Origin of the sequence: Glaciecola sp. 1036, assembly GCF_050306235.1 — a bacterium.
Lineage (GTDB): Bacteria > Pseudomonadota > Gammaproteobacteria > Enterobacterales > Alteromonadaceae > Glaciecola.
On the sequence record NZ_JBLWFH010000012.1, the window covers coordinates 1 to 101,517 of the forward strand.

The following is a 101,517-nucleotide window of genomic DNA, read 5'->3' on the forward strand; positions in this document are numbered from 1 at the left end:
GCCATTCGCTAGTAGTTAGCGTCTAATAACTAGATGTTAAAAGACGGTGATTTTCCTACAGAGGACTTTCACCTCATTAGTTCATGCCCATGCTGGGCGTACACAAGTCAAAGCACGCGGACTTAGTAAAGCTGTCACCTTTTTTGCGTGTGCAAAAAAGCCGCCAACTTCACCAAGCCGGTGTTTGAGGCGTTCTGTGCCATGTTAGTTCCTATTGAAGAGTTAGAAAGTCGCTGGTTAGAAATGGAGAATCCAATGGCCTTACTGCCACTGCTAGAATATTCATATCCAGAAGTATTAGATAACATAAAAACGTCGAAAGTACTGTCTTCTGAGTTGTTAGAACAAGTTGTAGAGTATTCATTAAGATTTCCAAGCAGGCACTGGGCATTATCAGCAGTTTTATGGATAGAAAATGGATTCGTTATCAATAGTGATATTTATGACGGTCTAATCCGAATATCCAAAGACAAAACGGATAGCCAAAGACTTAGGCATAAAGCATTTGCGCAAGCTAATAGATGGAAACGCGGTGTTGGCATAAAATAAGTTAAATCATCGGAAAATCATTCGCGACGCTCGCGTTTTCCGCTGTTTAAAGCGTTAGAAGCACTGGAAGGTTCGAAATGTCGTTTTATAACATTAGTATTTTAAAACAAGCAGCGAAAACGTCGTTTATTCATGTTTCTTTATTAGTAGCGTTGATTGGCATACCAATAGTATTTTTCAGGGATGGCCTTTCATTTGTTGAACAACTAATTTTATTTATAGGTTTACTAGTTTTCTTCTGGCTTGCTTATTTTTTGCTTTGTATTGCATTCCATCGATATAATTTACGTGATGAAGACAATCGAATAGCATATCTTGAGAAAAACGATATAGAAAAAGGAAAAGAAGTTGGCTCATTATTGGAAGGTTGGTAGGTTAGGTGCTTCTAACAAGCCGATTAATTCATTTCCTTCGGTCATTGAGACACAGCTTCGGTTAGCGCCAAACCTGTGCTCAACAACGGAGCGTTAAGTGTACGAGAGCCTCATGCCAGGGAACATAATTTTTATCGCTTTCGCTGTAGTACTTGTGGTTGTGATCTCTCTCAAATTATTGGGCTCTAAAATGGCGAGAACTCCTGTGGAAGTTGAAGATTTCCTCAAGCGCATGGAGGCAAGAGAAGTGGATGGTGCTGGCTGGGATCGATTCCTTAATATCCCCATCAAGGATAAGTTCCTAGACTCCATAAGAAAGAGGTGTGAGGTGCTCTGGGAATACGATGAGTTTCTTATGGAGAATGAAGATGGAGATTTCGTATTAAATGATAGGGGAGTTTCCGAAGTAAGAGGATTAATCGGTGAGTTGCGCCAGAGAAACACTTAACAAATCAATCAATGTCGCCTCACGGCTGGACCTGCACTCCGCGGCTTCGCCGCTGCGCTCCGACCCATTATTGAGGCGTTTTTTGTCAGGGAAGTCATGAAGAATTTTCAAAAATATGTCGTTTTCTCTTTAGCTACATTCGTAATTTTTCTTTCAGGTGCGTTAGCCGGAATTTTCTACAAAGACTTTGACATGCTTTGTGAATCACCAAGTCCGCATGTTTTGTTGTCCGATATGATTTCTGAAGAGGGTATAGTTTTTCCGAAAGGAACAATTGTACCGCTTAAATCATGTGCTTACAGACAACGGTTTGACTGGGAGTTTGCTATAGATGTATCTGTTAATTTGGAAGTTGCGGAGGATACCAGCAAATCAGAGTATGGCTTTTCTGTGCTTGAAGAGGTTGAATGAAATATTTTGAAGCGTTCTTTGCCTGACGAAATGCTGAGGGTTGGTTTAATATTATTAGCCTTGATTTCCACGATAATTGCATATGAATTACATGCAAACTTTTTGTTTTCTGATGTAATTGGCGCAATTTACAATAGTATTGCTAAGCTATTTACTGAAGAACAAGGTGTGGTTGCAAAACCAGCGGGCGTTGCTTTATACGATGAAGATTTTGCTGTATTGCATGTAGCGTTTAATTTTCTGGTTATTGTGGTAACCCTAGTCAAAGAAAGACCCTCATTTTCTAACATAAACATCAGAAGGAAATCAGCATGGTATATTGCACTATTGGTGTGTCTATTTGTGTTGAATATTCAGCTTCTGCTATGGCAGTATTAAAGAGTATTAGTGTGCAAACACCTTACAATAGATTTATGTCGCTTTACTGTGACATATCGCCTGCAGACCCTATATGACAAAGAGTAGACTTTGATTCAAATTGTTTTACAAAGTATTTTTTACATTGGATTCAGCTTTATTTGTTTTGCACTTATTCCTGTCATAGCCTGGAGGAAGACTAAAAATAAACTGTTTGTACTAATTCAAACAGGTATTGCTGCAATGTGGTTGACCATGCTCATTTCATACTTCACTGATATACCAGAAGGTGAAAGTGGTTTTGTTATCGTTGGGATGCTGTTTGTTTGGCCGATTTTTTGTATCGTAACTCAGTTAATATTCTCTGGTGTATATTGGATAGTTAATAGAGTATTTATAGTTAGATGATTGCGCATAAACCGGACTCTTTAGACATTATAGATTTAGTTAAAAAGGTAATTTTGTATCTTCATATGACAAGTCTGTTAACCAGTTTTTGTCAAGAGCTGCCAAAATCAGTAATGAAAAGTGTTATATTTCTTGAAAAACTTTGTGCTAAATCAGTTGAACTACAAAATAAGTGAATCTATGCAGCGTTGATGCTGACGCTTGTTGGTTTGGCTCAGCCTTTGGATATAACAATATTATTATGGTGTATGAAAAAGTTTAAACATATTGTTTGCTTTTTTTTCCTTATATTAACTTTGCTCTTTCCTGTGAACTCTCTATCGAGGTTCATTTATACAAAACATTATGTTGTACGCGTCGAATTTGGAGAACTTTTGTGTTGTTAAAGAAAATCACTATCTTATTGATTTTGGGATTCTCCGCAGCTGACATATCCTATGCCTCTAATTCTGGTCCTGATATTAGATACAGGTCGATAGTCTATTTTTTCCCAAGCAAACAAGAAATAGATATTTCAGCCCTAAAAAACGAGTTTAAGAGCTTTGAGCTAGTCGAACAACTTCCAAATGTAACAGATAGCCCAGTCGTTTCAGTCTCTGTCATTAATGACGTTGAAAACTCATTTCCGGTCCCTGATTTAAGCTATTTAGCTTATTTTGGAAGAGGATTAGATAAGCAACAAGCTAATCAGATTCAAAAATCAAACTTAGCCTTAGTAATCGATGTCGCCTATCCGGTGAGCTTGACCTTTGATGGGTTAAAAGATGCAACTATCTCAGTGTTTAATTTTGCCAACGTTTCAGATGGATTAATTTGGGATTCTGAAACTCGAGAGTTATATACGCCTGAAGCATGGAAAGTGAAAAGAATAGATTCTTGGATAGATAATATTCCTGAAATTGAAGATCATACTGTCATTCATGCTTATCAAAATAACGAAGGCGTTAGAGCAATTACATTGGGGATGGCTAAATTTGGTTTGCCTGATATTGTAGTGAATGATTTTTCTTGGTCATTGAATCAATCTATGGGCAATTTAATTAATCTCGTGGCTCAATCTTTAGCCGAAGGGTTAGTCCCAGACGAACAAGGCTATCTTTTACTGAATATAAAAGAGTTAAAAAATATTCAGTACAAAAGTGAGTTACTTGCGACATTAAAAGATAACGCCGAAACTAAGGTCAAAATTCAAATAGGGGATGGTAAATGGGAAGATGGAGACCCATATAACTATATCATTGAGTTATTATTTGATGATTTTGATGGTGCCTCATTGTCTGAAAAACATGAATCCATGCTCTCTAGTTTGTTCGGATGGGAAGACAAAATATCCTATGTACAGCATAATCAAGAGATTGAAGCTGCAAGCGAAAGAGCTAAAAGAAAACTTAATAGTTTGAGAGATGATTTTAATTCGGGTTTAAGCCCCGGTGAATTTATCCAGGTTAAAGCTCCATTTACCGATCTTGATGGAGGGAATGAGTGGATGTGGGTTGAAGTTCAATCTTGGAAAGGCAATGTTTTACAAGGACTTCTTAAAAATGAACCTCGAAATATTCCAGATTTAAAAGGTGGAGCTAAAGTAACAGTGAATCAAGCAGATGTATTTGACTATATTAGGTACTACCCTGATGGCACCATGGATGGAAATGAAACAGGTGCTCTAATTAGGAAGTATCAAAGATAGGTATAACATAATTATGGAAATAGAGGTTGGCTTGTCTTACATTAGTTAAAAACAACTTTAAGTTTGAAGGGCATTCAATGAAAAAAACGATTATCGCGTTTTCACCTCATAAAACAGCATTGACTGTAGCTAGCGTTTTAGCTGTATTGTCTCTTATCTTTCTAATCCCCTCGTTCTTATTTCTCGCTTCTGTTGGTCAAGGTGCGAGTATAGGAGCCATGCTTTTTTTAGGGCCAATTTTATATTTTGTATTTGGCTATATTTCGACTGCGCTGGGAGCCATTATTTATAATAAAGTTGCTAAAAATACCGGTGGGATTCAAGTTACGATTAAAACGGAAGATGATGATTTGTAAAAAAATCGATAAAATCTACATCAGGTTACTTCAGTCTTTTCACCTGGATAGGGGGCATTAATGAATGAATGGAAACCCTTTTTGCAACGGCACAAAGATGGCAGTATCTGGGCCAAAGGACAAGTATCCGGAAACACACCTGTTGGTTATTGGGAGTGGTTTCGCAAGTCCGGCACTATAAGCCGATCTGGCCATTTTGAAGATGGCATTCAAGTTGGAGACTGGACTACCTATGATAAAGACGGGAAGGTATACAAAGTTACGACTTTCAAACCAAAACAAGATGCCGAAAAAGCTGAGGTTGATCTTAGTAAAAACCAAGTAGATGAAGGGAAAATATAATATGTTGCCAAAAACGCAATGATCGCGCCATTGCGTGTTCGCCAACACAAGCGGCAGTAGCCGATTAATTAGAAAAAGGATTTATTTAATGTCTAAGTTGTTAGAAGGTTTATTTTGGGGCGTTGGTTTTGCGATTGGTACTTTGAGCATTGTTATTATTTACACTTTCACAATTCATACAGAGCTAGAAAATTCTTTACAGAAATCACTCCAAGATACCTTGTATTATGAGCTGTCCACCTTTATTGAAACTATGGATATTCAAGTACTGGAAATTAAATTAGTTGATGAGTCACTGATTATCTCTTCGAAAATGAAGAATCTTGGTGATACACCTCCAAATTCAGGGTTTTCTTTAAGATACAGTCTGTTTGACAGCAACAACGAATTTATAGGCAATTGTGAAGGTGATTTTCCTAAAGTACATTCAAGTGAAGATTTCTTATACCTGACCACTATCTGCGACACAAAATATTTATCTACATTAGAAGTAAATAAAGCAACAATATCGGTATTGCGAGAATACTAGCCTATAATCAATTGGAAGACTGTTGATCTATAAAGAAATGCAGCTTCCAGTAAAGTATTACTTTAACAATATTAATGTAGGATTCCGATATGAAAACTATGACTTGTAAGCAACTAGGCGGAGCTTGTGATATGGCATTTCATGCTCAAACATTCGATGAAATGGCCGAGCTTAGTAAGCAACATGGTATAGAGATGTTTAATAAAAATGATTCGGCTCATCTAGCGGCAATGCAAAAAATGCAAGTGCTGATGAAAGATCCACAACAGATGCAAGATTGGTTTGAAGCGAGAAAACGAGAATTCGAATCACTTCCCGAAAACACCTAATTTTTAAAATTTACAAAACAGAACAATTGTAATTGGCATTGATTCAAATTTAGGGCATTCTGATCACAAGCATTTACCCGTATATTTAACGAATTTTTTATTTTTGCGGTGAAGGACTTCTAAAGTTATTACAAGAAAACGACAGATTTAGATGTAATTTTTAATGGACAAAGTGACGCTATGAATTTCCCCAACGGCTACACTATTCAACGATTTATGGCAGTTTGAATCACGAAAGGTTTATCTTCCAAAAAGAGTTGTTATTTGAAGGAGAAATATCCCCAATGCCTTTTTTTATTCTCTCAATATTGATTCAAGTGGCCTTGGTCATCCATGTGGTAAAAACTGGTAGAAACACCACTTGGATATGGATAGTTGTTATGTTGCCGGTAGCAGGGTCAATCGCTTATTTCATATTAGAAGTGCTCCCCGAACTCACTAATAGCCGCGCTGGAAGAAACGCAGGACGCAAAGTGGGGGCTGTTATCAATCCCAATAAAGGATTTAATCAAGCCGCACATAATTTTTCGGTGTCTGGTACAGTCGATAATACTAAGCGTCTAGCAGATGAGTGCATGGCAAAAGGACTTTATTCAGATGCTAAAACTCTGTATGAAAAATGTCTGGTTGGCATACATGCCAAAGATCCATCGGCAATGGTTGGGTTAGCAAATGCTGAGTTTATGCTTGGTCATTATGCAAAGACAAAGACGCTATTGGATGATCTAATTGCAAGCAATCCCAATTACAAAAATCAAGATGCACATTTACTTTACGCTAGAACTCTTGAAGCCCTTGATGAAGTAACTGGTGCATTACATGAATACGAAGTCTTACATGACTATTTCTCAGGCCCAGAAGCCTCTTTTTATTACGCGTTGTTTCTAAAAAAGCAGAATCAAAAAGAAACTGCCAATGAGATATTTAGTCAAATAATTAATAAAGCCAAGATGTCAGGAAAGCACTATTCCTCTTTACACAAAGACATTTTAAAACGGGCTAAGAATGAGCTTGCAGCAAATTAAATAATGGCACCTTATGTTAGCTAATAGCTATTTGTTCAATCTGCAAATTTAAAATTTGAAAGTAAAATTTCTAACAAGAAAACTCCAAAGGAAACCGGCTTATGATGGAACCAGTTAAAAGGGTAATTAGTGATTCTTCAAACCCCATTGCTGGTAGTATCAAATACGATAAATCTAATTGTCAGCAATCCTTAAACGATTAGTCTAAGCACATAAAAATGGGGTAGACTTCATCGCGTTTAAAAATTAAAAGGCAAAATGAATGTCCGAAATAGTTAAAATGTTATCTGGCGAGCTTTACAACCCGGCTGATAATGAGTTGGTCGAAATGCGAATAGCAGCAAGGTTGCTGACGGAGCAAATCAATGCCAGTTCAGTTTCGCAAGTCGATAACCGAATTGAGCTTATAAAGAAGCTATTCGGAACTACTGGTAAAAATATATATATTGAACCTAAATTTAGTTGTGACTACGGATGCAATATCCATGTTGGAGATAATTTTTTCGCAAATTTTGACTGCGTTATTTTAGATGTGGCCGAAGTACGATTTGGTGACAATTGTTTTTTAGCACCACAGGTGGGTATTTACACAGCGACTCATCCGTTAGATCCAAGCGAAAGAAATTCGGGATTAGAATATGCTAAAGCCGTGATTATTGGTGATAATTGTTGGATCGGTGGCCATGCAGTTATCAATCCTGGCGTTACATTAGGGAATAATGTAGTGGTTGCATCCGGTGCCGTTGTTACAAAGAGTTTCTCTGATAATGTGGTTATTGGCGGAAGCCCTGCAAAAGTGATTAAACATCTTGATTATTATTCGACCAACCACTAATTTATCTGAATCAGCCTTATTCACTATTACCAACATGCGTGAATACTACGACCACTATGGTGTTGAGTGGGATGTAAATACCATTGAAGAGATGATCTCCGGATTGGAGAATTGGGACATTGTGTTGAATGACAAGGTTATAGGGGCCATGCGCTTGGCATTTGATGGTCAAGAATGCTATTTGCGTGATTTGCAAATTGACACCTCATTCCAGAATAGAGGCATTGGAGCTGCTGCCTTGAACCAATGCGAGCGCTTAGCAAAAGAAGCAGGGGCGACCATGTTGAAACTTCGCGTTTTCGTTATTAGTCCGGCAATTCATCTCTACGAACGCTTTGGTTTTTCAATAGATAAACAAGAAGACAATTTTTACTACATGATAAAACCCGTACTCTAACTTTCTCAATATTTTTTACCCTTGAATAACCGTCTTTAACTACTATCGAACAACGTATAGTGGGGTAAAATAAACGCAATTCAGAATAGTTAATTATGAAGTAAATCAGGGATCAATCCTGCATGTTTGGTATTTGCCCTCTCATCAATGTGCCATTGAGGCTAAATAATCGAATTTTTTAAGTATGAAATAAGCTGCATTTGCACCTTGCAAAATATCTAATCATTTGATTTAATCAAATGATTGAATTTGGTGGTATGATCAGTAGAGGTTACAAATGTCTAAGGTAAAAACACTTTTATTAGCCTTGAGTGTTATGGGCTTGCTCGCATGTTCAGAGCCACCCCCGCCAAAAGCTATAATAAAAACCGTATTTGCGACTAGTCCCGAAACTGCCAATCAAAGTGCCACTAGGACCCTATCTGGGGTTTTGCAGCCTGTTGATCAAAGTGTATTGAGCTTTGAAATCCCCGGAGTCATCGATAAAGTTAATGTGAACTTAGGGGATAAATTTAATCAAGGTGATGTGTTAGCTAGCATTGAAGACAAAGTAATGCGCTTGAGCGTGCAGCAAAGTGAAGGTCAGTTATCTGAGGCCAAAGCACGACTTACCGAAGCTGAGCTTGATTTTAATCGTAAAAAGCAGTTAGTTGCATCAGGTGCAGTGTCTAAGGCGGAGGTTGATGTTGCCGAAGCTCGTTTTCAATCCTTGGTTGATCAAGTGAATATTGCACGGACACAGGTGTCAATTGCAAAAGAAGACTTAGCAGATACACAACTTATCGCGCCGTTTTCAGGCAGTGTTGCTCAGCGTCATGTTGAACCCTCCCAGCAGGTTTCTCCTAGTACAGCAATTTTAACTATTCAAGGTTCTGATGCTTTAGAAGTCGCTATCTATGTCCCAGAATCGCTAATCACTAAAATTCATCCAGGTGATCAAGTTTCAGTGCACATTGTGAACGATATTCAGTCTAAATCGCTAACAGGTGAAGTTTTTGAACAGGGAAGCCAAGCACAACGCGCCAACGCATTTCCAGTGACCATTAAACTAGATGAAACTGAAGATTTACAAGGGATACAGCCAGGGATGTCTGCTGAGGTAACATTCAGTATCAGCGATAACAACATTCCCGCAGATGCCTATAGTTTGCCTTTATCGGCAATTGGCTCTGGAGAAAATAATAGTCATTACGTATTTGCGATACAAAGTGTTGCTGAAAATAGTAAGTTAGTGCAAGTACCGATTAAAGTACAATCTTTCAAAAAAGACAAAGTGATTTTTACTACCAATCATTCATTGGATGTTGTTGTGTTAAATGGCGTAGATTTTTTGCGTGACGGGCAGCAGATTAAAGTGGCCGATCATTTTCCTCAAATGATTAACCAATAAGGCACTTGTAACATGAATATCTCGCAACTAAGTCTGACCTACAATAGGTTGATGTTAGCGGTAGTTTTGTCGTTAATGGTATTCGGCTTTTTCAGTTATTTTAACTTGCCGGCCCAAGAAGATCCTAAAGTGACTATTCGTGAAGCCGTTGTCACCACTGAATTAGAGGGTTTCCCAGCTGAGCGGGTAGAGCTCTTGATCACCAAAACCCTTGAAGAAGCGATTCAAACCTTGCCCGAAGTTAAGGAAATTCGTTCGGTTTCGCTTGTTGGTCAATCGATTATTCATATTCGCATAGAAGATAGATACACAGAACTTGACCAGATTTGGGACGATATGCGCCAAGCTATTGATTTGGTGATTAATGAACTTCCTGATGGTACTAGTACGCCTAGAGTGAATGATAATTTTGGTGATGTGGCTGTTCTCACCGTTGCCATGTTGGTAGATGAAGGGATTACTTGGGGACAGCGGCTAGACATGGCACAACATATTCGTGATTTTATGTTTACTGTGCCAGGTACTAAAGTCGTGGATATTTTAGGTGTACAGCCAGAGCAAGTAGTCATTGAAATGACCAATGCAAAACTTGCGCAATTGGGTGTTTCTCCCAACCTGATTATTCAAGCATTGCAACAACAGAATATTATTAGGCCGGGCGGCACGTTGGATGTAAACGGTACAAACCTTACACTGCAACCTACTGGTAACTATCAATCTATTCAAGATGTTGCCGATACGTTAATTTCTGTTCCGGGATTGGAACAATCGATCCAATTGAAGGATATTGCAAATGTCAGCCGTCAGGTTGTAGATCCGCCTGTACGTACCGCCTACTACATGGGTAAACCAGCGGTTGTTTTCGCTATTGCTAAAGATGACGAAACCGACGTGCTTACCTTTTCTCCCATGATGGAAGAACTCATTGGAGAATTACAACAATCCATTCCAGCCGGATTCTATTTAGAAACTATCACCCGTCAAGCGGACGTGGTTGAAAATGCGGTAAATGGTGTAAGCCTAAGTGTAATTCAGACGTTGAGCATAGTATCGGCAGTGGTTATCTTGTTTCTAGGGTTGAGAACAGGTGTCATTGTGGGGTCAATCGTACCATCGGTGATTCTGATTACCATTGCCATCATGGCATTTAGCGGCTTGGCGTTAGAGCGGATGTCACTTGCTACCTTGATCATTGCCTTAGGGGTGCTGGTGGACAATGGTATAGTGGTCGCAGAAGATTTTAAACGTCGTTTAGAAGAGGGAGAATCACGAGAACAAGCAGTTGTTGACGCAGGAAAAACACTGGCAATTCCACTGTTAACGTCATCTTTAACCACTATTTTGGTGTTCTTGCCGCTGATGTTGGCAGAAAGTGCTTCTGGCGAATATACTCGGTCTGTGTCGTTGGTGATTTTAATTTCTTTAATGGTGTCTTGGTTTTTATCTTTGTCTCTCACGCCATTTTTGTGCTTCCATTTTGTGAAGTTAAAGCCGGTGGAAAAGCAGGGAAAAATAAGGCAAAAAATAAATCAGTTTTTCGAGCATTTGAATCCCACCTATGAAAAAGCATTGCGCCATGTTTTGACTCATCGAAAATTGTTTATGCTTAGCATGTTGTTATTGTTCCTGCTTGGTGGGTTCGGTATGAGTAAAGTGCCGGTCAAATTTTTCCCAGATTCAGACCGAGCACAGGTTCTCATTTATTTAGACTTGCCTGCTGGCAGCTCAATGCGAGAAACCAATGCATTATTAGATGAAATTCTGCTTAAGCTGAATGATAAATCTGAGTTTCCTTACATAGATAAACACGTAGCCTATGGGGGCTTTGGAGGCCCTCGTTTTGTTCTATCATTAACGCCTATCGATAATGAACCCCATAAAGCCTTTTTTATGTTGGATGTGGGCAAGCGTCAAAATGCAGAGCCGACCATAGATAGTCTGCGCCAGATGTTTGCAGATTCTTTTCCACAAGCCAACGCTAAAGTTACTAAGATGTTTTTAGGACCCTCTGATTCCAGCAAAATTGACATTCAAATTAAAGGCCCTGATGCAGAGTTTATTTATCAAAAAGCCCATGAAATTGAATCTGTTTTGCGAGATTTGGACGGTACTTATGATATTCGTAATGATTGGGAAAACCGAGTTACCCAAATTCGCATTAATGTAAATCAACAGCAGGCAAGGCGCGCTGGCGTGAGTTCTCACGATATCGCTCAATCTCTGCAAAGTTATTTCAGTGGACTCGTGGTGACCGAGTTTAGGGAAGGAGATGATATTTTACCCATAGTCATTCGAGCTCCTGAGGATGAACGCTTTAGTATGGATCGCTTGGAAACTGTAACCGTTTATTCTACGGGATTAGAGCGAAATATTCCGCTAATGCAAGTGGCAACCTTGGAATTTGAAACCGGTTTTGCACGCATTGCACGAGAAAACTTATTTAGAACCATAACCGTTGAAGCTAAGAATAGCTTGATGAATGCAGAAGATATGGTTCCTTTACTTGCCGCGCCTTTAGACAACATAAGACAATCTTTACCTTATGGATACAGCATTGAATATGACGGCGTAATCGAAGATTCCAAAGACTCTCAAGCGTCGTTAAATAAAAATTTACCTTTGTGCATGGCAATAATTTTGGTGTTGTTAATTGGACAATTTAAGTCTTTCCGACGCACCTTTATTATTATTACCACGATTCCGTTGATTATTATCGGTGCGGCATTTGGATTACTCGTGCTGCAAGGTGACTTTGGTTTTATGGTAATTCTTGGATTGTATGCCTTGGCTGGCATTATTGTGAATAACGCCATAGTACTGATCGATAGGATCGATATTGAAATGAATGAACTTACCGACCAAAGTGACCCAGACGCTCAATTTAAAGCATTGGTGAGTGCCTGTGTCTTGCGACTTAGACCCATAATAATGTCAACCAGTACCACCATTTTAGGCTTGTTACCTCTGATAATTGGTCAAGATGCATTGTTCTATGCCATGTCAGGCGCAATCGCTTTTGGATTGGCAGTCGGTACCTTATTAACCTTAGGCGTGGTGCCAGTGCTTTACGCCATGATGTTTAAAATTAACAAGGCACAGTGAAATGACGGAAACAGTAACCAGTCAGGATATTTTAGAGAGTCAAACAGCGCTATCATTAATCGAAGCGGGCATTGATCAATTTGGGTTATTTGGACTTAAAGCTACCACCAGAAGTATTGCCGAGCAAGCGAAGGCGAATATTGCTGCGATTCCTTATTATTTTCGCAATAAAAACGGGCTTTATAATGCTTGTATGCACTTCATTGTTGATGCTATTTGGCGAAAATTAGGTAAAAATATCAGTCAATTGATGACCGATGTGAAATCCTTAAGTGCACATGATGCTAAGCAGGCTTACCTGAGTATTATGGATGCGTTTTGTCAGTTTTTTCTGCAAGATCCCAATACTGCGAGATGGGCGCAATTGATTATGCGAGAGCATGCAGCGCCAACCCAAGCCTATGAGATCTTTTATTCTCGTTATTACGTTAAAATTCAAGCATTAAATAGTCAATTAATTGCAAAATGTTTGAATCAACACCCTGAAGATAAATCTGTGGTGGTTATGTGTCATGCGCTTTTCGGACAAGCCTTGGGTTTTTTAATCGCTAAAGAAACTTTATTAAGAGCCATACGAGAAGACGTAATGTCAACGGAGGTTTCAGAATTGATCCGTAACACAATTAAGTCGAACCTAAATGCCATATTGACTCAAAAGATATCCCAAGATAATTAACGCACTAAAGTGCTTTTATGTGGTCTCACAGGAGTGGCTTTTGATATTATTGGCGAAACAGGGAGTAGGGTACATTGGAGACAAACTTATCAACTAAGCAAAAGCTAAAGATTACTGGCTTCAGCTTGCTGTTTTTTTCAATCTTTGAAGTTTTAGGCTTTTTCAGTACTCAGCTCATTTATGCATTGGCGCTTTATCCAAGGGAAGTGCATGGCATGACAGGCATTTTAACCTCGGTTTTTGTGCATAAAGATCTGCACCATTTTGCGACTAATATGCTGACCTTTGCTATCTTAAACTTTTTATTGCTAGGCGAAGGGTTTAAGCGATACTCCATCATCATGCTCGGTGTTGTATTTGGCACTGGACTACTCGTGTGGTTTTTCGCGCGCTCAGGTGCGCATGTGGGAGCAAGTGGCGTAATCTATGGCTTATTTGGTTATTTGGTGGTGCATGGGTTCGTCAGTCGCCGATGGGATGCCTTTTTTATATCCTGTCTCCTTATTTTCATCTATGGTGGTTTGTTTTGGGGCGTGTTGCCTGTTGCAGGTTTTATTTCTTGGGAATCCCACTTATTTGGTTTAATAATAGGCGTATTGCTTGCGTGGCAATTTCGCGCGAAGTCTAGCCATACACCGCTTCCAAGATAGCATGGGCAATTTTAAAATTAGCCAGTACTTGATCTGCACCACCTTTGGCAACTAGTTCTCTCGGCATACCATAAACTACAGCTGTTTCTTTTGATTCTGCAATAGTTTTAGCGCCTTTTTTATTGGCTTTTGCCATTGCTTCCGCACCATCATTTCCCATCCCTGTTAATTGAACACACATCAACCTTGAGCAATTAACTTGCTCTGCAGCAGAGTCTACAAGATGTTCAATGCTGGGATGCCAAATATGACCGCTAACTTTACCTATGCTAGCAGCGTAAAGTGTAGCGCCTCTTTTTCTGATCTCAATATCAGCATCACCTTTGGCAATATATACGTTACCGGGTTGCAGATGGCTTTCACTGGTGACTTCTGATACTGACATCGCGCAAGCACCATTAAGACGATTAGCAAACACCGAAGTGAAGCGTTCAGGCATATGTTGTGCAATGACTATGGGAACGGCAAAGTCCGCAGGTAGGGAACTGATAATCTCTTGAATGGTTCCAGGACCGCCTGTTGATACTCCCATAACAATAAGATCGAGTTTCGTGTTACGACCTCGAGATATGTGTTGAATGGAATTAGCTTTGGCTTGATAAATTGATTTTTGTTGACTGCGCTCGAATTTTTCTCTGAAACTAACTCGTTTGGCAACCCGCATCTTAGCGGCATTTCGAACCTTTTGAACAATCATGTTGATCGCTTCAGGTTTAAAAATTGAAATTGCGCCGCTCGGCTTAGGAATGTAATCAACCGCGCCGTATTCTAAGGCTTCAAAACTGGCTTTTGCGCCTTTTTCTGTTAATGATGAAATCATCACAACAGGAACTGGCATATCTTTCATTATTTGTTTTAAACAGGTCAGCCCATCCATCACTGGCATATTGATGTCCAGTGTGACTACATTGGGTTTAAACTCTGCAATTTTATCTAGGCAGTGTTTGCCGTCATTGGCAAAATCAACTATGAATCCCGCGTCAGTTAAAACAGTCGATAACTGTTTTCGCATAAGCGCAGAATCATCACAGATGAGTACCTTTGTCATTGGTTATATTCCTTTTTACCGATGCATACATCGACGATTAAAAAAGCTGTATACAAGAACTAAAATAGGAGAGGTTTTTAATAGGTGTTTTTTCTCGGTATTCATACACAGGTTATTGCACATTCCTTAAGTAGGTTATCTACAAAAATGGGAATTTGTTTAATAAAAGTCGTAAGAAAATGAATAATGAACTACGGCTCCATTATTAACAATGGAGCCGTAGTTCATTTTTGGGGGAGAGGTTTATTTTGCCTCAATAGGCGATGGGGTAGTTGGCTTTCTGCCAAACACTCGCATTATTCCGCGTGTAACCGCTTTAAACGGGCGTCCTAAATCTAATAAAATCAGATATAAACAAGGTACCAAAATCAGTGTTACAAAGGTCGCGTAAAGTACAGCAAACCCAAGTGCTACCGCCATTGGAACCACAAAGGCCGCTTGCAGACTGGTTTCAAACATAATAGGTAATACACCAGCAAAGGTCGTGATTGATGTTAGTGTTATGGCTCTAAAGCGAGCACAGCCAGCATCAATAACAGCATCTTTTAAGCTGTAACCTTGCTTTCTACGTTGGTTGACAAAATCTGTCATTACCAAGCTGTCATTTACTACAACACCGAAAGCAGCAATCAATCCAAAGTTAGAAAAGTCACTTAAATCTAATCCTAAGATAAAGTGGCCAAACACTGCACCAGTAAAGCTAAAGGGGATTACTGACATAATAATGATTGGTTGTGCATAACTCTTTAACGGTATTGCCAATAACACATATATTGATAACAAACCAATTACTAGGAATTTAAGTTGTTCTAGTTGTTGAGTTTGCTGCTCTTCAATTTTACCACCCAATTCAGTTTTAACCGTTGGAAAGTTAGCCTTCATATCAGGTAAAATTTCATCTTTTATTTTGTTCACAACTTCAAAGGGTTCTACTACTTCTTCATCAATTGAGCCCCAAATATAAACACTTCTAAATCCACCTTCTCGACGAATGTAGCTGATACCAGGTGCTTCTTTTAGCTCTGCAACATCACCTAACATCACTTCATCACCGGTAGGGGTGCGAATCACAGTGTATTTGAGGTCAGCGAAACGTTCACGCGTTAATTGTGGATATCGCACCATGACGCGAACCTCTTCACCGTTACGCAATACACGCTGTGCTTCGCCACCGTAGAAGCTGGCACCTACTTGAGAAGCGATAGTATTTAGGTCTAAACCGAGATCATAAGCCACAGGCTTAAGCACCATTTGTACTTCTTTACTTGCTGGATCTATGGTTGAACTAATGTCATACAGACCATTTTCACCTTGCAATTGTTCTATTAAGTAACGTCCAGCTTGGTTCAGGGTTTCGATGTCAGGACCAAAGATCAAGTAGCCAAACTCACCATCGCCGTCACCGTTACCATTGACACTATCTTGTACATTAAGTGATTTAACACCTGGAATTTCAGGTAAGGCTTCTCGCCATCTTCTGGCTAATTCAAAGGTATCAAAAGGTCTTAACTCATCATCTACGAGCGGCGCCATTACTCGGCCTTGAGTACGGTTGTTATTCCAAACCATAAGGTCGCGAATCATGCCAGTGCCATATTCATCAATGATTTTTTGTTCTTCTGCCAAAACCACTTGCTCAATAGTTTTTAAGGCTTCTATCGTGGTTTGATCAGAAACTGTCTCGCTCATTTCAATTGAAATACGAGGGAAGTCATGAGGTACTCTTGGTTCATTAACTTGGCGAACAAAGTTACTGGTAATTAGTGTGATACTAATAACTAATAAACCGATAAATACAGAAAGCACTGCCCAGCGCCACTCGACGCATCGCTCAATGAAACGCTTGTATGGACCATAAACAAAACCAAAGAATCCTTTGTTAAAACGATTGCGCCAGCTCTTTTCTGGTAAAGGCTTGAAAGTACTGTGTGCGATGTGAGCAGGTAGAATCCACTTTGATTCTATTAATGAAAATACCAAACAAAAGATAACAACGCCGGCAATATTGATAAAGAAATCACCGGATGGACCGCTAGCAAAGCCGAAAGGTGCAAAGGCAGCAATTGTGGTGAGAACACCAAAAGTTGCAGGTGTCGCGACTTTTTTAGCGCCAATGACAACGTTTTTCATTGATGGACCTTTGGATTCAATTTCCGTGTAGGCGCTTTCTCCTATGACAATGGCGTCATCCACCACTATCCCCAAGACCATGATAAAGGCGAATAGGGAGATAATATTGATAGAAATATCGAACAACGGCATCATAGCAATGGCACCTAAGAAACAAATTGGCAGACCGACCATGACCCAGAAAGCTAATTTGAATCTTAGGAATAAGGCAAGCATCAAAAATACTAAAACAGCACCTTGTACCAAGTTTTTCAACATCATGTCTAAACGACCATTTAAGTAATAGGTCATATCAACCATGATATTTAACGAAATACCAGCAGGTAAGTTTTCATTTTTTTGCTTTACATAAGCTTTGACTGAATCAGCAACAGGTATAACGTTCTGGCTTTTTGTTGCAGATACATTCATGTAAATGGCGTTATCGCCATTGTACTTAAAATAACGTTCACCTTCGGTAAAACCATCTTTAATCATGGCGACGTCTTGTAACACTACTTGGCCACCATTTTGACCTAATTTAACTGGAATATTTCGAAACTCTTCCCCAGAGTAGTATTGATTTTCAACACGAACAGAAATTGTCCCTGTTTCAGTTCTGATTTGTCCGGCTGAATAGTTTGCAGAATAGCGACGAACGGCATTGGAAATGTCATTGATAGAGATATCATATTTTTTTAGCATCTCTGGCATAACTTCAATGGCAATTTCATCGTTTGGGGCATCTAGTTGAACAAGTTGAACGTTACTTAGTTGTAATAACTCTTCTTCAATTTGTTTTGCGACGGGTTTAAGTTCAGTTAGGGGCAAATCACCGGTTAGGGTTAACTCAACAACCTGCTGTTGCCATTCCTGTTGGGAAACCGTTATTGGCTCCATAGACGCAGGAAAGGTCGCTATGCTATCAATTCTAGCTTTAATCTTATCAAGCACATCGGGTAAATGCGCATCGGTGTCGATTTCCATCGTAACTCGACCGCCACCACGCCATGAACGACCAATGCTTTTTTCAATTTCTGTGATGTCTTTAAGAGACTCTTCTATTTTCTCGACGATGTTTTCTTCAATTTCTTTTGGCGCAGCACCAGGATATGAAACATAAGCATTAATGTAGTTTCGCTCTATATTGGGAAACATCTGCTTTTGAATCGTTAAGTAGCTCATTACCCCAGCAATTATGATGAAAATCATCAATAGGTTCGCAGCTACCGGGTTTTGGGTAAACCAGGATATTACGCCACTGGGCATTTCATTTTTGTTTCCAGCTTCCATATCAATGCCTCCTATTGACGGTTAAAAGTTAATAAGTCTTGCTCTTTTTCTTGGGTTTTAATGCGAACATCCATACCGTTTTGTGGGTATTCTGGTAGGTTTTGCGCTAAACGAGCATTCTGCGTAAAGTCACCGGTGACGAAAAAGAATGTTCCTTCTTCACGAATAATTTTAACTTTGTGTGACTGTAATTTGTTTTCGCTATCGACTAACCAAAGTTTGTTGGCATGAACTAATGATTGAGGTACTTGATATACATTTTCTATGGTTTTACCCGCGAAGGAGACTTCTACATATGAACCAAACTTCAACGCCTCTTGATTATTCTGTAAACCGTAAGGGTCGTTGATCTGCACGACTAAATGCATCATTCTTGTGTTTTGGTCTAAAACACCTAAATCTCTGTCAACAAAACCAGTGCGGTACGAAGCTTCTAAATTGCCCTGTGCTTTCGCTAACGCGGTAACACCCGTCATGTCATCCTTTAAAAATGGACGGTCAAACCCTGGTACAGGCACTATGATTTCAGCAGTTTCGATATTATTTAATTCGGCTACTCGAAGACCAGCACTAACATATTGACCAGCACCAACTTCACGAGAAATTACCAAAGCATCATAAGGGGCTACAACCTTGGTTTTGTTTAAGTTACGTTTTGCAATGCGAAGTGCTGCTTGTGCAGACTTAAGTTGCGCTTGTGCAGACAACACTTGAGGTTTACGTAAATATAGGTCACTGACTTGAGAACGAGCAAGATGTTTTGCTTCTTGTTCAGCTACTTTTTGACGCGCTAGTTCTTCAGTTAATGTTGCTTCTGCAAGGCTCACTTGCGCTTCTGCTTGCAGCACATCAGCTTCATATTTGTCAGGTTCAATGGTAAATAACACTTCGCCGCGTTTAACTATGCCGCCAGCAACAAAGTTTGGATTCCAATTTAGGATCTCACCACTGACTTGTGCAGATAAAATCGTTTTTTCCAGCGGGGTCACTTCTCCGTGTGCCGACAGCTTAACACTATAGTCAGTGGTTTCTAATGGCACTGTACTGATTAACGGACGTGTATCAACGGGAGGTTTTTCTTTTGCTTCATCTGCAGCGGCACTTATGCCTGATGCAATGCCAACAAAAGCGCCTATTATTACAAAAAAGCTTACAGTTTTTACAATAGTTGAGTTCATAGTTACTTAGCCCTATCCAATTTATGCTGATAGTCTAGCAACCAGTTGTGAATCAAGTATGTGCCAAATGTAACAATATGTATTGGACTGCTACATTTTGTTTCAGATTAAAAAAAAAGCGCCCGTAGGCGCTGTTTCTAATAGTTTGCATTTCCTGGCGTGCGGGGGAAGGGAATAACGTCTCTCACGTTTGCTACACCAGTAACATAAGCTACTAAACGCTCAAAGCCCAAACCAAATCCTGCATGAGGTACAGTGCCATAGCGACGTAGATCTCTGTACCAAGCGTAATCCTCCGCATCTAGTCCCATTTCGGCTAAACGGCTGTCAAACACATCAAGTCTTTCTTCGCGCTGTGAACCGCCAATGATTTCACCAATGCCAGGAGCAAGCACATCCATAGCCGCAACGGTTTTACCGTCATCGTTGATGCGCATATAAAATGCTTTTATGTCTTTAGGGTAATTTTGCATTATCACAGGAGCACCCACATATTCTTCTGCAATATATCTTTCGTGCTCGGATGATAAGTCAACACCCCATTCAACAGGGAATTCAAAGTCTTTCCCGCTTTTCAGCAAGATTTCAATAGCGTCGGTGTAATCCATGCGTACGAATTTAGTGTCTATTACAGAGCGCATACGAGTAATAACATCTTTATTAACGCGCTGCTCAAAAAACGCCATATCATCAGCACGTTCTGTTAACACGGCTTCAAATACATACTTCAACATATCTTCAGCAAGTTGTGCTACCGTTGATAAGTCAGCAAAAGCAACCTCTGGTTCCACCATCCAAAATTCAGCTAGATGGCGTGATGTATTTGAGTTTTCAGCTCTAAATGTGGGCCCAAAGGTGTACACTTTTGACATAGCTGCACAATATGTTTCCACGTTTAACTGGCCTGAAACGGTTAAATAAGTTTCTTTCCCAAAAAAGTCTTGAGAATAATCAACTTTACCATCATCAGTTTTAGGTACGTTCATCATGTCTAAGGTAGATACTCTGAACATTTCACCTGCGCCTTCAGTATCTGAAGCGGTAAGAATAGGCGTGCTTATCCACATATAGCCGCGTTCATGGAAGAAACGGTGGATTGCATGAGATAAACAGTTTCGTACGCGAGTCACTGCCCCTATGATATTTGTGCGGGCACGCAAATGCGCATGTTCTCTAAGATATTCAATGCTATGACGTTTGGCTGCCATTGGATAACTGTCTGGATTTTCTACCCAGCCAACTATGTTAACTTCATTTGCTTCAATTTCTAGCGCTTGCCCTTTTCCTTCGGATTGCTTAATCGTACCTGTGGCAGTAAGTGAGCAGCCTGTGGTTAATCGGGTAATGTCAGCGTAATTATTCAAATTATTTAATGCGACTACTTGAATAGGATCAAAGCAGCTCCCATCGTGCAACGCGATAAAGGACAAACCAGCTTTGCTGTCTCGCTTTGTACGCACCCAACCTTGAACAGTTATCTGCTCTCCTTCAGAAAATTTGCCCGCCAAAACATCGGCGACTGAGGCAATCGTCATAAATATCTCCGTAAATGTCTTTCAAGACTTCGGCAAATTTGCCGAATTTATTATAATTAGATAAACACACACTAGTGTAAATCGAGTTTATCTGGTAAGTATACTTGAGACGAAAGATTATGACACTATCGAATTAACATATATGAACAACAAAGATAGCGCGAACCAATCAATGGATCTTGAAATCCCACAAAATAATTCTGAACGTCGAAAAATTCATCGAAGCCAGGATACTTTTTATCGCCTAGTCGTCTTATTAAATATCACGGCTTGGGCTTGCCTAGTCGCGGCGCTTTTAGTATTACATTACGCTCGCCCAGATTTTATTACCGGTGTACAAAATTATTGGGGAATTGAAGGGCGTGACTTCTGGTCTAGAGAACATCTGGATGATTTATTAACCTTATTACAAATTTGTTTGGTAATTACTCTTGTCGCTTTTACCATGCATACGCGACGGAATCGCCGAAAAAGCGATAGTTTCGGCTACAATCTAATCATACTTCTCGTCATTTCAGTGCTTAGCTTAGCTACGATTTACAGCACTGTTTAGTCATGTTTCTATTTGGCAACAAAATCTAAATGTTTGAAAATTATAGGAAATTCAAACAGGTCGTGCAGTTAATGAGCAGATAAATATTTCGGTGTCGCCATCTGGCAACACTTGTTCTGTTTAAATTATCTGCAATCAAACCTAAGTATATGAATTATATAAGAATTATGGTTTTGGCACAAAGCTTGTTAAGCGTGTAAGTAGCAGTATGTGTCGATAGGAATATATTTGACAAACATATAAACGAAAAAGTTTTTATATAGGTGATAGACGTTTTATTCCGATTAAAGAACCATTCACTCGCGATAGGAGACAGTTATGTCCAATTTCAAGAAGGTGATTATTTTCGGTATTGTCGCTGCGATAGTTCAAGCGTTAATGGGTCTAGCCTATGCCAAAGATCTAGAACACAACTTTGCAACTCTAGATAAGGATAAAGACGGATTAATTTCGTTAAGAGAATCAACGGCAAATATAGAGTTACTTAAAAACTTTAATAAAGTTGATTTAAACGGCGATGGTTTCATCAGCCAAAAAGAGTTTTCGATTAGTGCATCGATAAACCAAGAATTTTAAGTTTCCGGGGTGCCTTGCTTTGCGAGTGGCGGGTGCCCTTTTTTATTCTATTTAAAATAAACAGTTTATGTTGAAGCAAACTTGATGCTATGCAATGCTAGTCAGAGGAAGAAAATCATTGGTGACATCATTGCAATTACGCTCCATACGCCAACTCGTATTTATCAGTTTTTTTATTTCGTTAGTTCCCCTTATTACTTTGCTTCTTCAAAGCCAACGCGACTTTTCAAAAGTAAGTCAAATCACAGAACAAAACACATTATTCTTTGTCGGAATTGCTTCTGATTTACAGGGCTTATTGAATTCAGGATTAGATTTACAACGTTTGATAAAACAGTATCAGGTATTAAAGGAACCCCAATTAAAAGCAATCACAGAGTCACTTATTCTGAGTTTTTCTAAAAAGCTAGACTCTCTTTGTATAAATGTAGACGAAGTAGGGGAGTGCAGTTCCTTGCGTGCAGCTGTAACAACCTTAAACGAGTTCCATTCATTTAATGATTCACTAGTGGTTGACGCTTATCTTGCTCGATTTGATCAATCTCTTGAAAATTTGCAACTCGATATTGGTAATTTCGTTGATAAAAAGGTGATTGAACAACAGGCGTTTCTAGCTGATATGCAAAAACGACAAACCTGGTCAACGGGAGGGCTCGTTGTTCTTTCCTTATCATTTATACTATTTTCAGCTCAATTAATTGCTAAACCCGTAAGAAAACTGCAAACAGTAATTCGTGCTATTGCTTCATCGAGCAGTTCTTTACCGCCAAAATCTGTTTCTGGACCTGAAGAATTGATGGCAGTTGAAAGAGATCTATTCTGGTTGAATGATCGTTTGAATCAACTAGAAAAAGTGCGGGTAGCTTTACTTCGCCATGCTTCCCATGAATTAAAAACGCCTTTGGCTAGCATAAAAGAAGGTTGCGCAATTTTATCGGAAAACTTAGTCGGCAATCTCAATGAGGCTCAAATTGAGGTGTTAAGTTTGCTTGATAGTTCGGCAGAGCGATTAAATTTACTAATTGAGCGTCTATTAGATTACAATGCTTTGTTGCAGCAAGCAGAACCAGAATTGGACAATTTGTTAATTAAACCTATTTTGGACGATTGTGCTAAACACCATCGGCTTATATTGCAGCAGAATAATCAGAAATTGCAGATCAGTGCTAAATCCTCGCTTACTGTATTATCGGACGCAGACCTCTTAAGGCGCATTGTTGATAATTTAGTGTCCAATGCCATTGCTTACGGAGAACAAAATTCGACAATACGAATAGATGCAAAGTCCCATGGCGATGACATTTGGTTAACGGTAAAAAACCAGGGAAAACCTATAGCCCTAGCATTACGTGGAGAAATTTTTGAACCTTTCAAACGTGGAGGAGATAAACGTAATGATAAAGTTATGGGAGCTGGTTTAGGTTTGTCTATAGTGGCTGATTGTGCTCGATTAGTGGGTGGAACGATAAATATTGAAGATGTTAAAGATGCAGATGTCTGCTTTAAAGTTGTGTTACCTAGAGGGAAATAAATGAAAAAGCTATTCGCCATATTTCTGTGTGTTGGCTTGTTAAGTGGTTGTGAATTGACTCAGCAACCAGCTCAAATTACAACAACTGAAGAAGTACCCGCGCCATGGTTATGTCAAAGTGAGAGTGCTCAAGGATTAATGCAGGAATTTTGTCATATGGAATCTTGGGCTAAATTTTATGTGGCAAGTGAAGAGATCGAATGGCCAAGGCGTAAAGAGCAAATTGAAACTTTATCCGACGAACCTTACGACCTCATGCGAAAGATATTATTAAGTCAGGGCACTGACACTCCTTATCGATATAGGTTACGTGCTCAAGGCATGATCACTGTGTTACAAGAAGTAGTCGAAGATAATTTTGACGATGCGTTAGAGACCATAATTTACAAACCTTCTCAGCAAATGTTAGAAATGGAATCTGCTATCACCATACTTTCAAAAGTAAATGCGCGACAAGAAAAAGAACTTGACTCTCTCAATTCCACCCTTGAAAAACGTAAAGTGGAGTTAGAAAAACAGCGCGAACAAGTTGAACAATTACTCAAGATTGAAGCCAACATGGTTGATCAAAATAGCGAGCAATAATAGAGAACGATTTATGACAGAAGAATACACGCCAAAACTATTAATAGTTGATGACGACGAAAATTTACTTCGTTTGATGAGCATTCGACTGAGCTCAGAAGGTTTTGACGTCACCAGTGCTGAGAATGGATCTCAAGCTCTTAAATTATTGTTTAATAATGAATTCGATGTCGTCTTGAGCGATTTACGAATGCCGGGTATGGATGGTATTGCATTATTTGATGAGATATTACATCAACATCCTGATTTACCTGTCATTATAATGACTGCTCATGGCAGTATTAAAGATGCGGTTGCTGCCACCCAAAGAGGGGTTTTCAGTTTTCTTACCAAACCTGTTCAGCACGAAGAGTTGAGAAAAATACTCTTTCAAGCAATCAGCCATAACTCGAAACAAGGCTACGCAGATTGGTCTAGTGACATAATTACCCGCTCTCCAGAAATGCTCAAAGTTCTAAAACAGGCTGAACAGATCGCGAATAAAAACGTGAGTGTGCTTATTACTGGGGCAAGTGGTACAGGAAAAGAATTACTGGCTAAAGCAATTCATAAAGCGTCGGATAGAAATGATAAGCCTTTTGTCGCTATTAATTGCGGCGCTATGCCAGAGAACTTACTTGAGTCAGAACTTTTTGGGCATACTAAAGGCGCTTTCACAGGTGCAGTTCAAGCAAATCAAGGTTTGTTTAGAGAGGCTAACGGCGGAACCTTGTTTTTAGATGAAATAGGGGATATGCCAGTAACGTTGCAAGTAAAATTGCTTAGAGCCTTGCAAGAAAGATCGATTCGACCTGTAGGTAGTTCCACGTCTTTTGATATAGACGTTAGAGTTATATCCGCCACCCATAAAGACTTACAAAAAGCCATGCGAGAGCAGGAATTTAGAGAAGATCTTTTTTATCGATTAAATGTGGTGAATTTAGATTTGCCCAGTTTAAAAGAACGCTTTGAAGATATTCCAATGCTTGCAGATTTTTTACTCAAGCAAAGTGCCAAAAAGCACGGTGTAGCGGTGAGCAAGTTTGCAAGTGAAGCGGTAGACCTGTTAACCAAAGCTGAATGGCCTGGAAACGTTCGTCAATTGGTGAATGTGGTGGAACGTTGTGTCGCTCTAACCACCACTAAAATCATCCCGGCGGCTTTGGTAGAGCAAGCTTTACATGTGGAAACTAATTACTGGCCAACACTTACAGAAGCTAGGGATTCCTTTGAATATAAATATTTAAGCAGATTACTTCAATTGACAGATGGAAATGTCACTAAAGCTTCTGATTTGGCCGGTCGTAATCGCACTGACATGCATAAATTGATGAAAAAGCATGGGTTGAACGCCGCAAGTTTCCGTAAAACGACGACCTAGTTATTTTAATTGAATACCAGCTTCAATTGCATCACAAAGTTGTTGCAATTGAGTCGGTGAAATAACAAAGGGTGGCATTATGTAAATCAACTTGCCAAAAGGTCGAATCCAAGCCCCGTGGTCAATAAATATTTTTTGAATTTGAGCTACATTCACAGGTTGTTTCATTTCTACAACACCAATTGCACCTAATACTCTGGTGTCAGCTACATTTTCTGAACCGCTCAATGGCAACAATCGCTGTTTTAACACGGATTCGATGGCAGCTATTTTGGATTTCCAATCCTGATTCAATAACAAATTAATGCTTGCCAAAGCTACTGAACAGGCTAAAGGATTGCCCATAAATGTGGGTCCATGCATGAATACGCCTGGTTCCCCTTCACAAACACCTAAGGCTACCTGCTCAGTGCATAGGGTTGCGGCTAATGTCATATAGCCGCCAGTTAGGGCCTTGCCTAAACACATGATATCAGGCGTTATTTCAACGTGATTACAAGCAAATAATTCCCCTGTACGACCAAATCCTGTAGCGATTTCATCGCAAATCAATAACACATCAAATTCATCGCAAAGTTGACGACAGGCACGTACATACTCAGGGTGATAAAGGCGCATTCCGCCAGCACCCTGTACAACGGGCTCCAATATCAAAGCTGCTATTTGATCAGCATGCTGCTCAAAAATATCGCGCATTGGTGCAATGTCATCAGGATTCCAAGGATTACCAAATCGCGTTTGAGGTGCAGGTGCGAAATAATGTTCAATCAAGGATTTACGAAATAGACTGTGCATGCCATTTACGGGATCACAAACTGACATGGCTGCAAACGTATCACCGTGATAGCCGTTACGTGGCGTTACTAACTTAGCTTTTTCTGGGCGTCCTTGGCATGCCCAATATTGAATCGCCATTTTAATAGCAACTTCAACTGCCACTGAACCAGAATCGGCCAGAAATACTCGATTAAGACCTTCAGGCGTTATCTCCAATAGACGACGACACAATTCAATAGCTGGTTTATGGGTTAGACCTCCAAACATTACATGGGAAAAATCGTCTATTTGCTTTTTGGCTGCTTCATTTAAAACTGGATGATTGTAGCCATGAATGCATGCCCACCAACTCGACATACCGTCAATCACCTTACTGCCATTTTCCAATGTGAGATCAACTCCTTGCGCACCCACAACCTTGTAACAGGGAAGGGGATCAATAGATGAAGTATAGGGATGCCAAATATGTTGTTTGTCGAATTCTAAATCGTTCAAAAAATAACCTTTAGTCAAAATGTGAGTAGCTAATAGATTGACAACTTGCGTTTCGCGCATAGACTATGCGGATTGAATTAATAAGTAAACTTTTTTATGAATAATACACAAGCGTTACATAGCTCTCCAGAAATTCGCCATAATTGGACATTAAATGAAGTTGAGCAGTTATTTTCTTTGCCCTTTAATGACTTAATTTTTCAAGCGCAAAGTGTACATCGACAACACCATGATCCTAACCATGTTCAAGTAAGCACCTTGTTATCTATAAAAACCGGTGCTTGCCCAGAAGATTGCAAATATTGCCCACAAAGTGCACGCTATGACACAGGTTTAGAAGCAGAACGCTTGTTAGAAATTGAAAAAGTTATAGAAAGAGCCAAAGATGCTAAAGCAACGGGATCAACGCGTTTTTGCATGGGTGCTGCTTGGCGAAATCCGAAACAGCGGGATATGCCTTATGTGACTAAAATGGTCAGTGAGGTTAAAAAGCTTGGTTTAGAAACCTGTATGACCTTAGGTATGTTAACTCGCGAGCAAGCATTAGAACTTAAACAGGCTGGATTAGATTATTACAATCACAACTTGGATACATCTCCAGAATACTATGGCGAAATTATTACTACTCGTACTTATCAAGAGCGTTTAGATACCCTAGAAAATGTACGACAAGCAGGTATGAATGTTTGTTCTGGTGGTATAGTAGGTATGGGCGAAACAGCAGAAGATAGGTCTGGTTTATTGATTCAATTAGCAAATTTACCCAAGCATCCGGAAAGTGTACCAATTAACATGCTGGTTAAAGTAAAAGGTACACCTCTTGATCAAGTAAAAGATTTAGATCCTTTTGAATTCGTGCGCACTATTGCAGTGGCGAGAATTATGATGCCCAAAAGCTATGTAAGATTGAGTGCAGGTCGAGAGAACATGAATGAGCAAATGCAATCTTTGTGCTTTTTAGCCGGCGCTAATTCAATTTTTTATGGCTGTAAATTACTTACTACGTCTAATCCTGAAACCCATGAAGATGTTCAATTATTCAGAAAACTTGGTATAAATGCTGAGAAAACTCGAAGCTACTCAGACGAGGCATATGTGCAAGTGTTAGATGATGAAATTAAGGCGAACAATACGCCAGATCTTTTTGTCGACGCGACCAAGACCTCTTTAAAACAGAAACAAGGTGTTACTCAGTAATTATTTATGGCCTTTGAATTTATTCGTAAACAGCTAGATGCAAAATCTGAACAAGGGCTGCATAGAGCGTTAAAGACTATAAACAGTGACCATGATGCAGTTGTGGAAATTCAGGGGAAGCATTATTTAAATTTTGCCAGCAATGATTACTTAGGTTTACGCCAACATGGGGATGTGTTGCAAAGCTATGCAGAGGGATTAAGCCTCTATGGCGCTGGCAGTGGCGCATCGCCTCTAGTGAGTGGACATTATGACGCCTGTGATTCCTTACAAGCGGCATTGTGTGAATTAGTGAATAAACCCTCGGCCGTATTGTTTAGTTCAGGGTTTGCGGCTAATCAGGCCATTTGTCAGGTTATGTTAGCGCCTTCTACTACTTCTAGCAATGATGTTGCAATAGTTGCTGATAAACTTATGCATGCTTCCTTTATTGATGGGTGTTTAGCTCACCAAAAACAGTTTTCCCGATTTCGACATAATGATGTGTCTCATGCAGAATCATTATTGGCGGCCGCTAAAAATGAGAACAAGCTCCTTGTATCTGAAGGTGTGTTTAGTATGGATGGAGACCAAGCGCCTATTGATGCCTTGGTTGCGTTGAGAAATACAAGGCAAGATACTTGGTTGATGCTAGATCAGGCCCATAGTTTCGGCGTTGTAGGCGAAGATGGTTGTGGTGTAAATAACAGTTATGATGGTGTTGATCTAGTGATGGGCACTTTTGGAAAAGCACTAGGCACTCAAGGCGCTTTTATCGCGGGAAGCGAAGAATTTATCGACTACATTAAAAACTTTGCCCGCCATTATATTTACAGTACAGGCTTAAGCCCTGCCTCAGCTGTAGCCACACTTACAGCATTGCAATTGATGCAAAAAGGGTCGTTTAGGCAAAAGCTAGATGAAAATATAAATACCTTTAGACGCTTGGCATTGGGTAAGGGTATTGGGTTATCAGACTCTATAACGCCGATTCAAACCCTGATATTAAAACGTCCAGAGGCTGTCTTACTTGCACAGGAGAAGTTGATGGAACTTGGCATCTTAGTTTCTGCTATTCGCTATCCAACTGTTCCTAAAAATACCGATAGATTGCGAATTGCCATTAGCGCTCAGCATCAATACGAAGATTTAGTCGCTATCGTTGACGCTTTAGCCTTGGTTTCAGAAGCTATGGAAACTTTATGAATACCTACGTACGGGCAAATGTAACACCTAGGCTAGTAAGCAAAAACAAAATAGAAAATGAATGGCTATTGGCAAATAAAATTGCATCTGGTTTTGATAGAGCGGCGAATCAGTATGATGAATTTGGCCTTATTCAAAAGCAGGTTTCCCAACATCTAACGAGACTCATCGCTTGCCAATCGGTTTTATCAGGCATTGTACTTGATATTGGTTGCGGTACAGGTGCGCTTGCTAGTCTAAATTGTAATCCCAATACATCATGGATCAATCTAGACTTGAGCCAGCAGATGCTAAAAGTCGCGAAAACAAAACTTGAAAATAACGGCGAGCAAAATTTTGTGCAAGCAAATGCCGATAATTTGCCTTTGCTCGATAGTTCAGTTGACAATATAGTATCGTCCATGGCGCTACAGTGGTGCAAGGAGCCTGCTAAAACCCTATCTGAATTAGCCCGAGTGTTAAAACCCAATGGCGATATTTGGCTAGCTATTATGGTCGAATCTTCCTTTAGTAATTTGCACATGGCATGGGAAAATGCCGGGTACCCCAGTAAAATAAATACCTTTCCTGATGAAATTCAGTGGACAAGTCTACTGCCACAATCATTATATTTAACTGAAAAACAAAGCAAAGTTTTTCGCTTCATCGGCCAAGATTTTAAAGCCTTACTTTCTTCAATCACTGCAGTGGGTGCCAGTACTAGTTTACAAGATAAAAAGCCATTGCAAAAAACTGAATACTTGAAACTTAAACAAGCATATAGCGCTTTATATGCAGATCATTATTATCTGGACTATCATGTAGTATTCGCCCGAATTAAAAAGCAGGGGTGTTAAAATGAAAAAAATCTTTGTTACAGGCACAGATACTGAGGTGGGTAAAACACTGGTGTCTGAATTAATGTTACAAGCACTGCAAGCGAAATATAAAAAAGTGTTGGGCTTCAAGCCAATAGCCGCAGGTTGTCAGCAGACTACTTATGGGTTACGCAACGATGATGCAGTTAAACTGCAACAAGCGAGCTCGGTGGAAGTGGAATACAAAACTGTGAATCCATTTGCGTTTGAACCTCCCGTAGCACCTCATATCGCGGCAAAGTTAGCTGATACGCGGCTAGATTTAAATATGTTGCAGGATGCCTATGAAGATATTGCTTGTTTGAATCCTGATTTATTATTAATTGAAGGCGCTGGTGGATGGCGTCTCCCCATTAATGATGACAATGAGTTTCTATCGGATTTAGTGATTCAGAATCAAATACCCGTGGTGTTGGTGGTGGGGATGCGTTTGGGGTGTTTAAACCATGCATTACTCACCTATCAAGCGATTATGCGGGATAATTTACAATGTGTAGGTTGGATAGCAAATCAGTGCGTTGAGCCTATGCCTTACTATAAAGAAAACTTGCATAGCTTACAGAAAATGATAAAAGCGCCTTTGCTTGCTGAAGTGCATTTTAGTAAGGCGCCTATTTTAAATCCAGAGCACATATTACTTAGCGTTATTTAAGAAACCTGCTAAATCATGATCTTGCTCAATGACCTTTTTCTGGGCACCATGAAACAGCACCGCTTTTTGAGTGCCCAGCAGTCGCAATTGGTTATTTTCCAGTAATAACGCACTACCTTCTCGTATCCCTATGACTGGGATTTCTGGCCACAGAGTACTAAACTCTAATAACCTCTGATCTCTTGTTTCCCCATGAAAGCCTTCCATATGCTGGTCGGTGTAGTGAGGATTTAGTTGCGCATTTAATACAGCTAAAGCATCAAAACTTTTCGGCTCTATAATAGGCATATCATTGGTCGTACGTATGCTCAATCCGCAAATATTCGAACCCGCACTCCAACCAATATAGGGCGTGCCAGAGGCAATTTTCTGCTTAATAATTGGCAGTAGCTCCTGTAGGTACAATTGATGTAATAAATTAAAGGTATTGCCACCTCCGACTAAAATTGCCTGAGCATTTTGTAATCTTGTGCTAGGAGAATCACAGCTGTGTAAACCTATGACCTTTATAAATGGTAAAGCGTCTTGTACCTTTTGAGTGTATTCATCCCAGTCAATAGTAACGCCTGCAAAGGGCACGAATACCACTTCAGAGATGTTTTCTAAGTGTTGTTGAATCCAATCTTGCGCATAGGCTAGATAATCATAGTCGGCATAGCTAGAACTGCTAAGCATTAGAACTTTCATACAAAATCACCCGGAACTGATGTACATCAATATACTAATTTGCCTATGATTATATAGTAATTTGGTCGACATTTTGGAGATTTTCCCATGTCTAATGCAGGATTAATTCGTTTACTAAAAATTGTAATGACCATTGGATTTTGCCTAATTTTATTGGGTGTGTATTTTCACATGTTCAGTGAAACCGTTGAGGAAATGGGAGTTAAAGGCATTATTCTTTCCGCATGTTGTGTCGCTATCGGCATGATTTTGTCTTTGCCTACAAAGATGTTTTTAACTTTTGTGTTAGTCAAAAGGGAGCAAGATCTAAAAGAAAAGGAGCAAAAGGGTAAAATTTCAAGGTGAAATCGCTTACACGATGCCTTATAATTTTTTTAAAGGAAGCAAAAAAATTAAACAACAGGTAGTCAGTGTCAGATTCCAGTATAAATTCAGTCTTATTTGTTTGCCTCGGCAACATATGTCGCTCACCTACTGCGGAAGGAGTATTTAGGCAAAAAGCGCAAAAAAGCTGGCGTCAAAGTCAAAGTTGATAGTGCTGGTACTGGCGGGTATCACATTGGCAGTCCACCCGATAAACGTTCTCAAGATGTTGCTTCTGCTCGCGGATATAACCTTTCTACTTTAAAGTGCCGTCGTGTTGATGAGAGTGACTTCAGTAGCTTTGATCTCATAGTTGCAATGGATAAATCTAATCAAGAAAATTTATTGCGCAAGTGTCCAGAAGAGTACAAGTCGAAAATTGCTCTTATGATGTCTTTCTCTGACAGTGAATTTGATGAAGTGCCAGATCCCTACTATGCAGGACTCAAAGGGTTTGAGTTGGTATTAGATTTAATTGAAGAAGCCAGTGACGGTTTATTAATTAAAATTTCATCGTAATTGGTTTATGCACAAATCTCTTATTGTATTGTGCCTTAGTCTGATCATTTTATCTGTTGGCTATCTGTTACTGCCTTATGAGTTAGACACCGGAGTAGGGCGGCACATCTTTTGGCAAATAAAATTGCCGATTTTACTTACTGCAATTTTAACCGGGTCTGCACTCTCGTCATCTTCAGCAGTTCTGCAAGTGGTATTAAGAAATCCTCTGGCGGACCCTGGCATTATAGGTATTGCAAGTGGCGCAAGCTTGATGGCCGCTATCTATTTTGCTTTTGTTGCAGTTACTGGATTTGCTGATACCTTGTTTACTTCTGCGGAATTGCTGGCAGTTGCGTTGCCTATTTTGTGTTTCATTGGCGCTATGCTCAGTAGCAGTTTGATATTTCTATTTGCTCGTCGAATTGGCAATAATCCTGCTGCGGTTATCTTAGTGGGTATCGCTGTCTCAACCTTGTTTGGTGCTCTGATTGCTTGGCTATATTTGGTTTTACCCCCGATGCAAATTCAAAATCTTACCTTTTGGTTGATGGGAAGCCTGCGCAATACGACTTGGCTTACACTTTTTGTTGCTTTACCTCTCATAGGTTGTAGCTTTGTTTTATTATTAGTTCGCAACAAACAATTAAATTGGTTGTTTTTGGGGGAACAGGCGGCGCAGCTTAGAGGTTTAGACGTTCGAAAGTTTCAATCCGGGACTCTTTTATTGGTGGCTATTTTAATTGGAACTAGCGTAGCAATAGCGGGTTCAATCGCCTTTATCGGATTAATTGTTCCTCATTTGCTGAGGTTGATCTTGGGTAATGATAATAGAGTAATAGTACCAGCATCTGGTATGGCTGGCGCTATAGTACTAGTATCCTGTGCAATTGCTAATGAACATATTTTTGCGACACCTGTTCCCTTATCTATGATAACCGCAAGTATAGGGGCTCCCGTGTTTATTTACTTATTGCTAAAGCATTCGGGTGTCACTCTTTGGCAAAATCTAAAGTAGCTTGCACAGCCTTATGCCAGTTACCAATAAGTTTGTCCCTTAGTTCAGACGTAATACTCGGTGTGAATTCACTTTCTAGGGCCTTATGCGCAAGAACATCATCTAAATTTTTATACAATCCAAATTGCAGACCAGCCAAATAGGCTGCGCCCAAAGCGGTAGATTCCATCATTGCCGGGCGGTATATAGTCTTATTTAATATATCGGATAAAAATTGACACATCCAATCGTTTGCAACCATGCCACCATCGACCCAAACATTTTGTAACTTAGCGCCATCTAATTGCATGGCATCTAATAAATCATTAGTTTGATAGCAAACGGCTTCCAAAGCCGCTCTGGCGAAATGTGCAGGTGTGGTGTCTCGAGTCATACCAAACATAGACGCACGCGCCTGAGGATTCCAATGAGGGGCACCTAAACCTACGAAACCTGGCACCATATAAACACCATGGTCATAATCTAAAGATTCAGCGAGATGTTTGGTTTGTTGCGCGTTTTCCAGCATGCCTAGACTATCTCTGAGCCATTGTACATTTGCGCCAGCGGTAAAAATTGCGCCTTCTAATGCATAAACCGGTTTGTTATTAATCTGGTAACCTATAGTGGTCAACAAATTATGTTGTGAGAGCAATGGAGTTTCGCCGGTGTTTAATAAGGCAAAACAACCTGTTCCATAGGTACTTTTAAAGTCACCTGGATGAAAGCAGCATTGTCCAAACAAAGCTGCTTGTTGGTCACCTGCAACACCAGTGATAGGTAATTCGGTACCTAGTACGTTTGCATCTGTGATACCAAAATCGTCGGCACTGTTACAGACTTGAGGTAATATAGATTTGGGGATATCAAACAAGGTCAATAAATCATCATCCCATTTATTTTCAAAAATGTTGTATAAACTTGTGCGAGATGCGTTTGTGGCGTCTGTTTTATGAGATTTTCCAGACGTGAGTCGCCAAATCAGAAAAGTATCAATGGTGCCAAATGCAAGTTCATCATTATCTGCTTGCGGTTTAGCGCCATCTACATTTTTAAGTATCCAATCTATTTTGGTGGCTGAAAAGTAGGGGTCTAATAACAGACCCGTTTTATTTCTGATGGTTTCTAAGTGACTACTTAAACCTTTGCAATCGACAGATGTTCTGCGATCCTGCCAAACTATGGCATTATAGATAGGTTTACCTGTCTTTTTATGCCATACCAAAGTGGTTTCTCTTTGATTGGTAATACCAATACATTGAATTTTGATATTTTGATGCTTGGCATATTCTACTGCCTGTTTAGAAGTCGTTAAGGTTGTCTGCCAAATCTCTTCTGGGTCATGCTCTACCCAAGCGTTCTTAGGATAATATTGGGTAAACTCTTGTTGAAATGTAGCTAGTCTTTCGCCATTTAAACCAAACAAAATTGCCCGACTGGATGTAGTGCCTTGATCAATGGCTAAGATTGCTTTTTCAATCATTGAACTTCCTAAACGCCAATTGAGACCTTAATGTCTCTATAAACCTAATTAACATTTTGTTTACTTTATACAGATTAACCTCTAGGGCAAGTGTTAATTGTTGTAAGGAATGTATTCGTGGAGGTCGTCTTACCGTAGATAACTTGCTAATTGTCCGGTGACAAGGGTGCTTTATTGCGCTTAGTTATTTTGATGAAGGTTTTCTGTAGAAGTTGGAAAATATATTCCGCGCTCTTATCTTTAGACGAGAATAAATAGAGATAAGCTAGAATGCAGGTCACATAAATGATCATCGACATTGTTGAATGAATCAGAAAATATAGGATTTTGCCGTCTGGCTGAATCAAATTTGAGAGCCATCCAGCTAACAACATGAAACCAGATATTAAAAATAGCCGATAGAAAAAGCTCAGTAAAACCGCAAAAGAAAGATATTTTATTGTGATAAAAATAAAGAATAAACAAATACTAAGAATATCTAATCCAACCTTATATAGCGCCAGTTCAAAAATGTCTTCAAAGTCTACGCTAATTAGTACATAGAGCTGAACAATGGTTGAAACCAAGGTGTAGATAAAAATAATCGATGTTTTGCTATGTAAAATGACAATATCGCAGGACAAATTAAACAAACCCAGCAAGCAAGACGACAAAGTAAAGAATGCAAGAAGTTGCGCGTATTGCGTCCACTTTTCGCCAAGAATTAAATGTACTAAAAATTCGTAGTGCGAAAATACTAGGAATACAATAGGTATACTCACTAACAATAATATGAATATTACGGTAGTTAATTGGCGTTTAAAATAATCTGGAATGTCCTTAAACTGTGACGCTTGAGCCAGCAAGGTACCAAAAGCAGGTCGAATGAAGGTATCGAACGGAATAAACCCGTAATATCGCATGCTGTTATAAGCACCCATCACAGACTTATCAAAGGAGGTACTAACATAAATGCTATCAAACTGATCTCTAACAAAATTTATCAATGACCGAGGAATCACCCATTTTGAAAAATTCCATTGTTCGGATAAGTTTTTTAATGAGAACTTAGGTATACAGGGCGCTATCTTATAACTGATAAAGAAGAAGGTGACGGCGGAGGTAAGCTGACCCATCACAAGTGCCCAATAAGTTTCGTAAATCACTGCTACCGCGACTGTAATACCAACGGTGAGTAAGCGAGAGAAAAAAGTCAAAAATGTGATTTCTTTTAAATCTTGGTTTTTGTATTTGTACTCAATATCAGGGCTGGTAAGCGTGCTAATAAAGATGATAGAGGCAAATACTAAAATTATTTCACCTATCCGTGGGTCATTGTAATAGTCAGAAATAAAGCTACTTGAGATTATTAAAACGGTAGCGACCAAGTTTTTTAGAATAAAACTAAGTGTCCAAGCGGTACTGACATGATCTGAGTCCATATCTTTTAAACTCATCAAATAGTGACGGCTGCCTGAATCCGTAATTGCGTTTGAAAAGTTCAAAAAAATCAGCGCTACAGCAACAACACCAAAATCTTCTGGTGTTAACACTCGAGCAAGCACCATCAAGCTAAAAATTCCAACGAATTTTTTGGTTATTTGCGTGAATAATTCGAATAGGCTAGCGATTATGCCTTGTTTAATGGAAAGCAAAAGTCATCTCACTGTAGACAATGTGTATCGTTATGGTCGTAATTTCTGTTACCCGAATAAACATTATTTGGACATTCTCCAAATGAGTAACGCCAACAATCTACGAATACCGCCTCTGGCGTACCAGTTAATTATTCCCGCAGAAAACCCCCAAATTTTGTACTTTTCCAATCCCTTAACCTTGAGAAAATGTTCCGCAATAGGATATGTTGATTTAGGATTGTTTGATAAGGCTTGCTCTTGTTGGTGATCAAAAATTTCAATAGGATAAAACCCACAGCCAGCAATTTTTTCTATAATTCGAGTTTTCCACTTGGTATTTTTTCTAAGGTAAGATTTAGGGAAAGGCAACCACATCATAAAAGGTTTTCTATACTGCACTAGCTTGGTCTTATTTGCTTGCGCTATTTCATTGTTGAGGTTTTCGCCAATAGCAAAAGTGTTGTGGTGTTTTTCAAATGCAGCAATGTTGAATACACCAACATCGGAGAAATACCATTTGCCTTCAGGTGCTCCTTTCCAACTATAACATTCTAATGATTCATGTAGCACCATGCCTTGTTCATAGGCATGGAAACTTTCAGCTTTCATAAAGCAACTTTGTATTTGAATAATATGCTCGTCAGAATGAAAAATATTTTGCATATTTAACAAATCATCTTGTTGGATGCTCCTGACAAATTGCATGTCGTCTTGGATAAATATACAAAATGACTTATCGTTATTTTTAGCAATTTTTAGCGCAAAATTCATGTTAGAGTACAGTCCACCTAAGCGCTTTTCTTTGCCACCTTGGCGCTGGGGGTGCACCAATTCAAAGCCAAATTTTTCTGGGATGGACGCTAAGATGGTTTTTGTTGATTCATCATCTGAATTATCATCAATGATGGTAACATCGATACCGTCAGCACAATGCTTTAAAGATTCCAGACAGTTTTGTAAGAAAATGCCTCGATTGTAAGAAAATACAAAAATATGCCATTGTTCATTCATTGCCATCTAATAACCTTTACAGATTCACTTATTGATAATCATTCATTAATGTTTACTTTTCTTGTTAAACATTTCAGACAGCTTAAGTTTTACGTAATCAAGAACAGGTATGTGCCGGATTTTTAATGAAGGAAATAGAAGTACAATTAACCTGTCTTTGGAACTCTTTTTTAACCAACTAAAAAATGAAAAGTGACTAAGACCTGTTCCAGCGAGCACTCGTCCTAACTCAGAGTTTGAGATATTTAAGTCATTCACAATAGTTTTTACCATTTCGGCCCTTTCTAACACCAGCTCACGCGCGACTTCTAGGTCTTCTTGAATTTCTAGTCGTTTACAAAAATCGTCGAAACTTTCCTTGTGTAACTCAAAACAGGCCTGATACTCCTGAGGCAAAGCATCATTGGCTTTGGACGTCCAGCCTCTGCGATTAAACTTAAATCCATTAGATAGATTTTTTTCATCTGGGTTGGATCTTAGCAAAAGGGCTAAATACTCTTTTTGTGATCGCAATACTCGGTGTGCAACAAGTGCATGTGGATTCAATTTGGGGGGAGCGTCATCTACCCAGGCTTCGTGATTGGTCTCGATAACAATGTTCTCGCATCCCGTTTTCACTAGATACTTGTTAAAGTAATCATATTCTCCGCAAAGATTTTCAGTGAAGGTACTAAACTCTTTTTCATCTCCCGTCAGTGAAAACCATTGAAATGAGGACACATTTGCGTTTGATAAACTTTGATAAAAGTCTTCAATTGGGGATTTAACGCAAAGGAACTCATCAATATCGAGATATAAAATATAATCAAACTTTTCGGGGTCAGTGGTTTGATAAATTCTTGCATAACTCTTTGACTGCAAAGCCGCTAGTTTTATGTGCCTAGCGCCTATATGCTGATTAAAGTAATCATTTTCAACTTTATCAATACCATCAACAACTTCATATTTAACAGGAAGGGTTTTACCGAGCTTGTCGAGGACGGTTTGACTATTGTCAGTAGTGTTGTTGATATAAACTAAAATTTCATCAATGCCTAAACTTAGGTGATGAAAAATCCATTCAGGCAAATATGCTGCTTCATTTTTGGCAATACCTGCGAGTAAAATTCTGGGTTTCATATTGGTATTGTTACTAAGGTAAAGGAATTAGTTTGACTTCCAGATTCAGAACTAGGGAATTGATTGAAGCAATTGAGCGTTATGACATTAGCATTTACACCCATATTTGTTTCCTTAAATTCCATGTACGTTTAACATTCCAAAATTAAAAAGTCGAGAAAAGCTGACCTTACTGGCAACCGTGAATACTTTACTTTTGCCTGCGAACTAGAAAGACTTATCGCATTCTTCAAGACGCTGGTAACCATTGGTTGTGATCTACCAACTTTGAAAAAGTCATCAGTAGAGTATATTCAATCATTTTATCGGTCAACTATAACGAATTCTTTACCATAAGAGTTGACCTTTGATTAAATTAGTGTCGACTATCTACTGATGAATCTAGGTTTTTATTCTGTTTTAGGTGCGTACTTTTCAAACCAAGCAAGTATGTTTTCAACTTTCGCAATCATGCGCGAAGGTTTACCCGCTATCCCATGAGATGATCCCGGTACTTTCACCAATACCGTGTCTACCTTTTGTAATTTAAGGGCTTGATAGAATTGCTCTGTTTCTGACATCGGAGTACGTTTGTCCTCTACGCCGGTGATTAGCATGGTAGGTGTAGTAACATTACCAACCAATGACAAAGGCGACCTTTTCCAATAGTGCTCAACCTGTTCCCAAGGTTTACCGGGGAATTGATTCGGAATTTGATATAAACCAGAATCCGCAGTTAATACTTTTGAAAGCCAGTTAATGACAGGTTTAGCCACAACGGCAGCCCTGAATCTGTTGGTCAGGCCAATGGCATATGCTGAAGCTATACCTCCTGCAGAACCACCGGTTATGTACAATTGCTCTGGATCCACTAACCCTTGTTCAATTAACGCGTCGACGCCAGACATGTGGTCAGCAAAATCATATTCAGAGCTGTATTTACCTTGCAACAAAAGGGCGAATCTTTCACCGTAACCTGTGCTACCACGGTGGTTATCGTAAAAAACGATATATCCCTCAGCCGCCATTCTTTGGAGTTCGGCTGTAAATAATGGCCCATAAGCTAGACTAGGACCACCGTGGATTTCTAGAATAAGAGGGTATTTTTTACTGCTATCGTAATTTGGCGGCAAAATGTACCAGCCCTGAATTTCTTCTCCATCGATTGATGATTGATAGATGATTTCTTTTACTTCTCCAAGAGTTTTATGACCGAATACATCTTCATTTAAGGCTGTTAATTGTTTTTCTTTTCTAGTGGTAACAAAAAGATCTGCTGGACGGTCGGTGCTGCCTTTGGTGTAAGCGACAACATCATCTACCGCGTGGTAACTACCAAATACATATGGACGCCCTATGGTGGTGCCGCCAATACCTTTTGCAATATTACGGACTTTGCCTGAAAGGTTAACCATATCTACTTGTATCAAACCTCGAACGCTTTGTTGGAAATACAGACTAGCGTTGTCCTTCCAATAAAAATCAGAGACAGTATTATCGATAGATTCGGTGAGGTTTTTGGCCTCTGTACCATCTGTATTCATTACATACAGATAGTGGTTTCTATACATCAGATTTTTTTCATCGCGTTTAGCAAAGGCGATATATTTGCCATTCGGCGAAACAACAGGGGAGTGCTCACTGCCTGGCATATTTGTTATTTGCTCAATATTGCCACTCATATCTACGCTATAAATATCAGATTCAACACTTTGATATTCCCAGTCATCAGCACGGTAAGCAGAGAAGTAGATACGTTGAGAATCTGCGGAAAAACTTAAACTTCCACCATGATTAAAATTACCTGAGGTTAATTGTCGAGCGGTTCCGCCCTCAGTTGGCACTATAAAGATGTGGGTATAGGCAGGATCTAACACTCCACGACCGTCTCTTTGATATCTAGCCTTGGTGATGTATTCAAATTTTGGCGACCAGTTTGCTCCTTCAGGCTTTGCCGGCATTTTTATTTTTAATGGTTCTTCTTTGGCGTCAACACTCATGGTGAAAGCTATATATTTTCCATCTGGTGACCAAGTGATATTGCCGAGTGAAGATGTAACATTGGTAATTAGTGCCGTTTGGCCAGTATCCATCCAACGAATATAAAGCTGCGGTTTACCCTCTTCATTGGATAAATATGCTAGTCGTTTTCCATTAGGAGACCAACGAGGGGAGTAGTAGTTTTTCTTTGAGGATAACAAAGGTCTATGACTTGAACCGTCTGTCGCGGCTAACCAAATATTGGATTTTGTGCTATCAGACATAATGTCGTTGCTATTACGAACGTAGGCAACAAATTCACCGTCTGGGCAAACTTGAGGGTCTGTTACATATTCAAGTTGGAAAATATCTTCTGCAGTGAATAAATTTGTTTTTGAATCTTCGAGTTCAGCCGTTGTGTCTTGGGCAGACAAGCTAAAGCTAGTTAAGGCCAACAGCAAAGCTGAAGAAATTAATTGCTTGGTTTTCGATTTGTACTTTCTATCGTTACTATGGACAAGCGGAAGTGTAAACATAAGTCCTCATTTTTATTATTTTTAAGATGCCTTCATTATCATAAATCGATATGACGGCTAGGTGAAGGTTATTCATAAGATTAAATGAATAACCTCAAGTAAAGGGTGTTATTGAATATTTTGCCACCATGAACTAAAACTGTTGGAAGAGGTTTTTAGTTCAATAACTTGACCTATTTGCGGTGTATATAGTGCAAATGTATTTTGCGCTGAGCTCAGTTCAGAAATTTCATAGAATGGTTCTTTTGCCTAATCCTCTGTTTAGTCGTGGTGATTTTGTTAATAGCTAACGGCGTTGATGTATTCTTTAAAAGTATCCAGCGTAATCTGTAATTGCTCTTCTACCATTTGGAAGTTTTCACTCAACCTGTCAAATTCTTCCGTTTCCGCGGATTGCTCTATTTGCTGAAGAATTGCTTGTAATCTTGCTGCCCCTACATCACCGCAAACACCTTTAAATGTGTGCGCGCTCAAGCGAATTTTTGCACGATCGTGATCAATTAATCCCTGCTGTAGATTATGCAATTTGTCTTTAGTTTCTTGGATAAATAATTTAATCAAGTCTTGTAATAATTGCTCTCTATTTCCCAAGCGTGTTAATGCTAATTTTTTATCCCAAATTAGCTGTTCATTTGTTATCTCAACAGCTTTACTTTTCGATTTTTGATTATTTAATTGCGCCAAAATAATGTCAAAAAGCAACTGAGCATCAATTGGTTTCGAGATAAATTCGGTCATGCCAGCCTGCTCACATTTTTCCCTAGAACCTTGCATTGCATTTGCGGTCATTGCAATTATAGGGACTGACAAATACTTTTCCCCTGCCATTCCTTTTCGGATTGCTGAGGATGTTTCATAGCCATCCATAACCGGCATATTACAATCCATTAGTATGATATCTATTTTACTGTCCTCTGATGCTAAATAATCAATTGCCTGCGAACCATTCTCTACCGTGACTACTTTTTTACTTAGAGGGTCTAACAGAAATTTAGTTACTTCGCAGTTTACTAAGTTATCGTCGACAACAAGTATGCTGCATTCCTTATTTTTTAACTCGTCTTCCACTTTACTATTTTTATGGTTTTGGACTGAGCGACGCTCTACAGTTGCATTATTTGTGCTATTTTCTTTGCGACTATTTAGAGCGGCACTTAAAAAAGTGGACCTAAAAATAGGTGAAATGAGTAAGGTGGCATTTCGTGGTAAATCTTTATTAGAGACTGAAGAATTTGCTATCACAATCAGTTTTATTTGTTCTGTACTCGTTTGAAAATTGTGATTCCAATGATCACAAAATTCTTGGAATTGTTCATGAGAAGCTTCAACAATCAGGAGTTTTACTTTATCCACTGCTGAAAAGTCATGATTAGATTTTATATGAACTATGTCACCTGCATTGCTTTTTATTAATTTAGTCAATAATTTTAATAACTCAGGTTGTTTTACCATCACGCCTGTAATTGTGTGTTGAAGCCTAAGTTGTTCATTTCTAGGTTTAGCACTCCAATCCTCAATAGGCACATAAAAGGTGAATTTAGAGCCTTCGGATTCAATTGAAGCTACCGATATGTCGCCACCTAAAAGCTTGATGATATTTCTACAAATCGATAAACCTAATCCAGTCCCCCCATAGTTGGTAGCGATAGTTTGGTTTGCTTGACTAAACTCTGTGAACATCTTGTTCATGGATTGCGGTGATATACCAATGCCTGTATCTTGGACCTCGACACAAAAATTTGCCATATCATTCTGAATGTCGCTCCAAACCCTCACTTTAATAAAGCCTTCCTGGGTAAATTTGACCGCGTTGTTGAGTAAATTGTTAAGAATTTGCGTCAGTCTAAAGGGGTCGCTTGAAATGGTAAGCAAATCTAAATCGACTGTATCAAGGTAAACATTGAGTCCTTTTTGTTTTGCTAACACAGACATGGTACCCACCACACTCTCAATTAATTGTTCAGGGTTAAAATCCTGAAAATTCAACTCCAACTTTCCTGCTTCAATTTTGGATAAATCTAAAACATCATTGACTAAATTCTTTAAAACTAAGGCGCTGTTTTCCGCCATGGTAACAAAGCGAGCTTGTTTATCATTCAATTGTTCTTTTTTTAATAATTCGGTAGCGCCTACTATCCCATTCAGAGGGGTTCGCATCTCGTGACTGATGGTCGAGATAAACTTGGATTTTAAATTACTGACTTCTAACGCTTTATCTCGGGCTATTTTCAATTCTTTTGTTCTGTCCTCTACGGTTTTTTCTAGAATTTTATTTGTGTTTTCAATTTGTTTGGCGGATTCTTTTTCTAGTGTGATATCTCGAATCACAATTGCAAAAGCTGCGCTAGAATTAGAATTTGTGATATGAGTAATCTTGGTATTGAGCCAAAAACTTTTATGCTCATATTTGTATTTCCATTCATAACTGGTTGCTGGATGACTGGATTTTACGGCGTCAATTGCTTGTTCAAATTGGCTGTCACCTAATTCAGTAAAAAATGATAGGGCATTTTTTTTTGAATATTCAGACTCATGAACTAGAAAAAGTCTTTCGAATGCTCGATTTACAATGTTGATTTTTAAATCATTACTAAGTGTAATGACAGCGTCTTCCGCTACATCGATCGCCGATTGAGATTCTTCTGCAACTTCTAATAAATCGGTAAGTTTTTTATTGTTGCGATGCAAAAATGATATTGCAAATGCCCCAATAAGCGTTGTTATGACGACCGCTAACATAGACTCAAATTTTCGAGAGTTAAGCTCTTCTTTATAAGTTTGGTCAGGTAGCATAATGTAGTTAATAATTTCGCCGCCTTTTTGGTTTTGCGCTACTTTGACAGAACTTTCAATTCCCCAAAATTTCTTATTACCATCTTCAAAAATGGAAATATTATACGCTTGGGACCTTTGATAGACGGAAGATAACCTGTGGTTGGAAGATAAATCGCGGCTGTATTGAAGAGATTTATCCGGATGATTAATAAAATAACCATCAGCATCCGTCATAAACACTTTGTATTTATCTGCCACCAATTGGCGAATACCTTTCAAAAGAGGTGAGATATCTACGTTTAATATGATTATCCCAAAAAATTCATTTTCGGATGAGTAGATCGGTTTAGCTATTCTGAGTGTCGGCGTGTAGGGAAGGGTGATTTGATCATATTCGGTATTTAGCGTTATCAAAGAAAGATACATTTGCCCTTTATGTAATTTAGATGCGGCTAAAAAGTTTGGATTATCTCGTTCATTTTGTAGATCGTTTTCTGGGACTACGGACACCTGATTATTCTGTTTTTCAACTCGTAAAATCTCTTGTCCCTGAGCATCAAGAACGCGAAGTTGACTATATTCAATTTTATATTGCATAAAGCCAGCAAAAATCTGACTTAAGCGTTTTAACCATAATTCAGTCGTAGTTCCATCTAAAGGATCAACGCCGTCAGCTTTTGCTCGGGTTAAACCGCTTATTGGAGGCGTTGAGTGTAAAAAGGATACATCTCTTTTATAACTATCTATTTTATCTAGTAAAAAATTATCAACTTCGGTAATATTGTTCGATAAATTAGATTCTAGCTCCCCAGTGTAATTAACTGTTATTTGTTGATTAGCGCCAAAAGCGATTAATACAATGATGAATACTGAGCAGAAAGAGAGTATCAGAAATGTATTTTTTGAATGCATATAAGTTCCTGAAGCAACAATATCTTCTCTGCGACCCTAATACTCTTCATTTTAAGCCTTTGCTTTTACCGGTCGATATAACTAAAAAGGTTTCGAGCTGTTAGATAACAACTGAGGAATAACCTAGTTAAATATAGCGCCTAATCGTGTTATGTCTAAAATAATTTCAGCGAAACTGGTTAGTCTAGATTTTTGGTCTAGGCAAAAGACACAAATGGATTTCTAATTTATACCGGAGCTAGATTGCCAATAGAATTGATTGAGAAAACAGGAAATATATGACTCAGCAAAAAGGTTATACAACCTTCGAAGCTTCAAATTTCGAGAGTAAGACGTTAAGCGACTGCTCGGTGTTAATTGTTGATGACGAACAGTCTACTCAATTAGTTTTAGGTTCAATTCTCGGTGAAATCATTCAAGTTCACTGTTTAAGTGATAGCATGCAGGCAGTTTAAGCCAGTATCGATTTAATGCCCGACCTTATTATTCTTGATTTAAATATGCCTAACCTAGATGGCATAACATTGTGCAATCAGATTAAATCAAATTTAACCACAGCCCATATTCCTATCATCTTTATTACAGCCAGTGTCTTACCCAGTGATCAAGACAGATGCTGGGAAGCCGGAGCCGCGGATTTCATCGCTAAACCTATAGTTGCATCCACTTTGTTGCATCGGGTAAAAAACATTTTACAAAGTAAACTTCGCTTTGAGTTGCTAACTGAACAAACGTTTAAAGATCAATTAACCGGCGTTTTTAATCGACACTATTTAATGAGTGAAGTGCCGACTTTATTAAAAGTCAGCAGCCGAGAAAAACAATTTTTTGGTGTAGTCATGATCGATATTGATTTCTTTAAGGGATTTAATGACACCTATGGTCACGTTGAGGGCGATAAATGTTTAAAAATGGTGGCTAAAACTATTCAAAATGTTTTAAAAAGACCTCAAGACATAGTCGTCCGATACGGAGGAGAAGAATTTGTAGTATTTTTGCCAAATACTCCACCATCAGGTTGCAAACATCTGGCTAATAAGATTAAAGATGCTGTGTTTGATTTGAATATCAAAAATTCAACCAGTGGTCATCAAGTTGTTACCATAAGTGGGGGGTATATTGTTACTAGCCCTACAGCAGACACTCACACTGAGGAATTGATTAATCAGGCTGATGAGTTCTTATTCAAATCTAAAACTAATGGTCGGAATCAGATTCAAGGCGTCGTTATTTAAAATTCTTCGTTATCCTCTTAAGTCGGTGCAAGTATCCATGTTCAAAATAGGAGTCTTAAGTTAATATTCCCAACTGTGTTAACATTCAATTTTAGTTTCGAAATTTCTGTATATGCCAGCATTTTTAAGCGCGACAAACCTCACTCTTAACAATCGGTTAGATAATATCTCTGTGCATTTTAAACCCGGGGAATACTGGCATTTGTTAGGTGCTAATGGTAGTGGAAAATCTTCTTTGTTGCAGGTCCTATCTGGATTAGAAAATGATTTTTTAGGAGAGGTGCTGATACAAAATAAGCGGTTATCCGCTTATAGCGCATTTGAACTTTCTGATTTTTATACTTTGGTTACTCAACACTATGAAAGTGATTTTGGTATCAGCGTAAAAGAAGCCTTTGAATTTTTTAATGCTACCGCTGAGCTTCCTGAGGAAGTTGAAAAGGTGCTTCAAGTTAAAATCCTGTTGAATAAGCCCTTAAAACAATTATCTGGTGGGGAAAGACAAAGAGTACATTTGGCAAGAAATATAAATCAGGTTTGGCCTTCCTTAAAAAACGGCCAAGGTATTTTGTTGCTTGATGAACCCACTCAACAACTCGACCCTTACTTTCAAGTTAATGTGCTTAATTTATTGAAATATATAGTAAAGTTAGGGAACCTTGTTGTTCAGAGTCATCATGATGTTAATCAGACACTTAATTACGCTGATAAAGTTATATTACTGGATAAGGGAAAGGTATTTCGTTTAGGCGAAACGGATAAAGTGGTGACACCGGTAAACATGACATCGTTATATAACCAAGAGTTTCGAGAAATAGCTGATCCGTCTTTAGCAAAAGGCTATTTGTTAGTTAATTAATTGCGCAAAAATGTGTTATATTCTGACCCCAAAAAAATTTACTACAATATGTTGAACATACAAACATCAAGGACACATAGTGACGAACTGGACAGTAGATAGTTGGCGCGGGAAGCCAATTTTGCAACAACCACACTACAAGGATCAGGTAAAACTTAAAGACGTTGAACAAAAACTAGCAAAGTATCCGCCTTTAGTTTTTGCCGAAGAAACTCGTCATCTGTTTAAAGAATTGGGCAATATTGCCTTAGGTCATGGTTTCTTATTGCAAGGTGGTGATTGCGCAGAATCCTTTGATGAGTTTAATGCGCCCAAAATTCGTGACACTTTCAAAGTAATATTACAGATGGCTGTGGTATTAACTTTTGCAGGTCGTTGTCCTGTAACCAAAGTTACTCGTATGGCGGGTCAATACGCTAAGCCTCGCTCAGGCGATTTTGAAGAAATCAACGGAGTGTCATTGCCATCTTATCGTGGTGACATTATTAATAGTTTTGAATTTACTGCAGCTGCGCGAGAGCCGGATCCAATGCGAATGTTGGATGCTTATCACAGAAGCGCAGCCACATTGAACTTGCTCCGTGCCTTTTCTCAAGGTGGTTTGGCAGATTTACACCAAGTAAACCGCTGGAATATGACCTTTCTTGAAAACAATCCATTGAAAGAAAAATATCAGGATTTAGCTCAGCGAATTCAAGATACTCTAGGGTTTATGGAAGTAATTGGTCTTAACAGTGAGAATACTTCAGCTCTACACGAAACTTCACTTTATACCAGTCATGAAGCTTTATTATTAAACTATGAGCAATCTTTAACGCGTATAGATACCTTAACTGACAAGCCTTACAACTGCTCTGCACACATGCTATGGATTGGTGAAAGAACCCGACAACTTGATCATGCACACGTTGAGTTTTTCCGTGGAATAAACAATCCAATTGGAGTCAAAATTGGGCCGAGCATGCAAGGGGATGAGTTGATTAAGCTTATCGATGCGTTAAATCCAAATAATATTCCGGGGCGATTAACCCTTATTACTCGCATGGGCGCTGACAATCTGGCTAAAAACTTACCGCCGTTGTTACGCCGAGTAAAAGAAGAGGGACGTCATGTAGTGTGGAGTTCAGATCCTATGCATGGCAATACGTTCAAAGCATCTAGCGGTTACAAGACACGTAATTTTGATGCCATACTGCAAGAAATTAAACATTTCTTCGATGCGCACAGTGCAGAAGGCACTCACGCTGGCGGTATTCACCTTGAAATGACAGGACAGCATGTTACTGAATGTACCGGTGGTGCTTACAAAATCAGTGATGATGATCTTGCCCAAGCGTATAAAACCCAATGTGATCCACGCTTAAATGCGGACCAAGTATTGGAAATGGCGTTTTTAGTGGCGGATTATCTAAAGAAAATCTAGTCAGCTCGATTGTCTTAGTTGTCATTTTGTGCTCGCCACAACTGATAATAATGGCCTTGTTTTTCTAACAAGGCCTTATGTTTTCCTTGTTCTACAATAGTCCCTTGATGCATTACTACTATGTTATCTGCGTCGACAATGGTGGATAATCTGTGTGCTATCACCAAACTCGTGTGTCCATGCTCTACATTTTTTAGCGCTTGTAATATTGCTTGTTCGGATTGAGAGTCCAATGAACTTGTTGCTTCATCAAACACCATGATAGGTGATCCCTTCAATATGGCTCTAGCGATTGCCACTCTTTGTTTTTCACCGCCAGATAACTTGAGCCCTCGTTCGCCAACTTTGGTGTCTAATCCTTCAGGTAACTTGGCCACAAAAGCTGATAAATGTGCCATTTCAATTGCTGTGGTTATATCTTCTTTTGAGGCATCGGGCCGTCCATAGCGAATATTTTCGAAAAGTGTGTCGTTAAACAACACGGTATCTTGCGGCACTATGCCCACAACTTGGCGCAAACTTGACTGGGTGACATCGGCTATATCCTGTCCATCAATCAGGATTTTACCTGTTTGAGGGCTATAAAATCGAAACAGCAGTTTTACTAAGGTAGATTTTCCTGAACCACTCTCACCAACCACAGCGACTTTGCTACCTGCTTCGATGGTCAACGAAAAATCCTTTAAAATAGGTCTTTCAGGATGATAAGCAAAAGCGATATTGTGAAATTCAACTTTACCAGAGCTGACTTCTAGCTCAGTAGCATTATCGTTATCTTTTATTTGCGGTTCGCGGTCAAGTAGAGAAAATAGATTTTCAATATTGGCTAAAGAACCTCTAATTTCTCGATAAACAAAGCCTAAGAAATTCAAAGGCATAAATATTTGCATGGTAAAAGCATTTACCAGTACAAAATCACCTATAGTCATATTGCCGTTGGCCACTTCAAAAGCTGCTAAGGCCAACATAGAGGTCATGGCAAACGCAATAATAAACGCCTGCCCACCATTTAAGGCAAACAGAGAAAGTCGATTTTTACGCCTAGCTTTTTCCCAATCGGCTAACCCTTGATCATATCGATCCGCTTCAAATTTTTCATTACTGAAGTATTTAACCGTTTCAAAATTCAACAAGCTATCGATAGCCCGCGTGCTAGAAGCATTGTCGGCCATATTTTGCGCTTTCACATATTTGGTTCGCCAATCTGTCGCTTTGACGGAAAACCACACATAGCTGATGACAGAAGCTAGAATGACTGAAGCGAATGTAAAGCCATAATTGTAGAATAATATGCCAACTACCATGGCTAACTCTAATAGAGTTGGCCCTATATTAAAGACCATAAAACGCATCAAAAAACTGATACCACTCACACCACGTTCAATATCTCGAGATAGACCACCGGTTTGCCTGGATAAATGAAAGTCTAACTCTAGTTGGTGTAAATGGTTAAACACAGTTAACCCCAATCGGCGCATAGCACGCTCTGTAACTCTCCCAAATAGCGTATCTCTTATTTCACCAAACAGGACATTCGCTAATCTTAAGCCACCGTAAGCAATAATTAGCGCAATGATGACTGACATTGCGGTTGCAATAGCTGAGTCTAAATTTAGATTATCGACTATATGTTTGAGAATAAAAGGCAAGGTTACCGAGGCTAATTTGGCGGCCACAAGACAACTCATGGCTAACCAAACACGCCCTTTAAATTCTGTCAGGTAGGGCCATAGTTTGGTAATTATTTGCCAATTGAATTTGGCTTCATCATTAACGGTAAAACGGGAAGCGCGCAAGTTATATTCTGCTTAATTGAGTTGTCACTTGATTATGACCTATAAAAGTCGGCGAATAAAGACAGAAAATTCGCCGACCAAGCTACTAGTATTTATTTAGCTTGTCCCCATAGGGCTAGCCTTTGTCTTTCTATATCAGTCATTTGGGTTTTGTTTAAAAAAGGCATGTCTTTAGTCACCGTTGTGCGGTGTAAAAGCTGATTTTTCTGCCTTTGTATGTCATCCCAATCGTTAAAAACAACCCCTAAAGGGGCGATTTTAAAGATTTCATCAGAGGGATTCGACGAATGACAACTTTGGCAGTGAGTTTCAACCAGTGACATTACTTGTTGGTCAGTATAGGCCAGAATAGCGCCTTCATTTTCATCAGAGACCGTACTTTGTATTTGGGATTGTGGCCAAGAAATCCAAGCCGCGATGGCTAACATCGCAATTGCGCCTGAGACCAAGATGGAAGGCTTATTAATACCCAGATGTTTTAAATTGAAATAATGACGAATCCAAGCCGAAACAGCCATAATCAACATGAGAACTAACCAATTTAATTCGTGTTGGTAAGTCATCGGGTAATGATTACTGATCATAATGAACAACAGGGGCAGGGTAAGGTAGTTGTTGTGCACTGACCTGAGTTTTGCTCCAGCTCCCCATGCAGGATCTATCTCTTGTTTTGCGGCTACTGCGGCGACCATTTTGCGTTGCGAAGGCATAATTTGGAAAAATACATTGCCTGCCATTATGGTGCCCACTAATGCTCCCATATGAATATAGGCGCCGCGGCCACTAAATAAATGCGCCGAAACATAAGCAATAATACAAAGCAAGAGTACTAAAAATATAGCGAAAGCTAATTGGGATTTTGCTAAAGCACTTCTACAAGCCAATTCATATAAAGCAAGGCCGCCAAAAATGATGCCTAAACCCGCGCCTATAGCTTGACCTTCGGTCAATTGCATAACAGACGGATCAATTAAAAAAGCGCTGGCGGATAAGTAGTAAACTAATATTAAAAGGGCAAAACCGCTGATCCAAGTGGTGTATGCTTCCCATTTGAACCAGTGTAAATTTTGCGGCATTTTTTCAGGACCATAGGCGTATTTGGCGACTTCATAAAAGCCGCCACCATGTATGGCCCAAAGATCACCTTTGATGCCTTTTTGTTTTTTCTCTGCTGGTGGTTCTTCTAGATTGTTGTCGAGCCAAATAAAATAAAATGAGGCGCCAATCCATGCAACGCCAGCGATGACATGAAACCAGCGTACAAAAAGTGAAATCCAATCAAGCCATGGCATCTGGCGACTCCTTTGTGTTTGAATATTGTAATTTCCCAGCAATCCATGTTTCTTCTATTGCTCGATCGTCGCTGAGCATACTCATAGCAAAAAGCATATCTTGAGGCGTGCTATCCTGTTGAATGCGTATTTCGCTTAATTCATCGAATTTGGGGTTCAAAATAATAAAATCAGCATAGGTATCAGGATTTAGATTTCCTATTTGATGCTCAAATCCGTAAGCAATCGCAGGTCCTTGGGTCATGGTGTATAGCCCATGCAAAGGTGTGAAAATTTGATGGTTTAGTTGACATACTTTGTAGGCTTCGCCGTAGGTGCGCAATAGATTAAAACTGGTTCCACCTCCCACGTCAGTTGCCATTGCAACGGGAACTTTGTATTCAACCGCCTTATTTAAGTCAAACAGCCCACTGCCTAAGAAAAGGTTCGATGTAGGGCAAAAAGCGGCTGTTGCATTAGCGTCTGAAAGTCGCTGCCATTCATCATCTGATAAATGTATACAATGCCCAAACACGCTACGCTTTCTCACTAAATTGTATTTCTCATAGGTCGCTAAATAGTCATCACAGTCCGGGTATAAGGACTTAACCCATGCTATTTCTTCTTTATTTTCTGATAAATGGGTTTGAATAAAGACATCCGGATATTGCACTGCCAATTCTCCTAATGCGGCTAATTGAGCACTTGTGCTGGTGGGAGAAAACCGAGGCGTTAGTGCATAAAAGTTTCGGTTTTTCCCGTGCCATTTTTGAATTAATTGAGCGCTGTCTTGTTGCGCACTTTGCGGTGTATCTTGCAAATATTCTGGGCAGTTGGTATCCATACAGACTTTACCAATGACCATTTGCATATTCAGTGCGTCAGTGTGAGCAAAAAGTGTGTCCGCTGCTGATTTATGCACACTACTAAATACCAAACCAGTGGTTGTTCCATTTTTCAATAATTGGCGAGTGAAGACATGAGCGATTTTTTCGGCTTTTTCTTGTTGATCAAATTGGCGCTCGGTGGGGAAAGTAAAATTTTCTAACCAAGTTAACAGCTGTTCACCAAATTTACCGATAATTTCTGTTTGCGGATAATGTAAATGGTTGTCGATAAAGCCAGGTAAAATCCACCTTCCACTATGGTCGTGCACTTTCGCAAGGGGATATTGAGTCACTAAGTCATCATACTCACCCAGTGCAACAATCTTATTGTCTTGCACGATTAAAGCGCCGTCTTTTAACCACTGAAAATCGTAATCAGGGGTTATGGTAGCTTCAGGAAAGTGCAGTATATTGCCTCTAAATAGTAACGCTTGATGTGACATTAACTTCCTCGGTAACTACTAAAACCAAAGGGAGAAATAAGCAAAGGCACGTGGTAATGCCCACCGTTTTCAACCAAGGTAAAGGCGATATCTATAAAGGGATAAAAACATTGACCGTAATTCTCAACAAGATAAGACTGACACTCAAATCTAAGACTATAATCACCCGATTCAAATGAGGTAGGTCCCCAAGATTTGCATCGGCCATCTTCGTCTGTTTGGGCAGTAAAAACTTCTCCGCTTGGTGTGGTTAAAATCAATGTGAGTCCTGGTACAGGTTTACCAGAGGTTGTATCAAGTATATGACTTGAAAGTGTGTTCATTGGTTAATCCTAATGTGATAGTCCCTTATTGATGCGCAACAAGGTGATCTTGATTTGTTGTTCTGCAGCAATATTCATTTCTTGTTCTGTACTGTTGGGAAGGCGTTTCTGTAATGCTTCCAACATGGTATTGGCCGATAATCCAGTGGCACAAATAATAAAAATAAACCCGTGTTTGGCTAAATAGTCGTGATTAAGTTTATGAAGCGCATTCAGGGTGGCTTCATCGGCGATTGAAGTGCCAGATTGCTCGTTACTCGCCATTTCTTTTGTGTTGGCGTACTTTTCGCGCAGACTGGATAAATCTCCTATCATTGGATGAGCGGCAAAGGCTTCCAATTTATCCTCACTATTCATCTCAGCCCAGATTTTCTTGGCTATCGCTATTACGTCTTCAATGGAAGCAAAGGGTCTAGCTTGCGCCATAGCGTAAGCCCATTGAGTTGCACCACAGGTTTGTAAAAACCAGTGAATAGCATCTTTGGTATGTAGCTTGTTCAGTTCTTTTAGGGTCATATGTTGGCCTCAACCGTACTGATTTTTGCATTATCAACAGCTTGCTGCTTATCAGCTTGTTGTAACAGTTTTATTATTTGTGCACTTATAGATACGGCAACTTCAACTGGCCTTTTCCCCGGGATTGAAAGGTCACCTATGGGCGAAATAAAATTAGTTAATTGAGAAGCGCTAATGCCCTTATTAGTCAGCCTTGTCACAAAGCGTTTTGCTTTAGTTTGTGAACCTATCATGCCGACATAGGAAAAACAGTCTCGTTTAAGGGCATTGTGCACAATATCGAAATCAAGTTGATGATTGTGGGTTAACACTATAAGCCAGGTATTCCTCGGTAATAATAAGGTCTCTTCAGCAGGACTTTCTTCGACAATAATATTGACGTTTGCTGGTGTAGTTTTAGCATTAAATAAGTCTTCTCTGCTATCTATCCAATGAATCTGCAAAGGTAATTGCGCCAATATGGGTACCAAGGCTTGAGCCACATGCCCAGCACCAAAAATAGCAAGATGCTGGCCATGATTTACTCTTACTTCATAGAGTAGTTTCACTGCACCGCCGCAACATTGCCCAAGCTTGCTACTGAGAGGAAATGTTTCGGTTTTAGTGGTCTGTTTACTTTGCGCTAATAAGTCTCTGGCCGTTCTAATTGCTTCAAATTCCAAATGCCCGCCGCCAATGGTATCTATGCTGTCATCATCACTGACAATCATTTTAGTGCCTGTATTACGCGGAGTACTGCCAGCAACTTGCAACAAAGTCACTATCACATAGTTTCGTCCTTGTTGCTCGAATTTATGCAAGGCTTCATACCATCTATTAGGTCTCATAGTGTTACATCCTTTTTAACCGCCGTTACCGCGTTGAGTACTCTTTCTGGTGTGGCAGGGGTGTGTAATTCAGGATCTATTGTATAGTCACTTAAACTCGATATGGCGTCTTTTAATGCGCACCAAACCGATATAGCTAACATGAAAGGTGGCTCGCCAACGGCTTTTGAATGATAGATACTGTCTTCTGAATTTGGTCTATCGTAAAGCCCAACATTGAAAATAGGCGGAGTATCACCTATGGCTGGAATTTTATAGGTCGCCATATTTTCGCTGATTAACTTACCCTGATCATTCCATTTCAATTCTTCTGTGGTTAACCAACCCATACCTTGAATAAAACCACCTTCAATTTGGCCAATATCAATGGCCGGGTTTATGCTTTTACCAACATCATGCAGAATATCTACTCGATCAACAGAGTATTCCCCAGTGAGGGTATCTATGCTTACTTCACTGCAAGCAACACCAAACGCGAAATAAAAGAATGGTCGACCTTTGCCTGTTTCTCTATCATAAAATATCTTTGGTGTTCTGTAATAGCCAGTTGAAGACAAGGAAATGCGGGCCATATAGGCTTGTTGGACTAATTCTACAAAGCCTATTTCCTGTTTACCCAATACCAGTTTATTGTCGATAAAAACGGCGTTTTCAGGACTTTGTTGAGTGGTTTCAGCGAAATATTCAATTAATCGTTGCTTGATGGTGATACAAGCATTTTGCACTGCTTTCCCGTTTAAATCTGTGCCACTAGAAGCAGCAGTAGGTGAGGTGTTAGGGACCTTGTCTGTACGCGTAGAAGTCACTTCTATAGCTTCAAGATCGACACCAAATTCCTGAGCCGCAATTTGCCCAATCTTGGTGTGTAAACCCTGTCCCATCTCTGTTCCGCCATGATTTACCTGAATGCTGCCATCGGTGTATACATGCACTAATGCGCCTGCTTGGTTTAGATGTTTGGCAGTAAATGAAATCCCAAATTTTACCGGCGTTAAGGCCAGTCCTTTTTTGATTATCGGACTGGTTTGATTGAAGGTTTTGATTTGATCACGTCTCTGCCAGTATGCACAATCTTGCTCTAATTTTTCTAACATATCGGGCAAGAAAAAATCTTCAATTGGCATGCCGTATGGTGTTAGTTGATTTTTATTGTCTTGGTATAAATTGCGTTTACGAATAGTAAGGGGATCTTCACCCAGTCTACGTGCAATTGCGTCCATCATGGCTTCGCCCATGATCATACCTTGAGGACCACCAAAGCCGCGATAGGCGGTGTGTGAAACAAAGTCTGTTTTTAACCTATGGCCGATTATATCGGTTTCGCCAAGGTGATAACTGTTGTCCGCATGAAACATGGCGCGATCGACTATGGCTTCAGATAGGTCAGGGGAGTGACCACAATCGCCATTAATCTCAATCTTCGCAGCTGTCACTTTTCCGTCGGCGCCAAATCCCACGCTATATTTATTCTCAAATGGGTGGCGTTTACCGGTAACTGCCATGTCTTGTTGACGTGGTAAACGTAATTTTACAGCACGCTTGTTTCGATGGGCTAATACCGCGGCTAAACACGCCCATTGTGCGGCCTGTGTTTCCTTGCCGCCAAATCCGCCGCCCATGCGTCGCATATCCACACAAACGTGATGTAGTTTTATATCCAAAACTTCAGCGACCAGCTTTTGCACTTCGCTAGGATGTTGGCTAGACGTATAAATGGTCATGCGATCTTCTTCTTCGGGAATCGCCATTGACACCTGGCCTTCTAAATACATATGTTCTTGACCACCGATGTTCAGATGGCCATTTACCACCTGTTCCGCATTTTGCAATGCGCTGTCAACCTCTCCCTGCAACATTCGATGACTAGGGCGCACAAAGCGCTCTAAAGCCAATGCATCACTTACTTTAAACACGGGCTCTAACGGGGATATTGTTACTTCCGCAAGTTTAGCGGCACGACGGGCATTGCTGACTGTATCAGCCAAAACAGCAAATATGGCTTGTCCATAAAATTTGATTTCACCATCAGCTAATACAGGATCCCCTTCAAAAACAGGGCCTATATCTATGTGACCAGGTATATCTTTTGATGTAATAACGTCAATTACGCCAGGACTTGCAAGCACAGCGTCTAAAATCACTTGGGATATAGTCCCTCGTGCAACTTCACTTGTACCCACAGCCGCATGTGCAATTGAACTAGGTTCTGGCATATCGTCTACATAACGCGCGTTTCCACTCACTTGCCGATCGGCACTTTCATGTTTATTCACGCGGTTCAACGCTGTTTTTGCTTGTGTGGTATCAGCTAATTTAGCGGGTGTATTCAGTTTACGCATGGTCAATCACCCGAGTCTTAAAAATAACCTCTTGTTGTTGCTCCAGCCAAAACCTTTCCCACAAGTTACTTAACACTGTTTTACGATATTGGGCACTCGCGCGAACATCATCAATGGGGGTAAACGCATTAAGCAGAATCTCTTTGCCAATTTCTACAATGGCTTTATCCTGCCAGTTTTTTCCAACGAGAGCGGTTTCTAACGCTGGACAATTAATGGGAGTTGCTGCCACACCACCGAAACCCGTCGCTAGCTTGGTTATTAGACCCTCATCGCTAACTTCTACTTTAAAAACGGCGCAAACTGCGGAGATATCATCTTCCATTCTTTTGGATATCTTATAGGCCGCTAACTTTGCGTGTTTTGTCAGTAATGGTATTTCTATTTTTGATATCCATTCATCGTCTGCTAGTTGAGTTGAACGGTAGCCGGTAAAAAAGTCTCTCAAGGGTAAGGTGCGCTCATTTATGCCATTGTCTGCGATAACGGAAGCGCCTAATGCCATTAAAACTGGTGGCATGTCTCCAATAGGCGAGGCATTAGCCACATTACCCCCAAGTGTCGCTTGATTGCGGATAGGTAAAGAAGCGAACCGGTAAAATACATCTTTCAATTGAGGGAAATACTGCAATAAGGTTCCCGACATTTCAGATAGAGAAACTGCAGCGCCGATCTGTATGTAGTCAGCATAAATTTCAATCTGTTTTAATTCGCTAACCTCAAACAAACTAATAATGTGCTCGAATGATTTTAGTTTTTGCGTTATCTCCAAGCTTAAGTCTGTGCCGCCAGCAAGCAAAGGCGCTTCTGGGTGCATTTCTATGCACAATCTTAATGACTCTCGATCTTTGGGAAGCATCAAACCTGATGTGGCTAAATCAGCCTTTTGTTTTTCTGCTAAGGAATTTAGGGTTTCAATGGTTTGTTGCGCAAGTTGATCGAAGCGATCTTTTTTCGGCTTTTCACAAGCAAATAGAGCCGCATCAATGATAGGACGATAGCCAGTACAGCGACATAGATTGCCCGAAAGTGCGTGTAAAATATCTTCTCTACTCGGGTTTACTTGGTTGTGATAAAGGGAAAATAGAGACATAACAAAGCCAGGTGTACAGAACCCACATTGACTGCCATGAAAATCAGCCATCGCCTGTTGAACAGGATGTAAGCCTTGCTCAGTTGCCAAATATTCAACAGTGATAAGTTGTTTGCCGTTAATTGACGAAAGCAGAGCAATACAAGCATTAATGGTTTTGTAGTGCAAATTGTTTCCATCTGGTGCAACAGTTGCGACGACAACCGTGCATGCACCGCAATCACCCGCAGCGCAGCCTTCTTTAGTACCTGTTGTCTTACGATACTCTCGCAGATACTGCAATACCGTTAAATCTGTTGGATAATCAGGTAGTTCAACAATATCCTTGTTGAGTAAAAATCGAATCATGGAGTCTTTCTGCCTCAAATTATTGTCTTTTTATCACATCATATACATTGTATGTCAAAATCCCATTCAAAAACTAGACCAAATGGTCAGAAAAAGAGGTCTAATCTTTTAAAATAAACATTTTTGCTAGCCTAGCGTTTTATGGCACTATGCATCATAAGTAATTAAGATTACAAAAATTATTAATCACAAAATATATGACTAAAAATAAGCGTGACGACGACCAAAAAGTCGGTGGAAGAAATAAATTAATTATTCTGAACGCCGCTGAAAAAGCTTTTGCTCAAAACGGTTTTAAAGGAACTAGTGTGCAACAAATTGCAGATGCTGCAAAACTGCCAAAAACCAATGTGCTTTATTATTTTAAAACCAAACAAGACCTTTACACCTCAGTGTTGAAGCGCACCATGAAATTGTGGAATTCTCGCTTTGATTTAGCTTCTCCTGATGATGACCCTGCAGAGACCCTCGCTGCCTATATTTCAGAAAAAATGGAGATTTCCAGAACCCATCCTCTTTCATCGAAAATTTTTGCCATGGAAATTATTAACGGTGGACCCAATCTGGATGGGTATTTTGACGAAGAACATTTGCAGTGGATGACGCAAAGAGTCAGAGTTATAGAGCAATGGATTGCGGCTGGCAAAATGAAAAATGTGGATGCGCATTATTTGTTATTTCAAATATGGGCATCTACTCAGCACTATGCTGATTTTTCAACCCAAATAACTCGGCTACGAGATAAGAAAATGCAAAAAGCCGATTTTGAAAAAGCAACCCAACACTTGATTGATGTAATTTTGACAGGTTGCGGTTTACAAGTACCTGCCCAATACAAATAAGAGAAAACTATGAGTTACCCAAGAGATTTAGTTGGTTACGGTGCAACTCCACCTCATCCGAAGTGGCCTGATAATGCTAAAATTGCGGTGCAATTTGTACTGAATTATGAAGAAGGGGGCGAAAACTGTGTTTTGCATGGGGATCCCGCTTCTGAAAAATTTCTGTCTGAAATTGTAGGAGCAGAAGCTTACGAAGATCGCCATTTGAGCATGGAATCCATTTATGAATATGGTAGTCGAGCAGGGTTTTGGCGGTTATTCCGCTTGCTGACTAAACATCAGATTCCGACCACAGTGTTTGGTGTAACTATGGCCATGCAGCGGCATCCCGAAGCAGTACAGGCCATGCTTGATGCAGAATGGGAAATTGCCAGTCATGCAATGCGGTGGATTCATTTCCAGCATATGGATATCGACACTGAACGAAAGATGATTGATGAATCTATACTGTTACACAAACAATTGACCGGTAAAAAGCCGGCCGGTTGGTATACTGGGCGCACAAGTCCAAATACGTTAAAACTGATTGCAGAGCGTGATGATATTATGTATTGCGCTGATTCTTATGCAGATGATTTGCCTTATTATGAGCACAACTACAGCAAGCCATTATTGATAGTGCCTTACACCTTAGATACAAATGATATGCGTTTTGCAACGCCCCAAGGCTTTAACACAGGTGAGCACTTTTTTCAGTATTTAAAGGATGCGTTTGATACCTTGTATGAAGAGGGCAAAGAGCAACCTAAGATGTTATCTATTGGACTACATTGTCGGTTAGTTGGTCGTCCTGGGCGAATTGCAGGACTAAAGCGCTTTATTGAATACGTGAAAAGTCATGATCGTGTTTGGTTTGCCACAAGAGAACAAATTGCTGAGCATTGGATCAATCATTTTCCATTTGAAGAACTGTAGAATTGGATGTCCAAATTTCTTTGGACATCCAAGCTGGCTTATTTTAGATCAAAAATATACCTGAGAATGAAAACGGCGGCTAATAAATAGGTGATTAAACTAACTTGTTTAAATCGTCCACAACCTAACATTATCCCCACATAGGTAATAAATCCTAAGGCAATACCTTCGCTGATACTAAACGTCAGTGGCATTGCTATCAAAGCAACAGTAGCCGTGGCAAGCGCGCCTAAATCGTCAAAGTCTAGCAGGCGAATAGAATCCATCATTAAAATACCCACCATTACCAAGGCTGGTGTAGTGGCCATAAGCGGGATGACCTTCATCAGTGGCGTCAAAAATAGTGAGAGTATAAAACAGAGAGCTACTACAACAGCGGTTAATCCTGTTCTGCCTCCGGCTGAAACCCCTGCGGCTGACTCTACATAACTTGTAACTGGAGAAGTACCAATAGCAGCACCAGCAATACTAGCGGCAGCATCAGCATTCATAGCTGGGCCAATTTTAGGTAGTTTGCCGTCTTTATCTAACAGATTTGCACGGCGGCTAACGCCGATAAGCGTGCCTATAGTGTCGAACATGTTCACAAACATCAGGGCGAATATCAGATCCCAAGTTTCTGCAAAATGCTCAATGGGATACCAAATATCCATCATCATAAAGGTATCAGAAATTGGCTCTGGAGCACCTACTACAGCGTCAGGAACTGGTGTAAGGAAACCTTCCTCTACAGGGACAAAGGCTCCAACCAAGGTCAAAACGATGATGGAAATTAAAATACCGCCAGTGACGTTTTTGATAGTTAACACTATGGTGAGTAATATTCCCGCTAGCGCCAATAGAACTGGGGCCGAAGATAAGTCACCTATAGTGACAAAAGTCGCTTGATTGTCGACCACTAAGCCAGCATTTTTAAGTCCAATAAAGGCAATAAAAAGCCCAATTCCACACTGAACACCAATTTTAAGAGCGGGTGGAATAGCTTCAGCTATTTTAGTGCGTACTCCTGTAAGTGTTAGCAACAGAAAAATTACACCGTTCCAAAAAACAATACCAAGTGCCGCTTCCCAAGAGATTTCTCGGGTCATACAGATAGTAAAGGTAAAAAACGCATTTAGTCCCATGCCTGGCGCCAGTGCGATGGGATAATTAGTAAATGCAGCCATTAGCAATGTACCAATACATGCAGCTAAGGCGGTGACTGTAATCAATCCAGCAACCGGCATTCCACTTAATCCTAATATGCTTGGATTGACTACCAATATATAAGACATGGCAGCAAAAGTTGTAAGGCCAGCAATGACTTCATTTTTAACGTTTGAGCCATGGGCGCTGAGATGAAAAATTCGCTCTAAAACATTGACTGCCATAATTTTATTCTCTTATTTTTGGGCATATTGATTTGACTAACTTGGACATTAAGCAATATTCTGACCAAATGGTCTAATTTGTGCTAATTTGTACCAATAAACGCCAAAGCGCCAAGAAATAAGTGTTTTTAATGAAGTTTCGAACGCTGGCAATAACTAACTTGCCATAAGATAATTAAAATTAACAATATGGTTGAACGATTTTGGTGCAAAATTATTACTTTAAGGACAATTGAATGTCGTTGAAAAAGCTGATTGCAGCCTTACCAAAAGCTGAATTACATTTACATATTGAAGGTACACTTGAGCCTGAGCTTATGTGGAAATTGGCTAACAAACATAAAATAACCCTACCTTATGCTTCAGTAGAAGAGATAAAAGCCGCCTATAAGTTTGAAGATTTACAAAGCTTTTTGGATTTGTATTACCAGGGCGCAGATGTGCTAAAGAATCAAGACGACTTTTACCAACTGATGTGGGAATATTTAACTCGCTGTCGCGAACAGAATATAGTGCACAGTGAAATTATGTTTGACCCTCAAACTCATACCCAAAGGGGAGTTGGCTTCGATATTTTTATGCCTGGATTTATCAAGGCTATTCAGCAGGCTGAGAAAGAGTGGGGCATGTCAGTTGGACTAATCATGAGCTTTTTGCGTCATTTGAGCCAAGAAGATGCGTTTGATACGTTAACCGCTGCGCAACCCTATTATCAATATATTCAATCGATTGGGTTAGATTCATCAGAATTAGGTAACCCACCAAGCAAGTTTGAAAAGGTGTTTGAAAAAGCTAAATCTTTAGGTTTTTACCTTGTTGCACATGCAGGTGAAGAGGGACCTCCCGAATATATTTGGCAAGCGCTAAACCTCTTAAAGGTAGACCGCATCGATCATGGCGTTCGTTGCCAAGAAGATGAAGCATTGATGCAAAAATTAAAGCAAGACAAAATGGCCTTGACCGTTTGCCCATTAAGTAATTTAAAACTCTGCGTTATCGATAAGATGGAAGAGCACAATATTTTATCACTCTTAGAACAAGGCTTAAAAGTGACAGTAAACTCTGATGATCCCAGTTATTTTGGTGGCTACATGAATGAAAACTTTATAGCACTTTATGAGCATTTAGGCATGACTGAGTCGCAATTGAAACAGCTTATCATTAATGGTTTCGAAGCCAGCTTTTTACCAGATGATATTAAGCAAAAATGGATTGCTAAGCTTTAGAACACGAAATTAGGGGCTTGGGGTAGTTTGCGAACAATTGGATGAATTAAACGCTATGATTTGGAAAGTGCGACTAGGGTGTTATTAAGAACCTCTAAAGCAACTTTCACATCAACTTCCAAAACAGACTCATCTGGATGGTGGCTGATGCCTTTGTGACATCGCATAAATAACATCGCCATAGGACATAATTTGGCCATTTCCATGGCGTCGTGACCTGCGCCTGAAGCAAGATGCAACGGCCGATAGCCAGTTTTGCTAATGGCAGTTGATAGTACTTGTTGTAAATCTAAGTCGCAGCTTACTGCATCTGCATTGTGGGTTTCTCGCTGGCTTATATTTACATCTCGTTTATTTGCAATTTCGCTGACGTGTTGTTGAATATCTGCTAAAACATTGTCACGTTGTTCGTCATTTTCACTGCGTATATCAAGGGTAAATACGGTTTGTCCTGAAATTACATTGACGCCGTTAGGCTTGTTTAGAACTTTTCCTACAGTAGCAACAACACCGCCTTCTTTGGCGAGTTTTTCTACCATTAAAATCATTTCCGAAGTGGCGCAAAGGGCATCTTGTCGCATGTGCATTGGCACTGTGCCTGCATGACCCGCCATTCCGGTAACAGTAAATTCAATGCGGCGAGCTCCGGCAATAGCTGTGACTACGCCTACGGGTAGATTTTGTTGTTCTAATACAGGTCCTTGCTCAATATGTAATTCAAGAAAGGCGAGTAGATTTTCCTTGGGCAGTGCCGCTTTCTTTACTTGATGAAAATCCAGTCCAACAGTTGCTAAAGCATCCGAAACGGTAATGCCATTGCTGTCAGCAAGATGCTCCCATTGGTCTGGCCAATTACCTGTCAGCGCTCGACTTCCTAATAGCGTTGAACCAAACCTTGTTCCTTCTTCATCACCGAACCCGACGATATCAACGTGGAAAGGCAAAGCTATACCACTTTCATGGTAGCCATGAATTAACGCTAGAGGCGCCAACACGCCCATCATGCCATCGTAGCGGCCACCATTCGGTACTGTGTCCAAATGACTGCCAATGATAAGGCGTTTAGCATCTGGGTTAGACGAAACATATCGACCCCAGCAATTGGCTGCCTGATCTTGCCAACAAGTCATGCCGGCTTGTTGCATCCACTCAGTCACTAAGGCATTTGCTTGCATATGCTCGGCTGTCAAATATCGTCGATCAATAAAACTAGCGTTTTGACTGATAGCGCCAAGGCTATCACATCTTTCCATGGTTAACTGAGCTAGAGATGCGAAATCAAGCATGGGCAGTTCCAGCGTATACAGCTAAAGCGGCATCAACTGCTTCGCCTAAAGGCATTTTATGACCTGCTCGTCGAAGCACAGACTCTAGTGATTGTAATGTATTGAGAACAGCATCAATGCGAGCGTTATACCCCATGGTGCCAATACGCCAAATTTTACCTTTCAAAGGTCCGAAACTGGTGCCAATTTCAATATTGAAAGTCAGTAGCATTTCACTGCGAATAGCCTCGCCGTCCACGTTGTCAGGAATATAAACGCCTACTACATTGGTCATTTTATGAGAAAGGTCACCAAAAGGTTTTAAGTTAAGTGCTTTTACACCAGCTAACATAGCATCACCAGCTAATTGATGACGTTTAATGACCGCATCTTGACCTTCATCTAGTAGGTTGATTGCGCATTCGCGAGCACAAAACAGCATTGATGCTGCTTCGGTATGGTGATTGAGTCTTTCTTCGCCCCAGTAATCCATAATCATGGGTAAATCAAAATAGTTTGACCGAATACGACTGCCTTTGGCGTCTGTGTGGTGTGCATCACGGATCCCAGCTTCTACATGATGACGTTTTCGTACCATATCCACGTAACGATCACTTAACGTAATTGGGGCGCTTCCTGAGGGACCACCTAAACATTTTTGTAACCCCACTGAGACCGCATCTAAACCCCATGCATCTGTTTCGAACGGGTTGCCGCCAATTGAAGCTGTTGCATCACTGTAGAAAATGACATCGTGTTTTTGACAGATTTCACCCAGCGCTTCTAAAGGTTGTAACATGGTTGTAGAGGTGTCACCTTGTACCACTGCCAAAACTTTAGGTTTGACTTGCTTGATAGCTTGCTCTATTTGTTCTGGTTCAAACACCTCACCCCAAGGCACTTCGATAGTGTGAACATCGGCATCTGCACGCTCAGCAATTTCTGCCAGTAAGTGCCCGAAACGGCCAAAAATTGGCACTAACACTTTATCTCCAGGCTCAATACAAGACACTAAAACTGCTTCAATGCCAGCTCTGGATGTACCATCAATCAAGAGTGTTTGTTTGTTGGTGGTGTTAAATACTTTTCGATACAAATCCATGACTTCGTTCATATAGCCTGTCATGACAGGATCATATTGCCCAACCAACTGTGTTGACATTGCTGTTAACACTCGTGGATAGCAATTGATAGGGCCTGGACCCATCAATAAACGAGGAGGAGGGGATAGTATTTTCATGTGTGAATCCTAGAGTAAAGCTTGAGCTAACATACGAAGCCCAGTAATAATGAGGACAATTGCAAAGATACGCTTTAACATTTTAGCATCTAACTTACTGGCAATATTTGCGCCTATAGGCGCGAATATTACTGTTAAAGGTACAATACATATAAAGCCTACTAAGTTGACCAACCCATAGGTGCCAAAAGGTGCGTCTTCAGGTGCTGTGCCTGCCACTAGAAGCGTTAGGGCGGCTGGTAACGAGATAATTAATCCAACCGCAGCTGCAGTGCCTACTGCTTTATGCGCAGGGTAATTGCAAAAAGTTAGGGTGGGCACTGTAAGGGTTCCACCGCCTATGCCGACCATAGAGCTAAATAATCCTATGCAAGCGGCCATTATACTTTGACCAACACGTCCAGGAAGTCCATTAAAAATGGCATCTTTTCGACCTACGATCATATTGATCGCCGAAAGTGTCGCTATAACGCCAAATAAAATGGTGAGCCATTGCCCGTTTACTTGAGTCACCAAATAACTACCAATAAGCACGCCGATGAGAATAAATAGTGCCCACTTTTTTAGCAGGTCAAAATCCACATTGCCTTTTGCGTTGTGGGCTCTAATAGAGCTAATCGAGGTGGGTACTATGGTAGCCAAAGAAGTAGCAGTCGCCACTACCATAGCGGTTTCAGGTGACACACCTAAAGCTTGGAATAGAAAATAAAGCACAGGCACAATCACTATTCCACCGCCAACGCCCAATAGACCTGCTAATAAACCAGCGAACACGCCAGTTCCAGCTAAGCCGATAATGGTGGTGAAATTTTCTAAAATAAAATCCATGGTTAAATCGTTCCAAATAAGTGTTAAGACGTGAATGCCTGACCGTCGCTCCTAGGATCAGTAGCGGCGTCAACATTGCCTTGAGTATCTAAAATTACAGCACCAGCGTGTCCCATGAGTTCGTTACAAGCATCTACAATCACCATATCGTGACCCTTTTCTATAAGCGCTTGTCCAACTTCTGTGGCGAGATCTGATTCAATTTTAAGATTATGGCTTTGGTCTCCCCAAGTTCTACCTAATAACCATCGTCCCAATGCAATAGATTGTTGCAAGGATTTACCTTGATAAATAAATCGAGAGAACAGGGCAGCTTGCGTTTGTGGTTGGCCTTCCCCCCCCATGGTGCCATAGCTTAGTCGACGACCATCAGTCAACTCAGCAAACGCTGGATTCAGGGTATGGAAAGGTTTTAAACCTGGTGCTAAAGCCTGTAAATGATCTTTTTCAAGGGAAAAAGATGTTCCCCTGTTATTCCAAACAATACCTGTAGAGGGGCTCACTACACCGCTGCCATATTCCCAATACAAACTTTGAATATAACTCACCATGCGCCCTTGATTATCACAAGCACCCATCCAAATAGTATCGCCGTGTTTGGCTTCATATGGCCAAGGTAGCGCGGTTTTAACGCTTATATTGGTCAGCATGTCATCCAGACTTTGGTCACTCAGCAACTGTTGTAAATCTGTACTCAAACGACTAGGGTCAGTCACATATTGATTGCGTGCAATAAAGGCTTGTTTGGTGCATTCAATCAACAGATGTACAAACTCAGTCTCATTTGTTGCTTGGTCTTTAACTTTATCGAACAGCGCTAAAATTAATAATGAAGCAACCCCTTGCGTAGGCGCCGGAAGATTATAAATCTTGCCAAAACTAGTGCTCACATTTAGCGGCGTGACCAGCTTTGCCTGATATTGATGAAAGTCATCTAAACGAATAGGAGAGCCTGCTTTTGTAAGATCATTGGCTAATTGCTGGGCAATTTCTCCTTGATAGAAATCATCTAGTCCCACCTCAGCTAATCGAGATAATGTGCTAGCTAAGGTAGCTAAAACGACTGTATCCCCTTTTTTAAGCACCTTACCTTTATTTAGGAATTGACTAAAGTGAACATTTCCGGATAAATCTTCAAAGGTTTTTACACTGGCATCCTCCATGCTCTGTGTTACTTCTATACCTTCTGATGCCTGCGTTATTGCGCCTTGCAATAATGTCTTTAGTGGCAAAGAAGATTGCCAATTCGCACTAATATCCAAGGCTTTTTGCCAGCCTGCTACCGCACCGGCCATGGTTAAAGCTGCTTTAGGACCTCGACTCGGAATCTGCTGCTCTTGGGCATAATAGTCGAGGGATGCAAGTTGAGCTGCAACGCCACAGGCATCAATTGCAATTGGATCTTTTCCGGGTTCACTAATCAACCAGAACCCATCACCACCTAAACCGTTCATATGCGGATAAACTACCGCAATGGAAGCCGCAGCTGCTACCATAGCTTCAATTGCGGTGCCGCCTTGTTCAAGTATGTCGTTTCCGACTTTCGCTGCTGCATGATGCGGAGCGGTAAAGCCAAATTTAGTCATTTTTTGCATAGGGGATAAATTCCAATATAGATTTTGCTATATCAATTAGTGTTAAATCTTCAGATACTTTGCCTAAAAGAGAAAAACCGCAAGGAAATTCAGTATTCGATAGCGGAATATGTAGTTGTGGTCTTCCAGTTAAACCAGCAATTGCTGTTAAATTCATTAAATGATTGCGGTACTTTGCTAAATTTTCTGCTGAACTTGAAAGCAATGGTGAATAACCAGGGGTAGTTGGAAGCAATATACAATCTACATTTTGCATCAATTCGTTTAATTTTTGCTGAAATCTAATTTGCGCAGACTTAGCGCTTTCTATTTGCTCAGGTTCAATGCTTTTACACCAATCTAGTCGTTGTTGAATGTCAGGAGCAAATTGAGGTTTACATTGGGTAATCCATTCACCATGCTGCTGCCAGATCTCAGCACCTTGTAATATTCTAAATGTTTCGCTGATATTATAGCCTTCAACATCAATCGTAATATTGCTAAAGGTTACATCCGACGCATTTGCTATTCCCTCAATACTTTCTTGTATTGCTGATTGATGTTCCGCCAAGGCCAACAAATTTTTAGCTACTGCAATTTTTCCATCTACCTTTTGAGCAATTTGGTGCTCAAACATTACATTTGCTACCTGACTAAGTTGGGAAAGACTTTTGGTCATCCAACCAACAGTATCGAAACCAGGGGCTAGAGGCACCATATTGTCCATGCTTATACTGTTTATTGTCGGTCTAAGTCCAAACAAGCCGTTATAGCTTGCTGGAACTCTAATGGAACCGCCAGTGTCTGTACCCAATCCTATATCAGCCTGATTAGAAGATACAGCTGTAGCAGAACCCGATGATGAGCCTCCTGGTAGACGATCAGGTGTCACTGGGTTGGTCGGGGTACCATAATGGATATTTTGCCCATTCAGGCTGTAAGCAATTTCATCCGTAATAGTTTTTCCCACATAGTCGGCGCCATTCAGGATTAACTTTTCTACTGCGGAAGAGGTGGTAGTAGGTATTGTATGCGTTTTCTGCCAATCAGGATTTCCAGCAGTCGTTGGGAGCCCTGCGATATGAAAAAGGTCTTTAACCGCTAAACGCAAACCGCTCAATGTCGAAGATTGCGCTCGAATAGCCTGCAATTGAGGACTGAACTCACGAGTCACAAAGGGATCTGATATTTTGACTGACATTATTTTTCTGAACTTCCTGACTAAAGGGCGCTTTATTTGATGTAATTGGTTGAAGAAATAAAGCAAAAATCTGACCAATTGGTCAGCTTATAAAGAGTAAATTTAAACAGATGAAGTTTCAAGTGTTTAAACACTTGAATGCTAAGTTTATTAACCATTAAAGGCTTAGATTTGTTTGAACCCAAACAAATAGCGAATTGGTATCAAGTGCTAAGCTAAATGCACCTTTTTTGAATGTTTGCACCTAATTAAAGCAATCAATGGCATTGTTCGGAATGTCGACTTGATTCTGTCCAATAAATAAAAAATTGGACCAGTTGGTCAATATTCCGCAATTACAGGGAATTAACTTGAAATAAGCGGAATAAAATTAATCAAAAATGCGTTTTGGCGTGCAGATTGCTAACTTACCAGAGGATTTATGGCAAGGAAGCGCGTTTATTTAAAACTATTCAATTTTGATATTTAAAAGGTCACCATTCTTTATGTTGTTAAAAGTATGCAAAGTCATTGCAATATTCATATTCCTACACATACCTGCAGTGTCTGCAAAACAACCCATAGTGTTTCAATTAGATTGGTTGCCTGGCGGTGATAAAAGTCCCGTCTATGTTGCGATTCAGCAAGGATTTTTTGAGCAAGCAGGGTTCCAAGTAAAGGTGTTAACTGGACGAGGCTCTACAGATTCCATTACCCGTGTAGCATCTGGACAAGCGCAATTTGGCTTTGCTGACATTGGTTCGTTAATGGCAGCAAAAGCGCAAGGCGAGGTATTAGCGCAAGCCGTGTTACCCTATTTTACTCAAGCTCCCCATGCTTTTTACATCCTCGAAGAAAGTAAATTAACCAATATTTCTCAACTAGCAGGCAAACGGATTGCAACCTCACCCTTTACTTCATCCAATGGTTTTCTTCCATTGGTGCTAGAAGAAAATGGCTTACATGCTTCTCAAATACAGTTAATAAAAGCCAATAATGGCGCTTTAGGCCCAATGTTGCTAATGAAAAAAGTAGATGCCATTATCGCTTGGACCACTAATACTGCATTGTATCAAGATCAAGCCAGATCAGCGGGCAAAAAAATTAGAGTCATGCCTTGGTCGGAAAAAGGTTTATCCTTGTACAGTTCTTCTTTGATAGCTTCAGAAAAACTGATTAACACCGACCCTGAAATGGTTCAGCGGTTTAGCGAAGCGTTCGCCAAAGCCATAAAGTTTGCTTATGAAAACCCTGCACAAGCGGCCAGAAACGTGCATGATTTGGTACCTGAAGTCGATCCTGAAGTTGCTCAAGGGCAAGTAGAATCCAGCTACAATTTGGTGTTCAATCTTGTGACAGAACGGGATGGATTTGGCAAATATACTAAAGATAGACTTAACACAACCTGGCAATATGTTTCAAAAGCCAATGAATTATCTGTGGATGCATTAGATCCTGCTACTGTAGTGCCTGACTTTTCATTAAGTGAGAAACGAACTCAAGGACAGTAGTTTATGCAAAATTGCGTACAACTTAATGGTGTTTGTCATACTTTTAATCCACAGCAAGGTCCAGTCATTCAAAACGTAAATTTGTCTATCAAACGACACGAATTTGTCGCCATAGTAGGACCTTCTGGATGCGGTAAATCAACATTATTACGTATGGTTAGCGGTTTATTAATGCCCACTAGTGGGAAAGTCAAAGTTTTCGATTTAGAGGTCACTAAACCAAGAGAAGATGTGGGAATTGTATTTCAAAAGCCAACCTTATTACCTTGGTTAAGTGTGATTAAAAATGTGTTGTTTCCGTTAAAACATAAATATGGGCGTTATAGCAAAGAGCAGCAAAAACGCGCCTTTGACCTACTTGAAATGGCAGGCCTATCAGCCTTTGCAGATAAAATGCCAAATGAACTGTCAGGAGGGATGCAACAGCGAGTGGGCATTGTTAGGGCCTTATTGTTAAATCCAGATATTTTACTCATGGATGAGCCCTTTAGTGCTTTAGACGCCCTGACAAGAGAACAAATCGGGTTTGATTTACTAGACATCTGGAAAGCTCAGCCTAAAACTGTTTTGTTTATTACCCATTCTATTTCAGAAGCTGCTTTACTTGCAGATCGTATTGTCATTATGAGTAAGCGTCCGAGTACAGTAGCGAAAATTATTGAGGTCGATTTACCAAGACCTCGCACAACCAAAACCATAGAGCTGCCACAATTTTCAAAAATAACGGCAGAGGTTAGGGAGCTTATTTATGCAGAAACCGCATAAATTAAACAGCTTCATTGGATTAATAGTGCCTTGGACTTTTTGGTTCAGCATGGTCTTGGTGTGGGAATTGGCATGCCAGTGGGGTGAGATTCCCGAATATATTTTGCCTGCCCCCAGTGTAATATGGCAAGCCTTTCTAGACGTTGAATTTAGCCGTTGGCTTGGGCATTTATGGGCAACCTTAAGGGTGGCGTTCTTAGGCTTTATTATTTCGGTAGCAGTGAGTATTCCTTTGGCAATAATCATGATGCGATCAGTGTTGATAAAACGAATTTTATACCCGTTTTTAGTGGTGATTCAATCAACCCCTGTAGTGGCTGTAGCGCCTTTAATCATAGTGCTTCTAGGTACAGAAGATAGCTCTCGGATATTAATCACCTGTTTGATTACATTTTTCCCAGTCGTGGTTTCTACCACGACAGGTATGTTAGATACACCAGAAGAATTGATTGAACTTAGCAGATCGCTGCAAGCTCCTCGTTATCGAGAGACTTGGCAAATACGTATGCCCTATGCATTACCGCATATTTTCAGTGGATTTCGTGTAGCCATTACTTTAGCAATTATTGGTGCTGTGGTTGCAGAGTTTGTAGCAGCAGAAGAAGGGCTTGGATACTTTATTCAATTCTCAACCTCTTTTTTTAAAATCCCCCAAGCATTTGCGGGATTGATATTTTTAGCTTGCGTGAGTTTACTCTTATTTAAAAGTATTCAATGGATCCAAGCTTGGTGGTTTCCTTGGAGTATGCCAAGTGAAAACTAATAGTTATTTGCAACAGAGTATAAGCAGGCAGGTCAATTGGCTGGGTCATTGCTCTTATTTTTCGGTTTGTAAGCCGAGTTAACAGGAGAAAATGATGTCAACAAAATACAGCTTAGAAGAATTAAATCGCGAGTCCACCTATGGCACCGTGGGCGAAGATGCTACTGACAGAGAAGTACGAATTATTGATCTAAGTAATTTTGCAGAGCGAAAAGCAGAAATTACTGAACAGCTATGGTTAGCGGCGACTGAAATTGGTTTCTTCCAATTAAAAAATCATGGTATTGCCCAAGCCGACATTGACTTAGCGTTTAAAACTGCGGAGCAATTTTTTGCGCTACCGGAAGAGATAAAAGCAAAATATCCTCGCCCAAAAGGTTCGAATGTAGGGTGGGAATCGCTTAGCCAAATTCGCCCAAGTACTGGTACAGCTGATCAAAAGGAATCCTATCAAATCACTCGACCTTTTATGCAAGACTTGTGGCCTGACGAAAGTGAAATTGCTGAATTTCAGGCGATAATGTTAGATTTTGAAGCGAAAACATGGCAGTTAGGTATGCAGGTACTTTCGTGTTTTGCAGATAAACTTGGCTTTGCTACTGACTTCTTTACCAAAGCGCATGACCCGAAAGCACCTGACTATCAAAGTACCTTGCGTTTATTACATTATTACCCGACCCAACCAGTCAAAGAGCAGGGAAATATTTGGCGTGCTGGCGCGCATACTGACTTTGATTGTTTAACCCTGTTATTTCAACATCAAGGGCACGGTGGCTTGCAAGTTTGCCCAGGCAAAGAAGCAAATACCCAGCGTTGGACCAGTATTGAACCCTTGAAAGACGTAATTACATGTAATATTGGCGACATGTTAACGCGTTGGAGCGATGATGTTCTACAATCTAATTTGCACCGTGTGAGAATGCCGAAAATAGGAGAATATTGTGGTAGCCGTCAATCTATTGCTTTTTTCTGCCAGGCAAATAAATCACAAATTATTCAAGGCCCGAAAAGTAAATATGCACCAATAAGTGCTGAAGAATTTCTAAATCAACGTATTCAAGCTAATTTCACTGCAGCAGACAAAGGATATTAATGAAAGTAAAAGGAAATGGTTTAACCTATGACAATGAGTACTGAAACGCGCCCGCTATTCAAACATATTCGTGATCACGATACTCTATTCTGTGAGCTAGACCGCTACCGCTACGAGGCGGTACTAAATTTAGGGCTAAAGGACTATGTATTTAATAAAACGCCTAAATTTATTACTGAAACAGGCGAGCGATTAACCATAGAACCTGAACGAAGTATTATTATTCCAAACTATACTCTTATGCAGAGTATTAAAGCCATTTTATGTGCCGAAGTGTCCGGTTTGAGTTTGGTTGAGCATAGTGATATTGGTTATCGTTATCCAACCGCTGCTATGGCAGGCCTAGATGCACCTTTCATTAAACGTATGCGCAGTGAATATTTTCATCGGGTCGATGAAGATCGCGATATATGCCGACCAATAAATTTATCCTATGGGATTAAAAGCCGAGGCAAGGCGGATAACCGACAAGAGTATGAAGTTTGGTTACCCAACGAGTTATTAGAAGAATCGCCCCTGCCATTAATGGTCAATAAGTACGGCGAAGACCTACCTGATGATGTTAGAGCCTTTATAGAGCAACCGAGTCGAATTTATGGTTGGATGGGGGTAAAACGAGCTGCGTTTGAAATGCTGTATCGTAATCCTACAAAAATGGGCGATTTAGTGATTTGCTTAGCATTCTCAGTGGATGCGTATAATATAGGTGCAAATCCTGATTTATCATTTTCTAGAGAAGTTAAAAGCTCGATTGCTGTTAGCAATGCTGAGCTTGAATGGGAAGTCATGGGATACTTTGCTCCGAATGGAGAGCATTATAGCCATGATTTTGTATGGCAAGCCATTGATCATAGTCTACAAGCAGTGAGTTCTCCTATCGAGAGCATTTATGCGCCAGTGATCCAACCAATCTTTGCTAGTAAAACAGAACGCATTCTCAATACCATGAAAGCCCAAGGTATTACAGACGAGTGGATTAAACATTTAAACTTACAACCTTGGGAATTTTTGGAAACCAGCAGTGAACATCGCACTAAGGCACATGATCCATCACGCTCAGTGAATTTATTAGGAAGATTGAATAGACTGTTTTATCAGCAGGAAAGAGCATTGCCTTCTATTGCTAAATTGCATAATCTGATAGCTATGCCTCTCGATTAAATTCGTCAAGGCATAGCGAAAGGTTTTAAGGCTCTAGTCTTTATATCCAAGTTTTTCTAGGATATTTTCAACATTGGTAGAGTGCTTATCGCGCCATTCGGATAAAGGAACACTATCCTTAATAGCTCGATCTTTTGCTACTGCATAGGCTTCTTCAACTTTATCTTTTGGTATACAAGCAATACCTTCTTCGTCCGCTACAATTATATCGCCTGGGTTAACAGTAACCCCTCCACAAGTAACGGGCTGATTTAGAGGACTAACGACTTTTTTGCCAGCAGATTTAGGCATTCCGCCTAAAGCAAACACTGGAAATTGCATTTCACGGATCTCACCGATATCACGCACAACGCCGTCTATTACAAAACCTTTGATACCTCGTTCTTTGGCTATGGCACACACATTTCCGCCTGCAACTGCAAACTGATCATCAGCTTCTACAACTATAATGTCACCAGGTGAGGCACGATAGATTGCGGCGTGTAGCATCAAATGATCGCCTGGTGCGCATTTTACCGTAAACGCAGGCCCAGATATTTTGCCCGCGGGTTGATACAAACAATGGATCTTATAATCCATGAATTGGTCACGAGACAAAGCATCAGCATACTCACAGGTAGACACCGAGTTAAAATCAAGATCCATATATTTCCCCTTTTAATTATTTGTCATATTGAAGAGTATTGCTTTATTGGCAAATGTTTATATGCCATTTCTAAGATAAATTACCATACACCATAATGATGGAATTTCTATTTTGTTCAACTATCAAGTTAAATTCTTTGATTTGTTATCGAAAAAGCGACAAAAGTAGTGAAACCCGGTAAAAAGTCAAAACCCAATAATAGGGCAACTTGGTCGTTATTTTATCGCATCTTGTTCGATTCTGGTGCATTTGTTTAGTGAATGGAAATAATCAAGAAGCTTTATTTTTCATTTTTTTGAGAAAAAAGTGATCTTTTTTACACTTTTTATTTTCTCTTTTTTCGTTGTCCAAAATTTAGACGTGCAGATTAACCGCATGAAAAATATAGTAAAAATTTAGACCAGTCATTTAATCGTATTTTTCTATTAACATAATTGTAACATATCAAATTTTAAAATTAGACCATGTGGTCAAGTTTTGGCACGCAAGATGCTCTTCTCAACGGGATATAAAGGCTTAGCTATAAAAATAATATGCAAGCTTTTCGTTTTATTGTCTTCAACTGGGAAACACACTATGCACTCTACACATAAATTAAGTCGCTTAAGTATTGCTGTAGCGATGGCTACCTCTTTATGCTCAGTAACAGCACTCGCACAAGAGGAAGAAACAACGCCAGCAGATGTCGAACGAATCGGTGTCACTGGCGAACGGGTTGATACCTATGGGATTATGCCATCAGAAGATAGCGGAAGCGCTTTTGGTCTGGATAAAAGTTTACATGAAACGCCACGTTCACTAACTGAAGTCAGTGAAGATCTTGTGGACAAATTTGCCCTAAGAAGCGTAGATGACTTGGTACGCTTGACCCCAGGAGCTTTCACCAGTTCTTTCTTTGGTATTAAAGGGGCGATGGATATTCGGGGCGAACCTGCTGATAACTACTTCCGTGGTTTTCGTCGTATTGCTAACCCAGGTGCATTTAACACTATTATCCGTGGCGCAGAAAAGCTTGAAATTATGCGTGGTCCCGTTTCGCCCTTGTATGGTAGTGGAAGTGTAGGTGGACAACTTAATTACATCCCTAAATCCGCTAAAGTGGATGGTAGTAAATATATTGAAGAAATTACTGGCGATGTGAATGCGACCTTTGGTTCTTATGATCAAAAGATTATTTCAGGCAGTATTGGTTTACCATTCCAAATTGGTGACAACTATGGCGGCGTAAACGTTTTTGCTGAAGTAGAAGATTCAGGTTCTTTCTTTGATGGCTATGAGCCTAGCAGTGAGTTATTGCAAATCGCTGTAGACATAGACCTAAGTGATTACACCACGGTTGAATTTGGTGGTCAGTTTCAAACTACCGACAGCATTCAGGTGCCCGGTTGGAACCGCGTTACTCAGGACTTAATTGACAACGGCGTTTACATTACAGGTTCGCCACGCGTGCTGAATAGCGATAATCCGTTAGGTGCTGATGTGCTGCTTCCTCAAGAATCAGCTTTTGTTGCACCTTTTGCCCCCGGCTTTTTAAATAACGCTTTTTCTAACACTGGGAGTTTCTGTGGACCGGCAGCCGCTGGAACAGGTAATGCCGTGTACAATGGATTTGAGTTATCTTGTCCAGGCGGATTCGGCGATTTCCTAAGTGGAGCATCTGATTTTAATCCTTTTGCGTTATCTAATGTTGGCACCGCAATGATTGATCATCAAACTACCTTTATTGATGATATCGATTATGCAGATACCACTGCTATTACACTTTATTTAGATATTACCCATGAATTACAAAACGGTATGGTCTGGAAGAATGAAGCTTTTTATGACTATATGGACCACACTAAATATCAAAGTTGGGGCTTTACTGCGTTTTACCCGGATGCATATTTATACGAATTGCGCACAAGCTTGAAGTTCGAAACAGAATTTTCAGAAGCGGTTGCGAAAACAATTGTAGGTGCAAACTACCGATACGAAAGCTTATATAATAACGCAGCATGGTTCGACGAAACCTTTGATTTCCGTGATATTACGGTGGGACCAACGCCAAACGATAGAATTTCGCCTGCGACATTCGACCCATATCAATACGCCACTATATTGTATGATGATGCGGGCAATCCAACTGGAATCGACGGTACGTTGCTTCGAAACTTTAACGAACGCCATGATTCAATTACCAAAAATACGGGTGTATTTTTCCTAACAGATATTAATTTCGACCAATTAAACATTCTCCTAGGTGCTCGCTATGACTACTTTGATGTTGAATCGGAAGATACTTGGGTAACTTATTTTGGCCAAGCTCAAGGTGACGGGATCCATTCTGGTAGTGACGATGCATTTAGTTACAACATCAGTGTATCTTACAACGTTGACGGCGTAGTACCTTACGTAACTCACTCAGTATCAAATTCACTCAGTACCAACCAACTTGGTGGCATTGTACCTAGCACTATTGACAACAGTGAATACTTACAAGAATCCACATTGAACGAAATTGGTATTAAAGCGAATGTGTTAGATGGCAGATTGTATGCCGCACTATCTTATTATGACCAAGAAAAGACGTATCGTGATAGTCAAACTAACGCTTTGGTTGCTGTATTTGGTGACGGGTTAGAGTTTGAATTACGTGCCTTAGTGACCGATAACTTATCTATCTTAGCAACTGCAACCAATACTGATACAACAGAAGTCAGTGATGGTGCATTAGCAGTTATCAACGGCGCTGATTTCGCACGTCAAAACGGTCTTGATCCTTCGCAAGTATTTGGTGGCCGAATTGCAGGGGATCGCGCAACCTTTGTTGGTTCTAATGTTGAATTAGAGCGCGGTGGCTTGCCAGATAACATCGCCAGTGTGTATGCAAATTGGGCGCAAGAATTAGGTGAGGGTAACTTTAACGCCAGTTTAGGTGTCACTTATGTTGACTCTACATACACCGATATTATGCAAACCATTTTGTTACCGAGTTACACTATCTGGAATGGTTCTGTGGGTTATTCAACTGGCCCCGTATCAGTGCTAGCTAAAGTTAATAATCTATTGGATGAAGAATATTATACATCTGCAGACTTATTTGATTCAGCGGTTGTAAAACCGTCTGAAGGGCGAACATTCTCTGTGACCTTGTCTTATAAGTTCTAATCGATTTACCCCAGTGCAAAAAGCTTCGGTGGGTTTGACCATCGAAGCTTTTTTATTTTCTGGTGCAGGGCCTATTGGCAAATATCTGCTAAAACTCCTTTGGTTAAATCAACAAGATCTTTAACACTTAACTCAATCTCTAGTCCTCGTCGGCCTGCGCTGACGAATATGGTGGGGAAGTTTTCTGCAGTTGCATCGATCAAGGTACGAAGTCGTTTTTTCTGGCCAAGTGGACTAACGCCACCTAATACATAGCCTGTAGAGCGCTCTACAGCAAGCTTTTCTGCCATTTCGGCTTTTTTAACGCCTGCGGCTTTAGCTATTTTTTTCATACTTAGTTTAGACGAAACAGGTATCACGCCAACAGCAAGTTCTTTAGCGTCCAAGCTGACTACCAAGGTTTTAAACACTTGTTTTGTCGGGATATTCAGTTTTTCTGCTGCTTCTAAGCCAAAAGATTCGGAAGTTGCATCATGGGAGTATTCATGAATTTCAAAGGGTATCTTAGCTTTTTTTGCAGCATTTATGCCTGGCGTCATTGGGTTTTCAATTTATAGGTCCCAAATAATATAAAGGGAATAAAAATAGTCTGGACTAGAGTTTACAAGAAAGGCATTAAAGGTAAAACCTGATTAATTGATAGAAGCTTGTAGCATTTTAGCCGCTTGTCGATGTAGCGCTAGCGTCTCATCTTGTAAGGCTAAATAGTGAAGGGGATCTTCAATTAACCAATTGCCTGCCACCATAAGTTTTCCCACTTGATGCGCCCCTGAGGTCACTAAACCTGCAATTGGATCGCCAATCCCACTAAAACGCATTTCGTCTAAGCTGAAAAAGGCTAAATCGGCTTGTTTTCCAACTGCAATCTGACCAATGTCGTTTCGTTGATATAAGTTTGCTCCTCCTAGGGTTGCCCAACCGAGAACTCGTTCTGCGGTAATATCAGTTGCAGAATAGCGCAACCGTTGTTGTAACAAAGACTGCCTTACTTCTTGAATCATATTCGAGCAATCATTTGATGCTGAACCATCAACCGCCAGTGCGATTGTGCAGCCAGCTTGTGCTAATTCCATAGTGCGACAAATACCTGAAGAAAGTAACATGTTTGAGCTAGGGCAGTGTGCAATACCAATTTTATTAGTCCCTAGGCGCGAAACTTCTTCATCATTAAAATGTATACCATGGGCGAGCCAAGTACCTGGTCTTAACCAGCCGCAATCCTCCAAATAATCCAGTGGTCGCATACCGTACTCTCTAAGACAAAAACTGTTTTCGTCTTCGGTTTCCGCTAGGTGTGTATGAATTAGCACTTGTTCTTGCGTGGCCAAAACTGCGGTTTCTTTCATTAAATCGGTAGACACTGAAAAAGGAGAACAGGGGGCTAGCGCAATTTGAATTTGAGCGCCTTCGCTGCGCTCATGATAAGTATCAATTAGCCTTTTGCTGTCATCAAGAATTGTTTGTGGAGACTGGACGATATGATCGGGCGGCAGTCCACCTTGGCTTTTTCCTAGACTCATTGAGCCTCTTGTTAAAACAGCTCTACAACCGAGAGACTTAATTTCCTCCACTTGAATATCAATGGCATTGGCTAATTTTTCAGGGAATACGTAATGGTGATCGCCCACCGTTGTAGTACCCGATAACATTAGCTCCATCGCGGCAATTCTGGTTGCTACCTTGAGCATTTTGTCGTCTAGATTCGCCCAAATTTTGTAGAGAAACTGTAACCATGGGAAAAGAGGCTTATTCAATGCACCTGGCACAGCTCTGGTAAGGGTTTGGTAAAAATGATGGTGAGTATTGATTAGCCCAGGAATTATTACCCACTGACTGCAATCCACATATGAATCATAGGCTTGTTTTGGCAGTGATCCAGCTGGCACTAATTCAATTATTTCACTGCCCTGGACTAAAACGCCGCCATTAGCATCTTGTGAATTGGCAGTAAAAATTGCTCTAGGATTCTTTAACCAGATTATCGGTGCTTGTTTCTTCATTTAAAACGGGTTCTTCTTGGGTTTTTGATTCAGGAATCAATAAGGCCATGATAATGGCACACAAGCCTGCAGTAGACACTGGTGATGAAAAAATGTTCTTTAACCAAATGGGTAAGTGTTCAATGGCATTGGGTACCATCATAACGCCCAATCCTGTGCCCATCGAAGTGGCAATGATCAGACTTGCTCTTCTGTCGATTTTCTCCGCAGTAATAATACGCAGACCACCAACCGCTATAGTGCCAAACATAACTAAGGTGGCTCCTCCTAAAACAGGCTTAGGAATCGCCTGAAATACACCGCCTATAATAGGGAAGAGCCCTAAAATCACTAAAATACCGGCCACGTAGAATCCTACGTGTCTGCTTGCTACACCGGTAAGTTGTACAACCGCATTGTTTTGACTGAAAGTACTGTTTGGAAATGTGTTCATAATTGCCGCTAATAACGAGTTACAGCCATCAGCTAATATTCCACCTTTTATGCGTTTGTAATACTCAGCACCCTTGATGGGTAATTTACAAAACAAACAGTTTGCAGTTAAGTCGCCTGAAGTTTCAATGGCAGTAAGCAAATACACAATAGCAATGGGTAAGAACAATTCTATATCAAAGGTAAGACCGTATTTGAAAGGCTCGGGGACCGCAAATATTGGTAGCGTATTTAAGTGACTTAAATCTATCCAGCCCAACACAGCTGCAATTATGCTCCCTATTGCCATGGCGATTAAGATTGAAGATAAACGTAACCATGGGTTTTTGGATAAATTAAACAGTAGAATGATTAGTAACACTATCGCACCCAAACCTAAATTGGTAGTTGAGCCAAAATTAGCGTTGCCAAAGCCGCCAGCTATGTCTGTCATACCTACTTTTATTAGGGAGATACCTATGGTCATTATGACGATACCAGTAGTTAAAGGCGTAATGAAACGTTTAAGTTTTTCTACGAACTGGCTCAATATTATTTCGATAAAGGCACCGAAAAAGGAGATGCCTAGCATGGTCGATAGTATTTCTTCATTGCTGCCGCCGCGCTCTTTGATGGTAACGCCGGCTACTAATAAAGCGCCGATAAAAGCAAAACTAGTGCCTTGCACTGAAATCATGCCGCTTCCAACAGGTCCAATGCGTTTTGCTTGCACAAAAGTGGCTACACCGCTGACAAATAAAGACATGCTGATCAGATAGGGTATTTCGCTGCCCAATCCAAGCGCCGCACCTACAATTAAGGTTGGCGTTATAATACCGACAAAACAGGCTAATACGTGTTGAAACGCGGCAGCTGTGCTTTGTGCTGGGTTAGGCACGTCGTCAACGCCAAAGAGAATTTCTGAGTTATGTTTCATCTAACTGCATTTTATAGTTGTGTGTAGCAGGTGTGCTTGCAATTTCTTGACCAAGTAGTCAACAACTAATTAATTGCTTAACACTTTGTAAAATAAATAAAAAATCAATAAAAAATAAGGGGGTAAATTTCGCAGAGGATAGTTATTGCACCGTTGAGGTGCGAGCGTATCAAGATGAATCAATTAACAAGTTTTTCTATACTTAATTTTCATCCGTCTAGGTTATTGTTTAATACTTAAGATTTTTTGATACAAAATCAATTAACCACTCGGTTGTTATGCTAATTTATAGCCAATCAAAGATTCTAAAGCTTGTTAGGCTTGAAGAGGTGAAATTAATGAATGCTGTTGCTGTTTTTCTTGGCGCTAAAAACGCAGAAAATGCACGATATAGGCAGGCTGTAATGGCTCTTGTAGATGCATTTTCAGCATATAAATTAGCGCTGATTTACGGTGGGTCCAATACGGGATTAATGAAAGTATTAGCAGATAATGCAATTGCACAAGGTGTTAATGTAACGGGGGTTTATGTTGATGTTCTGGCAAAACATGAATCTCCTCATGAAAAACTGCATCAACTTTACGTGGTCGATTCTATGCATCAAAGAAAGTCTAAAATGGCGCAATTAGCTGATGGCTTCATTGCCTTTCCCGGCGGAATTGGCACCTTAGAAGAGTTTTTTGAAGTTTATACATGGGCTAGATTGGGGCTGCACCATAAGCCTGTGGGTATTCTTAATGTTGATGGATATTTCGATGCTCTGTTAGCATTTTTAGATCATAGTGTTGAAGAGGGTTTTTTAGACACACCAAGCCGAGAAATCTTGATAGTAGAAAGTGATCCCAAACTTCTGTTGCAACGAATGATTAACACTTAGGATTATTCCTTAAACACCTGACCTAAAATACCTGTTAAGTTGTACATTAGTGATACGAACGAACAACATATAAAATTTGGTTAAGATTTACTAAAAATAAGGAAACATTATGCGTAAATCAGTTCTTTTATTACTAGCAAGCTTGCTAGTTGCTCCAACTTACTCAGCATTTGCTGATCCAATTTCAGATGCGGTAGCTGATGAAAGCCGGTCAAGTGATGCGCGTTTGCGAGATGAATATCGACATCCACAACAAACCCTTAGATTTTTCGACGTTCAACCAGAAATGACGGTAGTTGAAATTAGTCCTGGCGGCGGCTGGTATAGCAATATTCTAGCGCCTTTACTTGAAGATAAAGGGAAATTAGTGGCGGCACATTTCTATTTGTATGATGGTGCACCTGGCTACTACAAACGTCTATTGGATGCTTTCAAAACTAAGATGACAGACGATGGTATTTACAGCAAAGTGGAATTAACCGCGTTTCATCCTACAAAGGCATTAGACATTGCTGAGCCTAGTTCTGCTGATCGCGTGTTAACCTTCCGTAACGTTCACAACTGGTATATGGGGGATGGTGATAAAGGCGTTTTAAATGCCATGCAGGCATTCTATAAAGCTCTTAAGCCAGGCGGAATTCTAGGTGTTGTTGAACACCGTTTACCTGAATCTGCGACTGAAGAGCAGATGAATGCAGGCGGAGCAGGGTACATGAAGCAGTCGTATGTGATAGAAATGGCTGAAAAGGCCGGTTTTGAACTCGTTGCAACCAGTGAAATCAATGCCAATCCGATGGACACAGCAGATCACCCTAAAGGCGTGTGGACTTTACCACCAAGCATGGCAATGGGCGATGAAAAACGTAATCATTATTTAAGCATTGGCGAAAGTGATCGAATGACACTTAAGTTCGTTAAGCCTGAATAAAGCAAATCTATAACAGCAATCCCATGGTGTTGTCTAAAACATCATGGGATTACTTCTTTCACTTTTCATTCAAAAGGATTATTTTTAGAAGGTTCCCAGTCTTTATATACCTGACTAATATCAAAATCTGAAACTGTTTCAGGCATTAATACCTTGGTCCATGTCACACGCGAATCAGATTTTGCACCTTGGCCTGAGTTGTTGGCTTCTTTGTATTCAACTGTTTCTTCATTGTTTTCATTATCCCAATTGTGCCAACCGACAGGGTGTATATGCTTATCTAATTGACTATTGATAATCATGGTCTTGGCAAATTGACGCCATGGCCGGCCTAAATAAACATCTGAAACCTTGTCTGTTGCAGTGAAATGGCAATTGTTGAAAACAAGCCCAAAAGTTTGATTTTCGGGCGTTGATGCCGCTGTTACATAGGTATTCGATCTTAAGGAATGTATGTTACAATCTTCAAAAACCGCTGTGCCACCACCAAAAATAAAATCGACTGTACCTTCAATATGGCAATCTTTGAAGTAGCTACGATGACCTTCACCGGCTACATATACCGTATCTTGAAAGCCCTTTATGGATACATTATAAAAAGCAGCCCTGTCTGCCTCTACATGCAGGGCAACAGCTTGTCCTACGGGGCCTGCTGTATTTTCAATGGTTAAATTCGCTGCGGTAAAGTCATTTCCAGCCACCCGCAGAGTATAGGTATGAAAAGTAGAATTGCGTCCTAAATTGATTTTTTTAAAATGGTCATTGTAGCGAATGATCGTATTTTCTCTGCTTTCACCGACAAGCTTTACCCTTGTATTCCACGCATAAAGGTTAACTTTTTCGTTATAAACACCGTTCTTAACTTTTATCGTAATATCATGCCAGGGAAAGGTTTTGGTTGCGTTTATAGCATCTTGAATTGTTTGATAATCCCCAGTGCCATCTTTTGCTACTGTTAAAAGGGTTTCGTAGGCAACTGCTTTAAAACACAGTACTAAAGTGACAAAAAGTGCAACCATTTGTCGAGTCATGTTTTATCCTTTTTAAAATTGAAAGAGCAGTATTAACGCTCATATTCATGCAATCAGAAGCTGCGCAACCTTCTAGACCGAATGCGATTTTCAGGTGAATTTCCCCTTAATACTCATAGATTGCCATGGCTATAAGCATTAACAGCATACTAACAATAAGGCGTTAAAATTGCTACCGGTAGCAATTTGTTTATCAAAGGTAGAAATAGGAAACGTCTATAGGGTATGTTGTTACTATTCATCATCAAACTTAGCTTGAAATTATTGATTATATTCGTGTAAACAAAGAGTTAAAGTTTGTATTAGTATTTATATTGTTTAATTGCCATTCCATTTAAAACACAATTAGTGAAATTGTTGCACGCAATTGCTACCGGTGGCATAATTTGATTTGTTAATTAATTGCTAAAAATGAGTGCGCATGAAAGTTACGAAAAACTGCCTCAGCAAGTTTCTACTGACGTTGCTGTTATGCATAAGCAAATTTAACTTTGCAAATGCCACATCAAACTATCCTATTGACGCACTAGTCGACAAACAAAATCAGAGTGCATTCCAAAGTATACAAGCGGCTATAGATTCTGCTCCACTAAACCTGTCTAAACCTTACAGAATTCAGATCGCTGCAGGTGATTATTATGAGAAATTAACAATAGATAAACCATTTATACGTTTGATTGGTGCAGGAGACGAGCTTACGCGAATTCATTATGACGATTATGCAGGCAAAAAAGGTGCTAATGGAAAATCTATAGGCACTACAGGATCTGCGACCATCACTGTTAGCGCCAATAATTTTAGTGCGCGTCACTTACATATTGAAAATAGTTTTAATTTTCCTCATTACGAAGGGCTAGATATAAACGACCCTGAGCGCGTCTCTGGCATGCAAGCGGTAGCACTTAAGCTTGCACAAGGCAGCGATAACGCATTATTTTTTGATGTGAAATTCAGTGGCTATCAAGACACTCTGTATACGCACGCAGGGCGAGCTTTATTTGTGAATTGTACGGTGCAAGGTCATATTGATTTTATTTTTGGTGGTGGAACGGCAATTTTCTTCAAGTCAAATATTGTCACTAGAGCGCGTCAAACAGATAATCTACCTATAGGCTACATAACTGCGCCTAGCACCAATGTTAACAATCCTTTTGGATTGGTTTTTATTAAGTCTGCGCTAAGTCGTGAACCTGATGTTGAAGACAACAGTATGGGGTTAGGACGACCTTGGCATCCAACAACAACCTTTCCTGATGGGCGCTATGCGGATCCTAATGCAATTGGTCAAACGGTGTTTATTGATACTTGGATGGGACAACATATACAGTCTTCACCTTGGCATCCCATGGGCGGTACCGCGAAAAATGGCGACAAGATATTATTTCAACCAGAAGATTCACGGTTTTACGAGCTAGGTTCTTGGGGACCTGGTGCTGAAGAAAACGCTCATAGAAGACAATTGAGTGAACAAGCACGGAAGACTTTCACTTGGGGAAATATGCTAGGTGATTGGTATGAGTCAAATGACGAAGTTAAAGAGTTAATTAATACTGCTCAAACTTTAGCGTTTTTTCCTGACCAAGTAGGTCCGTTTTCTTCTTACAAAATTGCCAATGAATACAATAAGCATAAAGATGCTTTTCCGTTTATTGAACCAGTAAGTTCAACTATCACCAATAGTCAATTAAGCGCTGAACTGAATCTTGAGTATAAGAAAACAAAAGTACAACCCTTGTTGCTAGATTTAGTGCGAACTAAGGATAATGTGCAAAAACCAGTGGTGATAATGTTACATGGCGGCGCTTGGCGTTTTGGTGATAAGTCCCATCATCTTGAAACAGCGCAGTGGTTAGCTGAGCATGGTTATGTAGGAGTAACTATGCAATACACGTTGTCAAACAAAGGGCTTTACCCTCAAGCGCTAGAAGATTTAAGTGATGCAATTAATTGGCTCAAACAGCACCATAAAGAATATGCAATAGACCCAAATAAAATAGCCGTTTTAGGTACATCTTCTAGTGGGCATATGGTTAACTTTTATGGTGCATTAACCGCCCATCCTAAAATTAATAGCGCGTATGCGCCTGTCGATGCCATTATCAATATTGATGGCGTGGTTGACATGGCATCGCCAGAATCAAGAGTATTTGAAGACAAAGTGGGTAAAACCTCGTATGCAGGTCTTTGGTTAGGGGGGAGGTACAGACAAGAACCTGCGAGATGGCACGCGGCCTCAGCAACTGAATATTTGGGTGAGCATGTTCCTCCTACCTTGTATGTAAACTCTTCTATACCTCGCTTTCATGTGGGAAGAGACAGATTTGTCGCATCCTTAACTGAATACGGGATATATAATGAAGTTCACACTATTGAAAATACACCCCATACATTTTGGCTTTTCCAACCCTGGGCGAATGAGATGCGACAGATTCTGAAAAATTTTTTAGATAAGGTTTTTTATGATCAAGCGACACAAAACACTACAAAAAATAGCAAGGAAACTGATTAAATGAACAAAGGTCGAATTTTAGCTCTGTTAAGTATTTGCTCATTCTTAACCATGTCATTTGTTTTACAAGCAAAAACAACGCAAATTTTTATGGCGGGTGATTCTACAATGTCAATAAAAGACCCCAAGGATTATCCTGAAACAGGTTGGGGTGTGCCCTTCGCTACTTTCTTTGACGAGTCTGTAGAAGTGATAAACTTAGCCAAAAATGGACGTAGTACCAGAACCTTTATTTCAGAAGGGCTTTGGCAACAAATAGAAGATAATGTAAAGGCTGAAGACACAGTGTTCATACAATTTGGTCACAATGACCAATCAGAACATAAAAAAGACAGATATACCACGCCTGAAGAATATGAAGCTAATTTGTTGAAAATGATTAATATTTCTCAGAAAAAAGAAGCAAATGTTGTTTTGATGACACCTATTTCACGCCGTCACTTTGATGAAGATGGAAGTTTACGCTGGACTCATCCCTATGCTGACATCGTTAGAAAAATTGCCAAAAATAATGAAAGTGTGACCTTTATTGACATGGAAAAATTAACGCATGATTATATCGTCGCATTAGGAGAAAAAGATTCGGCCTTAAGGTTTATGCACATCCAACCCGATTTACATCCAAATTATCCCTATGGTGTGCGGGATAACACGCATTTGAATCGACTGGGCGCGAGAGAACTTGCACAAATAGTGTTAACTGAATTAAAGAAAAAACAGCATCCGGTTACAACACAATTAAGAAAGCCAGACCCTAAGCATCTAAAGCTTTCTTATTAATGCATCTATAAAACGCTTGTGTTGAAAGTAAAGTGCAAACTATTGCACTGCTGCTGTTTGCAGTTGCTCGAAATGGAGTTGACGTGCAATTAATATGGCGCCGACTTCTGGCTTATGTAAAGCTGGACTTATTCTGTTTACCATGTCTTCACTTAACCAAGGGATGAGCTTGTCAGATAGCCCTCCAATGAATGAAAGTCGTTGTGGATTATAAGTTGCTATCTGTTGACACAAATGGTCTATGTATGCGGTAGCTTGTTTAATAGAATCTATCGCCTTGTCAAAATCTTCCAGCCTGGCCTTGCACTTGGTACCGCCGCCATCTATCCCTAAATAATATGTAGTGCTCAAAGGCCTTTCCTTATACTTTTTAAAGTAACAACTTTGTTTAGTCCGGTTTTCATAGAATTACTGCGTTATTGACTGATATCTGCTGTATACATTTGTGTTAGGGATATTCGCACGGATGATAACATTGCCTTTCACTACGGTTGGCTTGGTATACAGCGTCCAATCACCCTCGGCTGTTTTAAATTCCAAATTAAGTCCAACAAAAGGTGAACTTAAATACAATTTTCCATTTTCAATTTTACCGCCAGGTAACGGAACTCTAGGCTCTATGCCACTTTCCACGAGATTTGGGAGTGCTTTAGTTGTCAACACATTAGTAAATTCCGCCCAGTCTTTATTCATAGCTTCAACTTGCTTAACATCAAAATGATTTGTTTGTGCGCTGTAACTGGTGTTTTGTGCATAAGGTTCAGCCCACTTCGGTGTATGCCAAGCACGCTCTGCCATAGCAATAAGGCGCGGGTATAACATGTATTCAGAGCGTTCATCAGAGCGCACAGTTTCACTCCAAAGTTGCCCTTGAATTCCGGTAATGGTTTTATTTGGTTGTAAGTTAATGTCCTGTTTCGCTTGATAATCATTACCGAATTTGTCTTGCCAGATTTCAGCATGTACCGGTAAATTAAACGGCATGAATTGAAATACTTGATAACTGTCGGTATATCTAGAACCCCAGTAATAGCCGGGTTCAACAGGATCTGCTTCATATGGAAAATCGAAATAGAGCACGTCAGGAAGAGATAAAATAACCTCCCAGTTGTTATTTACCATATCGTGAATTTGATTATGAGTGCCCGAATAAAGTGTGCCCCAAGCATTGGCATGCAGAGGTTCTGGCAAATTGTCGGGATTGGCATGGGTTAAACCATCACTCCAAGCTGCAGGCACTATGTTTAAGTTTGCTACCTGATTAGCCACACGCTCGATAAAGTAGGGACCTATTTGATCCACAGAATTAATATTTTCAGATTCCGCAATCAAGGCTTTACATGCAGGAGAATCTTTCCATGCACCTGCCGTTTCATCCGCGCCTATGTGATACCGTTCGAGCTCAACACCGGCTTCTTTATGCATTAAAACTAATCGATTAATAACCTCAGTAATGAATCTGTAAGTTGAAGGCAAACAAGGATTCAACGTATTATCGTTATAGTGCTGAATAGATCTATATTCGCTAGTGTCTTCAAATTCAGTTAATAAAAATTCGCGCGCTTTATCCCCTTGCTCTTGGATTAAGTATTTATTGTATCTTGCATTCATAGACACTATTGCAGCGCGTGAATGGCCAGGCATATCCAATGAAGGGATAATTTCGATATTGCGCGCTTTAGCTACTTGCAGAAGGTGAATGTAGTCTTGTTTGCTGTAATAGCCGTTATTCTGATTATCTCGATCATTACCGGCGGCAAGTTGAGGCAATAAACAGGTAGTTTCTGATTCATCTAAACAGCGAAAAGCGCCTACTTCAGTCAGTTCAGGTAGAGAATCTATTTCAAGTCTCCATCCCTCATCATCAGCCAAATGAAAGTGTAATTTATTCATTTTGTAATAAGCCATTTGATCGAGAAGCTTTAACATGAAATCCATCGACCTAAAGTTTCGAGAGACATCAAGGTGCAAGCCTCTAAATGGCATTGCTGGTTGATCTTGCAAATTTCCAATCGGAAGTGAACTGGTTTTCTCATCATACAAATGGGCGAGGCTGATCAAACCGTATAATGCTCCTTTAGAATTTGCTGCTTGAAGCTTAATATTTTGCTCGGTGATAACTAAGGTATAAGCCTCTTCGGGTAAGTTTTCATCTAGCTGAAAAGATACGGGAATCCCTGTTTCTGAAACATGCATGCCCATAGTCTGCAAAGCTTTTATCCCGAAAGACAAAGATTTAAGTTCAGCGGGCAATTTAAGTCCTTGTGTAATCTCGACTCTATGTTGGCTCCACTGAGGATTGAAAGCTTTTGGAATTATACGATTGGAGACCGACACGGTGGATGTTAATAATTCTGTTACTGGTAATTGAGCATCTCGTTCATAGCGCAAAGCGGGAGTTGGGACAGGGATATTATCATTATCAGTTCGCATTTGTTGCTGTGGGTTTTCAAATCCCATCGCATGCATAGGTCTAGTGGTTTGAGATCCTTCGATGGTTTGCTCTGTCGTAGATTGAATAACTTTGGCATCGCCTTTGGCATCCACAAGTAAATAGTTTGGGAAGAGCACAGATTCAGATATCAATGGGCTAGAAAAAACAAGCGTGATGTTATAGGTTTTACCAGGTTGTAAAGCGTCAGTTTTTGGCGTGATTTGGTGTAAATCACCGTTTAAATGCTTTACTTCAAACTCTTCACTAATAACACTTTGTACTGGCACTAGATTACTAAAAAGAATTTTCCAATCCTCAGGCATTTGTTGTTCTAAGGTTAATTGCAACAACATATGGGTGCAGGTGCTATTATCATCGGGGCAATCTTGGTCAGCAAAATTATTCACTATACCAACTTTGATTTGCATATTATTTGCGACTTTCGCTAATAATTGCTCACTGGATAGGATCGTTGTCGTTTTGTCTTCAGAAGGGGCTTGCTCACATGCCAATAATGCTAACGCAAGACCGCCGGACAAGAGTATTGTCATTACCTTGCGCAACGGCTGGAAAGTATAGTTATGGGCGTTATGCATGTGTTTCTCCATTATTATTCTTGACTATTAGTGCTCAAAGTTTTTCACCATTTGAGGTATCTGAGCAAAATTGAAACTGAATTTATAGTTGAATTCTATTGCTTTTAATATTACTCGGTAACGGTTTTAAACTAAAATGACAACGTTGTCATGATGGGTTAAAAAAATACTGCCTTTACTTTTCCTTTTTTGAGAAGTAATGACAGCGTTGTCAATATAACTCAACAGTACTATAGGAAAAGGGTAAAGGCAAACCTAAAAACGCATATTTTCTTTATCTAAAATTGCATATTCCTTTTACTGACCTTTTACTGATTAACGGCCCAGCGTTGCGTTGAAGTACAAACGTTCAATAGGAATAACTAAAGCGCCTATCATTTCATTTGTAGGTCGTCTAAATGATTGAATTTCTTTGTTTATTTTTGCACATCAAGGTGTGAAGCTTTTGTCGTCGAAATATGTGGGAGCGATCATGGCAGTGAAGTAAACCTAAATGACAAAGTTTTAGACGCAGTGTGCTGTGGTCCTGGGAAAATAGCCGTAATTTCACTGCAAGGGAAACTTGTACTAAGCATTTAAATCAAAGGGCTACTTCCAACTAAAAATGTTTAGGAGACAAAAAGGAAAACCACTTTTTTCAACATGCATAATGCAAAAAGGTTGAGTTCATACCGCTTGTAGAATTACAGTGTTGAGCGTATAAAACGCATTTTGATAAAATAATCAGGGACGAAGGTGTATGAATCGTGAATTGAGTTTGGATATTTTTAGAGGGATTACACTCGCAGCCATGATATTGGTGAACAACCCAGGTTCTTGGTCATATGTTTATGCGCCTCTTTTACATGCAAAATGGCATGGAATTACACCGACCGATTTGGTTTTCCCTTTCTTTTTATTCATTGTTGGTGCTGCAATGTTTCATTCATTCCAGCGCATATCGAGTGATTCCATTCCATGGTTTAAAATTGTAAAACGCACCTTTTTATTATTTTTCATCGGCCTGTTATTAAGGTATTTCCCATTTACTGGAGATCTCAGTGAACTACGTATTATGGGAGTACTGCAGCGTATCGCACTATGCTATTGCCTCGGGGCATTTATTGTCTTGTTGTTGCCTAAAGTGCATGTTTGGACAGCGATAGTCATACTTCTGCTAGGATATTTTTTTGCAATGTCTGCATGGGACCCGACATGGTCATTGGAGAATAATCTAGTCAGAGAAATTGACCTTTTCATTTTTGGACCAGAACATATGTATACCGGCTTTGGTATTGCGTTTGATCCTGAAGGTTTATTTAGCACATTGCCAGCGACTGCGACTTTGCTTTTAGGTTATAAAACCAGTGCGATCTTATCTAAAGTGCCACCTAAACTGAACAAGATATTTTTCTTACTTGTGTGGGCGGTTATAGCCGCAAGCATTGCCTTGGTATGGAGAGAATGGCAACCGATTAACAAACCGCTGTGGACCGGAAGTTACGTGTTGATTACCGCCGCATGTGCCTGGGGGTTGCTAATATTTATATTAATTACCGAGAAGCTTCCGATATTTCGCCAAGTTTTTCATGTTGCCCAGATATTCGGCAGTAATCCATTGTTTATTTACGTACTGTCGGGCGTAGTAGCAATTAGTTTATCCCGTTTAATTCATGTGCCTTTTGATGGTGAGACAATCAGTGCCTACCATGCATTATTTCGCATATTTGCCAGTGTAATGTCACCATACAATGCTTCGCTTTTATTTGCGCTAGTGATTGTATTTTTTCACCTTTTAGTGGCTCTGTGGCTTTATAAACGAAATATATATATAAAAATTTAATCGCTGTAAGGGTAATTAACATTATTCGTTCCACATGTTGCAACTGATAATTAATTACTTTATATTGGAATGACAACGTTGTCATTCCATGTGTCAATAAATACTTTTGTCGTTACTAAACGCTAAAGTCATAATTACAAAATGGATAAATACTTGGATAATTTATGCAACCATCACAAATAGTAGAAGAACAAAAGGTGAATTTATTACTGCCTATGGTATTGGCTGGTAGTATGTTTTTTATATTGGGCTGTGTAACTTGGTTAAATGGCTCGATTACGCCCCATTTGCAGCAAATGTTAGATCTAACTCCGTTGACTGCTGGGTTAATAATCTCATCTTTTTATATTTCAGTAACGGTTGCAGGTATTCCATCAGCTTATTTGATTCGAAAAATTGGCTATAAAAACGGTATGGCGGGTGGCTGCACTGTCATGGCGCTTGCTGCACTCTTGTATATTCCTGCAGCAAAAATGCAAAGGATTGAAATATTTTTAATTGCACAGTTTGTCATGGGAATAGGTCAGACCATTTTGCAAACGGCAGTCAACCCTTATGTCGTCAAAATGGGATCTGAAGATTCTGCCGCTGTGCGTGTTTGCATCATGGGGCTATTAAACAAGTTTGCCGGCGTTGTAATTCCTTTGGTTTTCGCTAGCGTAGTGGTCAGTGGATTAGTGGGAGAGGCTGAAGTCTTATCTCAAGCGCAGAAAGATGCTATGGCTGACAGTTTAATCATTCCTTACATGATGATGGCTGGACTCATTTTTCTGTTTGCATTATTTGCGCGTTTTTCTTCCTTGCCAGACTTGGTGTTTGAAGACGATGCAGGTGAGCAAGGTGAATTGAAAGAAGTATTAAAATACCCACAGTTGGTGTTGGGGGTTTTAGCAATCGGTCTTTATGTAGCAGTTGAGGTTATTGCTGCTGATACTATAGGTTCATATGCCTTGTACTTGGGCATTGCTAACTATTCTATGATGACCTCTTATACCATGGGATGTATGTTAATTGGCTACGCTATCGGCATAGGGCTCATTCCTCGTTACATGAGTCAACAGTCAGCCCTGGTAATGTCTGCTGTGTCTGGTGTCGTTGTTGTATTGGCTGTAGTGTTTGGGAATAACGAGTCTTTTGTTATTTCTAATTTATTGCTACAGCCGTTTGGCGGTCCATTACTACCCGATCCTCTGTTATGTATTGCGTTTTTAGGCTTTGCTAATGCAATGGTTTGGCCGGCAGTTTGGCCTTTAGCTTTATCTGGTTTAGGTCGTTTAACCAGCTTGGGATCTGGCTTGTTAATAATGGGTATTGCTGGCGGAGCTTTAGGTCCGGTTCTACTAAATTTAGCAAATATGGCAGGTTTAGGCGCTCAAGGTGCCTATATGGTCATGATTCCATGTTACTTGTATATTCTTTTCTATGCGCTGAAGGGGCATAAACTGCGTCAGTGGTAATCTTCAGTGGCAATCCAGTTTCGCTGGATTGCCACTTCTTTAATGAACAAAGATAAACACGGTCTAGACCAATAGGTTATTATGGGGTTGGAAATTTAACCCACAGCGACGGATGAAATCTGTCACATTATGGATTTCTGCTTGATATGCAGCCTTATTAATCGGCTTAAGTTGTTGCGCCTCTGGAAATACACCATGACCTGCCAATAAACATGCCCAAGATTTTGGCTGGTAACTGCCGGTGAGCTTGTTTTTATTTGGTAATGGAATAGGTTAATTTTTCTTTGCAGCTAACATTTCCGCCAACATAGCTTCAATCCGCTTGACACTATCTTTTAGTTCAGCCAAATCTGAAGTTCCATCCTCAACAGATGCTTCTGAATATTGCTTTGCTTTTGGTGAAATTGTCATATTGTCTTTTTGCTGTAGGATAGCTTCTCGAAACTCAGCAGCTCCATTAATTCCCGTTAGACTTACAAGAGCTCCTGGTCCAGATTGACCCGCAGTTTCAAAACTTAGCGCATAAAGATCGAAGATTCGCATAATGGGTCCTTGACTCATTGCAACATCGGTTATTTTTTCTAATGGGATAGATTTTTCTACTTTGAAGAATATCCCACGTTTAACCACCAACTTCCTTTCAAGAAGGGTGGCAGACATTGCTTTCAAAGAGCGAGAACAAAAAAACAAAACCAATGGAATTGAAATAATAAGCAAAGGAATACCGAAAAGCGTTATGGAAGATATGATTATCCAATTGATTAACCAATAAGTTTTGACCTTTGGATTAAAGCTTGCTTGTTGAAGAATTCGTTCAGACATAATATTAACTCCCTTTACTTTATTCGCCGGTATTCATACCATGATTTTAAAGCATAGCTCAACTTTTTATATATTTAAGGCTTTTTACTACGGATGCTGGGGAAAAAAATGATCGTTAAATTTTTGCGTGCCTATAAACTAACTACAATCAAAATACGGACAACATAATGAAAGTATTAGCATTTTTAATGCTGCAAACAGTATTATTTCCACAGCAAGAGGATATTTCTCTGGAAGTGATTAAAGGCGAGACTCCACAACCTTGGGCCTTTATCGCGCCTCATGAAAATGAAAATATTGCAAACCAGTATGTTGCTGAAAAAATCAAGAAACACGGCGGGACATTTGTCATTCTGCAGCAATTTGGAAATCGTTTAATCCAATTAGAAGTAGAAGGTAATAAGGTGATGGTTGATCCCAACCGTATTTTTACCGCAAAAGGCAGAAGTGATACTTTGCAGAAACTCAATGCTGAGTTGATGTCTAATCCCAGCGTTTATGAAGCAGCCATTAACAAAACTGAAAGTTTAGCTGACTTTATATTCAATACCATGGGGACACAGGCGGCAGATATTTGGATAGCCATACACAACAATACTAATGGTTATGATAATGATGGCAAAAATGGACGAGGGACGATTTCAATTAAACGATATCAGAAAAAACTAGACGCTGGCGTCAATTACTTAATAAAAGTACATGACGCTGATATAGATGAAGATGACTTGTTCTTTCTAACCGATCCAAAAGATTTTGTTCATACTTCAAAAGCTAAGTGGAACGTGGTTCTTCAAAATCCAAAAGTAGCTACAGATCCAAGCGAAGATGATGGTTCATTATCTGTATTGGCGGAAATGCAAGGCAAGCGCTACATCAACATTGAGGCTGAACGCAGTGACGATGGCTTTGGTGAAGATCATTTAGAACAACAAAAAGCCATGGTCGATTTGATATTTTCAATATTGACTACTGAAGAATAGGCTGAAAAAGCCTATTTTTCTGGATTTGGAATAGGCTTTAGTTTTAATCCAGCTAATCCATTTCTTATCTGCCGCATATTACCATCACCCACATCAGTTTTATGAGTGAGATAGTTGGGATCGGTCTCTTTCCATAATTCATGACCAATAAACTGTTGGTATTCATGATGGCCAATCACATAGTCAATATCATGTTTAGCAGCAAGGTATTGTATCAATTGAATGTTCGCGTCTATTTGCTCTTTAGTTAGAGGCAAGGCGTTACCATCAGCTATATTTTCAATGCCGATAGCTGTGTAGTTTAGGCCAATAACATGTCTAGCGAAGGTGTCTGTCGGCATCAACTGATATATAGTTCCATCTCGGTCCACTAAAAAATGGGCTGATACATTAAGTGCACTGGCGCCGCTTATGCCCTTGCGAAAAGAGGCAAGTTGGGTTGGATTAAATACATCAAACGTTTTATCTAAAGTAGGTACTACCGTCCAGTGAACCACTACCATTTTAGGATCAATTTTAGCGTCGTTTTGAATAATCCCGTGGCGTTCTTTTAGATATTGAACCGATAATGCTTCTCGCTCGTCGTCAAAGCTAATGGGTTTTTGGATGATGTTGATGTTTTGTTTGCTAGTGCAACCAACGAGAGCAATTAACATGACTAAAGTGGCAATAATTCGCATTATTTGTTCCGATAACCTATACAAAATTAATAAGTTAGCCTAACACAGATTGAAGTAGTTGTGTGACCTTCACCCTATGTAAACTTTATGGTGATTGTTCTGTGTCATTAGGGTTAACCAAAGAAATCTTCATAGGCATTCTGTTTAAGAATACGGCCATCATCAACTACCTATTTTAATTAAAAGTATTAACATGAGATTTGTTTCTTAAATCGCCAAAATTGATATGTAAATTAATCAACGTTTAAGAAGCAACATATTCAGGAAAAACAAACCAATTAATGAAATTTTGCGTACTCTAAACAGGTCAAATTTATTGAAATAATAACGATATAACACGGAGACTAGATGTCTGATTCACCTCTTTTTTCAAAAATAACATGGGCTGGAAATGAGCTCTCAAATCGTATGGTACTTGCTCCGTTAACACGAGGGCGAGCAGGATCCGATCGCATACCTACCGATATAATGGGGGACTATTACGAACAGCGAGCTTCAGGTGGACTTCTCATTTCTGAGGGCACGGGAATTTCCCCAGAAGGTAATGGTTGGGTGGATGCGCCGGGAATTTACACCAAAGAAATGGTGGAAGGCTGGCGCAAAATCACAGATCGCGTGCATAATGCAGGAAGTAAAATAGTTCTTCAGCTTTGGCATACCGGCAGAGCCTCCCATAGCGATTTTCATAACGGCGAACTATCACTGGCACCTTCTGCAGTTGGTATTAGTGATGGAAGCAGCAGCCACACACCTAATGGTAAAAAGCCTTTTGAAACGCCTAGAGCAATGACGATAGAAGATATCAAAAGCACCATTGAGGATTACCGCACAGCAGCGGCTAATGCGAAAGACGCTGGATTTGATGGCGTTGAAGTGCATGCTGCAAATGGTTATCTAATCAATCAGTTTCTGGATAGTAGAAGTAATCAACGCGATGATGAATATGGCGGTAGTATCGAAAATCGTTATCGTTTTCTAGCCGAAGTCATTCAGGCAATCCGAACTGTTTGGCCCGCTGAAAATATCGGCGTCAGGTTATCGCCGAATGGGGTTTTCAACGACATGGGCGCTGATGATTACAAAGAAACCTTTATTTATGTAGCAACCAAACTAAATGAATTAAACATTGGGTATTTGCATGTTATGGATGGTTTAGCTTTTGGTTTCCACGAACGCGGCGAACCCATGACGTTAAAAGATTTTCGTCACGTTTTTAAGAACCTTCTAATGGGTAATTGTGGTTACGATAAAGAGACCGCAGAAAAACGTATTAGCGACGGAGATGCCGACCTTATTGCTTTTGGTCGCCCCTGGATAACTAATCCAGATCTTCCTGTTAGATTTAAGAACGACTATCCATTAACAGACTTTGATGACGCTAGTTATTGGTATAGCAAGGGACCAGAAGGTTATTCTGATTACCCTAAGTATGAAGAAAGTTAATTAACTTTTTGCACTGGATGAAAACTAAATGGAGCTGAAGAAATTCAGCTCCATGCATTTCTAATTTGCTATTACAGATAGCACTTTACCGACCAAAAGTCCGCCTCCCGTACCCACCACATAACCAAGTAATGCCATTAAAACACCCACCGGAATAAGGGCTCTGGAGTAAGCAGCAGCTAAAATTGGCGCCGAAGCTACACCACCAATATTGGCCAGTGAAGCCACACCACAAGTGAATAGATCGAATTTGAAAAGCTTGGCAAATATCAGCATCAAAATACCGTGAACTGCCAAGATTAATAACCCGGTAATGATATACACTGGAGCGGCGATTAATTCGGCAAAATCCGCTCTGGATGCGATTAAACCTACAATTAAATACAACATAAGGTTGGACAACTCAGTCGATCCAAATAATCTACTCATAGGGGTTAATGCCGCTAATACACCGATAACAGTGACAATCAATACAGTCCATGCAGTGGTGGTAAAAAAGGCGCTAGTTGGAAGAATTGAAGCAAGTGATTGACAGCCGATGGATACTAACAAGGAGATAGCAAGTAAGAATAATAACCCCGTACTTGCATCGCCTTTTATTTCTGCAGCATTTTGTTCCAACTTTGCACCAACACGTTCTAACAAGGAACTGTCAGCACCACTCCAATTATTAAATCTTTTTGCAAAGGGAACTAAGGCTAACAACAACATAACCCAAAGGGCATAATCGATGGAATCAATTAGCATGGTATAACCCATACTGGAATCCGGCACGTTTAGGGCCACTTGAATTGCTGCCATATTTCCAGTGCCACCCATCCAACTCCCGCACAAAGCGGCCAGTGTTTTCCATGCATCTGGCAATAACCAAGTTTGCATTACGGCAAATGCAATCACGAAGGCTATACCAATACTTATGGATGCAGCGAAAAATGCCATGATTAAGCGAGTACCTAGTAATTTTATTTGTCGCAGATCAGCTTTTAACAGCATTAAAAAGATCATAGCAGGCAATATGTTATTGCGGGTCGTTTTATAAGCCGCATTTATCTCTTCTGTTCGCTCCCATATGCCAAAAGTTGAGCAAAGCATCACAATAAAATACAAAGCAACTATTGCCGGTAAATAAGTAAAAATTTTCCATCGGCTGCTTGTCTCTAGCAATTTTAAACTGCCTGCAATGCAGAGAATAACGGTTAGGTAGGGGATAGCACTGGTGATCATAAAACAAATCCATTTTAACTTAGTGAATGACCTTATCAGTTCAGTTTTAAATGTAAATGCCTGATTTGCTACTTGCCAGCATATTGCAATCTGTTGTTATATAGTAAATCACAAGATACGAAGGTTTGCTCGGAGTTTAAACATGTTGAAAGCGTCAATTTTGATTGGTCTATTATTTCTTTATGGCGGTATTTTGAGCAATCTGCAAGCGCAAGAAATGCGTTTTAGTTATCCTCCGGAATGGTCTGAACAGTCTTCTGTGTGGATCGGCTGGCCGTTAAGAGTTGGTGAACCAGGATCTGAACTTGATAGTTTAGAACAAGGTCAGGCTTCTGTGCGTGCTCAGATGGTTAAACATCTGTCGACGGGGAGTAGGGTGAGCTTATTGGTGAGCTCAGAGGAGGCCAAAAATCAAGCCATAGACAGGCTTACAGCAGCACAGATTGATTTGCATAAAGTCGATTTTTATATGTCGCCGGTGGAAGACGTTTTTGTACGAGACCTAGGTCCCAGATTTTTATCCAATGAAAAACAACTAAAAATCGCAGATATTCCCTGGAAGTGTTACGGCTATACTCGAGCGATTGCAGGCGATTATGTTGATGAGTGTCTTGCTAGAAAGGACAATGACAATAGTATGGCGCAACAAATGGGCCTTGAAATGATTAGTTCAAGCGCTTATGCCGAAGGCGGAGCATTAGAAGCTACCAGTACCTTATTAATGGGCTATCTGGATACTGCATTGTCACGTAATCCTAATATGACAAAAGCGCAAATTGAAGCCGATTATTTGAACATCTACGGTAAACAAAAGATGATCTGGCTTACGTCTTCTCCGGTGTCTGACCGACCAGGTTACAAAGCCGGAAACTTCTTTGGCTGGGGCGCTAACGGTCATGTTGACGAATATGCGCGTTTTGTGAATGAAAATACTGTGGTCATTGCGCAAATTGATGAGTCTGAATTGTCTCACGCATTAGCCAAAGACGACTTTGAAACGTTAAAAGAGAATTTAGCGGAGTTAAAATCGGCAACAGACATAAATGGGAACCCGCTGAATATTATCGAAATGCCAGCCGCAGATCCTGCTATGTTTGGGTATCAAGCTCCACTCAATTTACCCTCCACACCTGAAGGGTGGACTGAACTATCTGGTCTAACACCTGATGATATAGTGACTTATGTACCTGCGGTTAGTTATATGAACTTTATTATTGCCAACGATAAAATTATTGTGCCTGAATATTGGGTCGAGGGCTTACCTGAAATAGTCAAACATGAAGATAAAAAGGCCGGTGAAATTCTGCAAAGTTTATTTCCTGATCGAGAAGTCGTTCGAATTAATCCTTTACCGATCAATTGGTGGGGTGGTGGCATGCATTGTTCGACGCAACAGCAGCCGCTAGTTAAAGCCAATGAATAAAGATTTGTTTCTTAAATTAAACGCTTCAAGTTGTTTCTTAAATTGCAGTATTTTATCCCCAGCATCTTTTCGTCTTTCACCTAGTGCTGAAATTTCGTTTTTCAGTATTTCTATCTTTTCATTAAATACGGTTATTGAAGCTTCATATTCTTGAATTTTTTGAGTGTTTTCCTCAATTAGTTTATCGATTTCTTTGAGAAGTGCTTCATCAGTATCATCAGGCTTAGAACTATCATCGTTCATTCGTTCCCTTAAATGACTCCGCGCTATGCCGATTAAATCTAGCGTTTTTTGTTCTGTTGCTATTAAATCAAGCTTCGTTTGCTCTAAATTTTCAAATAATTCATTAATTAAAGATTTTAGTTCTAAAGCCTTAGAATCTAGTTCTAAATCCTCAGATTCTAGTTCTAAAAACTTAGAATTTAGTTCTAAAAGCTTTAGAAGTTCATCGTTCATACTATAAAAAGCATCAGGACTATTTTCATTGGCGCTGATTGGTTGTATTAGAAGCAAAGTCAAACCTAATAAAACAATGACCATTGAAGTAATTTTTTTCATTTGCTGCCACTTCTCCAAAAACTTTCTCTCATAATAAATTTGATGAGTTATTTATCACATTCTTAATTAATTCATTAACTATTCAGTTAGTTGTTTGAATGAACGAGGATAAACCGACCAAAAACGACGAGCTTTTCACAATAAATTTTGTGTCAGTACCAGTATAGACTAATTGAATATCTTGGGGGGAAGATAATAAATTGGTTTTCACTTCTTCTTCTGTATAGCCTTGAAAAACTAGATTTAATTTACCGTTTGCGAGAAATCGCTCGGTATTTCGAACAATTCCTTTCGCTATTCCGGTTTCTGCCATAATGCTAGGATTAGCGTCTGACAGCTCACAACTTGTTGATTGAAATATCAGTGCACCAGCGCCTTGTTGAGGGGTAAAATTATCCAATTTATATGAAAGCGAGCAATCGAGAGTGGCGTTGAATTCTTCTTTACTGGAAATCAATTTCTTACCTACCGCTATTCTAGTCACAAAGGATGTACTTAAACTGTCAATAGGCTTCAATAGTTGGATAGATTTCTCCGGAAAAGTGGGCGTTTGCTGAAATTCAGCGTCAGTTAAGGCGGCAATGTTGCCACCGACTAAAATACTGTCTTTAGGTGCGAAATATCTTACTTTCCGCCCGATAAACTTGACCATCAAAGGTTGTTTCGGTAATTCTTTTAATTCTGCTAGCGTATAGCCTTTTGTCCTTATTCTTATCGCTCTTACAGCTTTTTCGGTTGTTGCTTCAATAAAATCTTTGAACAAACTGTTACCTAGAAGGTTTTGTGATGCAGAAGTGAGTTGACACTTAGTTGGTTGGTTATAGCCAGAACCAACAAGTTGCCCTTCACCGTTAATGATTTGAGGTAGCAGTAAGCTAACAATGACTGATCTTCCCCTAAAACACTAGACACTTTTTATGTTCAAAATGAAGTATGATAGGAAGTGTTATGAGAAACAAATAT

At 39.9% G+C, this 101,517-nt stretch carries 89 protein-coding genes and 1 pseudogene; 52 read left to right on the top strand and 38 right to left on the bottom strand.

Annotated features, from left to right (window positions below; all coding sequences use genetic code 11):
* Nucleotides 1-201 precede the first annotated feature (201 nt).
* The 18 genes from ACNKW3_RS15530 to ACNKW3_RS15615 all read left to right on the top strand — a co-directional run bounded on the left by ACNKW3_RS15530 (nucleotide 202) and on the right by ACNKW3_RS15615 (nucleotide 13,865).
* Nucleotides 202-549, top strand: a complete 348-nt coding sequence (locus tag ACNKW3_RS15530; protein WP_427400237.1) for a hypothetical protein — start codon at nucleotides 202-204, stop codon at nucleotides 547-549.
* A 77-nt stretch (nucleotides 550-626) separates the two neighbouring features.
* On the top strand, nucleotides 627-923 hold the full coding sequence (locus ACNKW3_RS15535; RefSeq protein ID WP_427400238.1) for a hypothetical protein: 297 nt from the start codon (nucleotides 627-629) through the stop codon (nucleotides 921-923).
* Nucleotides 924-1,020: 97 nt separating this feature from the next.
* Nucleotides 1,021-1,371 (top strand): hypothetical protein, encoded by a 351-nt coding sequence (locus ACNKW3_RS15540; protein ID WP_427400239.1) that lies wholly within the window; start codon nucleotides 1,021-1,023, stop codon nucleotides 1,369-1,371.
* Between the two features lie 96 nt (nucleotides 1,372-1,467).
* Nucleotides 1,468-1,782 (top strand): hypothetical protein, encoded by a 315-nt coding sequence (locus tag ACNKW3_RS15545; RefSeq protein WP_427400240.1) that lies wholly within the window; start codon nucleotides 1,468-1,470, stop codon nucleotides 1,780-1,782.
* A gap of 6 nt (nucleotides 1,783-1,788) precedes the next feature.
* The gene (locus ACNKW3_RS15550) at nucleotides 1,789-2,160 is read left to right on the top strand and encodes a hypothetical protein (protein ID WP_427400241.1); all 372 of its coding nucleotides are present in this window, start codon (nucleotides 1,789-1,791) and stop codon (nucleotides 2,158-2,160) included.
* Nucleotides 2,161-2,250: 90 nt separating this feature from the next.
* Nucleotides 2,251-2,547 (top strand): hypothetical protein, encoded by a 297-nt coding sequence (locus ACNKW3_RS15555; RefSeq protein WP_427400242.1) that lies wholly within the window; start codon nucleotides 2,251-2,253, stop codon nucleotides 2,545-2,547.
* Between the two features lie 376 nt (nucleotides 2,548-2,923).
* Nucleotides 2,924-4,234: a DUF2314 domain-containing protein gene (locus ACNKW3_RS15560; RefSeq protein WP_427400243.1), complete on the top strand. Its 1,311-nt coding sequence runs from the start codon at nucleotides 2,924-2,926 to the stop codon at nucleotides 4,232-4,234.
* Between the two features lie 77 nt (nucleotides 4,235-4,311).
* Nucleotides 4,312-4,590 carry a hypothetical protein gene (locus tag ACNKW3_RS15565; RefSeq protein ID WP_427400244.1) on the top strand — a complete coding sequence of 93 codons (279 nt, stop codon included), beginning with the start codon at nucleotides 4,312-4,314 and terminating at the stop codon, nucleotides 4,588-4,590.
* 60 nt (nucleotides 4,591-4,650) lie between these two features.
* Nucleotides 4,651-4,932 carry a toxin-antitoxin system YwqK family antitoxin gene (locus ACNKW3_RS15570; protein ID WP_427400245.1) on the top strand — a complete coding sequence of 94 codons (282 nt, stop codon included), beginning with the start codon at nucleotides 4,651-4,653 and terminating at the stop codon, nucleotides 4,930-4,932.
* A gap of 88 nt (nucleotides 4,933-5,020) precedes the next feature.
* Nucleotides 5,021-5,461: a hypothetical protein gene (locus tag ACNKW3_RS15575; RefSeq protein WP_427400246.1), complete on the top strand. Its 441-nt coding sequence runs from the start codon at nucleotides 5,021-5,023 to the stop codon at nucleotides 5,459-5,461.
* A gap of 89 nt (nucleotides 5,462-5,550) precedes the next feature.
* The gene (locus ACNKW3_RS15580) at nucleotides 5,551-5,790 is read left to right on the top strand and encodes a hypothetical protein (RefSeq protein WP_427400247.1); all 240 of its coding nucleotides are present in this window, start codon (nucleotides 5,551-5,553) and stop codon (nucleotides 5,788-5,790) included.
* A gap of 284 nt (nucleotides 5,791-6,074) precedes the next feature.
* Nucleotides 6,075-6,815 (top strand): tetratricopeptide repeat protein, encoded by a 741-nt coding sequence (locus tag ACNKW3_RS15585; protein ID WP_427400248.1) that lies wholly within the window; start codon nucleotides 6,075-6,077, stop codon nucleotides 6,813-6,815.
* Nucleotides 6,816-7,077: 262 nt separating this feature from the next.
* Nucleotides 7,078-7,650: a sugar O-acetyltransferase gene (locus ACNKW3_RS15590; RefSeq protein WP_427400249.1), complete on the top strand. Its 573-nt coding sequence runs from the start codon at nucleotides 7,078-7,080 to the stop codon at nucleotides 7,648-7,650.
* Nucleotides 7,625-8,047, top strand: coding sequence for a GNAT family N-acetyltransferase (locus ACNKW3_RS15595; protein WP_427400250.1), 423 nt, complete (start codon nucleotides 7,625-7,627; stop codon nucleotides 8,045-8,047). Before ACNKW3_RS15590 ends, ACNKW3_RS15595 begins: the two co-directional genes overlap by 26 nt.
* 277 nt (nucleotides 8,048-8,324) lie before the next feature.
* Nucleotides 8,325-9,437, top strand: a complete 1,113-nt coding sequence (locus ACNKW3_RS15600) for an efflux RND transporter periplasmic adaptor subunit (RefSeq protein ID WP_427400251.1) — start codon at nucleotides 8,325-8,327, stop codon at nucleotides 9,435-9,437.
* Nucleotides 9,438-9,449: 12 nt separating this feature from the next.
* Complete coding sequence (locus ACNKW3_RS15605) at nucleotides 9,450-12,539, top strand: efflux RND transporter permease subunit (RefSeq protein ID WP_427400252.1); 3,090 nt, start codon at nucleotides 9,450-9,452, stop codon at nucleotides 12,537-12,539.
* A gap of 1 nt (nucleotide 12,540) precedes the next feature.
* Nucleotides 12,541-13,215, top strand: a complete 675-nt coding sequence (locus tag ACNKW3_RS15610; RefSeq protein ID WP_427400253.1) for a CerR family C-terminal domain-containing protein — start codon at nucleotides 12,541-12,543, stop codon at nucleotides 13,213-13,215.
* Nucleotides 13,216-13,289: 74 nt separating this feature from the next.
* Nucleotides 13,290-13,865 (top strand): rhomboid family intramembrane serine protease, encoded by a 576-nt coding sequence (locus ACNKW3_RS15615; RefSeq protein WP_427400254.1) that lies wholly within the window; start codon nucleotides 13,290-13,292, stop codon nucleotides 13,863-13,865.
* On the opposite strand, the gene cheB is transcribed toward ACNKW3_RS15615, so the two are convergent.
* The 4 genes from cheB to asnS all read right to left on the bottom strand — a co-directional run bounded on the left by cheB (nucleotide 13,840) and on the right by asnS (nucleotide 21,028).
* Complete coding sequence (cheB, locus tag ACNKW3_RS15620; protein ID WP_427400255.1) at nucleotides 13,840-14,913, bottom strand: chemotaxis-specific protein-glutamate methyltransferase CheB; 1,074 nt, start codon at nucleotides 14,911-14,913, stop codon at nucleotides 13,840-13,842. The two genes, ACNKW3_RS15615 and cheB, sit on opposite strands and share 26 nt — an antisense overlap.
* Nucleotides 14,914-15,156: 243 nt before the next feature.
* Nucleotides 15,157-18,315, bottom strand: coding sequence for an efflux RND transporter permease subunit (locus ACNKW3_RS15625; RefSeq protein WP_427400256.1), 3,159 nt, complete (start codon nucleotides 18,313-18,315; stop codon nucleotides 15,157-15,159).
* An 11-nt stretch (nucleotides 18,316-18,326) separates the two neighbouring features.
* Nucleotides 18,327-19,493, bottom strand: coding sequence for an efflux RND transporter periplasmic adaptor subunit (locus tag ACNKW3_RS15630; protein WP_427400257.1), 1,167 nt, complete (start codon nucleotides 19,491-19,493; stop codon nucleotides 18,327-18,329).
* A gap of 137 nt (nucleotides 19,494-19,630) precedes the next feature.
* Nucleotides 19,631-21,028, bottom strand: coding sequence for an asparagine--tRNA ligase (gene asnS, locus ACNKW3_RS15635; protein WP_427400258.1), 1,398 nt, complete (start codon nucleotides 21,026-21,028; stop codon nucleotides 19,631-19,633).
* A gap of 142 nt (nucleotides 21,029-21,170) precedes the next feature.
* On the opposite strand from asnS, the gene ACNKW3_RS15640 reads away from it, so the two are divergent.
* The 5 genes from ACNKW3_RS15640 (at nucleotide 21,171) to ACNKW3_RS15660 (ending at nucleotide 25,633) form a co-directional block, all read left to right on the top strand.
* Nucleotides 21,171-21,581: a hypothetical protein gene (locus ACNKW3_RS15640; protein WP_427400259.1), complete on the top strand. Its 411-nt coding sequence runs from the start codon at nucleotides 21,171-21,173 to the stop codon at nucleotides 21,579-21,581.
* 318 nt (nucleotides 21,582-21,899) lie between these two features.
* Nucleotides 21,900-22,157 carry a calcium-binding protein gene (locus ACNKW3_RS15645; protein WP_427400260.1) on the top strand — a complete coding sequence of 86 codons (258 nt, stop codon included), beginning with the start codon at nucleotides 21,900-21,902 and terminating at the stop codon, nucleotides 22,155-22,157.
* A 121-nt stretch (nucleotides 22,158-22,278) separates the two neighbouring features.
* A complete protein-coding gene (locus ACNKW3_RS15650; RefSeq protein ID WP_427400261.1) occupies nucleotides 22,279-23,688 on the top strand; it encodes a sensor histidine kinase in 1,410 nt (469 codons plus the stop codon).
* Nucleotides 23,689-24,273 carry a hypothetical protein gene (locus ACNKW3_RS15655; RefSeq protein ID WP_427400262.1) on the top strand — a complete coding sequence of 195 codons (585 nt, stop codon included), beginning with the start codon at nucleotides 23,689-23,691 and terminating at the stop codon, nucleotides 24,271-24,273.
* Nucleotides 24,274-24,286: 13 nt separating this feature from the next.
* Entirely contained in the window at nucleotides 24,287-25,633 is a 1,347-nt protein-coding gene (locus ACNKW3_RS15660; protein WP_427400263.1) for a sigma 54-interacting transcriptional regulator, read from the top strand.
* Here the strand turns inward: ACNKW3_RS15660 and bioA are convergent, their stop codons facing one another.
* The gene (gene bioA, locus ACNKW3_RS15665; protein ID WP_427400324.1) at nucleotides 25,634-26,905 is read right to left on the bottom strand and encodes an adenosylmethionine--8-amino-7-oxononanoate transaminase; all 1,272 of its coding nucleotides are present in this window, start codon (nucleotides 26,903-26,905) and stop codon (nucleotides 25,634-25,636) included.
* A gap of 96 nt (nucleotides 26,906-27,001) precedes the next feature.
* Here bioA and bioB point away from each other — a divergent pair, with 96 nt between their 5' ends.
* From bioB to bioD, 4 genes are read left to right on the top strand one after another with little or no spacing between them, the layout of a single operon-like run.
* Entirely contained in the window at nucleotides 27,002-28,102 is a 1,101-nt protein-coding gene (gene bioB / locus ACNKW3_RS15670; RefSeq protein WP_427400264.1) for a biotin synthase BioB, read from the top strand.
* A gap of 6 nt (nucleotides 28,103-28,108) precedes the next feature.
* On the top strand, nucleotides 28,109-29,287 hold the full coding sequence (locus tag ACNKW3_RS15675; RefSeq protein WP_427400265.1) for an aminotransferase class I/II-fold pyridoxal phosphate-dependent enzyme: 1,179 nt from the start codon (nucleotides 28,109-28,111) through the stop codon (nucleotides 29,285-29,287).
* Nucleotides 29,284-30,123, top strand: coding sequence for a methyltransferase domain-containing protein (locus tag ACNKW3_RS15680; protein ID WP_427400266.1), 840 nt, complete (start codon nucleotides 29,284-29,286; stop codon nucleotides 30,121-30,123). Before ACNKW3_RS15675 ends, ACNKW3_RS15680 begins: the two co-directional genes overlap by 4 nt.
* A gap of 1 nt (nucleotide 30,124) precedes the next feature.
* Complete coding sequence (gene bioD / locus ACNKW3_RS15685) at nucleotides 30,125-30,796, top strand: dethiobiotin synthase (protein ID WP_427400267.1); 672 nt, start codon at nucleotides 30,125-30,127, stop codon at nucleotides 30,794-30,796.
* Here the strand turns inward: bioD and pepE are convergent.
* On the bottom strand, nucleotides 30,779-31,483 hold the full coding sequence (gene pepE / locus ACNKW3_RS15690; protein WP_427400268.1) for a dipeptidase PepE: 705 nt from the start codon (nucleotides 31,481-31,483) through the stop codon (nucleotides 30,779-30,781). The two genes, bioD and pepE, sit on opposite strands and share 18 nt — an antisense overlap.
* Before the next feature lie 87 nt (nucleotides 31,484-31,570).
* Between pepE and ACNKW3_RS15695 the strand changes: the two genes are divergently transcribed.
* The 3 genes and pseudogenes from ACNKW3_RS15695 (at nucleotide 31,571) to ACNKW3_RS15705 (ending at nucleotide 33,362) form a co-directional block, all read left to right on the top strand.
* A complete protein-coding gene (locus ACNKW3_RS15695; protein ID WP_427400269.1) occupies nucleotides 31,571-31,828 on the top strand; it encodes a hypothetical protein in 258 nt (85 codons plus the stop codon).
* 65 nt (nucleotides 31,829-31,893) lie between these two features.
* Nucleotides 31,894-32,365: pseudogene (locus tag ACNKW3_RS15700) on the top strand (low molecular weight protein-tyrosine-phosphatase).
* Between the two features lie 7 nt (nucleotides 32,366-32,372).
* On the top strand, nucleotides 32,373-33,362 hold the full coding sequence (locus ACNKW3_RS15705) for a FecCD family ABC transporter permease (RefSeq protein WP_427400270.1): 990 nt from the start codon (nucleotides 32,373-32,375) through the stop codon (nucleotides 33,360-33,362).
* Here ACNKW3_RS15705 and glpK read toward each other — a convergent pair.
* From glpK to ACNKW3_RS15735, 6 genes are all read right to left on the bottom strand, one after another.
* Nucleotides 33,337-34,824 carry a glycerol kinase GlpK gene (glpK, locus tag ACNKW3_RS15710; RefSeq protein WP_427400271.1) on the bottom strand — a complete coding sequence of 496 codons (1,488 nt, stop codon included), beginning with the start codon at nucleotides 34,822-34,824 and terminating at the stop codon, nucleotides 33,337-33,339. The two genes, ACNKW3_RS15705 and glpK, sit on opposite strands and share 26 nt — an antisense overlap.
* A gap of 146 nt (nucleotides 34,825-34,970) precedes the next feature.
* Nucleotides 34,971-36,458 (bottom strand): oligosaccharide flippase family protein, encoded by a 1,488-nt coding sequence (locus ACNKW3_RS15715; RefSeq protein ID WP_427400272.1) that lies wholly within the window; start codon nucleotides 36,456-36,458, stop codon nucleotides 34,971-34,973.
* A 63-nt stretch (nucleotides 36,459-36,521) separates the two neighbouring features.
* A complete protein-coding gene (locus tag ACNKW3_RS15720) occupies nucleotides 36,522-37,457 on the bottom strand; it encodes a glycosyltransferase family A protein (protein WP_427400273.1) in 936 nt (311 codons plus the stop codon).
* A 39-nt stretch (nucleotides 37,458-37,496) separates the two neighbouring features.
* Entirely contained in the window at nucleotides 37,497-38,570 is a 1,074-nt protein-coding gene (locus tag ACNKW3_RS15725) for a glycosyltransferase family 2 protein (RefSeq protein ID WP_427400274.1), read from the bottom strand.
* A gap of 389 nt (nucleotides 38,571-38,959) precedes the next feature.
* Nucleotides 38,960-41,065 carry a S9 family peptidase gene (locus ACNKW3_RS15730; protein ID WP_427400275.1) on the bottom strand — a complete coding sequence of 702 codons (2,106 nt, stop codon included), beginning with the start codon at nucleotides 41,063-41,065 and terminating at the stop codon, nucleotides 38,960-38,962.
* Between the two features lie 279 nt (nucleotides 41,066-41,344).
* The gene (locus ACNKW3_RS15735; protein ID WP_427400276.1) at nucleotides 41,345-44,752 is read right to left on the bottom strand and encodes an ATP-binding protein; all 3,408 of its coding nucleotides are present in this window, start codon (nucleotides 44,750-44,752) and stop codon (nucleotides 41,345-41,347) included.
* A gap of 278 nt (nucleotides 44,753-45,030) precedes the next feature.
* On the opposite strand from ACNKW3_RS15735, the gene ACNKW3_RS15740 reads away from it, so the two are divergent.
* The 4 genes from ACNKW3_RS15740 (at nucleotide 45,031) to ACNKW3_RS15755 (ending at nucleotide 48,269) form a co-directional block, all read left to right on the top strand.
* The gene (locus tag ACNKW3_RS15740) at nucleotides 45,031-45,207 is read left to right on the top strand and encodes a hypothetical protein (protein ID WP_427400277.1); all 177 of its coding nucleotides are present in this window, start codon (nucleotides 45,031-45,033) and stop codon (nucleotides 45,205-45,207) included.
* A 15-nt stretch (nucleotides 45,208-45,222) separates the two neighbouring features.
* Nucleotides 45,223-45,987: a GGDEF domain-containing response regulator gene (locus ACNKW3_RS15745; protein WP_427400278.1), complete on the top strand. Its 765-nt coding sequence runs from the start codon at nucleotides 45,223-45,225 to the stop codon at nucleotides 45,985-45,987.
* 112 nt (nucleotides 45,988-46,099) lie between these two features.
* Complete coding sequence (locus tag ACNKW3_RS15750) at nucleotides 46,100-46,846, top strand: ATP-binding cassette domain-containing protein (RefSeq protein ID WP_427400279.1); 747 nt, start codon at nucleotides 46,100-46,102, stop codon at nucleotides 46,844-46,846.
* Nucleotides 46,847-46,925: 79 nt separating this feature from the next.
* Nucleotides 46,926-48,269: a class II 3-deoxy-7-phosphoheptulonate synthase gene (locus ACNKW3_RS15755; RefSeq protein WP_427400280.1), complete on the top strand. Its 1,344-nt coding sequence runs from the start codon at nucleotides 46,926-46,928 to the stop codon at nucleotides 48,267-48,269.
* 14 nt (nucleotides 48,270-48,283) lie between these two features.
* On the opposite strand, the gene ACNKW3_RS15760 is transcribed toward ACNKW3_RS15755, so the two are convergent.
* The 8 genes from ACNKW3_RS15760 to xdhA all read right to left on the bottom strand — a co-directional run bounded on the left by ACNKW3_RS15760 (nucleotide 48,284) and on the right by xdhA (nucleotide 58,112).
* Complete coding sequence (locus ACNKW3_RS15760) at nucleotides 48,284-50,065, bottom strand: ABCB family ABC transporter ATP-binding protein/permease (protein ID WP_427400281.1); 1,782 nt, start codon at nucleotides 50,063-50,065, stop codon at nucleotides 48,284-48,286.
* A 92-nt stretch (nucleotides 50,066-50,157) separates the two neighbouring features.
* Entirely contained in the window at nucleotides 50,158-51,357 is a 1,200-nt protein-coding gene (locus tag ACNKW3_RS15765) for a urate hydroxylase PuuD (RefSeq protein WP_427400282.1), read from the bottom strand.
* Nucleotides 51,344-52,666 carry a guanine deaminase gene (gene guaD / locus ACNKW3_RS15770; RefSeq protein ID WP_427400283.1) on the bottom strand — a complete coding sequence of 441 codons (1,323 nt, stop codon included), beginning with the start codon at nucleotides 52,664-52,666 and terminating at the stop codon, nucleotides 51,344-51,346. Before guaD ends, ACNKW3_RS15765 begins: the two co-directional genes overlap by 14 nt.
* Nucleotides 52,666-52,989 carry a hydroxyisourate hydrolase gene (gene uraH / locus ACNKW3_RS15775; RefSeq protein ID WP_427400284.1) on the bottom strand — a complete coding sequence of 108 codons (324 nt, stop codon included), beginning with the start codon at nucleotides 52,987-52,989 and terminating at the stop codon, nucleotides 52,666-52,668. Before uraH ends, guaD begins: the two co-directional genes overlap by 1 nt.
* A gap of 9 nt (nucleotides 52,990-52,998) precedes the next feature.
* Nucleotides 52,999-53,505 carry a 2-oxo-4-hydroxy-4-carboxy-5-ureidoimidazoline decarboxylase gene (gene uraD / locus ACNKW3_RS15780; protein WP_427400285.1) on the bottom strand — a complete coding sequence of 169 codons (507 nt, stop codon included), beginning with the start codon at nucleotides 53,503-53,505 and terminating at the stop codon, nucleotides 52,999-53,001.
* Nucleotides 53,502-54,332 (bottom strand): xanthine dehydrogenase accessory protein XdhC, encoded by an 831-nt coding sequence (gene xdhC / locus ACNKW3_RS15785; RefSeq protein ID WP_427400286.1) that lies wholly within the window; start codon nucleotides 54,330-54,332, stop codon nucleotides 53,502-53,504. The genes uraD and xdhC overlap by 4 nt, the downstream gene beginning before the upstream one ends.
* Nucleotides 54,329-56,671 (bottom strand): xanthine dehydrogenase molybdopterin binding subunit, encoded by a 2,343-nt coding sequence (gene xdhB / locus ACNKW3_RS15790; RefSeq protein ID WP_427400287.1) that lies wholly within the window; start codon nucleotides 56,669-56,671, stop codon nucleotides 54,329-54,331. Before xdhB ends, xdhC begins: the two co-directional genes overlap by 4 nt.
* Nucleotides 56,664-58,112 (bottom strand): xanthine dehydrogenase small subunit, encoded by a 1,449-nt coding sequence (xdhA, locus tag ACNKW3_RS15795; RefSeq protein WP_427400325.1) that lies wholly within the window; start codon nucleotides 58,110-58,112, stop codon nucleotides 56,664-56,666. Before xdhA ends, xdhB begins: the two co-directional genes overlap by 8 nt.
* Before the next feature lie 197 nt (nucleotides 58,113-58,309).
* Between xdhA and ACNKW3_RS15800 the strand changes: the two genes are divergently transcribed.
* Together ACNKW3_RS15800 and puuE are read left to right on the top strand one after the other, a co-directional pair.
* Nucleotides 58,310-58,954, top strand: a complete 645-nt coding sequence (locus ACNKW3_RS15800; RefSeq protein ID WP_427400288.1) for a TetR family transcriptional regulator C-terminal domain-containing protein — start codon at nucleotides 58,310-58,312, stop codon at nucleotides 58,952-58,954.
* A 9-nt stretch (nucleotides 58,955-58,963) separates the two neighbouring features.
* Complete coding sequence (gene puuE, locus ACNKW3_RS15805; protein ID WP_427400289.1) at nucleotides 58,964-59,869, top strand: allantoinase PuuE; 906 nt, start codon at nucleotides 58,964-58,966, stop codon at nucleotides 59,867-59,869.
* A gap of 38 nt (nucleotides 59,870-59,907) precedes the next feature.
* On the opposite strand, the gene ACNKW3_RS15810 is transcribed toward puuE, so the two are convergent.
* Nucleotides 59,908-61,239 (bottom strand): NCS2 family permease, encoded by a 1,332-nt coding sequence (locus tag ACNKW3_RS15810; protein ID WP_427400290.1) that lies wholly within the window; start codon nucleotides 61,237-61,239, stop codon nucleotides 59,908-59,910.
* Nucleotides 61,240-61,475: 236 nt separating this feature from the next.
* Between ACNKW3_RS15810 and ACNKW3_RS15815 the strand changes: the two genes are divergently transcribed.
* Complete coding sequence (locus ACNKW3_RS15815) at nucleotides 61,476-62,465, top strand: adenosine deaminase (protein WP_427400291.1); 990 nt, start codon at nucleotides 61,476-61,478, stop codon at nucleotides 62,463-62,465.
* Nucleotides 62,466-62,518: 53 nt separating this feature from the next.
* Here ACNKW3_RS15815 and ACNKW3_RS15820 read toward each other — a convergent pair whose 3' ends face one another.
* Genes ACNKW3_RS15820 through ACNKW3_RS15840 form a run of 5 tightly spaced genes read right to left on the bottom strand, consistent with a single transcriptional unit; the run spans nucleotide 62,519 to nucleotide 68,573 of the window.
* A complete protein-coding gene (locus ACNKW3_RS15820; RefSeq protein ID WP_427400292.1) occupies nucleotides 62,519-63,751 on the bottom strand; it encodes an allantoate amidohydrolase in 1,233 nt (410 codons plus the stop codon).
* The gene (locus ACNKW3_RS15825; protein WP_427400293.1) at nucleotides 63,744-64,970 is read right to left on the bottom strand and encodes a pyridoxal-phosphate-dependent aminotransferase family protein; all 1,227 of its coding nucleotides are present in this window, start codon (nucleotides 64,968-64,970) and stop codon (nucleotides 63,744-63,746) included. Before ACNKW3_RS15825 ends, ACNKW3_RS15820 begins: the two co-directional genes overlap by 8 nt.
* Nucleotides 64,971-64,979: 9 nt before the next feature.
* The gene (locus tag ACNKW3_RS15830; RefSeq protein WP_427400294.1) at nucleotides 64,980-65,798 is read right to left on the bottom strand and encodes a sulfite exporter TauE/SafE family protein; all 819 of its coding nucleotides are present in this window, start codon (nucleotides 65,796-65,798) and stop codon (nucleotides 64,980-64,982) included.
* A gap of 23 nt (nucleotides 65,799-65,821) precedes the next feature.
* Nucleotides 65,822-67,393, bottom strand: a complete 1,572-nt coding sequence (locus tag ACNKW3_RS15835; protein ID WP_427400295.1) for a gamma-glutamyltransferase family protein — start codon at nucleotides 67,391-67,393, stop codon at nucleotides 65,822-65,824.
* Nucleotides 67,377-68,573, bottom strand: coding sequence for an amidase (locus ACNKW3_RS15840; RefSeq protein WP_427400296.1), 1,197 nt, complete (start codon nucleotides 68,571-68,573; stop codon nucleotides 67,377-67,379). The genes ACNKW3_RS15835 and ACNKW3_RS15840 overlap by 17 nt, the downstream gene beginning before the upstream one ends.
* 485 nt (nucleotides 68,574-69,058) lie before the next feature.
* Here ACNKW3_RS15840 and ACNKW3_RS15845 point away from each other — a divergent pair, with 485 nt between their 5' ends.
* The 5 genes from ACNKW3_RS15845 to ACNKW3_RS15865 all read left to right on the top strand — a co-directional run bounded on the left by ACNKW3_RS15845 (nucleotide 69,059) and on the right by ACNKW3_RS15865 (nucleotide 73,845).
* Complete coding sequence (locus tag ACNKW3_RS15845) at nucleotides 69,059-70,063, top strand: ABC transporter substrate-binding protein (protein ID WP_427400297.1); 1,005 nt, start codon at nucleotides 69,059-69,061, stop codon at nucleotides 70,061-70,063.
* 3 nt (nucleotides 70,064-70,066) lie between these two features.
* Nucleotides 70,067-70,828, top strand: a complete 762-nt coding sequence (locus tag ACNKW3_RS15850; protein ID WP_427400298.1) for an ABC transporter ATP-binding protein — start codon at nucleotides 70,067-70,069, stop codon at nucleotides 70,826-70,828.
* Nucleotides 70,812-71,591, top strand: coding sequence for an ABC transporter permease (locus tag ACNKW3_RS15855; RefSeq protein ID WP_427400299.1), 780 nt, complete (start codon nucleotides 70,812-70,814; stop codon nucleotides 71,589-71,591). The genes ACNKW3_RS15850 and ACNKW3_RS15855 overlap by 17 nt, the downstream gene beginning before the upstream one ends.
* A gap of 91 nt (nucleotides 71,592-71,682) precedes the next feature.
* A complete protein-coding gene (locus tag ACNKW3_RS15860; protein ID WP_427400300.1) occupies nucleotides 71,683-72,684 on the top strand; it encodes an isopenicillin N synthase family dioxygenase in 1,002 nt (333 codons plus the stop codon).
* 27 nt (nucleotides 72,685-72,711) lie between these two features.
* Nucleotides 72,712-73,845, top strand: a complete 1,134-nt coding sequence (locus ACNKW3_RS15865) for a hypothetical protein (RefSeq protein WP_427400301.1) — start codon at nucleotides 72,712-72,714, stop codon at nucleotides 73,843-73,845.
* Nucleotides 73,846-73,878: 33 nt separating this feature from the next.
* Here ACNKW3_RS15865 and ACNKW3_RS15870 read toward each other — a convergent pair whose 3' ends face one another.
* The gene (locus ACNKW3_RS15870) at nucleotides 73,879-74,490 is read right to left on the bottom strand and encodes an RraA family protein (protein WP_427400302.1); all 612 of its coding nucleotides are present in this window, start codon (nucleotides 74,488-74,490) and stop codon (nucleotides 73,879-73,881) included.
* Nucleotides 74,491-75,067: 577 nt separating this feature from the next.
* Between ACNKW3_RS15870 and ACNKW3_RS15875 the strand changes: the two genes are divergently transcribed.
* Nucleotides 75,068-77,641 carry a TonB-dependent siderophore receptor gene (locus tag ACNKW3_RS15875; protein ID WP_427400303.1) on the top strand — a complete coding sequence of 858 codons (2,574 nt, stop codon included), beginning with the start codon at nucleotides 75,068-75,070 and terminating at the stop codon, nucleotides 77,639-77,641.
* Between the two features lie 71 nt (nucleotides 77,642-77,712).
* Here the strand turns inward: ACNKW3_RS15875 and ybaK are convergent, their stop codons facing one another.
* The 3 genes from ybaK to ACNKW3_RS15890 all read right to left on the bottom strand — a co-directional run bounded on the left by ybaK (nucleotide 77,713) and on the right by ACNKW3_RS15890 (nucleotide 80,989).
* Nucleotides 77,713-78,180: a Cys-tRNA(Pro) deacylase gene (ybaK, locus tag ACNKW3_RS15880; protein ID WP_427400304.1), complete on the bottom strand. Its 468-nt coding sequence runs from the start codon at nucleotides 78,178-78,180 to the stop codon at nucleotides 77,713-77,715.
* Nucleotides 78,181-78,273: 93 nt separating this feature from the next.
* Nucleotides 78,274-79,641, bottom strand: coding sequence for an 8-oxoguanine deaminase (locus ACNKW3_RS15885; protein ID WP_427400305.1), 1,368 nt, complete (start codon nucleotides 79,639-79,641; stop codon nucleotides 78,274-78,276).
* Nucleotides 79,601-80,989 (bottom strand): uracil-xanthine permease family protein, encoded by a 1,389-nt coding sequence (locus ACNKW3_RS15890; RefSeq protein ID WP_427400306.1) that lies wholly within the window; start codon nucleotides 80,987-80,989, stop codon nucleotides 79,601-79,603. The genes ACNKW3_RS15885 and ACNKW3_RS15890 overlap by 41 nt, the downstream gene beginning before the upstream one ends.
* 338 nt (nucleotides 80,990-81,327) lie before the next feature.
* Between ACNKW3_RS15890 and ACNKW3_RS15895 the strand changes: the two genes are divergently transcribed.
* Entirely contained in the window at nucleotides 81,328-81,867 is a 540-nt protein-coding gene (locus ACNKW3_RS15895) for a TIGR00730 family Rossman fold protein (RefSeq protein WP_427400307.1), read from the top strand.
* A gap of 109 nt (nucleotides 81,868-81,976) precedes the next feature.
* Nucleotides 81,977-82,795: a class I SAM-dependent methyltransferase gene (locus tag ACNKW3_RS15900; protein ID WP_427400308.1), complete on the top strand. Its 819-nt coding sequence runs from the start codon at nucleotides 81,977-81,979 to the stop codon at nucleotides 82,793-82,795.
* A gap of 65 nt (nucleotides 82,796-82,860) precedes the next feature.
* Here the strand turns inward: ACNKW3_RS15900 and ACNKW3_RS15905 are convergent, their stop codons facing one another.
* A complete protein-coding gene (locus tag ACNKW3_RS15905; protein ID WP_427400309.1) occupies nucleotides 82,861-83,826 on the bottom strand; it encodes a pectinesterase family protein in 966 nt (321 codons plus the stop codon).
* Between the two features lie 421 nt (nucleotides 83,827-84,247).
* Here ACNKW3_RS15905 and ACNKW3_RS15910 point away from each other — a divergent pair, with 421 nt between their 5' ends.
* Nucleotides 84,248-86,335 carry a pectinesterase family protein gene (locus ACNKW3_RS15910; protein ID WP_427400310.1) on the top strand — a complete coding sequence of 696 codons (2,088 nt, stop codon included), beginning with the start codon at nucleotides 84,248-84,250 and terminating at the stop codon, nucleotides 86,333-86,335.
* Nucleotides 86,336-87,115, top strand: a complete 780-nt coding sequence (locus ACNKW3_RS15915) for a rhamnogalacturonan acetylesterase (RefSeq protein WP_427400311.1) — start codon at nucleotides 86,336-86,338, stop codon at nucleotides 87,113-87,115.
* Nucleotides 87,116-87,154: 39 nt separating this feature from the next.
* Here the strand turns inward: ACNKW3_RS15915 and ACNKW3_RS15920 are convergent, their stop codons facing one another.
* Both ACNKW3_RS15920 and ACNKW3_RS15925 read right to left on the bottom strand, forming a co-directional pair.
* A complete protein-coding gene (locus ACNKW3_RS15920) occupies nucleotides 87,155-87,466 on the bottom strand; it encodes a hypothetical protein (RefSeq protein ID WP_427400312.1) in 312 nt (103 codons plus the stop codon).
* A 57-nt stretch (nucleotides 87,467-87,523) separates the two neighbouring features.
* Nucleotides 87,524-90,145 (bottom strand): family 20 glycosylhydrolase, encoded by a 2,622-nt coding sequence (locus ACNKW3_RS15925; RefSeq protein ID WP_427400313.1) that lies wholly within the window; start codon nucleotides 90,143-90,145, stop codon nucleotides 87,524-87,526.
* 739 nt (nucleotides 90,146-90,884) lie between these two features.
* Here ACNKW3_RS15925 and ACNKW3_RS15930 point away from each other — a divergent pair.
* Together ACNKW3_RS15930 and nagP are read left to right on the top strand one after the other, a co-directional pair.
* Nucleotides 90,885-91,967 carry an acyltransferase family protein gene (locus tag ACNKW3_RS15930; RefSeq protein WP_427400314.1) on the top strand — a complete coding sequence of 361 codons (1,083 nt, stop codon included), beginning with the start codon at nucleotides 90,885-90,887 and terminating at the stop codon, nucleotides 91,965-91,967.
* A 164-nt stretch (nucleotides 91,968-92,131) separates the two neighbouring features.
* Entirely contained in the window at nucleotides 92,132-93,424 is a 1,293-nt protein-coding gene (nagP, locus tag ACNKW3_RS15935) for an N-acetylglucosamine MFS transporter NagP (RefSeq protein WP_427400315.1), read from the top strand.
* 273 nt (nucleotides 93,425-93,697) lie between these two features.
* On the opposite strand, the gene ACNKW3_RS15940 is transcribed toward nagP, so the two are convergent.
* Nucleotides 93,698-94,246 carry a PH domain-containing protein gene (locus ACNKW3_RS15940; RefSeq protein ID WP_427400316.1) on the bottom strand — a complete coding sequence of 183 codons (549 nt, stop codon included), beginning with the start codon at nucleotides 94,244-94,246 and terminating at the stop codon, nucleotides 93,698-93,700.
* 167 nt (nucleotides 94,247-94,413) lie between these two features.
* On the opposite strand from ACNKW3_RS15940, the gene ACNKW3_RS15945 reads away from it, so the two are divergent.
* Nucleotides 94,414-95,226: a hypothetical protein gene (locus tag ACNKW3_RS15945; RefSeq protein ID WP_427400317.1), complete on the top strand. Its 813-nt coding sequence runs from the start codon at nucleotides 94,414-94,416 to the stop codon at nucleotides 95,224-95,226.
* 11 nt (nucleotides 95,227-95,237) lie between these two features.
* On the opposite strand, the gene ACNKW3_RS15950 is transcribed toward ACNKW3_RS15945, so the two are convergent.
* Nucleotides 95,238-95,906, bottom strand: a complete 669-nt coding sequence (locus ACNKW3_RS15950; RefSeq protein WP_427400318.1) for a peptidoglycan recognition protein family protein — start codon at nucleotides 95,904-95,906, stop codon at nucleotides 95,238-95,240.
* 348 nt (nucleotides 95,907-96,254) lie between these two features.
* Here ACNKW3_RS15950 and ACNKW3_RS15955 point away from each other — a divergent pair, with 348 nt between their 5' ends.
* Nucleotides 96,255-97,349: an alkene reductase gene (locus ACNKW3_RS15955; protein ID WP_427400319.1), complete on the top strand. Its 1,095-nt coding sequence runs from the start codon at nucleotides 96,255-96,257 to the stop codon at nucleotides 97,347-97,349.
* 60 nt (nucleotides 97,350-97,409) lie between these two features.
* Here ACNKW3_RS15955 and ACNKW3_RS15960 read toward each other — a convergent pair whose 3' ends face one another.
* Entirely contained in the window at nucleotides 97,410-98,573 is a 1,164-nt protein-coding gene (locus tag ACNKW3_RS15960; protein WP_427400320.1) for a DUF819 domain-containing protein, read from the bottom strand.
* A 142-nt stretch (nucleotides 98,574-98,715) separates the two neighbouring features.
* Between ACNKW3_RS15960 and ACNKW3_RS15965 the strand changes: the two genes are divergently transcribed.
* Nucleotides 98,716-99,996 (top strand): agmatine deiminase family protein, encoded by a 1,281-nt coding sequence (locus ACNKW3_RS15965; protein WP_427400321.1) that lies wholly within the window; start codon nucleotides 98,716-98,718, stop codon nucleotides 99,994-99,996.
* Here the strand turns inward: ACNKW3_RS15965 and ACNKW3_RS15970 are convergent.
* Both ACNKW3_RS15970 and ACNKW3_RS15975 read right to left on the bottom strand, forming a co-directional pair.
* Entirely contained in the window at nucleotides 99,976-100,554 is a 579-nt protein-coding gene (locus ACNKW3_RS15970) for a hypothetical protein (protein ID WP_427400322.1), read from the bottom strand. The genes ACNKW3_RS15965 and ACNKW3_RS15970 overlap by 21 nt on opposite strands.
* Nucleotides 100,555-100,636: 82 nt before the next feature.
* Entirely contained in the window at nucleotides 100,637-101,317 is a 681-nt protein-coding gene (locus ACNKW3_RS15975) for a hypothetical protein (protein ID WP_427400323.1), read from the bottom strand.
* Nucleotides 101,318-101,517: the final 200 nt, after the last annotated feature.

Excerpts from the sequence above, each read along its gene's own strand:
- ACNKW3_RS15735 (WP_427400276.1), bottom strand. The coding sequence starts at position 44,752 with ATGCATTCAAAAAATACATTTCTGATACTCTCTTTCTGCTCAGTATTC.
- ACNKW3_RS15600 (WP_427400251.1), top strand. The coding sequence starts at position 8,325 with ATGTCTAAGGTAAAAACACTTTTATTAGCCTTGAGTGTTATGGGCTTG.
- ACNKW3_RS15855 (WP_427400299.1), top strand. The coding sequence starts at position 70,812 with ATGCAGAAACCGCATAAATTAAACAGCTTCATTGGATTAATAGTGCCT.
- ACNKW3_RS15740 (WP_427400277.1), top strand. The coding sequence starts at position 45,031 with ATGACTCAGCAAAAAGGTTATACAACCTTCGAAGCTTCAAATTTCGAG.
- ACNKW3_RS15580 (WP_427400247.1), top strand. The coding sequence starts at position 5,551 with ATGAAAACTATGACTTGTAAGCAACTAGGCGGAGCTTGTGATATGGCA.
- glpK (WP_427400271.1), bottom strand. The coding sequence starts at position 34,824 with ATGATTGAAAAAGCAATCTTAGCCATTGATCAAGGCACTACATCCAGT.
- ACNKW3_RS15930 (WP_427400314.1), top strand. The coding sequence starts at position 90,885 with ATGAATCGTGAATTGAGTTTGGATATTTTTAGAGGGATTACACTCGCA.
- ACNKW3_RS15810 (WP_427400290.1), bottom strand. The coding sequence starts at position 61,239 with ATGGCAGTCAATGTTTTAGAGCGAATTTTTCATCTCAGCGCCCATGGC.
- ACNKW3_RS15910 (WP_427400310.1), top strand. The coding sequence starts at position 84,248 with ATGAAAGTTACGAAAAACTGCCTCAGCAAGTTTCTACTGACGTTGCTG.
- ACNKW3_RS15875 (WP_427400303.1), top strand. The coding sequence starts at position 75,068 with ATGCACTCTACACATAAATTAAGTCGCTTAAGTATTGCTGTAGCGATG.
- xdhA (WP_427400325.1), bottom strand. The coding sequence starts at position 58,112 with ATGATTCGATTTTTACTCAACAAGGATATTGTTGAACTACCTGATTAT.
- ACNKW3_RS15575 (WP_427400246.1), top strand. The coding sequence starts at position 5,021 with ATGTCTAAGTTGTTAGAAGGTTTATTTTGGGGCGTTGGTTTTGCGATT.
- ACNKW3_RS15955 (WP_427400319.1), top strand. The coding sequence starts at position 96,255 with ATGTCTGATTCACCTCTTTTTTCAAAAATAACATGGGCTGGAAATGAG.
- ACNKW3_RS15535 (WP_427400238.1), top strand. The coding sequence starts at position 627 with ATGTCGTTTTATAACATTAGTATTTTAAAACAAGCAGCGAAAACGTCG.
- ACNKW3_RS15625 (WP_427400256.1), bottom strand. The coding sequence starts at position 18,315 with ATGGAAGCTGGAAACAAAAATGAAATGCCCAGTGGCGTAATATCCTGG.
- cheB (WP_427400255.1), bottom strand. The coding sequence starts at position 14,913 with ATGACAAAGGTACTCATCTGTGATGATTCTGCGCTTATGCGAAAACAG.
- ACNKW3_RS15870 (WP_427400302.1), bottom strand. The coding sequence starts at position 74,490 with ATGGATCTTGATTTTAACTCGGTGTCTACCTGTGAGTATGCTGATGCT.
- ACNKW3_RS15820 (WP_427400292.1), bottom strand. The coding sequence starts at position 63,751 with ATGCTTGATTTCGCATCTCTAGCTCAGTTAACCATGGAAAGATGTGAT.
- ACNKW3_RS15695 (WP_427400269.1), top strand. The coding sequence starts at position 31,571 with ATGTCTAATGCAGGATTAATTCGTTTACTAAAAATTGTAATGACCATT.
- ACNKW3_RS15840 (WP_427400296.1), bottom strand. The coding sequence starts at position 68,573 with ATGTCAGTCAAAATATCAGATCCCTTTGTGACTCGTGAGTTCAGTCCT.
- asnS (WP_427400258.1), bottom strand. The coding sequence starts at position 21,028 with ATGACGATTGCCTCAGTCGCCGATGTTTTGGCGGGCAAATTTTCTGAA.
- ACNKW3_RS15900 (WP_427400308.1), top strand. The coding sequence starts at position 81,977 with ATGCGTAAATCAGTTCTTTTATTACTAGCAAGCTTGCTAGTTGCTCCA.
- ACNKW3_RS15835 (WP_427400295.1), bottom strand. The coding sequence starts at position 67,393 with ATGCAAAAAATGACTAAATTTGGCTTTACCGCTCCGCATCATGCAGCA.
- ACNKW3_RS15630 (WP_427400257.1), bottom strand. The coding sequence starts at position 19,493 with ATGAACTCAACTATTGTAAAAACTGTAAGCTTTTTTGTAATAATAGGC.
- ACNKW3_RS15825 (WP_427400293.1), bottom strand. The coding sequence starts at position 64,970 with ATGAAAATACTATCCCCTCCTCCTCGTTTATTGATGGGTCCAGGCCCT.
- ACNKW3_RS15610 (WP_427400253.1), top strand. The coding sequence starts at position 12,541 with ATGACGGAAACAGTAACCAGTCAGGATATTTTAGAGAGTCAAACAGCG.
- pepE (WP_427400268.1), bottom strand. The coding sequence starts at position 31,483 with ATGAAAGTTCTAATGCTTAGCAGTTCTAGCTATGCCGACTATGATTAT.
- ACNKW3_RS15815 (WP_427400291.1), top strand. The coding sequence starts at position 61,476 with ATGTCGTTGAAAAAGCTGATTGCAGCCTTACCAAAAGCTGAATTACAT.
- ACNKW3_RS15570 (WP_427400245.1), top strand. The coding sequence starts at position 4,651 with ATGAATGAATGGAAACCCTTTTTGCAACGGCACAAAGATGGCAGTATC.
- ACNKW3_RS15720 (WP_427400273.1), bottom strand. The coding sequence starts at position 37,457 with ATGGCAATGAATGAACAATGGCATATTTTTGTATTTTCTTACAATCGA.
- ybaK (WP_427400304.1), bottom strand. The coding sequence starts at position 78,180 with ATGACGCCAGGCATAAATGCTGCAAAAAAAGCTAAGATACCCTTTGAA.
- uraH (WP_427400284.1), bottom strand. The coding sequence starts at position 52,989 with ATGAACACACTTTCAAGTCATATACTTGATACAACCTCTGGTAAACCT.
- ACNKW3_RS15830 (WP_427400294.1), bottom strand. The coding sequence starts at position 65,798 with ATGGATTTTATTTTAGAAAATTTCACCACCATTATCGGCTTAGCTGGA.
- ACNKW3_RS15850 (WP_427400298.1), top strand. The coding sequence starts at position 70,067 with ATGCAAAATTGCGTACAACTTAATGGTGTTTGTCATACTTTTAATCCA.
- ACNKW3_RS15950 (WP_427400318.1), bottom strand. The coding sequence starts at position 95,906 with ATGCGAATTATTGCCACTTTAGTCATGTTAATTGCTCTCGTTGGTTGC.
- ACNKW3_RS15860 (WP_427400300.1), top strand. The coding sequence starts at position 71,683 with ATGATGTCAACAAAATACAGCTTAGAAGAATTAAATCGCGAGTCCACC.
- ACNKW3_RS15970 (WP_427400322.1), bottom strand. The coding sequence starts at position 100,554 with ATGAAAAAAATTACTTCAATGGTCATTGTTTTATTAGGTTTGACTTTG.
- ACNKW3_RS15865 (WP_427400301.1), top strand. The coding sequence starts at position 72,712 with ATGACAATGAGTACTGAAACGCGCCCGCTATTCAAACATATTCGTGAT.
- puuE (WP_427400289.1), top strand. The coding sequence starts at position 58,964 with ATGAGTTACCCAAGAGATTTAGTTGGTTACGGTGCAACTCCACCTCAT.
- guaD (WP_427400283.1), bottom strand. The coding sequence starts at position 52,666 with ATGTCACATCAAGCGTTACTATTTAGAGGCAATATACTGCACTTTCCT.
- ACNKW3_RS15730 (WP_427400275.1), bottom strand. The coding sequence starts at position 41,065 with ATGTTTACACTTCCGCTTGTCCATAGTAACGATAGAAAGTACAAATCG.
- ACNKW3_RS15890 (WP_427400306.1), bottom strand. The coding sequence starts at position 80,989 with ATGAAACATAACTCAGAAATTCTCTTTGGCGTTGACGACGTGCCTAAC.
- ACNKW3_RS15590 (WP_427400249.1), top strand. The coding sequence starts at position 7,078 with ATGTCCGAAATAGTTAAAATGTTATCTGGCGAGCTTTACAACCCGGCT.
- ACNKW3_RS15765 (WP_427400282.1), bottom strand. The coding sequence starts at position 51,357 with ATGCCATGGCTTGATTGGATTTCACTTTTTGTACGCTGGTTTCATGTC.
- ACNKW3_RS15530 (WP_427400237.1), top strand. The coding sequence starts at position 202 with ATGTTAGTTCCTATTGAAGAGTTAGAAAGTCGCTGGTTAGAAATGGAG.
- ACNKW3_RS15905 (WP_427400309.1), bottom strand. The coding sequence starts at position 83,826 with ATGACTCGACAAATGGTTGCACTTTTTGTCACTTTAGTACTGTGTTTT.
- ACNKW3_RS15845 (WP_427400297.1), top strand. The coding sequence starts at position 69,059 with ATGTTGTTAAAAGTATGCAAAGTCATTGCAATATTCATATTCCTACAC.
- ACNKW3_RS15750 (WP_427400279.1), top strand. The coding sequence starts at position 46,100 with ATGCCAGCATTTTTAAGCGCGACAAACCTCACTCTTAACAATCGGTTA.
- ACNKW3_RS15960 (WP_427400320.1), bottom strand. The coding sequence starts at position 98,573 with ATGATCACCAGTGCTATCCCCTACCTAACCGTTATTCTCTGCATTGCA.
- xdhB (WP_427400287.1), bottom strand. The coding sequence starts at position 56,671 with ATGCGTAAACTGAATACACCCGCTAAATTAGCTGATACCACACAAGCA.
- ACNKW3_RS15585 (WP_427400248.1), top strand. The coding sequence starts at position 6,075 with ATGCCTTTTTTTATTCTCTCAATATTGATTCAAGTGGCCTTGGTCATC.
- ACNKW3_RS15965 (WP_427400321.1), top strand. The coding sequence starts at position 98,716 with ATGTTGAAAGCGTCAATTTTGATTGGTCTATTATTTCTTTATGGCGGT.
- ACNKW3_RS15680 (WP_427400266.1), top strand. The coding sequence starts at position 29,284 with ATGAATACCTACGTACGGGCAAATGTAACACCTAGGCTAGTAAGCAAA.
- ACNKW3_RS15945 (WP_427400317.1), top strand. The coding sequence starts at position 94,414 with ATGAAAGTATTAGCATTTTTAATGCTGCAAACAGTATTATTTCCACAG.
- ACNKW3_RS15545 (WP_427400240.1), top strand. The coding sequence starts at position 1,468 with ATGAAGAATTTTCAAAAATATGTCGTTTTCTCTTTAGCTACATTCGTA.
- ACNKW3_RS15895 (WP_427400307.1), top strand. The coding sequence starts at position 81,328 with ATGAATGCTGTTGCTGTTTTTCTTGGCGCTAAAAACGCAGAAAATGCA.
- ACNKW3_RS15800 (WP_427400288.1), top strand. The coding sequence starts at position 58,310 with ATGACTAAAAATAAGCGTGACGACGACCAAAAAGTCGGTGGAAGAAAT.
- bioD (WP_427400267.1), top strand. The coding sequence starts at position 30,125 with ATGAAAAAAATCTTTGTTACAGGCACAGATACTGAGGTGGGTAAAACA.
- ACNKW3_RS15915 (WP_427400311.1), top strand. The coding sequence starts at position 86,336 with ATGAACAAAGGTCGAATTTTAGCTCTGTTAAGTATTTGCTCATTCTTA.
- ACNKW3_RS15640 (WP_427400259.1), top strand. The coding sequence starts at position 21,171 with ATGAACAACAAAGATAGCGCGAACCAATCAATGGATCTTGAAATCCCA.
- nagP (WP_427400315.1), top strand. The coding sequence starts at position 92,132 with ATGCAACCATCACAAATAGTAGAAGAACAAAAGGTGAATTTATTACTG.
- ACNKW3_RS15925 (WP_427400313.1), bottom strand. The coding sequence starts at position 90,145 with ATGCATAACGCCCATAACTATACTTTCCAGCCGTTGCGCAAGGTAATG.
- ACNKW3_RS15565 (WP_427400244.1), top strand. The coding sequence starts at position 4,312 with ATGAAAAAAACGATTATCGCGTTTTCACCTCATAAAACAGCATTGACT.
- ACNKW3_RS15705 (WP_427400270.1), top strand. The coding sequence starts at position 32,373 with ATGCACAAATCTCTTATTGTATTGTGCCTTAGTCTGATCATTTTATCT.
- ACNKW3_RS15940 (WP_427400316.1), bottom strand. The coding sequence starts at position 94,246 with ATGTCTGAACGAATTCTTCAACAAGCAAGCTTTAATCCAAAGGTCAAA.
- xdhC (WP_427400286.1), bottom strand. The coding sequence starts at position 54,332 with ATGAGACCTAATAGATGGTATGAAGCCTTGCATAAATTCGAGCAACAA.
- ACNKW3_RS15675 (WP_427400265.1), top strand. The coding sequence starts at position 28,109 with ATGGCCTTTGAATTTATTCGTAAACAGCTAGATGCAAAATCTGAACAA.
- ACNKW3_RS15605 (WP_427400252.1), top strand. The coding sequence starts at position 9,450 with ATGAATATCTCGCAACTAAGTCTGACCTACAATAGGTTGATGTTAGCG.
- bioB (WP_427400264.1), top strand. The coding sequence starts at position 27,002 with ATGAATAATACACAAGCGTTACATAGCTCTCCAGAAATTCGCCATAAT.
- ACNKW3_RS15645 (WP_427400260.1), top strand. The coding sequence starts at position 21,900 with ATGTCCAATTTCAAGAAGGTGATTATTTTCGGTATTGTCGCTGCGATA.
- ACNKW3_RS15655 (WP_427400262.1), top strand. The coding sequence starts at position 23,689 with ATGAAAAAGCTATTCGCCATATTTCTGTGTGTTGGCTTGTTAAGTGGT.
- uraD (WP_427400285.1), bottom strand. The coding sequence starts at position 53,505 with ATGACCCTAAAAGAACTGAACAAGCTACATACCAAAGATGCTATTCAC.
- ACNKW3_RS15745 (WP_427400278.1), top strand. The coding sequence starts at position 45,223 with ATGCCCGACCTTATTATTCTTGATTTAAATATGCCTAACCTAGATGGC.
- ACNKW3_RS15725 (WP_427400274.1), bottom strand. The coding sequence starts at position 38,570 with ATGAAACCCAGAATTTTACTCGCAGGTATTGCCAAAAATGAAGCAGCA.
- ACNKW3_RS15885 (WP_427400305.1), bottom strand. The coding sequence starts at position 79,641 with ATGAAGAAACAAGCACCGATAATCTGGTTAAAGAATCCTAGAGCAATT.
- ACNKW3_RS15660 (WP_427400263.1), top strand. The coding sequence starts at position 24,287 with ATGACAGAAGAATACACGCCAAAACTATTAATAGTTGATGACGACGAA.